Raw genomic sequence first — 101,426 nt, forward strand, 5'->3', positions numbered from 1 at the left:
GGGCCCGCACCCCCCGCCCCCCCCCGCCGCGGCCCCGGCCGCTGACCTCCCCCGGGGGGCCGTCGTCACCCGCGGTCCCCCCCCGGGGCCCCCCCGCTCCGGGGGGCGCCCGCCGGAGGTCCCACCGGACGCGATCCGCGGGACCTCCGGCGGCCGGTGCCACGCCACCGCCGTGGGCCGAGCGGCCGACGTCAACGGCCTTGCCGGTACGTGCTGTTGAACTTCCAACGGCTCGTAACCGGCGTGGCGCGTCCCCGGGTGATCGGGAAGGATGCTGCGGGCGCGGCCGACCACCGCGCACCCCGCTACGGAATGGAGCGCACCCATGACCTCTCCGGCCCCCCAGGACCTCGTCGTCACCCGGGCCACCCTCCGGGACTGGCCGGTGATCAGCGGGTGGGCGGCGGACGAGGGGTGGAACCCCGGGCTGTCCGACGGCCCCGCCTTCTTCGCCCAGGACCCCGAGGGGTTCTTCCTCGGCCGGATCGACGGTGAGCCGGTCTCGGCCATCTCCGTCGTCAACTACGGCACCGACTACGCCTTCCTGGGCTGCTATCTGGTCCGCCCGGACCTGCGGGGGCGCGGCCACGGCATCACCACCTGGAAGACCGCGCTCGCGCACGCCGGAAACCGCACCGTCGGCCTGGACGGCGTCGTGGCCCAGCAGGACAACTACCGCCAGTCCGGCTTCGAACTCGCCTACCGCACCGTCCGGTTCACCGGAACCGCGGCAGAGGCGGAGACTCCCACGGACGTCCGTCCCGCCCGAGCGGCCGACCTTCAGGCCATCACCGCGTACGACAGCGCCTGCTACCCGGCCGAGCGGCCCCGCTTCCTGGCCGAGTGGCTGACCGGCACCGACCACCGCACCTTCGTCCGCCACGACGGCGGACGTCTCACCGGCTACGGCGTCCTCCGGCCCGGCCGCGACAGCCTGCGCATCGGCCCGCTGTTCGCGGACGGCCCCGACGACGCCCGGGCCCTGTTCGCCGCCCTCACCGCCGACGCCGCCGGCCGCGACGTCGCCCTCGACGTCCCCGAGACGAACGCGGCGGGCATCGCCCTGGCCGAGGCGGCCGGATTCACCCCCTCCTTCGAGACCGCCCGCATGTACACGGGCCCCGTGCGCGACTACGCCCAGGACCGCGTGTTCGGCGTCACCACACTCGAACTCGGCTGACCGGCCCGGTCATGCGCAACCCCCGCCGCGCTTCCCGGGCGGGCGGCCCGTCGGCCGATCAGGTCTCCGCCCCGTGGAAGCGGCGATGCAGGGTGCGTACGTCCTCGACGAGTTCCGGCACCGGTCCCTCGACGAGCACCCCGGGCGCGACCTCACGGATGGGCAGCGCCCGGACCGGCGAGGCGGGAACCGCCAACTCAGCGAGCCAGAAGGTGAGTTGTTCCGAGGACGCCACATATACGATCCGCCCCAGCCCCACCCAGGCGTGCGCCGCGGCACACATCGGGCAGTGCTCGCCCGAGGTGTAGACGGTCGCCGAGGCCCGCTCCGCGGGGGTCAGATGCTCCGCCGCCCAGCGGGCCAGCTCGAACTCCGGATGCCGCGTACGGTCCCCGGAGGCCACCCGGTTGCGGTCCTCGGCGAGCACGTCGCCGTCGGCGGACACCAGCACCGACCCGAACGGCTCGTCGCCCGCCGCGAGCGCCTCGGCCGCGAGTTCCACGCAGCGGCGCACAAACGGCAGTTCGCTGTCCATCACCATGAGGCACAACCCCTCTCACCGCATGACTCCGGGGCGCACGGTACGGGCAGCAGGGCCGCTCCGGCCAGGGCTTTCCACGGCCGGACCCGAGGGGCGTACGGCCGGGAAAGCGTACCGCCGGCCCACGATGGCCACGGCGAGCGACACCGCCACCAGCGGGAGCGCCGTCCACGGCAGGGCACCGGGACCCATGCCGTCCAGTGCCAGGCCCCCGGCCAGGGAACCGGCCGCGATGCCCGCGTTGTACACCGTCGTCTGCAGGGAGGTGGCCACGTCCGCGTCGGCGGGGCCCGAGGCGTCGACGAGCGCGGTCTGGATCAGTGTCGGTGCGCCGCCGAAGGCCACCCCCCACACGGCGACGGCCCCGATGAGCACGGCGGGCGCACCGGCCGACAGGCCGAGCACGACCAGCACGGCCGCGAGCGACGACAGAGCGGCCAGCAGGGTGGTGCGCAGATGACGGTCGATCAGCACCCCGGTGATCCAGATGCCGACGACGGTGGCGCTTCCAAACACCGCGAGCAGCAGCCCTGTGTGCGCGAAACCCATGTGTGCCGCGAACGGCGCGACATAGGTGTACATCACCTGGTGCCCCAGCAGCAGGAACAGGGTCACGGAGAGCACCGGGCGGATCCCCCGCCGGGCGGCGACCCGGATCAACGGCAGGCGCGCGTACGGGGGTTCGCCGGGAAAGCCGGGTACCGACCACCGCGCGAAGAGGGCCAGCAGTACGGCGAGTCCGGCCAGCGCTCCGAACGCCGTACGCCAGCCGAGCGCCCCGGCCAGCGCGGTTCCGGCGGGCACGCCCAGCGCCAGCGCGAGGGTGATCCCGGCCAGCACGATCGCGATCGCCCGGCCGCGCCGCCCGGCGGGCACCATGCGGGCCGCGTATCCGACGAGCATCGCCCACAGCGTGCCGCCCATGGCACCGGCCAGCAGGCGGGCCATGAAGGTGAGGGCGTATGAGGACGAGACGGCGACCAGGGCGTCGGCGCACGCGAGGCCCAGCAGCGTGCCGATGAGCACCGGCCGCCGGGGCAGCCCGCGCAGGACCGCCGTGAGCGGGATCGCGGCCAGGAAGGAGGCCGCCGCGTACCCGGTGACCAGGAAGCCGACACGGGCCTCGGAGACACCGAACGCCGGTGCCATCACCGACAGCAGGCCGGCCGGGAGCAGTTCGGTCATGACGGCGGTGAAGGCCGCCGCGGACAGGGCCAGGAGCCCGGGCCAGGGCAGCGGCGTGGGCAGGGGAGTGCCCTTGACCGGGGAAACGGTGGACATGCGACCATGGTCGGACCTTCACATCAGTGTGAAGGCAAGCGCCGCCCGGAGGGAGGCATCCATGAGGATCGGCGAGTTGTCCCGCCGCACCGGCGTCCCCACCCGGCTGCTGCGCTACTACGAGGAACAGGACCTGCTCCACCCCGAACGCGCCGACAACGGCTACCGCTCCTACGGCGAGTCCGCGGTCCAGGACGTCCAGCAGATCCGCGGCCTGCTGGACTCGGGACTCACCACGGAGATGATCCGGGCGATCCTGCCCTACCTCTCCGGTCCGGAGCAGATCCATCCGCCCGCCGAGTGCGTGACCCCGCAGACCGCGGCCCTCCTCACCGGTCACATCGACCGTATCCAGGCCCGCATCGACTGCCTGGCCCGCAACCGCGACCGGCTCAGCGCATATCTGGCCGCGGTGCGTCCGGACGCCGCGGGAACCGCCGACCGGTAATCCCGTTGCCCGGGCCCGCCCCGGATGCTGGAGTGAACCCATGGATCACGCCTCGGTGCTCGCCCTGTACGACCGGGACATGCGCGAGGGCGCACGGCCCGACGGCCCCGGCGCCCGGATCGAGCGCACCGGGAACGTGGTGCGCCAGGTCGCGGACGCCCACGGCTGGAACGGCGTCGTCTGGTCCGGCCTGGACGCCACGAGCGCGGACCGGGCGATCGCCGACCAGATCGCCTACTTCACCGGCCTCGGCCGCGACTTCGAGTGGAAGCTGTACGGCCACGACCGCCCGCTCGACCTCGGGTCACGGCTCGTCGCGGCCGGGTTCACCCCGGAGCCCGAGGAGACCCTGATGGTCGCCGAGGTCGCCGCCCTGACCGCCGACACGCGGCCACCCGACGGGATCCGCCTCCTGCCCGTCACCGACCCGGCCGGCGTCGACCTCGTGGTGGACGTGCACGAGCAGGCCTTCGGCACGGACGGCACACGGCTGCGGCACCGGCTGCTCGACCGGCTGGCCGCCGCCCCGGACACGGTGGTCGCCGTGGTGGCGCTCGCGGGGGACGAGCCGGTCAGCGCGGCCCGCCTGGAGCCGGTGCCCGGCACGCGGTTCGCCGGGCTGTGGGGCGGTGGCACGGTGGAGGCCTGGCGTGGCCGGGGCATCTACCGTGCCCTGGTGGCCCATCGCGCCCATGCCGCGGCGGCCCTCGGCTACCGCTATCTCCAGGTCGACGCGGTGGCGCGGAGCCGCCCCATCCTGGAACGCCTCGGCTTCGCACCACTGAGCACGACGACGCCGTACGTGTACACGACCTGAGCCACGCCGTTCCCACTGAGTGAGGCGACGGCGCACCGGCCGGGCCGAACGGGCCGGTGCGCAGAGCCGATCGGCCCCATGCGTCCGCCGGGCTGAGCCACGACTCTTCTGGTGTGGGGGTCCGCCTCCCTCCGTGCCCGGCGCCGACCATGCCGGGCGCCCGGTCGAGGCGGCAGGCCCGCCGAACGCCGAGGGGAGCCGCGTCGGCGGGCCTGTGCGCGGGCAACTCCGCGCCAGGTCCACCACGGTTATTACCGGGACTTTCTGTTCACCTCACAGTCATGCCATGTACCTTTCAACCGATCGACGCGTGTAGAACCCTCAACCTGGTTCTACGCGCGCAGACTTGGCGCCCGCACCGCCTCTACCCCACCGCTCACGGAGGTTCGCCGGATGCTCGGATCCAGAAGATCCCGCCGCAGACTCACCACAGCCCTGGCCGGCTTCGGGCTGCTCGTCACGGGAGCCGCCCTCCAGGTCGGCACCACCGCCACCCCCGCCCACGCGGCCACCACGCACCGCGTCCTGTTCGACAACGCCCACGCCGAGACGGTGGGCAACGCGGACTGGATCATCTCCACCAGCCAGCCCGATCCGCTCGGCCAGGACTCCTCCCCGTCCGCCGAGACGGACTGGACCGGCGCCCTGTCCTCCTGGGGCGTCGCCCTCCAGAAGACCGGCAGTTACAGCCTGAAGACACTGCCCTCGGGCTCCAGCCTCAGCTACGGCGGCTCCTCGGCCACCGACCTGTCGAACTTCGACACGCTGGTCCTGCCCGAGCCGAACACGCTGTTCACGACCGCCGAGAAGACGGCGATCATGAACTTCGTGAAGAACGGCGGCGGTCTGTTCATGATCTCCGACCACACCGGCGCCGACCGCAACAACGACGGCCAGGACGCGGTCGAGATCCTCAACGATCTGATGACCAACAACAGCGTCGACTCGACCGACCCGTTCGGCTTCTCCATCGACTCGCTGAACATCAGCTCCGGCTACCCGGCGGCCATCAGCGACAGCACCGACCCGGTCCTGCACGGCTCCTTCGGCACCGTCACCAAGAGCCTCATCGCCAACGGCACCACCGCCACGCTCAAGCCCGCCGACAACTCCGCCGTCAAGGGCCTGGTCTACCGCAGCGGTTACTCCGGCAACACCGGCGCCTTCTTCCTGACCAGCACCTTCGGCAGCGGACGCGTCGCCTTCTGGGGTGACAGCTCACCCATCGACGACGGCACCGGCCAGTCCGGCAACACCCTGTACGACGGCTGGAACGACTCCGGCGCCACCAACGCGGCCCTCGCCCTCAACGCCACCGCCTGGCTGGCCGGTTCGGGCACCAGCGGCGGGGGCGGCGGTGGTGGCGGCACCTGCGCCGCCGCCCAGCTGCTCGGCAACAACGGCTTCGAGTCGGGCAACAGCACCTGGAGCGCCAGCAGCGGTGTCATCACCAACTCCAGCGGCGAGTCGGCGCGCACGGGCTCGTACTACGCCTGGCTGGACGGCTACGGCAGCGCCACCACCGACACCCTCTCCCAGTCGGTGACCATCCCGTCCGGCTGCACCGCCGCCGCCCTGAGCTTCTATCTGCACATCGACACGGCGGAGACCTCCACCAGCACGGCGTACGACACGCTCAAGGTCCAGGTCCTCAACAGCTCCGGGACCGTCCTGAGCACCCTTGCGACCTACTCGAACCTGAACGCGGCGAGCGGCTACACCAAGCGCAGCTTCAGTCTGGCGAGCTACGCCGGCCAGACCGTCACGCTCAAGTTCACCGGCACCGAGGGCAACACCCTGCAGACGTCCTTCGTCCTCGACGACACGGCGCTCGACGTCAGCTGACGTGCCGGGGCCCGGCGGGACGCCCCCGCCGGGCCCCACCGGGTCAGCCCGCCGGAACGGTCCGCTCTGCCGTGTTCCAGCCGGAGACCCGCACCCTTGGCTCGGATCCGTGCAGATCCGCCGTCCGGTAGGTGGCGGTCAGCGTCATCGACTCGCCCGGCCACAGGCTGACCTGGTTGTCCGACCACCGCACCGGCAGCACCGGCTTCCCCTTCGCGTCGACCAGATGGATGTCCGTCAGCAGCGACGGGGTCCTGCCCGTCCCCGTGTTGCGCACGGTCACCGTGGTGGTCGAGGTGCCGTCCGCCGACTCCGTCGAGGCCGTCGCCGACACCGGCACCTGCGCCATCGAAGCCAGCCCCTTGAGGTCGGCGTAGCTCGTCGTCGGCGTGTAGTACCAGTCGGTGTTGGCCCAGTCGAGCGTGTCCGCCTCGGTGGAGAGCCAGTACACGTTCCGGCTCACCTCCTTGCCGGAGGAGTCGGTCAGGGTGAGCCGCACCAGATACGTCGTCGACAGTCCGCTCACCGACGCGGGCAGCGTGAGCGCGTCGGCGTGCGCGCCGTCGCCCTTCACCGTCATCCCGGTGGCCGTCTTGTCGTACTTCTGCGTGCCGTCGGGGTTGAACAGCGTGGCCCGCGCGGTGAGTCCGGAGGCGGAGCCGTGCCGGTTGTTGACCACGACGACGGAACGGTTGTCGTAGGAGTACTGGATGTGCAGCGGCTCGTTGGCCTTCTTCGCCCCGAAGTAGGCGCCGCCCTGGTCGAGATAGCGGTCCAGCAACTGCCAGTGCAGGGACGTCCAGCCGCTGTTGAACATCCAGTAGATCACCCCGGTGGACGGCTTCGAGGAGTCCGTCGCATTGCGTCCGTACGCCTCGTACTGGGCGCGCACGGCCTCGTACTGCGCGAGCTGCGCCTTGCGGACGTAGTCGGTGAGGCCCTTGGGGGAGCCGTAGCGGCCGGCGAGGGCGGCGTCGTAGATCTTCAGCGTGCCGAAGACCGGTGACGGGGAGCGGTGGTACTGCTTCGTGCCCGGGTTCTTCCAGAGCGTGTCCAGCTCGGCGGGCGTCATCATCCGGCGCAGGGTGTCGAGGGTGGGGATGTCGGGTCCCGCGCTGGTCTCGGAGTTGAAGCCGGTGGCGCCGCCCTCGCGCTTGGCGTACCAGTAGTTCGGCGGGATCCAGTCGTAGGGGCCGGTCATCTTCATGCCCGAACTGCCCAGCTGGGGCGAGGACTTGGCGGACGCGGCGGAGACCACCGGGGTCGGCCAGTCGGCCGCCTTCAGGGCGTCCAGATAGTTCTTCTCGATCGTCCCGTCGGGCGCGAAGTCGCTGCCGATCAGGAAGGAGACGACACTCGGGTGGTCACGCAGCCGGGCCGCCTCGGCGGCCATCGAGGCCTTGGCGACCGGGTAGTCGGCGGCCGTCCACGGGTCGCCGGACTCGCCGCTCCCGTTGACCTGGCCCTCCCACTTGTCGCAGCACTCCCAGCCGGGCAGCGTGAGCACGCCGTAGCGATCGGCGAGGTCGAAGAACTCGTCGGGCTCGATGTGGCCTTCCAGGCGGATGGTGTTCAGGCCCAGGTCGAGGGCGTACTTCAGCCGGTCCTCGACATAGGTCCGGTCCCAGCGCAGGAACTCGTCCGGCGACCAGCCGCCGCCCTTGATCAGCAGCTTGCGGCCGTTGATCCGGTACTGGCGGGCGCTGTCGGAGTTCAGCGGTGCCTGCACGTCGCGGATGCCGAAGGTCCGGTGCACGGTGTCGGACCGGGTGCCGGAGACCGTGGCGGTGAGGTCGAGGTCGTACAGGGGCTGTCCGCCCATGGCCGCCGGCCACCACACCCTCGGCTCGGTGAGGTGCAGGCCGGGGAAGTCGGCCGGGGTGAAGATGACCGTCTTCGTCTCGTGGGCGGCGAGCGGCACGGTCCTCGTGAACGACGTTCCGGCGACGCTCCCGGAGACCTCGGCCGTGACGGCCGCGTCGGAGTCGTTGCGGGCCCGCGCCTTGACCGTCAGATCGGCCGTGGCGAGCGAGGGCACGTCCAGCCGGGTCGTCACATGCGCGTCCCGCAGGGCCACCGGGCCGCCCCGGCGGACCAGGACGTCCCGGACGATGCCCATGTTCTCGTCGGGCGGCGGCTGGAGCCAGTCGATCCAGCCCATGGTGAGCTTCTTGTTGGGCACGTTCGGCTGGATCCGGAAGGCCACCGTGTTCGTGCCGGGACGGACCAGCGAGGTGACGTCCAGCTCGTGGCGGGTGTAGGCGCCGGAGACGTCCGCGGCCCCGGCGACCCGGTGGCCGTTGACATAGACGTCGGCCGCCGAGATCACCCCGCTGAAGTCGAGGTAGGTGCGCTCGGCGGTGTCGGCGACCCGGAAGTCGCTGCGGTACCACCACGGGACCTGGAAGTCGGCCTTGGGGATCTTCTGCTGGTTGGTGGAGTAGAACGGGTCCGCGTAGACGCCGTCGGCGAGCAGTGCCGCGAGGACCGTGGAGCGGGGGCCCGCCTGATACCAGCCGGCAGCCGGGTAGCCGGGGGAGGAGACGTCCGACGCGGAGTCGCTCACCTCGGCCGTCGACCGGATCGCGTAGCCGGAGAGCGGGGTGCCGGTGCCCGCGGCGGAGGGCACACGGGTGACCGGGGTGTGTCCGTGCGCCGGGGCCGGATGCCGGGGCCCGGCCCAGGCACTGCTGGACAGCGAGCCGATCAGGCCCAGGGCCACGGCGGCTGCGGCGAGGCGGTGTCGGGGGGCGGGGCGAGGGAACACTGCGGTCTCCAGCCTCGTAAAGTTAGGAAACTTTACTAACCTGCCTCAAGCTAGGGCTCCGAGGGGGCCGTGTCAATCACCGTGGCCCCTGCGGGAATTGGTCGTCACCCGGCCGACCTGCGCTCGAACACCATCTCCCGTGCCGTCCCCAGAGCCGTCGCCACCGCGCCGAGGAGCACCGCGTCCTCACCCAGTCGGCTCGGCGCGATCTTCGGGCGCAGTGGGGTGAGCGTGCGCAGATGGTCCCGGACCGGACGCAGCAGCAGGTCCACGCTGTGGCCCACCCCGCCTCCGAGCACCACCAGATCCGGATCGAGCACGGCCGCCGCGGCGGCCACCGTGTGCGCTATCCGCTCGCCCTCCAGGTGAACCGCCCTGACCGCGGCGGTGTTTCCGTGCCGGGCCGCGTCGAACACGGCCTTGGCGGTCAGCTGCCCGCTCATCCCGAACCGGCGCGCCGCCTCGACGACGGCCACCCCCGACACCGCGTCCTCCAGCCGCTCCGGCTTCTGCTGCCCCGGCCAGGGCAGGAACCCGATCTCCCCGGCCAGCCCGTGCGCCCCGGTGAACAGCCGTCCCTCGCTGACGACCCCCATGCCGAGGCCGGTGCCGATCAGGATGTACGCGAACAGCCGGCTGCCCGCGCCGACCCCGTACGTGTACTCGCCCAGCGCCGCCAGGTTGGCGTCGTTGTGCACCTCCAGCGGTACGCCCAGCTCCTCGCGCAGCCGGTCGAGCAGTCCGGCGCGGCCCCAGCCCGGCAGATGCATCGCGTACCGCACCCGCCGCGTCTTCTCGTCGTACACACCGGGCGTGCCCACCACGCCGTGCACCACCTCGGCCGGGTCCACGCCGGAGTTGGCCACGACCTGGCGTGCGGTGGAGACGACCAGGTCGGCCAGGGCGCCCGAGCCGCGGGCGCGGTTGCGCACATCGGACCGGGCCACCACCGTGCCGTCCAGGTCGGCGACCGCGACCCGCAGCCAGCTGCGGCCGATGTCCACGCCGAGCGCATGACCGGCGGCCGGGTCGGGGGCGTACAGGACCGCGATCCGGCCGCGCTCGGGGGCGTGGGTGCCGACCTCGTGGACGAGTCCGGCGGACTCCAGCGAGGCGAGGGCGCTGGACACGGTCGGCTTGGACAGCCCGGTCTCGCGCGCCAGCTGGGCGCGCGAGGCGGAACCGAGGGCGCGCAGCCGGTCGAGGAGCAGCCGCTCGTTGGTGCTGCGCAGCCGCCGGCGGCTCCAGGGCTGTTCGTGCTGCTCTATGACGTCGCTGGCGGGCATCGCACCATTCTCACGCATTCCTCACGCATACTTGACGCATCTAGTAAGGCTCCTTAACTTTATCGGCCATCAGCCCCGCCGGATCGGCTCCAGCCCCGCCGGGCGAGCCTCTCCGTCCGCCGCGTCAGGAGTCCCCATGTCCGGTAGTCCGCCACCCACGGGTGGATTCGTCCGTCGCGTAGGCCTGTTCCAGGCCACCGCCATCAACATGAGCCAGATGTGCGGGATCGGTCCGTTCGTGACGATCCCGCTGATGGTCGCCGCATTCGGCGGCCCCCAGGCGGTGATCGGTTTTGTGGCGGGCGCGGTGCTGGCGCTCTGCGACGGGCTGGTCTGGGCCGAGCTGGGCGCGGCGATGCCCGGCTCCGGCGGCAGTTACGTCTATCTCCGCCAGGCCTTCCAGTACCGCACGGGCCGGCTGATGCCGTTCCTGTTCGTCTGGACGGCGATGCTCTTCATCCCGCTGATCATGTCCACCGGCGTGGTCGGCTTCGTCCAGTACCTCGGCTATCTCGCCCCCGACCTCGGCAGGACCTCGGGCGATCTGATCGGTCTCGGCATCATCGCCCTGGTCGTGCTCCTGCTCTGGCGCGGCATCGAGCACATCGCCCGCATCACCGCGGTGATGTGGACCGTGATGATCGCCTCGGTGCTCCTGGTGATCGTCGCCGCCGCCACCGACTTCAGCCCCCACCTGGCCTTCACCTACCCGGCGCACGCCCTCGACCTCAGCTCGAACCACTTCTGGCTGGGCTTCGCCGCGGGCCTGACCATCGGCATCTACGACTACCTCGGCTACAACACGACCGCCTACATGGGCGCCGAGATCAAGGACCCCGGCCGTACCCTGCCGCGCTCCATCCTCTTCTCGATCCTCGGCATCATGGCGATCTATCTGCTCCTGCAGATCGGCACGCTCGGGGTCATCGACTGGCACCGGATGACCGACCCCGCCGACATCGCCTCCACCTCGGTGGCCTCGGCCGTACTGGAGGAGACCTGGGGCAAGGGGGCCGCCGACACGGTGACCGTCCTGATCCTGATCACGGCGTTCGCCTCGGTCTTCACCGGCCTGCTCGGCGGCTCGCGGGTGCCCTACGACGCCGCCCGCGACCGCGTCTTCTTCCGGCCGTACGCGAAGCTGCACCCCAGGCACCGCTTCCCGATGCTCGGCCTGGCGACGATGGGCGTGATCACCGCGATCGGCTTCCTGATCGGCCGGCACACGGATCTGGCCACCCTGATCCAGCTCCTCACCACGGTGATGGTCCTCGTCCAGGCGCTGGCCCAGATCGTCGCCCTGACGGTGCTGCGCGGGCGCCGGCCGACGATGCCACGCCCCTACCGCATGTGGCTCTACCCCCTGCCGAGCATCGTCGCCTTCGTCGGCTGGTGCGTGATCTACGGCTACGCCGACGAGAACTCCCCGGGGCGCCACCCCATCGAGTGGTCCCTGGCCTGGGTCGCCCTCGGCTGCGTTGCGTTCCTGATCTGGGCGCGGCTGGAGAAGGTGTGGCCGTTCGGGGAGAAGGAGGTCTCCGAGGAGTACGCCGCCACGCAGGCGCCGGACACGGAGCCCGCCGGTACCTGACGGCCGGCCCTCGTGCGGTGCGCTCGAAGCACCGCCCGGCAGCCGGAGGCCGGTCCGCCCCTGCGGACCGGCCTCGATCTCCTTGTTCCTTTCCTCTGCGTTCTCTTCGTGGCTCGGGTGCGCTACGGCATGGGTGCGCTCTTCGCGGCCGTACCGGCGCACATCAGCCCGAGGATGATGGCCAGGGCGCCGATGATGATGTTGCTGATGACGACGCCGGTGTCCGGGCTGCTGCCGACGATCCAGGGCGCGATGATCATCCATATGCCCAGGGCACACATGGCCCAGCTCAGGCCGTACATACGCTCCGGGGCCGAGGTGAATCCGAGGGCCAGCAGGCCTATCGCGATGCCCATGATCAGGTTGTGGGTGGCGAGTGCGGGCTGGCTCGCCGAGTAGTGGAGGATCCACGGGGATGCCGCGCAGTACAGACCGAGCAGGAACACCGGTCCGTCGACCAGCGCCACATCCCGGCCACCGAGCATACGGGCGTAGCGTGCCCGCATTTCGTGGACATCGGGGTGGCTGGTTATGTCACCTCTGTGCGAGACGTTGGCCATGACTCGTCTCCTTTGACTTGCAGGCCTGACCGCGTCTGGTGCGGTGCGGTGAGCGCCGCGTAGGTACATTCTGCGCTTATTCCGTCCTTATATGTAGGGGCTGGGGCGGTCCAGCCGGTGGCTACGGCCCGTCGCTTTTCGGCCGGCGCACCGTCGCACCGAGGGCACCCGTCGCAGGCAGCCGGCGGTGGGTGCTGGGCGCCCCGTGCCGAGCCGGCCGGTCTGCCCGCGGCATGCCGTCGGCTGCGATCGAGGCCCACCTCCGACCTCCTGGTGAGCGGAGCGGGCTCATGTACGTTCGCGGGCTCGCCCGGAGCGGTTCCCGGTCGTGACCGTCGGCGAAATGACATGTCCGCAGCGATCCGGGGCAGGTGAAGGGTAGGGACGGCGCAGGGGGCGTCGCTGGTCGAGGCCGGAGGTGAACCGCCGCCATGGGCGCGAAGGTGTTGAAGCGTTTTCCCGCCGGGGCTCCCCGTGGATCGTGGCCGGCGGAGGAGTACGCGGCCGCGCGCCGCGCCGAGGGCGAGTGCGCGACCGTCGTCATGGACCTGAAGTCCGACGCGTTCCTCGTGGTGGTGCCCACCTGTGAGGAGGAGGCCGCCTAGCGCGGCGGGGCAAACGTCCGCTCAGGCTCGTGTGCCTGGGCGGCCAGTGCGTCGAGATGGGCCCTGCGGACCTTCGCCGTCTGCCCCTGCACCAGCAGGAACATCCCCTCGCGGGCCAGCCGCTGGGCGGGGCTGGACAGGGCCATGGTGCGTCCGCCGCCGGCCACGACCGCCGCGGTGGTGGCCGTGCGCATGAGGTCGTACGCCCGAGTCTTGAGCGCCAGACGTTCCTCGATGTGCTCGTGCGGCACGGGGTGGTCGGCCAGCGCGTACGCCTGTCGCCGCACCTCGTCGAGACGGGCCCGCAGCGCCCCGGCCGTCTCGGCGCCGTCCGCGGCGCTCTCCAGCACGCGCAGCGCGGCGTACGCCACGCCGAAGACCGCGGGGGAGGCGTTGGTACTGCGCGGGATGTCGATCTGGGCGAACTTCTCCCTCGGGGTGCGCAGCACCACGGACTCCTCGGGCAGCCACAGGCCGTCCAGTTCCAGCGACACCGTCTGCGCCGCGGACAGCGCCGCGAGCCGCATTGGCGGCGAGGGACGCAGTCCCGGCTGCTCGCGCGCGTCGGCGAACGCGAACACCACGTCGTCGCGCGCACAGACGCCGGCGAGGAGCATCACGTCGTTCAGACCCCAGCCCGTGTACCAGGGCACGGTGCCGTCGAAGCGCCAGCCGCCCCGCTCGGCCGTGGCGCGCACGGAAACCCGGGGGAAGGAGCGGACGTGGGCGTAGGCGATCCCGGCCAGCCGCTCGCCCGTCGCCAGCGGACGCAGCAGCCGCTCCCGCACGGGGAGTCCGGACCTCGCGAGCAGCTTCACCGGCGTGTGGTGCTGCGTCTGCACGAACCAGGTGGAGCAGCATGCCCCTGCCAGGATCTCCGCGACCTCCCGGGCCACCGCGTCGGGGGCGCCCGCTCCGCCGTACTCGCGCGGCGCGCTCACACCGAGCAGCCCGGAGCGCCTGACCGCCTCGATGTGGCTCGCGGGGACGCCCTCCCGGTCGACGTGCTCGGCCCGCGGGGCGAGCAGATCGTCCGCGAGCAGGCGGGCACCGGCGACGAGTGGATGTGCTGCCGTGGTCATGGAAAAGATTCTCCCGGAGGGGTGGGGCGAGGTGTCGATCCGGGTGACCGTCATTCGTGTAGGAGGTGACGGAAACCCCACGACGCCAAGGAGGACGTCATGAAGCACTACCTGCTCAGCGTGGTCCAGCCGGCCGGCGGCACGCCTCCCGCCCCCGACGAGCTCGCCGCGATCATGCGCGATGTCGAGGCCTTCAACCAGGAGCTGCGCGACGCCGGAGCCTGGGTGTTCGCGGGCGGGCTGCACGGCCCGGAGACGGCCACCGTGCTGCGCCCCAAGGACGGCGACGTGCTGATCACCGACGGACCGTACGCCGAGGGCAAGGAGTATCTGGGCGGCCTGTGCCTGATCAGGGCAGCCGACCTGGACGAGGCCCTGGAATGGGGCAGGAAGGCCGCGCTGGCCACCACCCTCCCCATTGAGGTACGGCCCTTCGTCGACCAGCACTGATGCACGACGCCACCGACGTCGAGGCCGTCTTCCGTGCCGAGTACGGGCGCGCGGTCTCCGTCCTCGTCCGCTTCCTCGGCGACATCGACCTCGCCGAGGAAGCGGTCCAGGACGCCTTCACCACGGCCGTCCGGAAGTGGCCGCACACCGGGGTGCCGCCCAGCCCGGCCGGCTGGATCATCACCACCGCGCGCAACAGCGCGATCGACCGTCTGCGCCGCGAGTCGTCCCGGGACGCCCGGCAGGCCGAGGCCGCCCGGCTGTACACGCCCGACGCACCGGCCGAGGAGGGCCCCGTGCGCGACGACCGGCTCCGGCTGATCTTCACCTGCTGTCATCCCGCGCTCGCCCTCCAGGCCCGCGTCGCGCTCACCCTGCGACTGCTCGGCGGACTCGGCACCGCGCAGATCGCCCGCGCCTTCCTGGTGCCCGAGCCCACCCTGGCCCAGCGCATCGTGCGGGCCAAGGCCAAGATCCGTGACGCGGGCATCCCGTACCGGGTGCCCCGTGACGCCGACCTCCCCGACCGGCTGAACGGTGTGCTGGCCGTCGTGTACCTGATCTTCAATGAGGGCTACACCGGCGATCCCGCCCTGTGCGCCGAAGCCGTACGCCTCGGCCGGCTGCTCGCCGAGCTCATGCCGGACGAGCCCGAGGTCATCGGGCTCCTCGCGCTGATGCTGCTGATCGAGGCACGCCGCCCCGCCCGGCAGGACGAGCGCGGCGAGCTGGTGCCGCTGCCCGAGCAGGACCGCACCCTGTGGGACCGCGACCTGATTACGGAGGGCCAGGACCTCGTCCGCCGCTGCCTGCGCCGCAACCGGCCGGGCCCGTACCAGATCCAGGCCGCGATCAACGCCGTGCACAGCGACGCGCCGACGGCCGAAGCCACCGACTGGGGGCAGGTCCTGAGCCTGTACGACCAGCTGATGGCCATCGCCCCGAGCCCGGTGGTCGCCCTGAACCGGGCGGTCGCGGTGGCCGAGGTCGAGGGCCCGCACACCGCCCTCGACCTGGTGGACGCGCTGGACCTCGACACGTACCACGTGCTCCACGCCGTCCGCGCCGACCTGCTGCGCCGCCTCGGCCGCCACACCGAGGCGGTACGGGAGTACGAGGCCGCCGTCGCGCTCACCGAGAGCCCCGCGGAACGCGCCCACCTCGAACGCCGTCGGCGCGACCTCACGCGCTGAGCGCTTCCCGCGGCACGGGTTCCGCGTCACGCCCACGGCACGGAAAGTATTTCGGTGACTGAAAGGTTGGTATTTACATCTGACTGATCGAGACCGTACTCTCGGGCCGCAAGACCCGAGCACACCAGCGAGGCATCGTGAACCACTCCACCCCCGAGCAGCCCGCCGACATCGTGGCCCGGCTGCGCGCCACCTTCCGTAGCGGCCGTACCAAGCCCGTCGAGTGGCGCACGGGTCAGCTGCACCGCCTGCGCGAGATGCTCACGGAGAAGGGCCCCGAACTGGCCGCCGCGCTCCACGCGGACCTCGGCAAGAGCTCCACCGAGGCCTATCGCACCGAGATCGACTTCACCGTCCGCGAGATCGACCACACCCTGGGGCACCTCACCGAGTGGCTGCGCCCCGAGTCCGCACCCGTCCCGGCGCACCTCGGCGACGACGCGCGGGCCTGGACGCAGTACGACCCCCTCGGCGTGGTCCTCGTCATCGCCCCCTGGAACTACCCGGCCCAGCTCCTGCTCGCCCCGATGGTCGGCGCGCTGGCGGCCGGAAACGCGGTGGTGGCCAAGCCGAGCGAACTGGCCCCGGCCACCTCGGCCGCGCTGGCCGAGCTGATCCCCGAGTACCTCGACACCGAGGCGGTCGCGGTGGTCGAGGGCGGCGTACCCGAGACCACCGCCCTGCTGGCCGAGCGCTTCGACCACATCTTCTACACCGGCAACGGCACGGTCGGCCGTATCGTGATGCGCGCCGCCGCCGAGCACCTCACCCCGGTCACCCTCGAACTCGGCGGCAAGTCACCAGTGTTCGTCGATCGTGACGCCGACATCGAGGTGGTCGCGGACCGGCTGGCGCGCGGCAAGTTCCTCAACGCCGGCCAGACCTGTGTGGCCCCGGACTACGTCCTGACTGACCCTCGGACCGCCGCCGCCCTGGAGCCCGCGCTGGTGCGCGCCGTCGAGGCGGTGTACGGCGCGGACCCCGCGGCCTCGGCCGAGTACGGCCGGATCGTCAACGAGCGCCACTTCGACCGGCTCGGCCAACTGCTCGGCTCGGGCCGCGTGGTGCTCGGCGGCGGCAGCGACCGCGCGACCAAGTACCTCGCGCCGACCGTGCTGGCCGACGTCGACCCGAAGTCGCCGGTCATGCAGGAGGAGATCTTCGGTCCGATCCTGCCGATCGTCACCGTGGCCGGCCTCGACGAGGCCATCGGCTTCATCAACGACCGCGACAAGCCCCTCGCGCTGTACGTCTTCACCGAGTCCGACGACACACGCGCGCGGATCGCCGCGGAGACCTCCTCCGGCGGCCTCGGCTACGGCCTGCCCCTCGCCCATCTCACCGTCTCCGACCTGCCGTTCGGCGGAGTCGGCGAGAGCGGGATGGGCAGCTACCACGGCCGCTACTCGATCGAGACGTTCAGCCACCGCAAGGCGGTGCTGGAGAAGCCGCTGAGCTGACCCCGTCGGCCCTTCGGGGCCCGGCCGTTCGAGCGGCCGGGCCCGACCCCTACTCCTGACGCCCCTTCACAGGGCATGGTGTCATGCACCTGACTGCCTCCTCCGAGGAAAGGCACCCGCATGCGCACCCCCCACGCCCTGCTCGCCACGACCGCCGCGCTGGCCGCCGCGGTCGTGGCACCTCCCTCCCACGCCGCCACCGCGGTCCCGGCCGCCGGCGCCTACTACGTCCAGAGCGCCGTGACCGGTCTCGACGCGGCGGACAACGGCGGAGCGGTGGAACAGCACAGACCCAAGGGCAACGAGGACCACCAGCAGTGGAACCTCCGGACGAGTGGATCCTCGTACGTCCTGGAGAGCACCGACACGGCCGGCAGCTGCCTCGGCCGCTCCGGCGACCAGGCCCGGACCGTGTCCTGCGCGAGCGCCGACGCGGCCTGGGAGATCGGCACGGTCGGCGCCGACCGCTACACGCTCAAGGCGCCGGGCACCGAGCGCTATCTGACCGTGGCGCCCCAGCCCTCCGGCGCCAACTACCCCGCCCAGCTGGCCATCGGCACCTCCGGCACCCTCGCCGCCTGGTACCTCACCCCGGTCGCTCCCGCCACCGGCCCCATGCCGCCGCAGGACCGTCGCACCCTCGACCAGGTCACGTTCCTCACCGCGCACAACGCCTACGCCAACGGGGTCGACGGCGGCTTCGCCCCGCCGTTCGTGAACTTCTTCCCCAACCAGGCCCGCGGCATCGACCGGCAACTGACCGACGGCGTCCGCGGATTCATGCTGGACATCCACCAGACCCCGGACGGCGCGATCCTGTGCCACAACAGCTGCACGCTGGTCAGCAAGCCGGTCGCGCTGTGGGTGGACGTGCAGCGGATGGTGAACTTCCTCAAGGCCAACCCCGACCAGTTCATCACCGTCTTCCTGGAGGACTACGTCGATCCCGGCGTCCTGCGCTCCGAACTCGCCCGCGTCAGCGGCCTGTCGGACGTGCTCTACCGCCCCGACCGGACAGGTGTACGGCAAAGCGGCTGGCCCCGGCTCGCCGACCTGATCGCCGCGAACCAGCGGCTGCTGATCTTCACCGACCACAGCCGCTCCGCCGACGAGTCCGCGGGACTGACCCGGGACAGCTTCGGTGTGATGTACCAGCGGGAGTGGACCGTCGAGAACTACTGGTCCATGGGATCGGGCCTGGGCTCCTCGGACTGGTCCTGCTACAGCCGCTGGTACGACCCGGGCACCAACATCCCGCTCACCCGCACCGAGACGGGCTTCAGACCGCTGTTCGTCATGAACCACTTCCGTGACGCCACCATCGCCTCCACCGCCGGCACGGACAACACCAAACTCGCCGACCGCGCCCGGCGCTTCTGCGAGCCCGCGGCCCGCAAGAAGCCCAACTTCCTTGCCGTGGACCGCTATGACCTCGGCGACCCGGCGTCGGCCGTCGCGGCCCTGAACACCTACACATATCCCTAGAACCGCTCGCGGGGCCTCGGTGACCTGCCCGTCAGCCGCATCGGCTTCGGCGCCCTGCGGCTGACGGGCAGCGCGGTCTTCGCCCCGGGCGCGTTGCGACTCACCGGGGCCGAGCCGGCGCGACTGAGCGGGGGCCGTACGGCAGCGGCGGGCACGCAGTGATGCCACCCCCTACGAGCCGACTACAATCACGTAGACGATCTGTCGAATCGTGGACGAGGACGGAGCGAGGAACGTTCCCATGGCCGACTCGAAGGATGAACGGACCGACGTGAAGGACGAGCGTCGGCCGTCCGGCGAGCTGGAGGCGAGCGTCATGGCCGCGCTCTGGGCCGCCGCCACGCCCCAGACGCCTGGCCAGGTGCAGCTCAGCCTCGGCTCCGGCCTGGCGCGCACCACGGTGACGACGATCCTCTCCCGCCTGCACGACAAGGGTGTCGTCGACCGGCGGCGTCAGGGCCGCGGCTATGCCTACTTCCCGGTCCAGGACGCCCAGGGCCTCACCGCCCGCCGTATGCACACCGAACTCGACCGCGACAGCGACCGCGAAACGGTGCTCGCCCGCTTCGTCGCCCAGCTCAGCGCCGACGACGAGCGCGTCCTGCGCGACCTGCTCGAACCCGGAGAGCGATGACCGTCCTGCTGCTGGTGCCGCTGCTGCTGCCGTGCGCCCTGCCGGTCCTGGCCCGGCGGGCCCTCGACCGGCTCGTGCCCGCCGCCGCGCTGTGGCTGATCACGGTCTCGGCCGTGGTCCTCGCGGGCTGCTCGGTGGCCGCGCTGGGCGCGTTCGTGCTCATCGGGCTGCTCAAGCTGCCGCCGTTCGCCGCGCTCGGTGAGCTCGTGCATCCGCTGAGCACCGCCTCCGACGTCTTCGTCGTCCCGGCGGCGGCGACCTCCGTGGGAGCCCTGGCCGTGTGCGCCTGGACCGTCGTCCGCTCGGTGCTCCACCAGACCCGTGCCTTCCGCGCGGCCCGCTCGGCGGCCGGCCGCGGACCGGCGGCGGGTGATCTGTGCGTGGTCGACTCGCCGCGCCCCGACGCCTACGCCCTGCCCGGGCGCCCGCACCGCATCGTCGTCACGACCGCGATGCTGCGCAGCCTGGACGCCGCCGAGCGGGAGGCGCTGTTCGCGCACGAGCGGGCGCACAACGAGGGCGGCCACCACTACTTCCTCGCGGCGGCAGAGCTGGCCGCCCACTGCCATCCCGCGCTGCGGCCGGTCCGCGACACCATCCGGCTCGCCGTCGAACGCGCCGCCGACGAGGCCGCGGCGACCGCCGTGGGCGACCGGCGACTGACCGCCCGTGCCATCGCCCGTGCGGCCCTGGCCGGCCACGACGCCGCCCTGGAACGTCCGGACTTCGCCCCCGCCGCGACCACCGGCCCCGTCCCGCGGCGCGTCCAGGCCCTGCTGGCCGCCCCGCCCGCCCCGCGTCGCGCCGCCCGTTCGATCGCCGTCCTTCTGGCCGCCTGCACGGCCGTCTCCTGCGTCGCCTCGGCCACCGGCGTGATCGACTTCCATCACCGGGTGGAGGTCGCGCAGGGCGACGCGAGCCGCTGAGCGAGCCTCCGCCGGGCGGCTGTCCGGGGGAGAAGCAGGGGAGGAGCAGGCACCGTTCCACGTACCTCCCGGGGCGACTGGCGTCCGCGACGTTTTACGTATAACCTCTCCCGCTAACCAACCCCGCCGAGAGGTCCCGATGAGACGCGTCGCCCTGGTCACCCTCGTCGTCGACGACTATGACGAGGCGATCCGCTTCTACACCGAGGCCCTCGGATTCCGGCTCGCCGAGGACACGCCGCGCCCGGACGGCTCCCGCTGGGTCGTCGTCGAACCGGGGACTGCGGCGGCCGGCACCGGACTGCTGCTCGCCCGCGCCAAGGGGGAGGACCAGCGGGCCCGCGTCGGCGACCAGACCGGCGGACGCGTCGGGTTCTTCCTGCACACCGACGACTTCGCCCGCGACCACGCCCGGATGACCGCCGCCGGCGTGACCTTCCTGGAGGAGCCGCGCCACGAGCCGTACGGCAGCGTCGCCGTCTTCCAGGACCTGTACGGCAACCGCTGGGACCTGCTCCAGCCCGCCGGCTGAGCTTCCTTGTCGCCGCCGGCTGCTCCCGCCGCACGCACCTTCCCCCGCACTCTCCCACCGCTGCTTCGAACCACCCGCTCAAGGAAAGACCCGCCATGACTGCTACGCGCGTAGACGCCGACGTGATCCGCCGCCTCCCCAAGGCCGTCCTGCACGACCACCTCGACGGCGGCCTGCGCCCCGCCACCGTCGTCGAGCTCGCGGCCGCGGTCGGCCACACCCTGCCCACCACCGACCCGGACGAGCTCGCCGCCTGGTACTTCGAGGCCGCCAACTCCGGCGACCTGGTGCGCTACATAGCCACCTTCGAGCACACCCTCGCCGTCATGCAGAACCGCGAGGGCCTGCTGCGCGTCGCCGAGGAGTACGTCCTGGACCTCGCCGCCGACGGTGTCGTCTACGCCGAGGTGCGCTACGCCCCCGAGCTGAACACCCGGGGCGGGCTGTCGCTGAGCGAGGTCGTGGAGACCGTCCAGGAGGGCCTCGCTGCCGGTATGGCCAAGGCGGCCGCCGCCGGCACTCCCGTCCGGGTCGGCACCCTGCTCTGCGGCATGCGGATGTTCGACCGCGTCCGCGAGGCCGCCGACCTGGCCGTCGCCTACCGTGACGCCGGCGTCGTCGGCTTCGACATCGCCGGCGCCGAGGACGGCTTCCCGCCCGCCGACCACCTGGAGGCCTTCGAGCACCTGCGCCGCGAGAGCGTGCCCTTCACCATCCACGCCGGTGAGGCGCACGGCCTGCCCAGCATCCACCAGGCCCTCCAGGTGTGCGGCGCCCAGCGCATCGGCCACGGCGTGCGGCTGACCGAGGACATCGTCGACGGCAAGCTCGGCCGCCTCGCCGGCTGGGTGCGCGACCGTCGTATCGCCCTGGAGATGTGCCCGACCTCCAACCTCCAGACGGGCTGTGCCACCTCCATCGCCGAGCACCCGATCACCGCCCTGAAGGACCTGGGCTTCCGGGTCACCGTCAACACTGACAACCGTCTGGTGTCCGGCACGACCATGACCCGTGAGTTGTCCCTGCTGGTCGAGGAGGCGGGCTGGACGGTCGAGGACCTGCGCACGGTCACCGTGAACGCCCTCAAGAGCGCGTTCATCCCGTTCGACGAGCGCAACGCCCTCATCGAGGACGTCGTCCTGCCGGGTTACGCCGCCGCGCTCTGAAGCAGCCCCCGCAGATAGGCGGCCTGTCCGATGTGCTGCAGATCGTCGGACAGGACGCTGACCAGCCGTACGCCGAGGCTCACCGGCGGGTCCCAGCGCTCGTCCACGATGCGCTCCAGATCCTTGGCGGGCAGCTCCCGCAGCACCCCCAGGGTCTGCTCGTGCACGGCGTCGTAGTACCCGGTCAGCAGCTCGGCGGACTCGACGCGCACCTTGGCGACCTTCGCCGCGCCGTGGCCGTATCCCGTGTCCCGGCGCGGCAGGTCGAGTCCGAAGCGCTTCTCCCAGCCCTGCGACAGCCACACCTGTTCGAGGTCGAAGGCGTCGGCGACATGGTCGTCCTGGACCCGGGTGAGATGCCAGACGAGCCAGGCGACGGAGTTGGCGCCGGGCGCCGGGCGGGCGTGCAGCGCGTCCGGTCCGAGACCGTCGAGGGTGGCATGGACTTCTTCTTGGATGCGGCCGTAGCCGTCGATGAGGATGTCCCTTGCATGCATAGGTCCACCATCGCGCATCGCACGCCCTCACGCGTCCGGAATCCAGCTCCCGTGGGCGCGGGGTCCCGCGGCACGAACACCGCCTCGCCCGCCGCCGCGCCCTTCGGCAGCCGGTGCACCTGGGCCGTGCCGCGCAACAGGTCGTGCTTGATGAGCGCGTTGGAGAAGGCGCGGTCGGGCGGGTTCCCGTCGGGGACGGGGTAGGCCGGCGTCAGGTCGGCGGCCGCCGCCGAGTAGCCGTAGCGGTGGCGGCGGGACACCAACACCTCGTTCACGCGCGGGAATTCCTGCGGCCGGTCGTCGAGCGTCCGCTGCCGCACGCGTCCGTGGCGCAGATCGATCGTCCAGCGTTCGAGCCTCGCGGTCCCCGCCGCGTACGGCCCGTCCGAGCCGCGCCCGGCGACGTAGAAGGGGGCCGGATACGTCGTCAGGTCGACGACCACGGACGACCCCTCGTCGTAGGCGTTGAGGGTGTGCGAGAAGAAGAGCGGCTCGATACCGAACCTGCGCACGGCGCCGCCCGTCCGCGGCATGACACCCACGCGCGTGGGGTGCTTCCGGTTGCCGCACGTGGTCCCAGGTCGGGTAGTAGGCGAGGGCATGCAACTCGCCCGCGCGCGCGTCGTACGGTCGAAGGCCGTCAACTCCTCGGTGACGGGAGTGAACGCGCCCTCCAGAAAGGGGTAGTGACGGTCCGTCGCCCGTCCTGGACGCTCCGCGGCCCGAGGTCCGGCCGCCCCGACGAGTGCGCCCGCCGCCATTCTTGCCGCGCCGCGCAGCACGCCCCGCCGTGTGGCGGCGGGACGCCGAGGTCAGGAGGGGTGGGACCCGTCATGGGGTGTCGCCGGACCCCCTGTTTCGAGCAGAGCGACCAGCGCGCGGGCCGCCGGGCTGGTGGCCGTCTCGGGCGGCAGCAGGGCGACCGTCTCGTACTCCGCCTCACCCGTGCCCTTGAGGGGGAGCGCCAGCAGAGAGGTCCGCTTGTGCCGGAAGTGCCGGGGTACGACGGCGATCCCGAGGTTCTCGTCGACCAGGTCCAGGAGGCTGTGCACGTCGTTGACCTCCAGCGCCACCGTACGGCGGACGCCGGCCGCGGTGAAGGCGGCGTCGGTGGTGCGGCGCGGGCCCCAGTCCGGGTGGAAGTCGACGAAGACCTCGCCGTCGAGGTCGTCCGCCGTGAGGGCCGCTCCGCCCCTGGCGAGGCGGTGGTGCGGGTGGCAGAGCACGGTCATCGGCTCGCTCGTCAGCGGCACCGAGCGCAGCTGGTCCGTGTCGTCCTGCGTGCGGTAGGCGAAGGCCAGGTCGAGCCGCCCGGCCGCGACCTCCTCGGCCAGCGCGCCCGAGCCCGCCTGCCGCAGCCTGATCTCCACGTCCGGGTGCCGGCGCCGGAACGCGGCCAGCAGCCCCGCCACATGCACTCCGGCGATGCACTGCTCGGTGCCGAGCGCCAGTGTCCCGCGCAGCACGCCCTGCACCGCGGCCACCGCCTCGTGCGCCGCCCGTACCTGTGCCAGGATCCGCTCGGCCTCGGCGAGGAGCGCCCGCCCGGCCTCGGTCAGCGTCACCCGGCGGGTGGTGCGTACGAACAGCGGAGCCCTGAGCTCCCGCTCCAGCGCCCGGATCGAGGCCGACAGACCCGACTGGGACACCATCAGCCGCTCGGCGGCCCGGGTGAAGTGCTGGTCCTCGGCGACCGCGACGAAGTGCTGGAGGTGGCGCAATTCCATGATTGAGAAGCCTAGCCGCACAATTCCATCGGATTCTTCTGTTGGACCGCTGTACCCGGCCCGGGGAAGAGTGGAAGAGGTAGATCCTGTGCCCACCCCTCTGGAGTCGCGTTGTACACCGCACACCCCGACCGCTACGCCGACATGCCCTACCGGCGCACCGGACGCAGTGGTCTGAAGCTTCCCGCGCTGTCGCTCGGCCTGTGGCACAACTTCGGCCCCGACCGCCCGGTGCAGACCCAGCGCGCCATCCTGCGCCGCGCCTTCGACCTCGGCGTCACCCACTTCGACCTGGCCAACAACTACGGCCCGCCGCCCGGCGCCGCCGAGTCCGCCCTCGGGGAGGCGCTGAAGGCGGACTTCGCTTCGTACCGTGACGAGCTGGTCATCTCCACCAAGGCCGGGTACCTGATGTGGCCCGGCCCGTACGGCGAGTGGGGCTCGCGCAAGTACGTGCTGTCCTCGCTCGACCAGAGCCTCACCCGGATGGGTCTGGACTACGTCGACATCTTCTACTCGCACCGCCCCGACCCGGAGACTCCGCTGGAGGAGACGATGGGCGCTCTGCACTCGGCGGTCCAGCAGGGCAAGGCACTCTACGTCGGCGTCTCCAACTACTCGGCGGAGCAGACCCGCGAGGCCGCGCGCATCCTCGGCGAGCTGGGCACCCCGCTCCTCATCCACCAGCCGCGCTACTCGATGCTCGACCGCCGCCCCGAGGACGAGGGCCTGCTGGACGCCCTGGACGAACTCCAGGTCGGCTCCATCGTCTACTCCCCGCTGGAGCAGGGCCTGCTCACCGGGCGCTACCTCGACGGCATCCCGGAGGACTCCCGCGCCGCGAGCGACAGCCCCTTCCTGAACTCGGACGCGGTCACCGAGGACCTGGTCGGCCGGCTGCGCGCGCTCGACGAGATCGCCAAGTCCCGCGGCCAGACCCTGGCCCAGCTGGCCCTCGCCTGGGTGCTGCGCGGCGGGCGGGTGACCTCCGCCCTGGTCGGCGCGAGCAGCCCGCAGCAGATCGAGGACAGCGTCGGCACCATCCGGAACCTGGACTTCGACGCCGAGGAACTGACGCGGATAGAGGCGATCGTCAAGCCGTAGCGCGCACGCCCACCCCGGAGGCGGACCGCCGCCTCCGGGCCGACCGCGCGCGGCGGTACACCGGGCGGCCTCGCGCCGGAGCGCCACTCGTCCTCGTCGCCGACGTTCACCGGCGGGCTGATCTTGAACCGCCCTAGGAGCCGAGCCGCTCCAGCAGGTGCACGGTCACCGTGTCGCCCTCCTCCTTGCCGATGATCCTTCGGATCTCGGCCTTCACCGGCAGCTTGTGGGTGCCGTCGCCCAGGGCCATGAAGGAGCTGCGGAACGGCTCCCCGTCGATCGTGCCGCGCACCTTGACGAGTCCGCGGGTGCCGAAGAACTCCACGGAGTCGGGCCACACGACATACGTCCACCCGCCGTTGTCCGGACTCTTCCGCAGGACCGCGGTGAATCGCTCGTCCAGGTCTCCCGCCTTGGTCATGTCGTCCTCCGCTCGCGGTGCTCTGCTTGGGTCTTTCACCTCAAGAGACCACCGCGAGCGGGAAAACTCATCGCGGACCTCGCGGGTCACACCCCGGCGGGCACCCGGTCCAGGAAGCCCAGCACCTGCCTGATCCGGCCCTCGGGGTCCAGCGTGATCACGTCGAAGCCGGCCACCGGTGCCGAGCCGTCCGCCTCGTTCACCAGCTCCCAAGAGAAGCGCGCCGTGTCGTGGTGCCCGTCCACGGCGCCGAGGGGACGGAAGGAGAAACCGGGGAACTGCTGGTGCGCCGCCGTGATCACGGCCGTGATCTGCTCGTGCCCGCGGACGTCGGCGAGCGGGTCGGTGTAGCCGCCGTCCGCGCTCCAGGCCTCGGTGACCGCCTTCGCCAGGGCCTCGGGCTCGGTGGCGTTCCAGGCCTCGAAGTAGCGGGCCACGGCACTCTCGTAACGGTCGGTGTTCACGGACATGGCGAATCAGCCTCCATCGAGGTCGTTCTTGCTGGTCAGGAACCGGAGCCTCGGTTTGTCGAGCCGGTACGACCACCATGCCCGGGTCCACGGGACGGGTCGATTACCCCTCGGGTAATCACCGCGGGACGGAGCGGGAACCGCATTTCGGCCAAAAGGTGCGGTGAATATGCCAAGAGACTGGCCGGAAAGTCATGGTGACAGTGTTTCGGGAGTGAAGATACTCAAACGCCAGGGGCACTTCACCGCACAGGAGCCGCGCGGAAAGCGAGGACCGGCCGGCACACGAGGAAACGCGACGGGGGAGTGATCGTGCACGACGAATTCCTGTGCCATGTCACGGCGTACGGCACGTGCGAGGGGCGGCGCATCGGCGTACCCCTCGGCACCTATCGCGCGCCCACGCTGGCCCTGGCGCTGTGGTGGCTGCGGGACCGCGCCTCCTGGATCGCCGAGCGGCTGGACCCCTTACCCGAGAACCCGCGCTTCCCCGCCGGCGCCCTCGTCCCGGTCGCAGAGAGCGTGCCCGACGTGCCCGGCGTGCTGCGCGCCTGGTGCGCCGACAGTGCCCAACAGGAGCTGGTCGCCGACGAGTTGGCGGGCGGCCGGCTGGTGCGGATCGCGGCCGGCGACGACACCACCGAGTACGAGCTGCTCGCCGAGTCGGTCGACGCCCTGCGTATGCAGCGCACCATCCCGGCGCTCGTCGTTCCCGTCGCCTGACACGTGACAGCCGCCCGGAGCGGGGTGGTGGCGGCCCGGCGGACGACCACCGGTCGCCGGACGTCCGGGGCCGGCCCGTGGCCAGGCGCACATGTGAGCGAATCGGTAGAATTCAGGCCATGGCGGAGCGGCAGGTCGCCCCGACTGCGCCCGAGCTCGTGCTGGAGACCGACGCGGGCTCCACGGTGATGAGTCCGGAGCGCGACTACCACGTGGGACGGGATCCGTTGTGCGACGTCGTCATCGACGACGCCCGGGTCTCGTGGCACCACGCCGTGCTGCGCCCCGAGGACGGCCACTGGACGCTGGAGGACGAACACAGCACCAACGGCACCTACGCCGACGGCCGCCGCATCCAGGAGTCGGGCGTCGGGCCGGGCAGCGTCATCCGCTTCGGCAGCGCCTCCGACGGGCCCCGCGCGGTCCTGGTCGGCCCCCCCGAGCCCGCCCCCGACCGTCCCTCCGCCGTGTCGATGCCCGCCCTGACCGGCACCTTCCGGCAGCCCACCACCGTACGACCGCTGCCCACGCGCACCGTCCGCATCGGCCGCGCCGCCGACAACGACCTCGTCGTCGACGACCTGGTCGTCTCCCGCCGGCACGCCGAACTGCGCGCCCTCGCCGACGGCACCTACGAGATCGCCGACGTCGGCAGCCACAACGGCACCTACCTCAACGGCCAGCCCGTCACCCGCGCCCGGATCCGTCCCGGCGACATCGTCGGCATCGGCCACTCCACGTTCAGCCTCGTCGGCGACACGCTGCAGGAGTACGTCGACACCGGCGAGGTCTCCCTCGACGTGCAGGACCTCACGGTCGCCGTCGACCGCGGCCGCAAGATCCTCCTCGACCGCGTCTCCTTCCCGGTGGGGGAGAAGTGCCTGCTGGCGGTCGTCGGACCCAGCGGCGCGGGCAAGTCCACACTGCTCAACGCCCTCACCGGACAGCGCCCCGCCGACCACGGCACCGTCCTGTACGACGGCCGCGACCTCTACCACGACTACGCCGAGCTGCGCCAGCGCATCGGCCTGGTCCCGCAGGACGACATCCTGCACGCCCAGCTGACCGTGCACGCCGCCCTGTCCTACTCCGCCGAGCTGCGCTTCCCGCAGGACACGGCCCCCGAGGAGCGCCGGACCCGGGTCGACGAGGTGATCCGGGAACTCGGCCTGGAACAGCGCACCGGCCAGCCCGTGCACAGCCTCTCGGGCGGCCAGCGCAAACGGGTCAGCGTGGCCCTTGAGCTGCTGACCAAGCCGTCGCTGCTCTTCCTCGACGAGCCGACCTCCGGACTCGACCCCGGCATGGACCGGTCGGTGATGCACATGCTGCGCGGGCTCGCCGACGACGGCCGTACCGTCATCGTCGTCACCCACAGCGTCCTCAGCCTCGACGTCTGCGACCGCCTCCTGGTGCTGGCGCCGGGCGGCAAGGTGGCGTACTACGGGCAGCCCGACGACGCCCTCGCCTTCTTCGGCTTCGAGCACTGGCCGGAGGCCTTCGAGGCCTTCGAACGCGACCGCGACCGCGACTGGGCGCGGGAGTACCGCGAATCGCCCTTCCACCGGCACTACATCGCCGAGGCGACCGCACAGCCCCGCCGCCCCGGCGCGGGCCCGGTCGCCCCGGCCCCGCCGCCCCGCCCCCGCAGCTGGGGCGCCCAGCTCTCCACCCTGGTGCGCCGCTACACGGCCGCGCTCGCCGCCGACCGCATCTTCGTGGTCACGATGATCGCGCTGCCCTTCGTGATGGGCGTGATGGCCCGCGCCCTGTCGGGACCGAAACTGACTCTGGACACCGCGATGAACGCGCTGCTCATCCTGTGCGTCGGCGGCGTGTTCATGGGCGCGGCCAACGCCGTGCGCGAACTCGTCAAGGAACGCGTGATCTACCAGCGTGAGCGTGCTGTCGGCCTGTCCAGATCGGCGTACCTGGTCTCCAAGATCGTCGTGCTGGGCACGATCACCGTGCTCCAGGCCGTGGTGCTCACCCTCGTCGCCCTGCTCGGGGTCGATCTCAACGCGCCCGGCGGCAGGGGCGTGGTGACGGCGCCGCTGCTCGAAATCACGGTCACGGTCGCCCTGCTCTCCTTCACCGCGATGATGCTCGGCCTGGTGGTCTCGGCGGCGGTGCGCAAGGAGGACGTGACGATGCCGCTGCTGGTGCTGATCTCCATCGTCCAGCTGGTCTTCTGCGGCGCCCTGCTGAAGCTGTACGGCGTGCCCGTCCTGGAACAGATCGCCTGGCTGGTACCCGCCCGGTGGGCCCTCGGCGCGATGGCCGGCACCATCGAGGTGTCCCGGATCGTCCCCGGCCGACTGACCGCCGACCCGCTGTTCCGGCATGCGACGGATGTGTGGCTGGTCAACATGGCAATGCTGGTGGTGCTGTCGGTGGTCTTCGGCGTCCTGGTCTCCTGGCTGCTGCGCCGGTACGAACCCGTGGTGATGCGGAAGTAGGCGGCACGATGACGGCCCCCGGCTTCCGGCCCACCCACGTCGTCCCCCCGGACGGGATGCCCGCCTGGGAGGCGCCGGACCCTGCCCGGCCCACCCTGCCCCTCGACGCGCTGCTGCCCGTGCAGCTCGTGGAGCGGCGCGGCGACTGGGGACACATCCGGTGTGCCAACGGCTGGTCCGCCTGGGTCGACGGCCGCTATCTGGTCGCCGTGCCCGAGGACCCGCCCGCCGCCGGCACACCCGGCGACAGCGCCGATCCGCGCCCGCTGCTCGCCCGCGCCGAGGAGGCGCTGGCCGACTACCGCGCCGCGGTGAAGGAACTGGCGGACGGCCGCCTCGACGGAGAGTCCTTCCGCGGCCGCACCCGGGGACTGCGGATCGGCGTCGTGGTCGACGGGGAGGCCATGTGGCTGTACGACCCCGACGAGGGGCGGTGGATGTACGGCGACGGGAGGAGGCTGAGCACCTACGCCACGGACACGGGCACACCCGGCACCAGCGTCCCCGGTCACCCCCCGACCCGCGTCGTGACCCATGAGGGCGAGCCGTGACGGCGCGCGAGGCGAGCGTGTTCTCCGGGCGGCCGTCCGAGCTGGTCGGGAAGCAGATCGCGGGCTACCGCATCGAGGACGAGATCGGCCGGGGCGGCATGGCCGTCGTCTTCCGGGCCCATGACGTGCGGCTGGACCGCACGGTCGCGCTCAAACTGCTCGCCCCGGAACTCGCCCGCAACGACACCTTCCGCCGACGCTTCACCCATGAGTCCCGGGTGGCCGCCGCGATCGACCACCCCAACATCGTGCCGGTCTTCGAGGCCGGGGAGACGGCCGGTGTCCTGTACATCGCCATGCGGTTCGTCTCCGGCAGCGATCTGCGCCATCTGCTGGACCGGGAGGGCCCGTTGCCCTTCCCGGCCGCGGTACGGATCGCCGCGCAGGTGGCATCGGCGCTGGACGCCGCTCACGAGAACGGGCTGGTCCACCGGGACGTCAAGCCCGGCAACATCCTCGTCGGCCGGGGTACCGACAGCGATCACCCCGAGCATGTGTACCTCACCGACTTCGGGCTGACGAAGAAGTCGCTCTCCCTGACCGGCTTCACGACCGTCGGCCAGTTCGTCGGCACGCTGGACTACGTGGCACCGGAGCAGATATCCGGCCGCCCCGTGGACGGCCGCTGCGACGTCTACGGCCTCGCCTGCGTCGTCCACGAGACCCTGGCCGGCCATCCGCCCTTCCAGCGCGACGACGACATGGCCCTGCTGTGGGCCCACCAGTACGACGAGCCGCCACCTCTGTCAGAGGCCCGCCCCGACCTGCCCCCGGCCGTCGACCAGGTCTTCGCCAAGGCCATGGCCAAGAGCCCCGACGACCGCTACGACTCCTGCCTCGCCTTCGTCGCGGCCCTGCGCGCGGTCATGACGGGCGGACCGCAGCCGGAGCCCGGCCACCCGGCGACCGAGGTGGACCTCCCGGCGCCGGGAGGTTCGGGGCCGGTGGCTGAGGTCTCCGCGCCGGGAGGTCCGGGGCCGGCGGCTGAGGTCTCCGCGCCGGGAGGCCTGGAGCGGGCGGCTGAGGTCTCCGCGGCCGAAGGCCCCGAGTCGGCGGCAGAGGTCTCCGCGACCGGAGGTGGGGACTCGGCGGCAGAGTTCCCAGCGACCGAAGGTCTGGAGCCGGCGGCAGGGTCCCCGGCGACCGAAGATCCGGAGCCGGCGGTGGAGCTCCCGCCATGGGCCGAGCCGGTCTTCCGGGGCCGGCGGCCCTGACCCGGACCGGTCAGCCGGGGCCCGCCGGCACCTCGCCCCGGCGGTGCACCGGGCGGGCCAGCAGACCGCCCAGGAAGCCGGCCACCAGCCCCCACAAAACCGCGAGGCCCACCGCCGACCACACGTCGGGGTTCAGATACAGCTCGCCGGAGAGCCCACCGCCCAGGTTGCCGATGCCGAGCAGGGAGAGGCCGTAGTGTGCGGAGATCCGGCCGAGCAGGCAGATCATCAGCACCGCGAGGGCGAGCGCGACGGCCAGGCGCAGGGCGTGCTGCCACAGTCGTATCCGGGCCGGTGAGCGCACCGCCATCAGGAACCCGGCGGCTAGGACGAGCACGACGTCCACCACCAGGAGCCACCACATCCTGCCGTCCTGCTCGGTGAGCGTGCGCAGGTTCAGCGTGGAGACGTCCGGGGTGCGCAGCACCTCGTCGAGAACATGCGGCATGGGCAGCCCGAAGGGGCCGTCCACCCGGCCGTGCCAGGTCGCGCCCAGGCCGATGGTGAGGGCCGGCCAGGCCAGGTTCGGCAGGCCCAGCAGGACGACCGCGAACGTGTCCGCGGGGTGTCCGCGCGTGGCCGCCGCGACCAGTGCGACGACGACGGCCAGCGCCACGTACGCCAGCAGCAGCGCGACCACGGCGTACGCCGCCGGACGCACCGACTCCTGGAACCGCAGCAGCCGCGCCGGCAGGGGCGCCCCGCGCGACACCAGGAGCGCCAGTACGAGCGCACCGGCCAGCCACAGCAGCCCGTACACCACCGTCAGCAGGGAGTTCGTGGTGAACCCGACCGTCGGGGTGGCGTCGAGGAGTTCGCCGATGTCACTGAGCATGCCGTTGCCGAGGTCGACTCTGAAGGTCTGACGGGCCGCCAGGGCCAGGCCGATCAGCGCGAACAGCCACAGCACCGCGAGTCGGGCGGCCCACCCGGCCAGTTCCCCGGCCCCGGCGACCGCCCGGTGCCGCAGCGGCCGCAGGAATCCGGCGGCGATCACCAGGGCGCCGGTCAGTGTGACCGACAGCGGGATCACGGTCAGCTCCGCCCGGGTCCTGGCGAGCGATCCGGCGTTCCCGGACAACTCGACCGTGCCTCCGACGGCCGCCACGACGGTCGCCGCGACCACCCGCGGGAAGGCGCCGCCCGGCAGCTCGCCGGCGCCCGCCGCCCACAGTCCCAGGGCGGCGACCACGACCATGGCGGCCAGTCCGGCCAGCACCACGGCCAGGGCCTGCACCCAGCCGTGGCGCGCGACGGGCCGGTCGGGGTCGGTCCGGGGGCTCACGCTGCCACGCTAAGCAGCCCCCGGCAGGGGCGCCCCCCGGGTGGGCCGTCCGCGTCGGCTTGCGGGCCGCGTGGGACGGGAGCACACAATGGGTTAGTTGTGATATGAGCGGCAATTGGGTGAAACCAGACGCTCGGTGCAACCGATCGCGTGCGGGAGGAGACCTCGTGAGCGTCGAACCTCCGTCATCCGGCCGTCCGACGGGACCGCCCTCCGGCCCCCTGTCGGGGGCCCAGCCGCCCTCCGAGCCACCGCCGCGGCGACCCGCGGGCGGCGGTGGCGGGGCGCCGGAACCGCACCAGCCGTGGTGGAGGTCCGCACCGCGCATCGCGTTGCTCACCACGGCCGTCGTGGTCGCCGTGATCGTCGCCGTCGTCCTGTCCAACGCGGGCGGCGGCGGTACGGCCAAGGCGAGCGAGGTCTTTCTGCAGGCCGCGAACTCGACGGGGCAGGACCCCTTCACCCCGTCGACCGCGAAGAGCGGCTCCGTCACGCCGATCACCCCCTCCGCGACCGTGACGTCGGCCACGGGCAACGAACTGCACAGCGTGCGCGGCGGGGACCCCGGCCTGTACGCCGGTACCCGCAACACGCCCAGCTGTGACGTGCCGAAGCAGATCAGGGAGCTGCAGGCCAGCCCGGCCAAGAACAACGCGTTCGCCTCGGTCGTCGGCATCCGGCCGTCGGCCGTTCCCGCGTATCTGCGCTCGCTCACCCCGGTGCAACTCCGCGTGGACACCCGGGTCACCGACCACGGGTACCGCAACGGCGCGGCCACCGACTACCAGGCCGTCCTGCAGGCGGGCACCGCCGTGCTGGTCGACGGGCACGGGGTGCCCCGCGTGCGCTGCGCCAGCGGCAACCCGCTGACCCCGCCGGTCGCACAGCGGACCCCGCCGAAGCCGGTGGGGGACCACTGGGCGTCGTACCGGCCCTCGGCGGTCGTGGTGGTCCGGCCCGCGCCGCAGATCATCAACTTCTTCATCATCTTCGACGGCCACAACGACGAGTGGATCCAGCGTCACCGCGGTGACGACACGGGCGACCAGGACCACAGGACCAGTCCGCCGCAGCATCAGGTGAACCCCTGGGCCACGCCGTACACACCGCCGACCGCCCCGACGTCGCCGACATCGACGGGCCCGTCGTCGCCGTCCTCCCCGTCCTCGGAGTCCCCGACCTCGCAGTCGCCGTCGTCCGAGTCGCCGTCCTCCCCGTCCTCGCAGGCCCCGTCGTCGGAGTCCCCGACCTCGGAGTCGCCGTCCTCGCAGGCCCCGTCCTCGCAATCCCCGCCGTCCGAGTCCCCGTCCTCGCAGGAGCCCTCCTCTCAGGCCCCGTCCTCCGAGTCGACCTCGACCTACGGGTCTCCCGCCTCCGAGGAGGGGACGGTCACCCAGTCCCTGGCCCCCGAGTCCCCGGCCACCCCCGAAACGCAGCAGCAGCCCGGGGCGACCTCGAACGCGCCGCAGCAGGAGACGGGGAACGTTCCGGCACCGCAGGGCACCGGTGGCCAGCCCAGCTAGGACCTGTCGGGCCGGTGTGCGCGCTCGGCGAACACCGTCTGGGACTGTGCCGCCCCGCTCGGGGTACGAGGACTGGTGCAGCAGAGACCGGCCGGACCGGCTTCCGAGAGAGAAACGCATGACCGAGCATCTGGACGGGGCAGTGATACCGACTGGTTTCGACGTGCCCGTGGAACCGCTCCGACGGGCGGCGCACTACACCGGCGAACAGGGATGCATCGCCGCGGCACGCACCTTCGCCGCGCTCTTCCTCGACCAGCTCAGGACCGAGTGGTGCGCCGGCATCGACGACCGGACCGACGGTGAGCTGCTCCTGGTGGTCAGCGAGTTGGTGACCAACGCGGACCGGCACAGCAACGGCCCGTACATCCTGGAGCTGGAGGGCACGGACAACGCGGTCACGGTGTGTGTCTACGACAGCAGTGCCGCGCTGCCCCGGCGATTCCCGCGCGACCCCGAACGCGTCGGGCGGCACGGTCTGGAGATCGTGCACGCCCTGGCCACGGAGGTGACCGCCGAGCGCGTCCCGGTCGGAAAGCGGGTGCGCGCGCTGGTGAACCTCGCCCACTGAGGACCGGGCGGTCAGGCGCAGCCCAGCTCGCCCAGCATGCCCTCGCGCAGCCGGGTGATGATGCGCTTGATCAGCCGGGAGACATGCATCTGCGAGCACCCGAGCCGTTCGCCTATCTCCGCCTGGGTGGCTTCCTCCACGAACCGCAGATGGATGATCTCGCGGTCGCGGTCGCTGAGTTCGGCCATGAGCGGGGCGAGCGACTGGAAGTCCTCGACGAGCCGCAGCCCCTCCTCCTCCATGCCGATGAAGTCGGCCAGCACGGCCTCGCCGTCCTCGGGCCCGTCGCCGGTCAGGGCGGCGTCCAGCGAGGCGGAGTTGTACCCGTTGGAGGCGAGCTGCGCCTCGACCACCTCGTTCTCGGTGATGTTCATCAAGGTGGCCAGCTCGGCGACCGTCGGCTCGCGGTCCAGCAGGCAGGAGAGCTCCTCGCGCGCCTTGGCGAGCTCCACGCGCAGCTCCTGCAGCCGCCGCGGGACATGCACGGCCCAGGTGGTGTCGCGGAAGAACCGCTTGATCTCGCCGACGATGTACGGGAGCGCGAACGACGTGAACTCCACCTCGCGCGAGAGTTCGAACCGGTCGATCGCCTTGATCAGGCCGATCATTCCGGTCTGGACGATGTCCTCCATGTCGTCGCCGCGGTTGCGGAACCGTCCGGCCGCGAACCGCACCAGCGACATGTTCATCTCGATGAGCGTGTTGCGTGCGTACTGGTACTCGTGCGTGCCCTCGTCCAGCTCGGTCAGACGCCGGAAGAACTGACGTGACAGCTCCCGCGCGTCACGCGGGGCGATGCTCCTCGGGTCCGCTATTCCCGGCAGCGACCCCTCGTCCGTCGTGCTCCCGGCGGTCTGCTCGACGACCACTGCTTCCGACCGGATCCCGGCGGTGTTCATTACCTCTCCCACGAAAGTCACGGTTCGACGTCTGCCTCTTCGGCCTCTGCTGTTCCGGGCACCTTGCTCGCGTTGCGCGACGGGCCGTGTACCCGGAACCGGTGCGTCCCATGCGTGCTTCCTGGTGCGGGTACCCGCAGTCACCCGGCGCATGCGTGGTGTGGACGGGCCTGGCGCAAATTGGGTGGCGGCGACGGTCGGCCACGACGGATCCTCGGTCGTATGGCCGACATCACAGAGCCGCAGCAGGCGCAGCCCGGCCGGAGCTTCGGCTGGTGGGACATGTTCGTCAGCCCCGAGGACGATCCGCGCAGCGACGGCGGTTTCGTCGGGGAGCTCGACACGCTCGTCGGATATCTGCGAGATCAGCGGCTGACGCTGGAGATGAAGTGCGCGGGGCTGGACGCCGAGGCCATGGCCCGCCGCTCGGTGCCGCCGTCCGACCTGTCGCTCCTCGGACTCCTGCGCCATCTGGCCGAGGTGGAGCGGCACTGGTTCCGGCAGGTCATGGCCGGGCAGGACGCACCCCGGCTCTACCGCACGGCCGACGATCCGCACGCGGACTTCGACGGCGCGGCGCCCGACCCCGGCCTGGTGGCCGAGGCCTGGCGGACCTGGCGCGCCGAGGTCGCCTTCGCGGAACGCCTCGTCGCCGAGGCACCCAGCCTCGACATCACCGGCTTCGACGCCGACGAACCGGTCGCGCTGCGCGAGGTGCTGGTCCACATGATCGAGGAGTACGCCCGCCACAACGGCCACGCCGACTTCTTGCGGGAGCGGATCGACGGGCGGGTGGGGCAGTGACCCGTGAGCGTGGCGGCCCGTCGTGAGGTCGTCGAAGAACGGTGAGTCGGCCGACTTGCCGGTATCCGCGACCGTCTCGGCCTTCGGAACGAGTGGCGGTCCGGGGCGTGGCCGGATCCCATCGCTCGTGGCAGCGCTGGACGCGGGCGAAGAAGTCCAGGGTGCCGCCCGCCATATGCTCGGTGGTGACGAGCGCGAGCCGGCCACCGGGACGCAGCGCCCGCGCCGCCTTGACGACCCGGACCGCCTGATCGAGCCGGTGGAACGCGGTTGCGCACACGACCGTGTCGAACGGCTCGGCAGACGGCTGCCGGCGCTCGAATCCGGCCACCGCCACGGCCACCTCCGCCGACGGATGTCCCCGCAGGGCCCGGTTGTTCGGACCGATGCCGGCGACCCGGGGCAACTCCTCGATCCGTTCGCCGGATTCCCCCCACAGCGCAATGCCGGTCCCTTCCCCCGGTGCCCGGGGCTCCTAGGCTGAACAGGTGACCAGCCATGTGCCGAACCAAGCCCGCGTGATTCCCCTGCGCTCGGGGACCGCCCGCCCGGAAGTGCCCGCGCCCGAGCCGAAGGAACCCCTGTGGCGCGACCTCGTCGGTGATGTTCTGCGTCGTGAGCGTCAGGCGCAGGAGCGCACGCTCAAGGATGTGGCCGATGCGGCCCGGATCTCCATGCCGTACCTGTCGGAGGTCGAGCGCGGCCGCAAGGAGGCCTCCTCGGAGGTTCTCGCGGCCGCCGCCCACGCCCTTGGACTGGGGCTGGGTGATCTGCTGTCACGGGCGCAGGGCGAGCTGGCCCGCCAGGCCGACGCCGGGCGTCGCGCCGGCCGTCGTGCGTCCGCTTCGCCGTACCAGGGGCTGTGCCTGGCCGCTTGACGGGGCGTCAGCCGGAGGTCTGCTCCCGCAGTTGCCGGAAGAAGGCCCGGACATCGCCGACCAGCAGGTCCGGCTCCTCCATGGCCGCGAAGTGCCCGCCCCTGTCGAACTCCGTCCAGCGGACGAGGTTCTCGGTGCGCTCGGCCCTGTGCCGCAGCGGAAGCTGGATCTCGGCGGGGAACACCGCCAGAGCGGTCGGTGCGGTGGACGGCTCGGCGGGGGCGGCCGCGCGACCCGTGGCGTGGGCACGCTCGTAGTAGATCCGGGCGGACGAACCGCCGGTCCCGGTCAGCCAGTACAGCATCACGTTGGTCAGCAGCAGGTCCCGGTCGATGGCCTCCTCGGGGAGTTCCCCGGAGTCCGTCCACTCCCGGAACTTCTCGATGATCCAGGCGAGTTGACCGACGGGCGAGTCCGTGAGCCCGTAGGCAAGCGTCTGCGGGCGGGTGGAGTGCAGCAGGGCGTACGCCGACCCGTCGGCCGACCAGGCGGACCAGCGCCGCCACGAGGCGAGCGTGCGCTCCCGCTCCTCGGGGCCGAGCGCGTCCAGCTCCTCCTCGGTGGGCTCGCTGGTCGCCTGCGCGCCCGGCAGCAGATTGAGATGGACGCCGATCACCCGGTCGCGATGGGCGCGGCCCAGCTCCCGGGAGATCATCGCGCCCCAGTCGCCGCCCTGCGCGCCGAACCGCTCGTAGCCGAGGCGCCCCATCAGTTCGGCCCATGCGTCGGCGACGCGGCCCGCCTCCCAGCCGGTGTCCGTCGTGGGCCCGGACAGCCCGAACCCGGGGATGCTCGGCACCACGACGTGGAAGGCGTCGGCCGGATCGCCGCCGTGCGCGGCCGGATCGGTGAGCGGTCCGACGACGTCGAGGAACTCGACGATCGAGCCCGGCCAGCCATGGGTGATGATCAGCGGGGTGGCGCCGGGCACCGGGGAGCGGACGTGCGCGAAGTGGACGCTCGCCCCGTCGATCGTGGTCGTGAACTGCGGCCAGGTGTTCAGCCGTGCCTCGGCGGCACGCCAGTCGTAGGTGTGCCGCCAGTACCGTACGAGCTCGCGCAGATACCCGGCCGGCACGCCGTACGCCCACCCCACCCCGGGCAGTTCGTCGGGCCATCGGGTGCGGTCGAGTCGTTCGTTCAGGTCGTCCAGGTCGCTTTCGGGGATCGCGAGGCGATGGGGCCGGATGGTCTCTGCGGACGAAGACGTCATGATCCGGATGCTAGGCCCTGTCCGGGAGGGACCCACGTCCATCCGGAGGAGTCGGCCTTCCGGCCGATGAGTTTCGCGGCGACGATCGGTCGACACAGGTGACCGCGTTCCACGCCCCAGGAGGTAGCTCATGGCCACCGACGGATTCACCACGTGCCTCTGGTTCGACGACCAGGCCGAGGAAGCCGCCCACTACTACGTCTCGATCTTCAAGAACTCCACCGTCGGCAGGGTCACCCGCTACCCCGAGGGAGCCCCCCGTCCCGCCGGCACCGTCCTGACCGTCGAGTTCACGGCCAACGGCCACAAGTTCGTCGCGCTGAACGGGGGACCGGAGTTCAAGTTCAACGAGGCGATCTCGTTCCAGATCTTCTGCGAGAACCAGGAGGAGATCGACCACTACTGGACCAAGCTCACCGAGAACGGCGGCGAGCCCGGCCCCTGCGGCTGGCTCAAGGACAGGTTCGGGATGTCCTGGCAGGTCATCCCGGCCCGGCTCGACGACATGGTCAGCGACCCGGACCCGGCGAAGGCGGCCCGCGCCACCCAGGCCATGCTGTCGATGCACAAGCTCGACATCGCCGCCCTGGAGAAGGCATACGCGGGCGAGTGAGGATCCGTAGGGGGCGCGGGCCTGCAGCGGCCGGGACCCCTAGGCGGATTCGGCGAGGATCTCGCGGATCACATGCCGTGAGTTCTCCGCCAGCGGCGGGTTGGTGTCCCAGTAGTACGGCAGCTGGATGAGCGAGATCGACAGCGCCCAGCCCCGGCCCCGCGCCCACTCGGCGTCGTCGGCGCCGACGGCCCGGCGGAAGGCGTCCCGGGCGGTCGCGGGCAGCAGGTTCCAGGCCACGATCAGATCGACCGCCGGATCGCCCACCCCCACGGTGCCGAAGTCGATCACGGCGCTGAGCCGGCCGTCTGCGACCAGCACGTTCCCCGGCGACAGATCGCCGTGCGCCCAGACGGGCGGGCCGGTGTGCTCCGGCGCGCGCAGGGCCTCCTCCCACCGGGCGGTAACCGCCGCGGTGTCGACCCTGCCCGCCAGCCGGTCGATGGCGTCGCGGGTGGCCGCGTCCCGGGTGGCGAGCGGAACGCCCCGGTGGTTGGGCGGCCCGTCGTGCGCGTCGATCCTGCGCAGGGCGCCGATGAACGAGGCCAGGTCCTCGGCGAGCGGTCCGGGCTCCTCGACGGCCCCGGCGACGGGATTGAGCCCGTCCAGCCAGCGGTACACGGACCAGGGCCAGGCGAAGCCCGCGCCGGGCCCGCCCCGCCCCAGCGGCTCGGGCGTGGCAACGGGCAGCAGCGGCCCGAGTCGGGGCAGCCAGTGCTGCTCGCGGGTCACGTCCGCCACGGCACCGGGGTGCCGGGGCAGTCTTACCACCAGGTCCGTGCCCAGCCGGAACATGGCGTTCTCGGTCCCGGAGGACTTCAGACGCCGCGCGGGCAGGGACGCCCAGTCGGGGAACTGTCCGGCGATCAGCCGGCGGACGACCGAGGCATCGAGATCCACCTCGTCCTCATGCATTCTCACGGCACACACGCGGGCCATTCCAGCCGCCGACGGGCCTGCTGTCGACCGAAATTCGAGGGCGCTGGTCCCGCACGCGCCGGGGCCGGGGCGGTGTCCCGCGACACCGCCCCGGCACAGCGGCGGCCTTGGAGCGACGGCCTCAGATCCGGTCGGCCACGATCAGCAGGTACTGGAAGCTGCCGTTGCGGTAGGCGGACAGGAAGGTGTCCTCGATGCCCGTCACCAGGTGGTCGGCGTCCTTGCGCAGTTCCCAGTAGGGGATCGTGGCCTCGGTCAGGTCCTCCACGTGCACCGGCACCAGCCGGTTGCGGGCCATGGCCCGGAAGTACTCCGACCTCGGGTGGATGTCGCAGATGTAGTGCGCGTTGATGAGGGACACCTCGCGCGAGGCCCGGCCGTAGGTGTCGTTGTAGCAGCCGGTGATCACCACATAGCGTCCGCCGCGCCGCAGCAGCCGGGCGTGCTCGGCGAACAGCAGGTCCAGCTCGACGTACATGGTGGACTCGTTGTTCCACGAGGCCGCGTACGCGCCGGACTCGAAGCCGGTGTCGAGCATGTTGCGGTGGTGGTAGCGCACCTTGTCGTCGATGTCCCGCCGGCGGGCCGTCTCATTGGCGAAGTCGGCCTGCTTGGCGGAGATGGTGACGCCGTCGGCGTGGCAGCCGTACCGCAGATTGGCCACCACACTTCCGCCGCCCCGTCCGCAGCCGGCGTCGAAGACGCGGTCGGCCGGGGTGAGCGGGCCGAGCCGGGAGGCGAGGAACTCGGCCTGGGCGTGCTCCAGGCGGTGCAGTTCGGCGGTGATCCGCTCCCGGCGCAGGTCGGGGTCGGGCTCGTCGAGCACGGTCCAGTCGACGTTACCGATGCCGTAGTGATGGTGGTACAGGTCGTCGATCTTGCCGAGTTCGAGGTTGACCGGATTTTCCTCGGCGTTCCAGTAGTCCGCGACGCGGCTTTGGTACGTGGACTGGGTCGGCACAGCTGCGGTCGTGGTCCGGGCGAGGGGGGCGGTGGTCAACAGTGACTCCTCGTGATGCGTCTGACGCTGTTTCAGATACTGCTCGGTGGTGCGGAATCGGCGCGGTTACCAGTAGTCGGGCAGGTGGTATCGATGGGTGTTGGTGGCATGCCACTCGTGGTTGCCGGACACCCAGGCGGCAAGCCCCTGGGCATAGCGCTCCACGAGGGGCGAGGTGGCGGACAGAAGGGCGGACTCCTCCTCGAAGGCCTCCATGATCCGGTTGTGGATCTCGACGGACTTCAGATAGGCGGCCTTCAGCCCGCACCGTTCGTCGGCCGCGACGACCTGCGGCAGGTTGAGGTGATCCGGGTCGCTCTCCAGCTCCTTGGTGAAGGAGTAGAGGTCGTTCACGACGGTGGTGGCGTTGCACGCGAGGGCGGTGATCCGCTGGATCTCGGGGCTGGCGTAGACCTGCTCGGGCAGTTCGTAGCCGTCCACCGCGTCGACGAGCGACAGACAGGGGCGGAAGTTGTTGAACTGCCGCATCACCAGGTACTCCCACACCCGCGGCTTGTACCGGGTCTCCATCCAGGCGGCCTCGCCCAGATAGCCCAGGTGCAGCCGGGCCATGTCGTGCACGAACCTGCCGGTCTGGCTGGGGGTGGCGAAGGCGGCGTAGTCCGCGAGGGCGAACCGGTACGAGCGCAGCGGTCCGTCGGCCGACAGGCCCTGGCGCCACTCCTCCTCAAGTTCCGGGGTGCCGTGGAAGGGGTCGAGCGCCGACTGGGCGATGATCAGCGGGCCGCCCAGGCCGCGCCGTGAACCGCCCCGGCCCTCGTCCTCCTCGCAGTAGCAGGAGTCCACGATGTTCTCGGCGAGCAGCAGCTTGCCGGCCGTGGTGAGACGGTCCAGGTCGAGGGCGCCCGGATGCTGGAGCGTGACGGCCCGGCCGAACTGGAAACCCGCGAAGTCCCCCTTCCAGGCCTGCGGGAACAGATCGAGGTCACGGGCCCAGGCCTCCAGCCTGCGGTCGATCTCGGCGGCCTTGTCCGGATCGGCGGGAACGGCCGGCCGGTGGTGCAGTCCGGGGATCACCCCGGTGCGCCGGGTGGTGCGCAGGCTCTGGGCGATGTTCGGCGGCCCGGGCAGCGCGTAGGGATGGGTGGGTGTGCTCATGGTGTGCTCCAGGCCGTCAGTCGGCGGTCCGGCCGAGCTGGACGTTCTCCAGGATCCCCGCCGCGTCGGGGACGAGGATGGCCAGCGAGTAGTAGGCGGTGACGAGATAGCTGATGATCGCGGCGGTGTCGATCCCCATGAACCGCACATTGAGGCCGGGCCGGTACTCCTCGGGGATGCCGGTCTGGTGGAGTCCGACGACACCCTGGTCGGCCTCGCCGGTGCGCAGCGCGATGATGCTGCTGGTGTGGTCGTCGGTGATCGGGATCTTGCCGCAGGGGAAGATCGGGACACCGCGCCAGGCGGGGATCTCGTGCCCGTCGACGCTCGCGGTGCCGGGTACCAGGCCGCGCCGGTTGCACTGCCGGAAGAACGCCGCGATCGTCTTCGGATGGGCGAGGAGCACCTTGGTCCTGCGGCGCATCGAGAGCAGCTCGTCCAGGTCGTCCGGGGTCGGCGGGCCCGTGTACGTGCTGATGCGCTGCCCGTGGTCGACGTTGTGCAGCAGCCCGAACTCCCGGTTGTTGACCAGCTCCCACTCCTGGCGCTCGCGGATCTCCTCGACGGTCAGCCGGATCTGCTGCTCGGTCTGGTCCATCGGGTCGTTGTAGAGGTCGGCGACCCTGGTGTGCACCCGCAGCACGGTCTGGGTGAGTGACAACTCGTAGTCGCGCGGGGCGAGTTCGTAGTCGACGAAGCCGCCGGGCAGCGTCGGCTCGCCCACATGGCCGGCCTGCAGCGGAACGTCCGCCTCACCCTTGCGGTTCACGGGCTTGCGCTGCCGCTCGATGTACGCCCGCAGATGCGCGGCGAGGGACGGTGCCCGTTCGGTGAACTCCTCGACGACCGCCCAGGACAGTGCCAGTACCACGCCCGCGGTCTCGGCCCGCACCGAGCTCAGCCACAGCGGGTCCACCTGGCCGACGGCCTCGTCGCCCATCTGGTCGCCGTCGGTGACGACCCCGAGCACCTCTTCCTCGCCGTACTTGCCTGCCGTGTAGCGGGTGAACCGGCCGTGGACCACGAGGTAGGCCTCCGTGACCGGCTGGCCGGCCTCGAACAGCACCTGCCCCGGCCGCACCTCACGGGCCTGGAAACGGGCGGCGATCTCCCGCAGCACGTCCGTGTCGGAGTAGCCGCGCAGGACCGGGAGTTCGGTCAGCGTCTGGGGGACGACCCGGATGTCGTCGGCGCCGTTGTGCTCGAAGTGCACCCGGCCGCGGCCGGTGCGCAGCGTCAGACGCCGGTTGACCCGGTAGGCGCCGCCCTTCACGTCCACCCAGGGCAGCGTCTTCAGCAGCCATCGGGAGGTGATGGCCTGCATCTGCGGTTCGGACTTGGTGGTCGTGGCCAGCTGGCGCGCCGCGCGGGTGCCGAGGCTGGTGGGCTGCCCGTCCACGGAGGGGTCGGGGGCGGGCTCGTCGATGGCGGAACCGGTGGCACTGTCCGGTGTGGACACATTCCCTCCCGGGAGGTGAACGGGGTGACCGGATCGGTCGGTGGTGTGCGAGTTGGTGGTGCGCTCGGACAAGCCAAACAGCCGTGGTGATCTTCCGGTACGGCGCGAAAGGGGCGGTTTCATTCCTTGGTGGTGCAAACCTGTCGTTCGGGGCGTACGGCACAGGGGAGCGTGATCGCGCGCGCAGGTTCCGCCCCCGCACCCCGGGGGCTTGTGGATCATCCGGGGTTTGGGATCAGGAGAGATCGTTCACCAGGACCGCCGCCCCGTCGAAGCGGCCGGCCTTGAGGTCCCTGAGGGCCTGGGGCGCCTGCGACAGCGGATAGGTGTGGGTCGTGGCGTGGATCCCGTGCCGTGCGGCCTTGGCGAGGAACTCGCGGGCGTCCGCGCGGGTGTTGGAGGTGACGCTGCGCAGTTCCTTCTCGTAGAACAGATCGGTCTCGTAGTGCAGCGGCGGTACGTCGCTCAGGTGGATGCCGGCGACGGCCAGGACCCCGCCCCGGTCCAGGGCCCGCAGGGCGACCGGGACCAGGTCGCCGACCGGGGCGAACAGGATCGCGGCGTCCAGGGGCTCCGGGGGCAGTTCGTACGCGTCGCGCGCCGAGGCGGCGCCCAGTTCGAGGGCCAGCCGCCGGGCGTCCGCGCCCCGTGTCAGGACGTGCACGGTGGCCTCCTCGGCGAGTGCCACCTGCGCGCACAGATGGGCGCTGCCCCCGAACCCGTACAGCCCGAGCCGGCCACGGTGCGGCAGCGAGGTGCGGCGCAGCGCGCGGTAGCCGATGATCCCCGCGCACAGCAGCGGGGCCAGGGCCACGTCGTCCAGTTCGCCCGGCAGCCGGTGGGCGAAACCGGCCGGGACGGTCGTGTACTCCGCGTAGCCGCCGTCCGCGTCCCAGCCGGTGTACCGCGACCGGGGACACAGGTTCTCCGAGCCCCGCAGGCAGTATCGGCACTCGCCGTCGGTCCACCGCAGCCAGGCCACGCCCACCCGGTCGCCCACGGCGAAGTCCGCCACGGCCGCCCCCTTCCCGGCCACCACACCGACCACCTCGTGCCCGGGAGTCACCCCCGGCCGGCGCACGGGCAGGTCCCCCTCGGCGACATGCAGGTCGGTGCGGCAGACCCCGCAGGCACGCACCCGCACCAGGAGCTCGTCGTCCCCCGGCACGGGCACCGGCCGCTCGACGAGCCGCAGCGGGTCCTCCTCGACCGGTCCGGGCCGGGTCACCGACCACGCCCGCATCGTGCCTGCGACCACCGAGTCCGTCATGCCGCGCCCCGTCCTGCCGACGCCCGCCGTCTCCGCATTCCAGTGTCCGGCAGAGCGGTCGGTTCGGCGCGCGGGCCGACCGGGTGATGGCTAGCGTGTGGAGCGTGACGATCCAGACAGTCCCAGTCCGTCCATGACGATCCAGGCAGTCCGTCTATCCGGAGAGGTCCCGCACCATGGCCGTACAACCTGAAGGAACCCCCTGCTGGGCCGACGCGATGTTCGGTGACGTCGAGGGAGCCAAGAGCTTCTACGGTGAGGTCCTCGGCTGGACCTTCGGCGAGGCGTCGTCGGAGTACGGCAACTACACCCAGGCCTATGCGGACGGCAAGGCGGTGGCGGCCGTCGTACCGCCCATGCCCGGTCAGGAGGGCCAGTCGCAGTGGTGCCTCTACTTCGCCTCGCCAAACGCCGCGGCCACCGCCGAGAAGATCCGGGAGAACGGCGGCGAGGTACTGATGGAGCCGATGCAGGTCGGCGACTTCGGCACGATGTGCCTGGCCCGTGAGCCCAGCGGCGCCGTGTTCGGCGTCTGGCAGGGGGGCGCTCACGAGGGCTTCGAGGCGACGGCCGTGCCCGGCGCCTACTGCTGGGCCGAGGTCTTCACCCGCGAGCCCGAGCGGGCCGACACGTTCTTCTCCGCGGTGTTCCCGTACACGGCCAAGCAGATCGACGACGCCTCCGTCGACTTCCGGATGTTCAACCTGGGGGAGAACACGGTCCTGGGCCGGATGAGGATGACCGACGACTTCCCGCCCGAGGTGCCGTCGTACATCAATGTCTACTTCACCGTCGGCGACTGCGACGAGGCCGTGGCCAAGGCCACCAAGCTCGGTGCCATCCTCCGGTTCGGGCCCATGAGCAGCCCGTTCGGCCGGTTCGCGGCCCTCAGCGACCCGCAGGGCGCGAACTTCTCGGTGATCGACATCACGACCACCGAGGGCGAGATGCCCAGGACCATGGACGTCTGACCGGCCCGTTCGGGGGGTCTCCGCGGCCGTGGCATGATCGTGCCCATGCGTGAACGTGTTGTGGCCGCGTGCGACGGGGCTTCGAAGGGAAACCCCGGACCGGCGGGCTGGGCGTGGGTGGTGTCCGACGACTCCGGGACGCCGGCCCGCTGGGAGGCGGGGCCGCTCGGCAGGGCGACCAACAACGTCGCCGAACTGACGGCGCTGGAGCGGCTGCTGGCGGCGACCGACCCCGGCCTGCCGCTGGAGGTCCGGATGGACTCGCAGTACGCGATGAACGCCGTCACCACCTGGCTGCCGGGCTGGAAGCGCAACGGCTGGAAGACGTCCGCCGGAAAGCCGGTCGCCAACCAGGACCTGGTGGTGCGCATCGACGAGCTGCTCGACGGCCGTTCCGTCGAGTTCCGCTACGTCGCCGCGCACCAGGTGGACGGCGACGCGCTGAACGACTTCGCCGACCGCGCCGCCAGCCAGGCGGCCTCGGCCCAGGAGTCCGCGGGCAGCGCGCTCGGCTCGCCCGAGCCGCCGCCCTCGTCCGTCACCGGGGCGTCCGCCGCCCCGCGCCGCAAGGCGGCACCCCGCAAGCAGGGCGGCGGTTCGTCCTCCCGCACGATCAAGGCGAAGTTCCCCGGCCGCTGTGTGTGCGGCGGCTCCTACGCGGCCGGCGAGCCCATCGCCAAGAACACGCAGGGCTGGGGTCATCCGAAGTGCCGGACGGCGCAGGCCTGATCCGGGCCTCCGGCTCCCGACCCGAACTCCTTGCCCCTGATCAGACGTCGAACGTGTAGAACTTCGTGTGGTCCAGCAGATCCGCCGGCCGCACGTCGTTCCACGGCTTCATCGTGTCGTTCAGGTCGACCACGTCCGGAGTCCCGCCGGTCGGCGCGTAACCCGCTCCCGGGTGCCGGCGCTGCCAGTCGGCCCACAGCTTGTCGATGAAGGCGTGGTGCAGCCAGAACACCGGGTCGTTGGGGGAGACACCGGTGCCCATCTGCCCGCCGACCCAGACGTGGACCCGGTTGTGCAGGTTGACCCCGCGCCAGCCCTCCAGATGGTTGCGGAAGCCGTCCGAGGCGCTGTTCCAGGGCGCCATGTCGTACGTCGTCAGCGCCAGCACGGAGTCGACCTCGGCGCGGGTCGGCAGCTCGCGGACACCGGCCCCGAGCGACCTGCGCAGATAAGTACGGCCGTCCACCCGCACGTTGAGCGGCCAGTTCCCGGCGCCCGCGGCGAACGGCCCGTCCATCACCCGGCCGTCCGAGCTGCGTCCCGTGCCGCCGAGGAAGTCGGGCGCCCACAGGGAGGCGCGGACCGTGCGGTCGGCGGTCCAGTCCCAGTACGGCAGCGCCACCGACGCGTCCACCGACTGCAGCGCCCGTTCGAAGTCGAGCAGGAATCTGCGGTGCCAGGGCAGGAAGGACGGTGAACGGTGGCCGGTCCGCTCGGAGTTGTCCATGTCGGACATGATGAAGCCGTTGTGCGTCGTGACGAACGCGTCGTAGCGTCCGCTGCGCTTGAGTTCGAGGACGGCGGCGACGAACCGCCGCTTCTCATCGGCGGTCAGGTCGGCCTGGTTCTTGCGTACGGTCATGTGCGGGTGACTCCGGATTTCCTTGCGGGGGCGGTCAGTTGGCGGGGAAGGGGAGGAGCTTGGCGCCCTGGAGCTCGTCGACCGCGGCGCGGGCGGCGGCACGTGGCGTGGGCACCGGGTCGTAGTGGCTGACGACGCTGATCCAGCTGCCGTCCGCGTTCTGCATCACATGCAGCTCCACCCCGTCCACGAACACCCCGTAACCGGCGCCGTGGTCGTGGTGGTGACCGCCCCCGCTCATCGGACGGCCCTGTATCCGGCGGCCCTTGTAGACCTCGTCGAAGGAATCGGGGGAACCGTGCTGATGCCCGGCGGCCGAGGCGGTGGGCGCGACGAGCGTCTGGGCTCCGGCGGCCGCGGCGAGGGCGGCCGCGGCGGTGAGCGCGCGGCGACGGGTGAGTTCCGGCATGCGGGACCTCCTGGTGCGTTCGGGTGATGTCCCCGCATGCCTATCGGCCCCGCCGAGAGCGGGAGAAATCGTCCGGAGTCGGTTGGCTGCGATCAGGACAATTAGCCACATGCCGTACAGGATTGAACGAAGGTGATCTTGCTGTGGAGTGCCCCTCCCGGCCCCCGGAAGGGGCAATTCCTTGCCGTCGCGGGGGTGTTCGCGGAGATCTTTCGCGGTCGACGGCATCCCGAGTGGCGCGGCTCACGCCGGCAGACTGACGCGATTCGAAAGCCCGGCCGCATGCGCCCCTCGTGCCGCCCTGTGGTGCCGATCGGTCGCGTTGCGTGACGCAGGCCGACGTGCGAACCTCGGCGGGCGGCAGGGGCAGATGTTGGTGAATTACTATTCACCTAGTAAGGTGAATTCATATTCACCTCATATTCCTGACGTCAGTTGGAGTGCCGATGGACCAGCCCGCTCCGATATCCTCCCCGCCCGGAGCGAGCGCCGGGGCCACCCGAGTACGGGACCGGCTCACCATTCCCGTACTGGCATCGGGCGGCATCCTCATGGCCGTCATGCAGACCGTGGTCGTCCCGCTGCTGCCGGACCTGCCGCGACTGACCGGCGCCTCGGCGGGCGCGGTCTCCTGGATGGTCACCGCGACCCTGCTCTCCGGAGCGGTCCTCACCCCGGTCCTCGGCCGCGCCGGCGACATGTACGGCAAGCGGCGGGTGCTGACCGCGGCCCTGTCCCTGATGACCGTGGGCTCGGTGATGTGCGCCCTGTCCTCCGACATCGGCGTGCTCATCGCCGCCCGCGCCCTCCAGGGCGCCGCCGCCTCCGTCGTCCCGCTGTCGATCAGCATCCTGCGCGACGAACTGCCGCCCGAGCGACGTGGTTCGGCGGTCGCGCTGATGAGCTCCACCGTCGGCATCGGCGCCGCCCTCGGCCTGCCGCTGGCCGCGGTGGTCGTGCAGTACGCCGACTGGCACACCCTGTTCTGGATGACCAGCCTGCTCGGTGCGCTGGGCGTGACGGCCGTGTGGTGGGCGGTCAAGGAGTCGCCCGTGCGCGAGCCGGGCCGGTTCGACGTGCTCGGCGCCCTCATGCTGGCCGTCGGACTGACCTGCCTGCTGCTCGGGGTGTCCCAGGGCGGGCAGTGGGGCTGGGGCAGCCCCCGTGTGCTGGGCCTCTTCCTCGGCGCGGTCGTCGTCCTCGCCCTGTGGTGGTGGCAGCAGCTGCGCACCGCGCAGCCGCTGGTCGATCTGCGGCTGGTGACCCGGCCCCGGGTGGGCCTGCCTCATGTGGCGGCCCTGCTGACGGGGTTCGCCTTCTACGCCAACTCACTGGTCACCGCCCAGCTGGTACAGGCGCCCGAGGCCACCGGCTACGGGCTCGGACTCTCCATCGTCGCCACCGGCCTGTGCCTGCTGCCCGGCGGTGTCGTGATGCTGCTCCTCTCGCCCGTTTCCGCCCGTATATCGGAGAAACACGGCCCCCGCATCACCCTCGCCCTCGGTGCCGCCGTCATTGCCTGCGGCTACGCGGTCCGCATCGCCGACAGCCGCGACCTGTGGATGATCATCCTGGGCGTCACCGTGGTGGCCATCGGCACCACGCTCGCCTACTCGGCGCTGCCCACCCTGATCCTGCGTGCCGTCCCGGCCGCGCAGACCGCGTCCGCCAACGGCGTCAACGTCCTGATGCGCACCATCGGCCAGGCCACGTCCAGCGCCGCCGTCGCCGCCGTCCTCGTGCACCACACCAGCCTCGTCGGCGGGGCCCCCGTACCCACGCTGCACGGCTATCTGCTGGCCTTCGCCATGGCCGGCGCGATCGCCCTCGCCGCGAGCGCGGCCGCGCTGACCATCCCGGGCGACAGCCGCCCCGACGGCACACGACGGGCCCGAGGCGGCACCCGGGGCGCCCGCGACGAGGCGATGGAGGGAGCATAAGTCCGTGAGCACTCCATCCGGCGCGCCCGCCGTCACCCCCGTCCGCCGGGACGCCGAGACGACCAAGGCGGCCATCCTCAAGGCGGCCCGGTACCTCCTCGCCCGGCACGCCCGCGCCGACATCACCCTCAAGGCCGTCGCCGAACGCGCCGGTGTCAGCCCGCCGCTGATCCTGAAGTACTTCGGCAACAAGGACGCCCTCTTCACCCGCGTCATGTCCTTCGAGGCCGACGCGGACGCCCTGCTGGACGCGCCCCTGGCGGACCTCGGCCGGCACATGACCGAGCACGTCCTGCGCAGCCAGTGCGAACGGGGCGCCGACCCCCTGGTGCGCATCGCCTTCGCGCCCCTGCACGGCGACCACGGCGACATCGTGCGCGCCAACTTCCGCGCCCAGGTGACCGAACGCCTCGCCGACCGGCTCAGCGGCCCCGACGCGGGCCTGCGCGCCGAGCTGGCGGTCGCCACGCTCATCGGGCTGGGCGTGATGTACGGCATCGCGCGCGGGGAGCGGCTGCGCGCGTCCGCGATCGACACCATCGCCGACCGTTACGGGCTCGTCGTCCAGGCACAGTTGACACCCTGACCCACCGCCGGGCGACCGGACCGGCGTCCCGTACGGCCCGGGAAGTGGTAGGTCGAGGGACGATCCGGCCACCGGTGGATGGCAGACTGGCGGCATGGACGAACGCGTAATCGGCAGGTCGGGTCAGCGGGCATCGGTCGTCGGCCTCGGCACATGGCAGCTGGGCGCCGACTGGGGCGAGGTGGACGACAAGCAGGCCCTCGCCGTGCTGGAGACGGCGGCCGAGTCGGGGGTGACCTTCTTCGACACGGCCGACGTGTACGGCGACGGGCGCAGCGAGCAGACCATCGCCGCCTTCCTCGGCGCCAGGCCGGATCTGCAGGTGATGGTGGCCACGAAGATGGGCCGCCGACTCGACCAGATCCCCGAGAACTACGTTCTCGACAACTTCCGCGCCTGGAACGACCGCTCCCGCCGCAATCTCGGCGTCGACCGCATCGACCTGGTGCAGCTGCACTGCCCGCCGACGCCCGTCTACTCCTCGGACGAGGTGTTCGACGCCCTGGACACCCTGGTCGAGGAGGAGCGCGTCGCGGCCTACGGCGTCAGCGTGGAGACCTGCGCCGAGGCGCTGACCGCGATCGCCCGGCCGGGTGTGGCGAGCGTGCAGATCATCCTCAACCCGTTCCGGATGAAGCCCCTGCGCGAGGTGCTCCCGGCCGCCCGCGAGGCCGGCGTCGGCATCATCGCCCGTGTGCCGCTGGCCTCCGGTCTGCTGTCGGGCAAGTACACCAAGGACACGGTCTTCGCCGCCGACGACCACCGCACCTACAACCGGCACGGCGAGGCCTTCGACCAGGGCGAGACGTTCTCCGGCGTCGACTTCGGGACCGGTGTGGAGGCGGCCGCCGAGTTCGCCGCGCTCGCTCCCGAGGGATACACCCCGGCCCAGCTGGCGCTGCGCTGGATCATCGAGCAGCCCGGCGTCACCAGCGTGATCCCGGGCGCCCGCTCCGCGGAGCAGGCCCGTGCCAACGCGGCCGCCGCGAAGCTGCCGGCGCCGCCGGAGCAGACGTTCACGGCGATCCGGGAGCTCTACGACCGCCGGATCAAGGACCAGGTCGAGAACCGCTGGTAGTCCGCGTGCCGCCGGGAACGCACGCCCCGGCGCTCCCGGCGGCCCCCTTCGTTTGGGCGATCGGCGCCACGGTTACTCGCAGGGCATGACGCAGGAAGTGAGACGGAAGGGGCGCGACGAGACCGAGGAGGAGCGGGCCGACCGGATGTGGAGCGACCTCATCCAGGAGGTCCGCGTCGCCCAGACCGGCGTGCAGATCCTGTTCGGCTTCCTGCTCACCGTCGTCTTCACCCCGAAGTACGACGGCCTGGCCCACACCGACCAGGTCATCTACATCGTGACCGTCATCCTCGGCGCGTCCGCCACGGGCGCGCTCATCGGGCCCGTGGCCCTGCACCGCCTGGTGACCGGGCGGCGTGTGAAGCCCCGGGCGGTGCGGCTGGCGTCCCGGCTGACCTTCGTCGGCCTGCTCCTGCTGCTGGCCACCATGACCGCGGCTCTGCTGCTGATCCTTCGGGTGGCGACCCACGACGGCTTCGTCGCCTGGCTGATCGCCCCCGTGGTCGCCTGGTACCTGCTGTGCTGGTTCGGGCTGCCGCTGTGGGTGCGACGCCGTCACACGCACCGCTGAGGCCTGTCCCTCAGCGCCGCCAGCTGCCGGTCGTGCACCCGGCTGAGCACCAGCACGGAGACCGTGGCCCCGATCAGGGCGCAGAACATGTCCCACTGCGTGTCCCACACATCGCCCTGGGTGGCGAGGAAGGCGTCCGCGCCGTGTCCGCCGATCTCGGCCGCCGCCCACTCCAGCAGCTCGAAGCACGCGCTGAAGGCCAGGCAGGCGCACACGGTCAGCGGGGCCAGCCAGCGGCTGCCGCGCAGCGGCGAGGTGCGGCTGAGCAGTTCCCGTACCAGGACGGCCGGGACGAAGCCCTGCATGAGGTGGCCGAAGCGGTCGTACGGATTGCGGTCCAGGCCGAAGGTGTCGCGCACCCAGTCGCCGAGCGGCACCTGCGCGTAGGTGTAGTGGCCGCCCACCGCGAGCACCACCGCGTGCGCGGCGAGCAGGCCGCACAGCAGGCCGGTGAGCGGGAACCGCCGCCAGGTCAGCACCACCAGCGGAAGTCCGGTCAGCACCCACACCGTCTCCAGGAACCAGGTCGTGCGGTCGCGCGCACCCCATGCCGACAGGGCCGTCGCGGCGACGACCGACGCGGCCAGAACGACGGGCAGGGTGAGGCGGGTGGCGCGGCGCGGGGCCTGGTGCACTGCGGTCATGGCGGGCTCCTTGTCGTGGAGGCCCCATCGTGGTGCCGGGGGACCGGCCAGGGCATGAGTACGGCTACTCAGCCCGCGGCCAGGATCTCCGCCAGGACGTCGTCGACCCGGACCTCCTCCTGCCCCGGCGGTACCACTTTCCGGGTCTCCCGCACGAAGGCCGCGACCGCGGGCGCCCAGGCGAACGCCACCGCGCGGTGGCGGCCGCCGTCGGGCCGTACGTCGCCGAGGAACTCCATGCGCAGCTCCTGCCACATACCGGTGGCCACCGGGCGCAGTCTCACGTCCCCGACGCCGACCGCCCCGCGCAGGCCGTCGGCGAGCATCTGCCGGTCCAGCCGCCAACGGGCCAGCACACGGCCGTCGTGGGCGAACACCGCCGTGACGGCGAACGGGTCGTCGGCGTCGTACGTCAGGTGGGCGAGCACGGAGAAACGGTCGGTGGCGCCCGCCTGGATCTGCACCACCAGGGTCTTGCGCACGAAGGGGTTCACGTGGGGCCTCCGAGACCAATCGACGTAGGGCCCTCTAGTACCCGTCCCGCGGCGCATTTGCTCATTCGCCGGGCTGATTTCCTCCCGCGCCCCGCAGCGCGGTGAGGCAGGTGCCGATCGCCTGCTGCAGCTCTTCGAGGCGCTGGACCATGTCGTCCTCGTAGAAGTCCTGCGCGTCGTCGAAGGTGAGTTCCTCGAACGCCCTGGTGGCCTTCTGCAGGCTGTTGTAGAACTTCGTCCGCCGTTCCCGGACGCGCAGTTCGGGGTCGGCCTCGACCGCCTCGGCCACGAGGGACTTCATGGTGTCGTAGGCCTCGGTGGCCCACTCGCCGCTGTCCTCGCCCTCGTCCAGCTCGTCGATGAGCGACAGATGCCGCTCGGCCTCCTGGCGCACGTCGGCGGGCGCGTCCACGGTCTGCCCGGCGGGCGTCCTGATCTGCCCCGACTCGGCGATCTGCCGCACGTATCCGATCCGGTCCGCCGACCGGCTCTCGCTGGCCACCGCCTTCTTCAGATCGTCCGTGCGGACCACGTCACGGGCCAACTCGGCCTGCAGATCGGGGTCTTCCCGCACCCGGTCCAGCAGGGCCGTGCGCGCCGCGCGGGCCGTGGAGGGGTCGGCGAGGATCGCGGCGCGCAACGCGGTGGGGTTCTCCGCGACCTCCAGGGCCTTGGTGGGCCGGATGCCCTCGGCCTCGGCGGCCTCGGCGATGGCGGCGCCGCGCTCGGAGGCGGCGCTGGAGCGGGAGACGTAGTAGCCCAGCCACACGTCTGCGTCCGGCAGTTCGACCTGCTGGCCCGGTGCCAGCGCCTCGAAGTGGGGGACGAGACCGTCGTCCGCGGCCCGGTCCCAGGCCTTGTAGTAGCGCATGACCCGCTCGGCGGAGCAGCCGGCGAGCTCCGCGAACTCCTTGGCCGACACCTTGGGCGTCTCGTCCGCGCCCTGTCCGCCGGGCCGCACGCTGCGCGCCACCATCAGCCCGAAGGCCCACCCTCCGGTCCGCGCGTAGACCCCGAACTCACGCGCGTCGCGCGCCACGAGGTCGGACAGGGGTGCCGGGGTTGCGGGGGACGTCTCGGAGGGGACGGTCGCTACGGTCACGGATGACTCTCCTGGGAGCGCGGCTGGTCGGACTGCACTGTGCAGACCGACCACCCTATATGGACCGTTTTCACCACCGGAACGTGCCCAGGATCGTCTTCAGCGCCAGTCGGTCGGCGGTGGTGTTCCAGGCGGTGGCCGGGGTCGTGAAGCGCAGTGAGTAGCTGTGCCCGCCGCCGATCAGGAAGCCGCGGCCGAAGGTGCGCACCCGGTCGCCGCCGGATCCCGAGAACCATTCCATGTCGGCGCCCTTGTAGCCCTGGTACGTCGTCGCCTCGATGTCCCCGATCCGCTGGAATCCGGCCGTGCGCCGCAGTGCGGGCTGGACCTCGTCCCGCCAGACGGCGACCGGGTCCGGGCCGACCCGCGAGCTGTAGGTGACCGCCAGGGTGCGCGGATCGCCGCCGCCGGGTCCGAACGTGACGCGGTAGGCGAGAGTGCCCTCGCGTGCGGTGGTCCGCCGTTTCCAGTCGGCGGGCAGGGCGACCGAGAAGCCCTCGGGGGCGGTGTAGCGGCGGAAGCCGGCCGGCAGGGCGTCGGCGGTGGCCGAGGGGGACGGCGAGGCCGTCGCGCCGGGGGTGGCGGCGCTGGGCGTGGGTGTCGGGCTGGGGGTGCGGGAGCCGTTGCCGTCGGTGCGCTTGCCGGTCGGGTCGGCCGCGGCGGACGGCCGGGCCGCCGATCCCGCCGTGTCGGAGGTGTCGGTGCCGGGGAGCCCGTGGGTCGCGGCGAGCACGGCGGCGGACACGGTGAGGACGGCCAGCGCGGTGCCGACGGCCATGGTCCTTCTGCTCCATCCCCGACCGGCGCGCAGGGCGCTCAGATAGACGCCGCGCAGCCGGGGGACGGGGGCGGGCTCCCGGTCCGCGTCGGCGTCCTCGGCGAGGATGCGGATGAGGGCCTCGCGTACCACGGTCACGGTGAGCCGCTCCCGGAAGTCCTTGCGCAGCAGTCCCTGGACGACCTGGGCCAGCGGACCGGCGCGCAGCGGGGTGCGCAGGGGCAGCCGGTCCACCGCTCTGAGGGTGGTCTCGGGCCGCCCCCGGTCGCGGAACGGCGGACGTCCCTCGACCATCGTGTAGAGGATCGCGCCCAGGGCCCACAGGTCCGCGGCAGGGCCGAGGCGCTCGTCACGGGCCTGTTCGGGAGCGGCGTACGACGGTGCCGTGACCCGCGGGGCCAGGGTCGCGCCCGCCAGTCCGAAGCCCGTGACCACCACCGGGCCCTGGTCGCGCACGAACACCTGGCCGGGGCTGAGTTCGCCGTGCGTGAAGCCCTCGCCGTGCGCGGTCTCCAGCACATCGAGCAGTTCCAGACCGATCCGGGCCGCCCGCACGTAGTTCAACGCGCCCTGCTGGGAGAGGAGTTCGCCCAGCGGCATGCCGTCGATCCACTCGATGACCGTCCACAGCGTGCCGGAGTCCTCGATCGCGTCGATCACCGTGGCCACCCGGCCGGGCCGGAGCATGCCCATGAGCTCGGTGGTGCGCAGGACACGGGCGGTGGTGCGGCGCGCGGTCTCCTCGGCCGGCTGGTCCGGCAGTTCGGTCTGTGTCACCAGCCGGGGCCGCTGCGCCTCCAGGTCCTCGGCGTACCAGCAGACCCCGTTCGTCTCGCGGTGGACCACCTCAAGAAGCCGATACCTCCCGGCGACCAGTTCCTGTCCGGAGACGTGCGCCTTGACCATGGTCATCCCTCGCTGAAACCCCTGCCTCGTCTTTCCCAGAGGTACGCGGGGCGCGCTGGTGAGTGTTCAAAGGATCTGCAACTCCGGGCTGCTTCCTGCCTTTTATTCAACCGGCCCAGGGCGCGCACGACTTGTGGATAACGGCGAATTTCCCCACCTCGACCTGCGGGTAACCAAGGGTAAACATTCCGGTGCGGTGCCGCCTCAACACAGGCCGAATTGTTCGGACCACTTCTTGACGTCCCCGGGGCTCGTGTTGCCCCCGCACACCACCAGCCCGAGCCGGGCGCCCTCGCCCACCCGGTCCAGCACCTGCCGGGCCGCGGGCAGCAGACAGCCGGCGGCCGGTTCCGCCCACACCTTGGCGTGCTCGGCGAGGTCGAGGCAGCCCCGCACGGCCTCCCGGTCGGGGACCACCAGGACCTCGGTGACCAGGGCGCGGACATGGTCGTACGTCAGCTGCGACACGCTCGGCGCGCTGAGCGTGGTCACGATCGACGACAGCGCGACCGGCACCGGCCCGCCCGCCGCCAGCGCCTCGGACATGGCCTGGGCGCCCTCCGTCTCCACGCCCCAGATCCGGACGCCGGGGCGAAGGGCGCGCAGCGCGGCCGCCACACCGGCGATCAGACCCCCACCGCCGATGCTGACCAGCACGTCCGTCAGCTCACCGGCGTCCGTGGCGAACTCCAGGCCGACGGTGCCCTGTCCGGCGACCACGACCGGGTCGTCGAAGGGGTGGACCAGGGTGAGCCCCTCGTTCCGCAGCCGGTCCATCAGCTCGAACGCGCTGTCCATCCCGTCGGTCAGCCGCACCGACGCCCCCGCGTCCCGCGCGATCGCGACGGACCGCGTGGGCGCCGTGCGCGGCATGACGACCGTCGCCTTCACATCGAGAGCGGCGGCCATCACCGCGAGGGCGATGCCGTGGTTGCCGCCGCTGACCGCCACCACGCCCGCGGCCCGCTCGGCCTCGCTCAGCGACAGCAGCTTCGCGGTCGCGCCGCGTGCCTTGAACGAGCCGGTGCGCTGCAGGAGTTCGAGCTTCGTGGTGACCGGGACGCCGAGCAGCGCGGACAGGCCGGGGCTCGGCACGGTCGGGGTGTGGACGACGTGCTTGGCGATTCGCTCGGCGGCGGTTTCGATGTCCGCGATGTCGATCAAGGAAGTTCACCCTCTCGGCGCGGGGTGAGGGTTCGCGCCATCTGCACCCTGACCCGGCGACACGGTGCAGGTCAACACGGTCTCAGAGGTCCCGGCGCAGCAGGTGGTCCAGCAGGCCGTGCAGCTGAGCGGCGGCGCCGGGCGCGAGCGGCGCGCCGATGAGCGCCGACTCGGCGGCGGCCGTGTGCCGACGGGCTTCGGTGAGCGCCGCCGCCCGGCCGCCCGTCTCCTCGATCAGCGCGGCCGCCGCGACCGTCTCCTGGGTGTCGAGCAGTACGGCCAGGCGCTCGGCGGCGGGGGAGGAGAGCGCGGCCAGCACCGGGAACGTCTTCTTCCGTTCGCGCAGATCGCCGTGCACGGGCTTGCCGGTGACGGCCGGGTCGCCCCAGATCCCCAGGACGTCGTCGATCATCTGGAAGGCGATCCCCAGATGCCGCCCGGCCCGGTCCAGCGCGGCGACCACGGTCTCGGGAGCGCCGCCGAGCGTGGCACCCAGCGCGGCCGCGCAGCCCAGCAGGGCACCGGTCTTGTGCTCCGCCATCTCCCGGTACTCCTGCGGCCGGACCCGCTGCGGACCGGTCCAGGGCCGGGTGCTGAACAGCAGGTCGTCCGCCTGTCCCCGCACCAGGTCGGCCAGGGCCGCGGACAGCAGCCGCAGCGCCGGCGCACCGCCGGGGCCGGCGGCAACGGTCTCGACGGCCAGCGCGAACAGGGCGTCCCCGGCCAGTACCGCGGGGCCGGTGCCGTAGGCCTTCCAGACGGTGGGGCGGCGGCGCCGGGCGGTGTCGCCGTCCATGATGTCGTCGTGCAGCAGCGAGAAGGTGTGCACCAGTTCCACGGCGACCGCCGCGCCGACCCCGGCCCGCCCGGGCGCGCCCGCCGCCTCGGCCCCGAGCACGGCCAGGGCCTGCCGCACGCCCTTGCCGCCCGGCGCCGCGGCGGGTGCGCCGCCGATCTCGCACCAGCCGAAGGAGTAGGCCGCCATCTCACCCACCCATGGGTGCAGGCGCCCCACGGCGTCGGCCAGCGCGGGCCGCACCAGCTCCCGGCAGCGGTCGAGGACCTGGGACGCGGAGGGCGGTGCCTGCACCGCCGTGTCGAGCGCCGTCACCGTACGGCCTCCGCCCCGACGAGACCGAACTCCTCCTGGGCGCGGGCCACCATCTCCCGTGCGTGCCGCAGCCCGCTGCCCTCCAGCGTCCGGGCCAGATCCGCCAGTTCGGCGGCCGTCTCGGCACGGTCGCGGCCGAGGCGGGCGAGCGACTTGGCCAGGCCGAGCCGGGCCAGCGCCTCGCCGCGCGGCTCGCGCATCGCGCGGAACTCCTCGAGCGCCTGCTCGTACAGTTCCCGGGCCTCGCCGTAACGACCGGCGCGGTAGAAGACGTTGCCGCGCATCTTGTGGTTGTAGGCCAGTGCGCTGGTGAGGTTCATCGCGCGGCACATGGCCTCCGCCTCCGACAGCAGCTCCAGCGCCCGGCCGGTGTTCCGGTCGCGCACCGAGAGGATGTCGGCGAGTCCGCGCAGGGCCCAGGCGTGACCGCGCCGGTCCTCGGCCTTCGCGGCTATCTCCGCCGCCTCCTCGAACATCGCGTACGCCGTGTCGTAGGAGCCGGTGTTGCGGTGCATCTGCGCGATGCCCTCCAGCGCCCACACCGTGTGCCGTGCCTCACCGCGCCTGCGGGCCTCGGCCAGGAGCTGCTCGTGCAGCCGGCCCACGGCCTCGTAGTCACCCTGGATACGCCCGGTCTCCGCGAGTCCGGCCAGCGAGTAGCCCCGTACGACGATGTCGCCGCCGCGCTCGCCGAGTTCGGCCGCCAGCCCCAGCAGCCGCCAGGCCAGCGGGAACGCGCCGCGCTGCCGGGCCAGCGTGCCGCCGCTCCACAGCGCCCAGGCCATCGCCGCCGTGTCCCCGGCCTCCCGGGCGGCGCGGTAACTCGCCTTCCATGCCCGGTCCGCGTCACCCACCTGGCCGAGCCGCCGGTGCGCCTCGGCGACGGCGAGTCCACAGCGCGCCGCCTCGTCGCGCCGTCCGGCACGCTCGGCCTCCCGCAGCTGCTCGGTGCCCGCGGCGAGCACGTCGACCAGGGAGGAGTTCACGGACAGGGTGGTCAGGGCGCCCTGGTACTCCGGGGCGGATGCCTTGCCGTACATGGATGCCTTTCTCTACGTGGGGTATGCACGGCGTGTATGCACTGCATGTATACGTGCCGTGTATAGTCCGCCGGAAATGTGCCCTGGCCACCCGGGCCAGGGCATCACCTTGTTGTCGATCAAGACGCCGGCGAGAACGGAGGGGTTGCCTCCGAGACGCAGATCACTTTGCCGTGGGTCAGTGCTGCTGTGCCTTCTGCGGTGTCGCCTCGCTCGGGCGGACCACGACGTATCCCTCGCCCTGCAGCATCAGTTGGACGGCCTCCCCGGAACCGCCGCGCAGCATCGACCCGATGGACTGCGAGCGGTGCAACGACGTCTGCAGGTGCGCCGTCCAGCCCACCACCGCGTCCGTGTCGACGTACACCGGCTGCTGCGCCGAGACCGGTATGACCAGCGGGTTGCCCTCGCAGACCAGGCCGAGCCTGCCCTGGCCGGTGAAGACGCTGTTGAACAGGCCGCCCCCGGCGATGCCCGAGCCCTTGACCGTCTTGATCTCGTACGACAACGAGGCGTCGAAACACAGGACGTTGCGGCCGTTGACGGTGAACTCGTCCCCGGGCTCGACCTCGACGATGAAACAGTTCTGCGCCTCGTGCGCGAACCACGCCTCGCCCTGGCCGCGCACCGCCATCAGCGGCAGCCCCTCACCGGTGACCGCGCGCTTGAGCATGCCGCCCACGCCCTGCCCCTTGCGTTCGAACTTGAGGCCGCCGCGATAGGCGACCATCGCGCCCTGGCGGGCCAACATCTCGCCGTTCACCGCGTACTTGAGGCACTTGGCGTTCTCGACGGTCATGCCCGGCTCGACGGCCGGCTGCACCATGTGCGTACTGGAAAAGAGATCACCCTTCATGCGGGCATGGTGTCCCGGAGGGGACCGTTCCGCCAAGATCGCGGACGGCGCCTGCTCAGGCACCGAAGAGCTGGGTCCAGTACGTGCCCGCCCGGCCGCCGCCCGCGAAGCCGACACCGATATGGGTGAAGCCGGGTTTCAGGATGTTGGCGCGGTGGCCGGGGCTGTTCATCCAGCCCTCCACCACCTCGGCCGGGGAGCGCTGACCGCAGGCGATGTTCTCGCCGATCGTGCGCCGGGCCGAGCCCGCGGCGGCGGCCCGGTCCCACGGCTGGGAACCCTCGGGCGCGGTGTGGGAGTAGAAGTCGCGCGCCACCATGTCCGCGCTGTGCGCCTGGGCGGCGGCCGTGAGCAGCGGATCGACGGCCAGCGGCGGCAAGGCGGCCCGGCGGCGCTGTGCGTTGGTGAGCTCGACGACCTCGGCGCAGGTCCGGTCCAGGTCGCCCGCGGCGAGGGGCCGGGCCCACAGGGCGGTCCAGTACGTGTCGCCCGCCCGGCCGCCGGAGACGTACGCCAGGCCGGCCTGGGTGAAGGCGGGGTCCTGGAGCGTGCCCCGGGCCTCCTCGGTGCGCAGGCAGTACGCGATGAACTCGGCGGGGGTGCGCGGTCCGGAGACCAGGTGCTCGCCGACAGTGATGTACGTGTATCCGGTGGCCGTGATCCGCTGGTGGACCGAGGTGCCGTCCCGGCTCTCGCCGCCCAGGCGTCCGTCGGCGGCCATCGCGGCGGCATGGGCCCGGGCGGCCGAGACGAGACGCGCGTCGAGGGTGACCGGTCGGGAACCGGACTGGGCGCGGGCGGAGTTGACGAGGCCCAGGAGCCCCTCGGGATCGGAGGCGGGGACCGCGGCCGACGCCGGGGGCCGCGGTGAAGGGGACCGCTGTGAAGGAGGCGGTGGTGAAGCGGGTCGTGCGGCAGCGGGCCGTTCGGAAGCCGGCCGTGGTGAGGAGGGTGCCGATCGCTGTTCCGGCACGCTCGGACGGTGCGCGGGTGCCGTCGGCCCGGGCCGGTCCTCGGCCACGTCCACCCCGAAGTCCCGGGCCAGCCCCGCCAGTCCGTCGGCGTACCCCTGCCCGATCGCGCGCAGCTTCCAGCCGGTGCCCCGGCGGTATATCTCGGCGAGCAGCAGCACGGTCTCGCGCTGCGGGCGGGGCGGGGTGAAGCGGGCGAGCATCCGGCCCCGCGGATCGGTGACCCGCAGCTCGGACGCGGGCAGCCGGCCGAGGGGCGTGTCCGGCTCGGCGGCGCTGACGGCCACCGTGACGCGCACGGCGCCCGGGCGCAGCAGCGCCGGTTCGACGGTCAGCGTGTCGCCGCGCAGCCGGACACCGGGGGCGGCCGGCTGGTTGTAGAACACGAAGTCGGCGTCGCCGCCGACCCTGCCCTCGCCCCCGGTGATGAGTGCCGACACGTCGAAGGGACCGGGTACCCGCAGGATCAGCGAGCCGCCCGGAAGGGGCAGATTGCCCCCGGGAACCAGCTCGCTCATCGCGCCGCCCAGGAGTGGTGGGACCTCGGCCCCGGTGGGGAGCCGTCCGTACAACGTCCGGGCGCGGGGAGCCGGTTCCCGTCCTGCCTCAGTTGCGTGCCACCGCCGGCACGGCGTCCCCGTTCCGCCCGGCGGCGGCCGCGTCGCGCGGTGCCTTCTTCGGCTTGCCGCAGAACGCCGACTCCAGCGTGCCCGCCATCGTGTCGAGCACGGTGCCGTTGTTGGAGGTGGTGGCGACCGCGGCCAGGCTGCGCCGGCCGTCCTTGGTGGTGAAGGCGTAGGTGTAGTAGCCCTGGACGACGCCCGTGTGGCCGTACACCGAGATCCCGCACGACAGGGTGCGGCGCCGCAGCCCGAGTCCGTACGCCGTCGTGCTGTTGACCGGTGTCCAGCGTTCCATCTCGGCCAGGCGTGCGGACGAGGTCAGCCGGCCGCGGACCAGCGCCGAGTAGAACGTGTTCAGATCCCGTGTGGTGGAGATGATGGCGCCCGCGCTCTGGGCCCAGGACAGCGTCTGCTCGGTCGCGTCCACCAGGGGGGCGCCGGCCGTGTCGGGGGTGAGGTAGCCGCGGGTGTAGCGGCCCGGGAGCTTCTTGTCGGGGTGGACGTAGAAGGTGTCCTCGAGACGCAGCGGCTTGAAGATGCGGTTCTCGTACTCGGTCCGCACGGGGTGGCCGGTGAGCTTCTCGATCAGCATCCCGGCGACGACGAAGTTGGTGTTGGAGTACGAGTAGGCGGCCCCGGGCGCGTTGGTGCGCGGCTTCGCGAGGGACAGCTTCACCAACTGGCGGTAGGTGAAGACCTTGTTGCGCACCGACTCGAAGCCGGAGACGGAGCGGGCGAACATGTCGTTCGTGTAGCCGTACAGCCCGCTGCGATGGCTCAGCACGTGCCGCACCGTGATCCGGTCGTCGGGCAGCAGGCCCGGCAGATAGCGGTTGACCGGGGCGTCCAGGGCGAGCCGGTGCTCGTCGGCCAGTTGCAGCAGGACGACGGCGGAGAAGGTCTTGGTGACGCTGCCGACACGGAAGCGGTCGTCGCCGTTGATGGCCCGCCGGGTACCGCGGTCGGCGAAGCCGTAGGTCGCCCGGTACATCGACCCGTTGTCGTCGATGCGCGCCATCGCGCCGGGCGCGCCCTGTGCGACCGCCGACCGCAGCACGCTCCGCAGACCCGCGGTGTCGGGTGCCAGCAGCCCGGCCGCCGCACCTGTGCGCGCCTGGCCGGCCGCCGTCCCCGCGTGCGCCTGTCCGGTCGCCGCCTGTGCCGGCACCGCGAGGAGCGCCACCACGACCGCTCCGAGCACCGTGCCCCTGCCCACCGTTGCCGAGACCATCCGTTGCCTCTCCCATCTCCACGGTTTTCAATGCGAGATCGGTCACATTCCGCCGAGGGAACCTACTCGCAGCGCGTCACATCTCCACAGCTGACACACACTTGGTCGGCTGTTGATCACCCTGCGGCAGGCTTTTGCAAAGGATTGCCATAGAACGCCGCGAAATCGATCATTCCGGCTTTACGTGGACATGACTTATCCGTAAGGGTTTCGTCCGGGGCCCGACCAGCTCCCATGGTGCTCAACAACGCCATGCCGCAGGGCGGTTGGTGATCCCGACCGCCTTCGAACGAAGGAACCCTGATCAGTGCGTAGACCGCACATACGCAGCGTGGCGGTTGCCGTCGCCGTGACGACGGCCGCCACGGGCCTCGCCGGTACTGCATTCGCGGGTCCCTCCACGGGGGTGGAGCACGGCGTGACGTCGCAGGCCTCGACGGCCGCGTCGGTGGTGTCGGCGGCGCGTGCCGCCGCCTTCGCCCACGCGTCGGCGACCGGCGTCTCGCAGGGCGACCGACTTCACGCCCAGGACGTGATGATCGACCCCGAGGGCGCCCGCCACGTCCGGTTCGTCCGGACGCACAACGGAATGCCGGTGCTCGGTGGCGACCTCGTCGTCCACCTCTCCCGGCAGCTGGGCTACGCGGGTGTCACCCGCGCGGCCGACCACGCCGTCAAGCCCGCCGCCGCACAGGCCAAGCTGACCGCCGAGCAGGCGGAGCAGAAGGCCGCCGCGGCCGCCAAGGGCGACGCGGGCACCGCCCAGCTCGTGGTGGACGCCCGCGAGGGCGCCTCGGCCCTCGCCTACCAGGTGACGGTGACCGACAGCGGCACCACCGAGGGCAACGGCGCCCGGACGGTCGTCGTCGACGCCGTCACCGGCAAGGTACGCAGCAACGCGCCCGTCAGCGACGAGTTCCTGTCGCCGAAGCTGCTCGACACCCTGCAGAAGCGGGGCGAGACGATCGACCCGGCCACCGGCCTCGGTACGCAGGGCGCCGGCCTCGCCGGGTCCTCGCTGTCGTCGGCGGCCGGCGCCACCGGCTACCCGAAGACGGTGGCGGGCACCGGCAAGTCGCTGTTCGTCGGCACGGTCGGGCTGACCGTCCAGCAGACGGCCCGTACGACCTTCCTGCTGAAGGACCCGAACCGCTACGGCACCGAGACCCGGGACGCCAAGGGGACGCAGACCGAGAGCTTCGGCGCCGGGAAGAAGATCACCAGCTCCAGCAAGACCTTCGGCAACGGCACGACCTCCAGCCGTGCCAGCGCCGCGGTCGACGCCCAGTACGGCATCACCAAGACCCTGGACTTCTACAAGAAGACCTTCAACCGCAAGGGCATTGCGAACAACAGCAAGCCCGCCAAGGGCATGGTGCACTGGGGCAAGAAGGTCGCCAACGCCTTCTGGGACCCGACGTGCGGCTGCATGCTGTACGGCGACGGTGACGGCACCATGTTCAAGAAGCCGCTCGTCGTCCTCGACGTCACCGGTCACGAGCTGACCCACGGCGTGGTGGACGCGACCGCGAAGCTGGAGCCGACCTTCGTCGACGAGCAGGGCAACCAGTACGGCGAGCCCGGCTCGCTGAACGAGTCGCTGGCCGACATCTTCGGCTCGAACGTCGAGTTCTTCACGAAGAACACGAAGGACACGCCGGACTACCTGATCGGCGAGAAGCTGGGCCTCCAGCAGAAGTTCCTGCGCCGCCTCGACAAGCCGTCGCTGGACCGGCTGGAGGGCACGATCGACTACTGGAGCCCCGAGGTGTACTACACCGAGGTGCACGCCGGTTCCGGTGTCTCGTCGCACGCGTACTACCTCCTCGCGGAGGGCAGCGGCCAGAAGACGATCAACGGCGTCAAGTACGACTCGCCGACCTACGACGGCGGGATCGTCAAGGGCATCGGCCGGACCAAGGCCACGGCGATCTTCTACCGTGCCCTGACCCGCTACATGGTCTCCTCGACCGACTTCCACGACGCGCGTGTCGCGACGCTGAAGGCGGCCAAGGACCTGTACGGCGCGACCAGCGTCGAGTACAAGACGGTCGACCGGGCCTGGGCCGCGGTCAACGTCACCGCCGCGAACACGCCGGCCGCCCGTCACTGACGGCAGGCCGGCCGCACGGCAGACCAGGGTGCCCCGCCATGCGCGGGGCACCCGCATGCCGGCTCCCGCCGCAACTGCTGTTCCGGCAACCGCTGTTCACCGTTTCGAGTGTCACCCGGAAGCGGTCGGCTCCGGGGTGATCAGGCCCTCGCGGTAGGCGATCGCCACCGCCTCCGTGCGGCTCGCGGCGCCCAGCTTGGCGAGGATGTTGGAGACATGGACGCTGGCCGTCTTGCCGGTGATGAACAGCTCCTCACCGATCTGACGGTTGCTGCGGCCCCGCGCGAGGAGCCGCAGCACGTCCTGCTCGCGGGCGGTGAGCGGTGAGATGCGCTCCTCGCCCGCCGGGGTGTCCGCGAGGCGGCCGCGGCGGATCAGGGCGTCGATCCGATCGAGCAGCGGCGCCGCGCCCAGCCGGGCGGCCGTCTTCCGTGCCTCCAGCGCCGGGGCGACCGCCTCCGCCCGCCGGGCGGCCGCCAACAGGGCCTCGGCCAGCCGTATCCGACACCGCGCCGTCTCGTACACGTCCACGTCCTCGAACGCCATGACCGCCTTCTGCCAGGCCGCCGCGTCCGGCCCGGACCCGGCCCGCGCCCACTCCGCCTCGGCGCGGGCCAGCCACGCCAGGCTCTCGGGACCCTGCGTACTGCCGTCACCGCCCCGCTCGGCCGTGGTCCGCGCCAGCTCCACGAGCTCGGCCGCGGTGTCCGTCCAGCGCCGGAGCCCGGCCTGGTCACCGGCGCGGCGCAGTTCGGCGGCCCGGTCGGCCACGGCGGCCAGACAGAGCGCGGCCAGCCGGACCGTGACGTCGGGGCGGCGGCCCGCGTCGTCGGTGAGTGCCGCGACCGTCGCCCGCATCCGCTCCACGGCCGCCTCGGCATCACCGTCCAGTGCCGCGGCGTCCGTGAGCGCGATGCCCGCGACCAGCGTCCCCATCCAGTCGAACGGCCCTTCCAGCAGCGCGCGGGCACCCTCGACGGCTGCCCGGTCGCCGCGCGCCAGCGCCACGTACAGCACGGGACCGGCCGCGTAGCCGTCCACCTCCGTGGCGTCCGTGTGCGCCGCGCGCACGCACTCGTCCCAGCGGCCCAGCGTGTACAGCACCAGCAGCCGCAGATAGCGCATCTCACGCGGATACGGCGAGGACAGCAGCCCGGCACGACGGGCCCGCTCCAACCCCTCGTCCAGCCACGGCAGACACTCCTGGAGGTCACCCGACTCGAAGCAGCCCACGGCGAGGTTGAACAGCGCCCGCATCTCCACGGGCGCGTGCCCGGCGCTCCTGGCCAGTTCCCGCGCCTCCCGCAGCCGCTCACGGCCCTGCGGGGTGCGACGGCCGCCCCCTTCGAGACCGGCCAGGGAGATCAGCAGATCGGCCCGGGCATCGGTCACCCCCAGCTCCTCCGCGACGCGCAGCGCCCGGCGGGCGACCCGGCGCGCGGCCTTGTCCTCGCCGACCTGACGTGCCGCCATGACATGTGTCGCGGCCGCCCACACCCAGGTCCGCGACGGCGGCTCGGCCGGGATCATGGCGAGCGCCTCGCTGCTGTACTCGAAGGCGGCCGTCAGACTGTCGACGCTCAGCAGGTTCCCGGCGAGCATGTAACGGACCCGGGCGGCGAGCTCGGAGTCGGCGTCCTGGCCGACGCCCGCGAGCGCGGCCCGGGTGAGGGACACCGCCCGGTGCGAGTCCCCGGCGTGCGCGGCGGCCCCCGAGGCGCGCAGCGTCAGCGTCACCCGGTCGGGACCGGCGCCCGCCGGCCGCGCGGCCGGCTCGACCGAGGGCCACAGTTCCAGCGCGGTCTCCAGGTGCCGCAGTTCCTCGGCGGGCGCGCCCACCCGCTGGGCGTGGTCGGCGGCCTCCAGCGACGCGGCGAGCGCCTCCGGCAGATCGTGGCTCTCGCGGTAGTGATGGGCGCGCTCCGCCGCGCTCTCGGCCGTCCGGCCGCTCGCGGCGAGCAGCCGGGCGAACGCGCCGTGCAGCCGGGACCGTTCGCCGGGCAGCAGATCGGCGTACACCGCCTCGCGCGCGAGGGCGTGACGGAAGGAGTAGGTGTCCGCGTCACCGGGAACGAGCAACTGCCGACCGACGGCCTCGCGCAGCGCCGACTCCAGCTCGTCCTCCGGCAGTCCGACCGCGTCGCGCAGCAGGTCGTGGCCGACGCGCCGCCCGGCGACGGCGGCGGTGCGCAGCACCTGCTGGGCCGTGTCGGACAGTTGCTCGACCCGGATGAGCAGCAGGTCGGCGAGCCCGCTGGGCACCCCGTCGGCGTCCGCGCCGGTCGCCGCGACCAGCTCCTCCACGTAGAAGGCGTTGCCCTCGGCGCGCCGCACGATCCGGTGGACGGTGGCCTCCGGCAGCGGACGGTCCTGCAGCGCCCGGACCAGCCGGGCCACCTCGGGGTCGGCCAGGGGCCGCAGTTCCAGGCGCTCGACCGAGGGCAGCCGGACGAGTTCGGCCAGCAGGGGGCGCAGGGGGTGGCGGCGGTGCAGGTCGTCCGCGCGGTACGACGCGAACACCGTGAGCCGGTGCGCGGGCGCGCCGCCCGCCGACCGCTGCAGGATGCCGCGGCTGAGCAGGAATCTGAGCAGGTCCCGCGAGGACTGGTCGGCCCAGTGGAGGTCCTCCAGGACGACGAGCAGGGGAGCGAGGTCCGCGAGGTCGGCCAGCAGTCCCGCCACGCCCTCGAAGAGCCGCAGCCGGGCGTCCGCGTCCCGTGCCGTGTCCGTCCCGCCGCCCAGCAGCCGGTCCACCACCGGATGCGCGGCGACAGCGGCGGCGAACCGCTCGTCGGCGGCGAGCGCACCGAGGATCTCGGTGAACGGCAGATACGGCAGTCCGACGTCACCGAGGTCGACACAGTGTCCGGTGACCACCGTCGTCCCGGCCCGTGCCGCCCGCTCGGCGGCCTCGTCCAGCACCCGCGTCTTGCCGACCCCCGCGTCCCCGGCGATCAGCACGGCGCGCGCCTCGCCGCGCCGGGCACGCTCCAGCACCCCCGTGAGACGGTCGAGTTCCTCGTCCCGGCCGATCAGCGGTGGTGTGGTGAAGGCGGTCTGCGGCACGGACCCATCCTGGCACGCGGCACCGACAACGCGGCCCGCGGCCCGTCACCGCGGGCGCTCAGCGCAGGGTCTGCGCCCAGTTCTCGGGCACCCGTCCTGCCGGGCCGGGCGCGGGCTGGTCGGCGGGGTGGGCGATGGGGGCAGCGAGCTCGGGACCGGATGCGTACAACTCGTCGGTGTCGTAGTTCCAGAACCAGTCCTCGCCGGGCTCGAAGCTGCGGATGACGGGGTGCCCGGTGGTCCGGTAGTGGGCCGTGGCGTGCTTGGCGGGGGAGTCGTCGCAACAGCCGATGTGCCCGCACTGCGTACAGCGGCGCAGATGGAACCACCAGCCGCCGGCCTCGTCGCACTCGACGCAGCCGGTGCCGCTGGGCGGGACGCTCGGGTCGATCGCGGGATCGGTGCTCATGCTGTCTCCTCGGGCGTCTCGGCGGTCAGCGGCAGCAGGACCTGGAAGCGGGTGTCGCCGGGCGCGGACTCGACCTGGAGGCTGCCGTGGTGCTTGTTGACGACGATCCGCCAGGAGATGTCCAGGCCCAGGCCGGTGCCCTGGCCGACCGGCTTGGTGGTGAAGAACGGGTCGAAGATCCGGCTTCTGATCTCCGGGGCGATCCCCGGCCCGGTGTCCCGGAACTCCACCAGCACCCGCTCGTGGTCGAGTGCCGTCCGCACGGTCAACGTGCCTTCTCCACCGGCGTCGTTCATGGCGCAGACCGCGTTGTCGATGAGGTTGGTCCAAACCTGGTTGAGTTCGGCCGGGTAGCCCGGGACCGGCGGGAGCGTGCGGTCGTACTCCTTGACGACCTCGATGCGCTGCCCGATCTTGCCGGACAGCATCAGCAGGGTGCTGTCGAGGAGTTCGTGCACGTCCACCATCCGGTAGGGCGCCCGGTCCAGTTGGGAGTACTGCTTGGCCGCGTCGACCAGATGCGAGATACGGGTGGTGGAGTCCTCGATCTCGTTCATCAGCAGCTCGGTCTCGATGGTGTAGTTGAGCCAGCCGACCGCCCCGGGCAGGATCTCCTCGTCGACGGCCGCCGCGACCTGCTCCAGCCAGTCGACGTCGAGTCCGGCCTGGACGAAGGTGGGTGCCAGCTGCCAGCCCTGGTCGATGCCGTGGTCCTCCAGCCAGTCGGTGAGCGCGTCCTCCCGGTCCGAGGCCTCCAGCGGGCTGAGCGCCGGTGCCTTGGAGACCCGCTCCGCGGTGCGTTCCTGGATCTCGATCAGGCTCGCCAACGCGTCGCGGGAGAAGGGCCCTTCGGCGATCACGGCGAGCTTGTGCCGCATCTTCGCGACCCGCTCCCGCAGCGTCGAGGTGGCCCGGACGGCCGCCGCTGCGGGGTTGTTGAGCTCGTGCGTGAGTCCGGCCGACAGCGAGCCGAGCGCCAGCAGCCGCTCCCGCTGGCCGATGGCGGCCTGCATGCTCTTCGAACCGAAGAACAGGCCCTCCAGCAGGTGCACGGCCATCGGGAACCACTCGCTCATGATGTCCGCGAAGGTGTCCCCGGGCAGCACGAAGAACCTGGTCGGCTCCGTCACCCGCATCGAGTTGTTGTACACCTGGCGCACCCGGTCGCCGAGATAGGCCTGCATGGCGCCCGCGTACACCCCGGGCTGCGAGGTCCGGGTGACCTCCACGTCGTCCCCGCCGACCCGGCGGGACAGCACGACCGTGCCCTCGATCATCACGTAGAAGCACGTGGCCGGATCACCTTCGGTGTAGACCGGGCCCGGCTGGAACAGTTCCACGCGCCCCGCGCTGCACAACCGCCCGAGCTGCTCCGGAGCCAGCTTCTCGAACAGGAACAGCGAGCCGATCTCCTGCGGGCTGCACGGCATCGACTGCCCGCTCATGACTGCTCCAGATACCGGTGGACGAGCATCACGGCCATGGCTCCTTCTCCGACGGCGGACGCGACCCGCTTGGCGGACTCGGCGCGGGCGTCGCCCGCCACGAACACGCCCGGAACGCTGGTCTCCAGGTGGTACGGAGGCCGGTCCAGCTCCCAGCCCGCAGGCGGCCGGCCGTCGGGGGTCAGATCGGGTCCGGCGAGGATGAAACCGCGCTCGTCGCGCAGCACGCTCTCGCCCAGCCAGTCGGTCAGCGGGGCCGCGCCGATGAACACGAACATCCACTGGGCGTCGACCAGTTCGCTCTCACCGCTCGCCACATGACGCAGCGTCAGCCGCTCCAGACGGTCGGTGCCGTGTGCGGCGTCGACCACCGTGTGACTGCGCACCGAGATGTTCGGTGCCTCGTCGATCTGCTGGATCAGGTAGTACGACATCGACGCCGACAGATCGGCGCCGCGCACCAGCAGGGTCACCGACTTGGCGAACCTGGACAGGTACATCGCCGCCTGGCCCGCCGAGTTGGCGCCGCCGACGATGTACACGTCGTGCCCCTGGCAGGAGGCCGCCTCGGTCAGTGCGGAGCCGTAGAACACCCCGCAGCCGGTGAGGTCGATACAGCCCTGGGCCTCCAGCTGCCGGTACTGCACGCCCGTCGCCAGGATCACGCTGTGCGCCGCGATCGCGGAACCGTCCGCGAACCGTACGACGCGGGCCGCCCCGTTGGCCTCCAGTCCCGTCACCTCGCGCGCGGTGAGGATCTCGGCACCGAACCTGGCGGCCTGCCGCCGGGCACGCTCGGTGAGCTGGCCGCCCGAGACGCCGTCGGGGAAGCCGAGGTAGTTCTCGATCCGCGAACTCTGCCCGGCCTGCCCGCCGGTGGCCGACCGCTCCACCAGCACGGTCCGCAGCCCCTCCGACGCCCCGTACACCGCCGCGCCGAGCCCGGCCGGGCCGCCGCCGATGACGACGAGGTCGTAGAAGTCGGCCGTCGGCGTGGTCGCCAGCCCCACCCGGGCGGCCAGTTCCGGAGCCTCGGGCTCCACCAGGGGCGTGCCGTCCGGTGTGATCACCAGGGGCAGCCGCTGCCCGTCCTGTCCGGCCGCGGCGAGCAGCCGCTGTCCCTCCGGCTCCTCGACGGAGTACCAGCGGTACGGCACCTGGTTGCGGGCCAGGAACTCGCGCACGTCCGACGAACGCGCCGACCAGCGGTGCCCGACGACCTTGGTGCTGGGCACGCAGTGGAAGTCGCTGCGCCGCCAGGCCTCCAGCAGGTCGTCCAGCACCGGATAGAGCTTCTCCTCCGGCGGGTCCCACGGCTTGAGCAGATAGTGGTCCAGGTCCACGACGTTGATCGCGTCGATCGCCGCGTTCGTGTCCGCGTAGGCGGTCAGCAGCACCCGCCGGGCGCCCGGGTACACGTCCAGGGCCTGTTCCAGGAACTCGATGCCGTTCATCTGCGGCATCCGGTAGTCGGCCAGGATGACCGCCACCAGGTCGCCGCGCAGCTTCAGTTCGCGCAGCGCCTCCAGCGCGGACTCGCCGGACTCCGCGCGCACGATCCGGTGCGACTCGCCGTAGCGCCGCCGCAGGTCCCGGGCGACGGCTCGGGACACCCCCGGGTCGTCGTCCACGGTCATGATGACGGTCCGCGCTGTGTCGGCGGCCTGTGCCATACGTCTCCCACCCCGAGAGGTCGTTTCACGGGACGGTGTCGCCGTTGTCACCGCACCGGTTCCCGCCCATCGTATGTTCGATCGCCCGTATTCGCTCCGGTACGCGGAACCGGGCGGCCACGCGCCCCGGCGCCACCGGGGCGGCCGCGTCGGCGTTCACCTGCGCCCACTGCGTCGCCGTGGTCGCGGCGTAGTGAAGACTGGCCCCTCAGACGGCGGATCACGAGGAGGCCGGAGCATGACACGCCCGATCACGGCAGGGGTCGACGGTACGGAGGAGAGTCTCGCCGCGCTGGCCTGGGCGGCGCGGGAGGCCGTACGCCGGGAGCTGCCGCTGCGCGTGGTGCATGCGTGGCGGTTCCACCCGCATGAGGCGGAGGGCGCCGGGGACCGGGACACACAGCACCGATGGGTGTCGGACGGCGTCACGGAGGCCGTGCGTGCCGTCACCGAGCGCCACCCGGAGCTGACGGTGACCATGGACGTGGTCGAGGGGCACGCCGCCGAGGTACTGGTCGGGGCCGCGGCCGAGGCGGAGATGCTGGTGCTCGGCTCGCGCGGGCACGGGGCCGTCGTGGGGTTCCTGCTCGGCTCGGTCGGACAGCAGGTGATCGCCGAGGCCGCGCGGCCCGTGGTGCTGGTGCGCGCCGGGGACCGGCCGGCCGCGGAGGCGGCCGGGCGGGAGGTGGTCGTGGGCCAGCAGGGCGGCCCGCAGGACAGCGCGGCCGTCCTGCGGTTCGCGTTCGAGACGGCGGCCGCCCGCGGGGCCACGGTCCGGGCGGTACGCGCCTGGACGCTGCCGCCGGTCTTCGCCTACAGCCCGGGTTCGCTGAAGCTTCTCGACGAGGCCGGCGGCCTGGAGCCGTACGAGAAGAAGGCCCTGGCCGACGCGCTGAAGCCGTGGCGGGAGCGCTTTCCCGCAGTCCGTGTGGCCGAGCAGGTGGAGATGGGCAGCGCGGGCCAGGTGCTGCTGTCCGTGGCCGGACAGGCCCAGCTGATGGTCGTCGGGCGCCGCGCGCACCTCACGGCGGTGGGCGCCCGGATCGGCTCGGTGGCGCATGGGGTGCTGCACCACGCCGACTGCCCGGTGGCCGTGGTCCCGCACGACTGACCTACTCGGGCGTGGTGGGCTCCAGCGTCTCGCGTGCCTTGGGGAGGACGTTCTCGATGTAGTCCTGGACCGCGGTGTCCAGGCCCATGTCCTGCTGCGCCCGCTCGGACAGGTACCAGCGGTGTTCGAGCAGCTCGTGGTAGATCTCGGCCGGGTCCATGGAGCCGCGCAGATCGAGCGGCACGGCGCGCACGGTGGGGCGGAACACGTCCCGTACCCACCGGTGGGCCAGCACTTCCGGGCGCGCGGAGAGGGGATTGCCGGGCCCGTAGTCGTCCTGGGTGGCCATCCAGCTCTCCAGGTCGTTCAGCAGTCTGCGGGCCTGGTTCTCCTCGGTGTCCAGACCGGTCAGGCGCAGCAGCTGGCGCTGGTGGTGGCCGGCGTCGACGACCTTCGGCACGAAGGTCACCGTGTCGCCGTCGGCGGAGCGCTCGATCTGCATCTCGGCCACGTCGAAGCCGAGGTCGTTGAGCCGCCGTATCCGCCGCTCTATGTAGTGGTACTTGCCCACCGGGTACACGGACGTGCGGGTCAGCTCCTGCCACAGGCCCTGGTAGCGGGCGCAGATCTCCGTGCCGAACTCGATCGGGTCGACGGACGGGTGCAGCGCCCCGGACGCCTCCAGGTCCAGCAGTTCGCCGCTGATGTTCACACGTGCCAGATCGAGGTCGTAGTCCCGCTGCCCAGCGCTGAGCCGTGGGTGCAGGTCGCCGGTCTCCGCGTCCACCAGATAGGCCGCGTACGCGCCCGCGTCCCGCCGGAACAGCGTGTTGGACAGCGAGCAGTCGCCCCAGGCGAACCCGGCCAGATGCAGCCGGACCAGCAGCACGGCGAGGGCGTCCATCAGCCGGTGCATGGTCGCCGGACGCATGGTCGTCTCGAACATCGAGCGGTACGGCATCGAGCCGCCCAGGTGCCGGGTGACCAGCACCGACTCCAGCGGGGCGCCCGCGCCGTCGGTGCGTCCGGTGATGACCGCCAGCGGGTCCACCGCGGGGATGCCCAGCCGGTCCAGGTCGCGCAGCAGTTCGTACTCGCGCAGCGCGGGCCGCTCGGCGAGCTCCTTGACGGCGATCACCTCGTCGCCGGCCCGCGCGTAGCGCACGACGTGCCGGGAGATGCCCCGGGGCAGTGGCACGAGTAGTTCCTCGGGCCACTCCTCCAAGGGCACGTCCCAGGGGAGTTCGAGCAGGAGCGCGGGGTGCTCCGGGTTGGTCGCGCTGATCTGCAGTGCCATGGCACGAACCCTAAGGCCGCGTACCGGGCTTCAGCGCCCGGGTCGGTGCGCCCGGTCCCGAGCCTCCTGGGCGGCCTTGCTCACCGAACCGTGGTGGACCGGGCCGTGGCCGGGCAGCAGGGTGTCGCCGTCCAGTGCCTCGATCAGGTCCAGTGAGGCCAGCGCGCGGGCGCGCTCGTGGTGGAACATGCCGGGCAGCAGCTGCGGGCCCTTTGCCCGTGCGGTGGCATGGCCGGTGGCCAGGGCGTCGCCGGACAGCACGATCCCGGCCTGCGGCAGATGGTAGACGCAGTGACCGTCCGTGTGGCCGGGGGTGTGCACCGGGACCGGCCGGCCCGGCAGGTCGAGGGCTCCCTCGCGGGGAAAGGCCTCGGGAGCGGTGACGGGGTGCTGCTCGGCCCCGCCGACGCGCAGCACGTGCACCAGCCACGGCACGACGCCCGGACGCCAGGCGTTGCGCACCACCTGGCCGGGGGTCACCTGCTGGAGGAAGTCCCGGCGGGCGTGCGGGACTTCGGCCTCGTGCAGGTAGACCGGCGTGCCGTAGGTGCCGCGCAGGTACTCGGCCGAGCCGAGGTGGTCGTTGTGGGCGTGGGTGATCAGGACGGCCGCCAGCGCCTGTGGTGAACTGCCCACGGCGGCGAGCGAGTCGAGGAGCTGCCGCCGGTCCCCGGGGTAGCCGGTGTCCACCAGGGTGGCGGCGTCCCCGTCGGTCAGGATCACCCAGTTGGTGTTGCTGCCGTGCACCAGGTAGGTGCCGTCCGCCACTTGGTGTACGTCTGCTCGCATGGTCTTCCCGAGGTGTGAGCGCGCCGTTCGACGGGGCACAGCCAACCAGACGGCGGGGGGTCCGCGGCGGGCGGGGTCGCGGACTCTCACTGCACGCCGCGCGGGCGGTACTGGACGCTGATGCGCGGGCCGGTGGCGCGTGCCGTCTTGGGTACCGAGTGCTCCCAGGTGCGCTGGCAGGAGCCGCCCATCACGATGAGATCGCCGTGGCCGAGCGGGCGCCGGAGCGTGTCGCCGCCGCCCACCGGGCGCAGCAGCAGGTCCCTGGGCGCGCCCACGGAGAGGATGGCGACCATCGTGTCCTCGCGTGCGCCGCGTCCGATCCGGTCGCCGTGCCAGGCGACGCTGTCCCGGCCGTCTCGGTAGTAGCACAGCCCGGCGGTGGTGAAGGGCTCGCCGAGCTCGTCGGCGTAGTGCCGGCACAGCGCCTCGCGGGCCTCTGCCAGGACCGGGTGCGGCAGCGGGTCGTCCGCGCCGTAGAAGGCGAGCAGTCGCGGTACGTCCACGACGTTGTCGTACATCGTGCGGCGCTCCGCGCGCCAGGGCACGTCCGCGGCCAGCTGTTCGAACAGGGCGTCGCCGCCGCTCAGCCAGCCGGGCAGTACGTCGATCCAGGCGCCGTAGCCGAGCCGGGTCCGGCGTGTTCCGTCGAGGGTGCCGAGCCGCAGCTCGTCGGTCTGGTCGAACAGGGAGCCCTGGAGGTGCGTGGCCATGGGAGCAGCGTACTCCTTAATCGAAAATATGTTCCCTTCAGATCTTGGTGGAGGGATCCCGGCGGAGACCTTTCGATACATTGATGTATCCGATACATTCACGTATCGAACGGAGGTCGGACATGGCGGCGGAGGGCACGGCCAAGCGCGTGACCAGGCGCCGGGTCCACACCCGGGCCAGGCTGCTGGAGGCCGCATTCGGCGTGTTCGCCGCGAAGGGCTTCGGGCGGGTCTCCATCGAGGAGGTCTGCGAGGCCGCCGGATTCAGCCGGGGAGCCTTCTACTCGAACTTCGCCACCCTCGACGAGCTGTTCTTCGCCCTGTACCAGGAGCGCGCGGACCTCATCGCGCGGCAGGTGACCCAGGCACTGGCCGGCGGCGGGCCCGACCTGGACGTGCCCGCTTCCGTGGACCGGGTCACCGAGGTGCTGCTGCTCGACGTGGACTGGCTGCTCGTCAAGACCGACTTCCTGGTGCACGCCGCGCGTGACCCCGAGGTCGCCCGGACCCTCCTCGACCACCGGGCCCGACTCAGGGGCGCCATCGCCGATCGGCTCTCCCGGGCCAAGGGCCACACCGAACTGCCCGCCGTGCTCGGCGATGTCGACGGAGCGGCGCAGGCCGTGGTCGCCGCGTACGACGGGGTCACCACCCAACTGCTGCTGGACCGGGACGTGGAGACCGCCCGCGCCTGGCTCAGGCAACTGCTCACCGCGCTGCTGACCGATGCCGGCGGCGCCCCCGAACGAGTCGTATAGGCGTACAGGGAAGGGAAACGGTCGCCATGGACGCGGACGTCATCGTCGTCGGAGCGGGCCTCGCGGGCCTGGTAGCGGCGCACGAACTCACCAGCCGGGGCAGGCGCGTCGCCCTGGTCGACCAGGAGAACGCCGCCAACCTCGGCGGTCAGGCGTTCTGGTCCTTCGGCGGGCTCTTCCTCGTCGACTCCCCGGAGCAGCGCCGCCTCGGCATCAAGGACTCCTTCGACCTCGCCTGGAACGACTGGCAGGGCAGTGCCCAGTTCGACCGCGTCGAGGACGAGGACTCCTGGGCGGTGCGCTGGGCCCGCGCCTATGTCGAGTTCGCGGCGGGGGAGAAGCGGTCCTGGCTGGCGGGCCACGGCATCTCGCTGCTGCCCACGGTCGGCTGGGCCGAGCGCGGCGACCTGCGCGCGCACGGCCACGGCAACTCCGTACCGCGCTTCCACATCTCCTGGGGCACCGGTACGGGCGTGGTCGAGCCGTTCGTGCGGTACGCCCGGCAGGCCGCGCGCGACGGGCTGCTCACCTTCCACCACCGCCACCAGGTGGACGAGCTGATCATCGAGGAGGGGGCGGCGCGCGGGGTGCGCGGCACGGTCCTCGCCGCCGACGACTCGCCGCGGGGAGTGGCCTCCAACCGCGACCGGACCGGCGAGTTCGAACTCACCGCCCAGGCCGTGGTCGTCACCACCGGCGGCATCGGCGCCAACCACGACATCGTCCGGCGCCACTGGCCCGAGCGGCTCGGCACGCCGCCCACCGAGATGGTCACCGGCGTCCCCGCCTATGTCGACGGCCGGATGCTCGACATCAGCGCGGACGCGGGCGTACGACTGGTCAACCGGGACCGCATGTGGCACTACACCGAGGGCCTGCAGAACTGGAACCCCATCTGGCCCGGCCACGGCATCCGCATCCTGCCCGGCCCGTCCTCCATCTGGCTCGACGCCCTCGGCCGCCGACTGCCCGACCCCTGCCTGCCCGGCTACGACACCCTCGGCACGCTCAGGCATCTGCGCACCACCGAGGACATCGCGGGCCACGACCACTCCTGGTTCATCCTCACCCGGAAGATCATCGAGAAGGAGTTCGCGCTGTCGGGCTCCGAGCAGAACCCCGACATCACCGCCAAGGACCGCAAGGCGGTGCTGCGTGACCGGCTGCTCGGCAAGGGAGCGCCCGGACCGGTGCAGGCCTTCCTGCGCAACGGCGCGGACTTCGTGACCGCGGACACCCTCGAAAAGCTCGTCGAGAAGATGAACGGCCTCGCGGACAAGGCGCTGCTCGACGCGGCCGAGGTGCGCCGCCAGATCGAGGCGCGCGACCTGCAGATCGCCAATCCGTACAGCAAGGACTCCCAGGTCCAGGGCATCCGCAACGCCCGCCGCTACATCGGTGACCGCCTCGGGCGGGTCGCGACCCCGCACCGCATCCTCGACCCGGCGGCCGGCCCGCTGATCGGCGTCAAGCTGCACGTGCTCACCCGCAAGACCCTCGGCGGCATCCAGACCGACCTCGACTCCCGCGCCCTGGGCGCCGACGGGCAGCCCATCGGCGGGCTGTACGCGGCGGGCGAGGTCGCCGGCTTCGGCGGCGGCGGCGTCCACGGCTACAACGCCCTGGAGGGCACCTTCCTCGGCGGCTGCCTGTTCTCCGGGCGCGCGGCCGGGCGGGCCGCGGCGAAGCAGACGGCCTGAGTCAGTCCGTCAGGAGCCGTGCCAGCACCGAGGCATGACTCTCGTCCGGGGTCTTGGAGGAGGTCAGCAGCGTCACCGGTCCCTTACGGGCCGCCTCCCGGAGGCCGTCGAGCAGTTCGGCGGCCTCCGGCGCGGCGAGCTCCGCCTCGTACCGCCTGCGGAACTCCTCGAAGGAGCCCTCACCCGCGTGATACCAGTGGCGCAGTTCGGTCGACGGGGTGAGGGCCTTGGGCCACTCGTCCACCTCGGCCGCGTCCTTGGACACACCGCGCGGCCAGAGGCGGTCGGCCAGGACGCGCAAGCCGTCCTCGGGCTCGGGCGGTTCATAGATCCGGCGCACGCGGACGCTCATGCACGGGCCTCCGTCGAAGGGTGGGTGGGGAGCCTGCAGTGTGCTGTTTCCACTCGCGTCGGCGACCGATTCTGATCGGCGACGCGGCGTAACTTGACCTGAACGAGGGGGATTTTGGTCAGCTTGGCCGCCTAGTCTGTGGTGCGTTTGATCATTCGCCACCCCCCAGGGAGCGCACGTGACGCCACTTCGCAGGCAGGCCGACAGACGACGCACCACAGTCCTCCGCCGCGAGGCGGTCCTCGCCACCGTACCCGTCGCCGTGGCGGCACTGCTCGCCGCCGCCGGACCGGCCGCGGCCGGGACCACCGGCTCCTCCGGCGTCGGCGACCCGTACTTCCCGCTTCAGGGCAACGGTGGTTACCACGTCCGCCACTACGGCCTGACCCTGCGCTACGACACCGCCTCCCGCCATCTCGACGGCACCGCGGTCCTCAGCGCCCGCGCCACCCAGAAGCTGACCCGTTTCGACCTCGACCTCAAGGGCCTCAAGGTCACGCGCCTGACCGTCGACGGCACCACGGCGGACTTCCGCCGCGACGGACAGGAACTCGTGGTCACCCCGCGCCGGGCACTGCACGAAGGCCAGGACTTCTGCGTCGAGGTCACGTACCACGGCACCCCCAAGCCGGTCACCGACCCGGACGGCTCCCCCGACGGATGGATCCCCACCGACGACGGAGCCTTCGTCGCCGGTGAGCCCCAGGGCGCGATGACCTGGTTCCCGGCGAACAGCCACCCCAAGGAGAAGTCCTCGTACGACTTCAGGATCACCGTCCCACAGGGACGCACCGCGGTCGCCAACGGCGTCCTCCTGGGACAGCGCACCGCGCACGGGCAGACCACCTACCGCTGGCGCCAGACGGCACCCATGGCCGCCTATCTCGCCACGGCGACCATCGGCAAGTTCAAGGTCGAGCGGTACACCACCCGCGACGGCATCCAGGTGTACAACGCCGTCGACCCGCGTGAGGCGAACGCGGCCGCGCCCGTCCTGAAGAAGCTGCCGTCCGTCCTGGAGTGGGAGAGCAGGCTCTTCGGCCCCTACCCGTACCGGGCCGCCGGCTCGATCGTCGACCGGGCGCCGGACGTCGGGTTCGCCCTGGAGACCCAGACCCGGCCCGTGTACGACTCGGCGCCCGATCTGAGCACCCTCGTCCACGAGAACGCCCACCAGTGGTTCGGCGACTCCGTCTCCCTCACCACGTGGAAGGACATCTGGCTCAACGAGGGCTTCGCCACCTACGCCGAGTGGCTCTACCAGGAGCAGCACGGCGGCGACAGCGCCCAGAAGACCTTCGACAAGCTGTACGCCACCCGCGCGAGCGACGACTTGTGGGCGTATCCGCCCGGCAACCCCGGCAGCGGCGCGAACATCTTCGGCACGCCGGTCTACGCCCGCGGCGCCATGGCCCTGCACGAACTGCGCAAGGCCGTCGGCGATCAGGCGTTCTTCCGCATCCTGCGCGCGTGGGCCGCCGAGCACCGGGGCGGGCACGGGACGACTGCGCAGTTCGTGCAGCTGTCCGAGCGGGAGTCCGGCAAGCAGTTGGACGGACTGTTCCGGACCTGGCTGTACACCCAGGGCAAGCCGGGCACGGCGTAGGGCGAGCCCAGGTTCCTGCGGTGCGCCCACCGCGGCGCACCGCAGGAACGGGCCGTGGAACCTGACGAGTTCCTCACAAGTCTCGGCCAGGGTCGGAGCATGATCGATCGCAGAACCGCCGTCGCGCTCCTCGCGGCCCCCCTCCCGCTCACGGGATGCGGCGGCGGCGCCGAAGCGACTGAACTCCCGGAGACGCCCCCGAGCCCCAGCCGGAGGCCGGCGGCGCGGCGGGCACCGGCACCGGAGCCGTCCGTCGAGGCGGCCCCGCGGCGGATCCCCGGTCTCGGCCCCAAGATCCGCAACGCGATACCCGGCCGTGCGCGCCAGGTGGTCGTGGCGACCGGCCACGCCAAGGACTCGCCCCGATCGACCGTCGTCCCGCACGAGCACACCGAAGCGGGCCGGCAGGCGGGAGCCCGCCGGCCCGCACACAACGCGCTGCGCGGCTGGAGCGACCACCACACGGCCGGGGACCTGCGCTCGCCGCTCGGCGTCTACACCCTCACCGACGCCGGGGCCTGCTCCGCGACCCCGGCGCCCGGCTGCCGTACCACCGCTCGACCGGATTCGTCTCGCCCGGCACCGGTTTCACGGGCGAGCCGCTGGCTGGCTCGTTCGACCATGTGCTCGCCATCGACTACAACCGCAGGCCCGGCACCTCACCCCTCGACCGGACCCGCCCTCTCGGCGCGGGCCGGGGCGGCGGCATCTGGTTCCACGTCGACCACGGCGGACCCACCCACGGCTGCATCGGTATCGCTCAGGCGCACATGAAGGAACTGCTCCGCGCCCTCGACCCCGGCCGGCATCCCGTCGTCGTGATGGGATACGCCCACTGGCTCGCCCTCTGAACCCCCTAGGATCCGCCCCGTGTGCGCACATGTGCTGGTCGCCGAGGACGACGAGATGCAGGCCGAACTCATACGCCGCTCGCTGCTGGCGGAGGGCCACACCGCCACCGTGGTCCACGACGGCTCGGCCGCTCTGGACGCGGCCCACAGGCTGAGGCCCGACCTCGTGGTCCTCGACCTGATGCTCCCGGTGATCGACGGCTTCGGCGTGTGCCGGGTGCTGCGCGGCGCGCGGGAGAACGCCGAGATCCCCGTACTGATGCTCACCGCCCGCTCGGCGGAGGACGACGTCCTGCTCGGCCTGGAACTGGGTGCCGACGACTACATGACCAAGCCGTACAGCCCGCGCGAACTGATGGCCCGCATCCGCACGGTCCTGCGGCGCAGCGGGCGCGGCGTCGCGGTGCGGGAGGAGCCCGGCGTCCGCGCGGGCGGCATCCGCATCGACCCGGTACGGCACGAAGTGCGCTGCGACGGCGAGCGGGTGGAGTGCACCCCGGCCGAGTTCCAGATCCTGCTGGCCATGGCGGCCGAACCGGACCGGGTGTTCTCACGACGGCAACTGCTCCAGTGCACCCGCGGCTTCGACCGGTCCTCCACCGAACGGGCCGTCGACGTCCACATCATGAACCTGCGCCGGAAGATAGAGGCCGATCCGCGCCGGCCGGTACGGCTGGTGACCGTGTTCGGGGTCGGCTACAAGCTGAGCGGCGGCCGCCCGTGAGGCCCCGGATACCGTGGCGCAAACGGCTGCTCGTCCGGCTGCTGTTCGCCTCGGTGCTGATCGCCGTCTGCTCCGTGGCCGCCACCGCCTGGCTCGCGGTCACGACCACCACCAGCGCCCTGGAGGAGGAACAGGGCCAGGACCTCGCCGCCGACAACAGCATCCTCGCCCGGCTCAGCGGATACGCCGCGACCCACCCCGACTGGACCGGCGTACGGCACACGGTCAGGGCGCTGGCCGCGAAGACCGGCCGCCGGATCGCGCTCACCACCGCCGACCGCACCCTCATCGCCGACTCCGCGCCGCACGGCACCCCGCTGCCGCCCCGGCCCGCCGCCTCCGTCGACCCCCTGCACACCGACACCTACAGCGAGTCCGGCGCCCAGCTCAGCGGCATCGACCCGCGCGCGGTCGGCCCGTACCGGCTGCCGGCCGAGGAACGCTCGAAGCTGGACGCCGTGGCGCGGGAGCAGCGGATCTGCTACGATCGCTACGGCATCCGCGTCATCGTCGCGCACACCCCCAGCGGCCGGCCCTACCTGACCGACGAGAACGGCACGGCCGCGGGCGACTACGGCGGGAGCGTCACCTGCGGCTACGGATTGAACGAGCCGACCCGCACCGAGGACAAGGCCCGCGTGTCCCTGGAACAGGGCGCCCGGACCTGCCTGGCGGACAAGGGCATCGACCTCGGCTCCCCGCTGTTCGTCGCCTTCGACCCCGGGGGCAGCACCTCCACGACGCGGCTCTTCCCGACCAAGTTCGCCAGGATGGACGACGCGAGGACGACCCGCAGCGTCCAGGGGTGCGTCGACAGCGCCCGCCGCGCCCAACTCGACCCCTACGTCGCTCCGGTGGCCGAGCTGTTCCTCGGCATCGGGGACCAGAGCGTGCCCCGCTTCGACATGTCCCCGGCCAACAAGGCCAAGATCGTCGGCGCGGCCGGCCTGGTCCTCGCCGTCACGGTCGCCGTCACCGCGGTGGTCGCCACCCGTCTCGTACGACCGCTGCGCGCGCTGACGGTGGCCGCGCAGCAGCCACCCGAACTGCACGTGCGGGCGCGGGTGCGCACACGGGACGAGACCGGGCTGCTGGCCGCCGCGTTCAACGACCTCACCGAGCGCCGGGAACGCCTTGAGGCCCAGCGCAGGGCGATGGTCAGCGACATCGCCCATGAACTGCGCAGCCCGCTCACCAACATCCGCGGCTGGCTGGAGGTCACCCGGGACGGACTCGTGGACCCCGATCCCGCGCTGCTCGGCGCCCTGCACGAGGAGGCCCTCGTCCTCCAGCGCATCATCGACGACCTCCAGGACCTGGCGGCCGCCGACGCGGGCACCCTGCGGCTGCACCGCGAGCCGGTCCGCGCCGCAGAACTGCTCGACCAGGTGGCCGCCGCCCACCGCGTCGCCGCCGACGCCGCCGGGGTCACCCTGCGCACCGGGACCGACGGCGACCCCTGGCTGGACGCCGACCCGGTACGGATGCGGCAGGCCCTCGGCAACCTGGTCTCCAACGCCCTGCGCCACACGCCCGCCGATGGCACGGTCACCCTCGCCGCCCGCCGCGACGGCGACCGGGTCGTGTTCACCGTCACCGACACCGGCACCGGCATCGCGCCGGAGGATCTGCCGCATGTCTTCGACCGGTTCTGGCGCGCCGAGAAGTCCCGCTCCCGCCGCACCGGCGGCAGCGGCCTGGGCCTGCCCATCGTCCGCCACTTGGTCGCCGCCCACGGCGGTACGGCCGAGGCGGCGGGCGCGCCCGGGAAGGGCGCCGAGTTCACCCTGCGGCTACCGGGCACGGCGGCGCCGCAGGACGGGTGAGGAGCGGCCCGCGCCCCTCAGGAGCGCCGCCGTACGCCGACGCGCCGGTTCAGCGCGCGCCGTTCCATCTCCGTCGTGCCGCCCCAGATGCCGACGCACTGACCCGTCTCCAGCGCCCACTCCAGGCACCGCTCCCGGACCCGGCACCGCCTGCAGACCGCCTTGGCCCGCTGCGTCTGCAGCATCGCCGGTCCTGTGGTGCCGATCGGGAAGAAGAGGTCGGGGTCGTGGTGGCGGCATGAGGCCTGTTCTCGCCAGTCGCCCATGGGAAGTCACCTGCGATCGATGTCGTCCGCGCCCTTGCACATGTTTAACGCGAGTTCGGGTCACCGTCGACCCGGTTGTGAAACACAGGAGTTCCCGGAAGGGCGACCGGGACGGGATCACTGCTCCCGCATGCCCCAGGGCGAGCCGTAGTCGGTCAGCAGGTCCAGGAACGGGCGGGCCGGGAACGCCTCCGGGCCGAGGACGCCCGAGCCCGACCAGGCACCGGTGGCGAGGAGTTCGAGGGCGACGACCGGGTTGACCGCCGTCTGCCACACCACGGCCTGGCAGCCGTACTCCGCCATGGACCACTGGTTGTCGACCACGTGGTACAGATACACCTCGCGCGACGCGCCGTCCTTGGTGCCGCGCACCCAGGTACCCGCACAGGTCTTGCCGTGCATGCGCTCGCCCAGCGTCGCCGGGTCGGGCAGACAGGCGGCGACCACGTCCCGGGGCGACACCACGACCGGTCCGTCGGCGCCCGGCACGGTCACCGGGCCGGTGCGGTCCAGGCCCAGCAGGTGCAGCGTCTTGAGGGTCTCGATGAACTCCCGGCCCAGCCCGTACTTGAAGGTGACCCGCCGGGCGTCGACCCAGCGCGGCACCAGCAGCACCTCCTCGTGCTCGACGTTCACGCACTCCACCGGACCGATCCCCTCGGGGAAGTCGAACACCTCCGGCTCGCTGAACGGCGCGGTGGTGAACCAGCCGCGCTCCGCCTCGTACACCACCGGCGGGTTCAGACACTCCTCGATGGTGGTCCAGATGCTGAACGACGGAGCGAAGTCATGGCCGTCGACGGTGAGGTTCGCGCCGTCGCGGATGCCGATCTCGTCGATCTCGTCGAAGAGTTCGTCGGCGGCGTACCGGGCGAACACATCGGACAGGCCGGGCTCCACGCCCATGCCGACGAGGGCCAGCGTGCCCGCCTTCTCCCAGTCGGCGGCCAGCTCGAACTGCTCGTCGCCCAGCTTGATCCCGCACTCTTCGTACGGGCGCTCGGCGTGCGGGTGCGACAGGGACATCGCCATGTCGAGGTAGGAGGCGCCGGCCGACCGCGCCGCCCGGAACAGGGGCATGACGAAGCGCGGGTCGGTGGCGTTGAGGAGCACGTCGCAGCCGTGGCGCGCCAGCAGTTCCGTCACGGCGGACTCGTCGCCCGCGTCCACGCGCTCGGCGCGGAACCGGGCGGCGTCGGCGCCGAGCGCCGCGACCGCTGTCTCGGCGCGCGCGTGGTCGTAGTCGGCGACGACCATCAGGTCGAAGAACGGACGCCGGGCGGCGATCCGGGTGATGGCGGTGCCGACACCGCCTGCTCCCACGAGCAGCACACGCATGGCGAAATCCCTCACGATCGAAAGCCGTAGTCGAAGTCGAAGCCGAAGCTGAAGCCGAAGCCGAAGACAGGCGCGCCCTGGCCCGAGATACAACGCCCCGGGCTCACGTAAGGTCAATGGCGTTGGCATAAGAGCGCGCACGGGAGGGTGGAGCATGCCGAAACCGGTGGTGCCCGAGGAGAAGCGGCGGCGGCGTCGGCCGACCAGGAGCGGCACCGTGCTCTCCGAGCGGCTGATCGTCGAGACGGCGCTGCGCATGCTGCGTGAGCACGGCAGCGCCGGCCTCACCGCGCGCCGTCTGGGCCTGGCCCTCGACTGCGACCCCAGCACGCTGTACCGCTACTTCCGCGGCATGGACGACCTGACGCTGGCCATCGGCGACGCGCTCATCGGGCAGGCGCTGCGCGGCTGGGAGCCCACGGGGCAGTGGCGGGCGGACCTGCGGGCGATCGGGCTGCGCATCCACGCGGCGTACGTCGCGCACCCGCAGGCGGCCCTGCTCACCGCGAACCGGGTCACCGGCCGCGCGCACGAACTCGCCGCCGACGAGGCCGTCCTGGACGTGCTGCGCACGGCCGGCTTCCCGCTGCGGGAGACGGTGCGCGTCTACCACGCCTTCATCGACCAGACGCTGGCCTTCGCCGCCCTGGACGCCGCGTCCCTGGCCCTGCCGAGCGCCTCGCAGCGCGCCGACGACGACAAGTGGAACTCGACCTACGCCCGCCTGCCGCGCGCCACCCACCCGCGCATCGCCGAGGCGGCCCCGCTCCTCGCCGCCCGGATGCCCACCAGCGCGTATCCGACCGCACTGGAGATGCTCCTGGACAGCGCGGCCGACACCCTGGCGGCCGGTACGGGGCCGGAGCCGGCCGGGACGGGGAGCCGCTAGCCGACTACGCCCGCCTGCCGCGCGCCACCCACCCGCGCATCGCCGAGGCGGCCCCGCTTCTCGCCGCCCGGATGCCCACCAGCGCGTATCCGACCGCCTTGGAGATGCTCCTGGACAGCGCGGCAGACATCCTGGCGGCCGGAGCCGGCCGGGACGGGGAGCCGCTAGCCGACTACGCCCGCCTGCCGCGCGCCATCCACCCCCGTATCGCCGAGGCGGCCCCGCTTCTCGCCGCGCGCATGCCCACCAGCGCGTATCCGACCGCCCTGGACATGCTCCTGGACAGCGCGGCCGGCACCCTGGCGGCCGGTACGGGGCCGGAGCCGGCCGGGACGGGGAGCCGCTAGGCCCTGTCCGACGAAGCCCGGCTCGTCGTGCGGTGGCTACCCGTGCAGTGTCCGCGCCGCCGTGGCCACCACCGCCTCCGCCAGCGCCGCCAGCGCGGGGGAGTCGAGCTTCCACTGCTGCCAGAACAGCGGGACGTCGACCGACCGCCGCGGCGCGAGCCGGACGAGGCGGCCCGTGCGCAGCAGCGGATCGGCCTGGGCCTCGGGCACCATGCCCCAGCCGAGGCCCGCGGCCACGGCCTCGGCGAAGCCCTCCGACGTCGGGACGTAGTGCCGTAGCGCGCTCGCCGCTGCCCGGCCCTGCGACAGCGTGCGCACGAAGCCGTCCTGGAAGTCGTCACGCCGGTCGAAGGCCACCACCGGCGCCCCGGCGAGCGCGTCCCGCAGCGGCCCGCCCAGATGTGCCGCGGCGAAGGCCGGGCTCGCCACCGGGAGGTAGCGCATCCGGCCCAGGGCACGCACCGAGCAGCCCGGAACGGGGTCGGGCGACGAGGTCACCGCCGCCATCACCAGCCCCTCGCGCAGCAGCGCCGCCGTGTGGTCCTCGTCCTCGCGGCGCAGCTCGAAACAGAGCCGCGGCTCCTGCGGCAGGAGGGTCAGCGCCCCGAGGAACCAGGTCGCCAGCGAGTCCGCGTTCACCGCGACCGACACCCGCGTCGGCTCCCCGGCGCCGCTCATGCCGAGTTCGCCGCGCGCGTCCCGCTCCAGCCGGGCCAGCTGCCGGGCGAACCGCACCAGCACCTCTCCGGACTCCGTCGGCCGCACCGGTTTCGTGCGCCGCAGCAGCACCCGGCCGGTGCGCTGCTCCAGCGCCTTCACCCGCTGACTGACCGCCGACGGCGTCACATGCAGCGCCGCGGCCGCCGCGTCGAACGTGCCCTCGTCCACCACCGCCAGCAGCGTCCGCACCTGGTCGAGGGGGAGCTCCGCCATCATGTGCGCCCTCACTTCGTCATGATGGCTGCTAATGGTACGTAAAAATCTTTAGCTGTACGCGCAGTGATCCCTTGCCTAGCGTCAAGGGCATGTCCAACGCCTTGACCGCCGCGGCCGCCGGATTCGGCACCGGCCTCTCCCTCATCGTCGCCATCGGTGCCCAGAACGCCTTCGTCCTGCGCCAGGGAGTACGCCGTGACGCGGTCCTCGCCGTCGTCGGGATCTGCGCCCTGTCCGACGCCCTGCTCATCGCACTGGGCGTCGGCGGCGTCGGCGCCGTCGTCGTGGCGTGGCCGGGGGCGCTGACCGCGGTCGGGCTGATCGGCGGCGCCTTCCTGCTCTGCTACGGCGCCCTCGCCGCCCGCCGCGTCCTCAAGCCCGGGACCGGACTGAGGGCGCAGGGCGAGGCGGCGGGCTCCCGCAGGCGGGCGGTGCTCACCTGTCTGGCGATGACCTGGCTCAATCCGCACGTCTACCTGGACACCGTGTTCCTGCTCGGCTCCCTCGCCGCCGACCGGGGCGCTCTGCGCTGGACCTTCGGCCTCGGCGCCGCGCTGGCCAGCCTGTGCTGGTTCGCCGCCCTGGGCTTCGGCGCCCGGCTGCTCGGCCGCTTCCTCGCCAGCCCGTCGGCCTGGCGCGTCCTGGACGGTCTGGTCGCCGCGACGATGCTCGGTCTCGGCGCGGTGCTCGTCGCCGGATCGTGAGACAGGGGTCGTGCGCCGCCGGATCGTGAGACGGAGCGGTTCGGCAGGCGCGGGAGTTGCTGCGATAGTGAGGCTCGCAATCGAAAGATGTAGTGAGCAACCACAGCGAGCAACGGGAAGCCCGTGGACACGAGCGAGAGCACAGGCAGCGGCGCCGAAGCGCAGTCCGACACACCCGCGGCGCCGGCCGCGCCCCGGCACGGCTGGCGCCGCTGGGCGATGGACACCCGCCCCCTGCGCCGCCCCGCCTACCGCCGGCTGTGGTCCTCGACCATCGTCACCGCCGTCGGCAGCCAGCTCACCGCCGTCGCCGTACCCAAGCAGATCTACGACATCACGCACTCCTCGGCCTGGGTCGGCTACGCGTCCCTCGCCGGTCTCGTGCCGATGGTGGTGTTCGCGCTGTGGGGCGGGGCGGTCGCCGACACCGTGGACCGCCGCAAGCTGCTGCTGGTCACCAACAGCGGGATAGCCGTGACCTCGCTGCTGTTCTGGGCGCAGGCGGTGACCGGGCTGGAGTCGGTGGTCGCGCTGATGGTCCTGCTCGCGTTGCAGCAGGCGTTCTTCGGCCTCAACTCACCGGCCCGCAACGCCTCCATCGCCCGGCTGGTGCCCGCGCACGAACTGCCCGCCGCCAACGCCCTCGGCTCGACGGTCATGCAGACCGGGCTGGTGGCGGGGCCCCTGCTGGCCGGTGCCCTGATCCCGGTCATCGGCCTGCCCGAGCTGTATCTGATCGACGCCCTGGCCCTGTGCGTCACGGTCTGGGCCGTCGTACGGCTCCCCGCGCTGCCGCCGCTGGGGCAGACGGTGGCCCGGCGCGCCGGATGGCGGGAGATCGCGGCGGGCTTCCGCTACATCTCGCTGCACAAGGTGCTGCTGCTGTCCTTCCTGGCCGACATCGTCGCCATGGTCCTCGGCATGCCTCGCGCCCTGTTCCCGCAGCTGGCCGCCGAGACGTACGCGTCGTACGGCGAGGGGCTCGCGCTCGGTGTGCTGTTCGCCGGGATCCCGGTCGGGGCGGTGATCGGCGGACTGTTCTCCGGCACGTTCTCCCGGGCGAGGCGGCACGGCTGGATGGTGATCGGCTCGGTGGTCGGCTGGGGCGTGGCCGTCGCCGGGTTCGGGCTGAGCCGGAACCTGTGGGTCGCCCTGGCGTTCCTGGCCGCCGCCGGGGTCGCCGACATGGTCTCCATGGTCTTCCGCGGGGCGATCCTGCTGTCCGCGGCCACCGACGAGATGCGCGGCCGTATGCAGGGCGTGTTCACGGTCGTCGTGGCGGGCGGCCCGCGTCTGGCCGACGTGCTGCACGGCACGGCGGGCTCGGCCTTCGGCCCACGGGCCGCCGTCGCGGGCGGCGGCCTGCTGGTCGTCGTCGTGATGCTGGGCCTGACCGCCGCAGTGCCGGCACTGCGCCGCTACCGCGTCTGAGGCCCTAAAGCGCCCCGCGCCGGCGCAGCGTGTACTGGTCCATCAGCTTGCCGCGGGTCATCTCCAGCCGGTGGGCGAGGATCTCGGCGACGGTCCGCACCAGCGACAGTCCGAGCAGCGGGTCCTCCACGGACAGGCCCAGTACCGCTGCCGCGTCGAACTCGTAGGCGCGCACCGGGCTGAAGGCCACCGCGCCGAAGTCCCACTGGTACGGCGGGAACAGCCACGACCAGCCGAGGAGGTCGCCGGCGCCGAGGGTGGCCACGGTCACGCGTTGGTGGGAGGTCACCTCCTGATCGAGGTTGACCGCGCCCGAGCGGATCACCCAGAAGCGGTCGGCGGTGCCACCCGCCTCGAAGATATGGGTGTCCTCCGGGAAGGAGACCTCCTGTGCCAGCTCCATCAGACGCTCGCGCTGCACTTGCGGAAGGGCGGTCAGCAGTTTTATCGCTTTGGTCATCGCGCAGGGCTCCTCGCCGGCGGGGGTTTCCGGTGTTTTCCCTGCACCCATTTCAGCCGCTGCCGCCGCGCTGAGCACCTCGGCGGAGTGGAGAACCTCTGGATTCGGCCCTCGGGGCATTAAAAAGCCCTGGCTGGACGGGGGAGGCCAGCCAGGGCCGTAAGCGGTGACACAGGGAGGACGGTCGCGGTCGACTCCGAGGCCACGTATGTATGAAAGGTAAACCATCTGCGGTGGCTCCGCGTAACTGAGAGCGGGTCACGTGACCGGTTTCACTCGCTCCCGTCGCCGTGCCGCCCCGGCACGGCGATCTCGTCCAGCACACGGAACACGGCCTCGTACGCCCAGGCCCGCGCGGACGCCTCCCGGGCTCCTTCCGGGTCCGTCGCGCTCAGCTTCTCCGCGCGGGCCCGCCAGACCCGCTCCTCGTCCGCCGCGCAGTCCCGTCCGCGCTGGATGCGCCGCAACAGCTCGCTCGAATCCACGACGTCGGTCATACCGTCCCCATACCCGGAAACGACGCCCCGACCGGACCGTTCACGGGTTTGGCGGCGCCCGGAGAGGTCAGTCGGAGTCGCCGGCACCGATGCGCCGCCGCGAACGAGTTCCCCTCGCCCGTCATAGCTTGCGAGGTTCGAGTGGGGCTCGCAGGGGGCGAGCCAGACCCATCACCGCCTCGTCCAGGCGTTGCAGATGGCGCAGTACCCGGTCGGTCACGCGGTCGTAGTGCGGGGTCGCGAGGGTGCCGGGCTTGAGCAGGGAGGCGATGCTGGGGCCGGTCTCGACCCTGGATCCGGCGTGCGGGTCGGTGATGTGCCCGGCGATCGCCTCGATGTTGTGCACGATCCGCTGCCCCACCCCGCGCAGCCGGGGATCCGCGGCGATCGAGGGGTACGCGGGCAGCAGTTCGGCGGTGGCCGCCAGGGAACGCGCGTGATACGCACAGGTCTCCAGGAGGGCCACGACATAGCGGGCCGTGTTCCGGCGCGACCGCTGCGGTGCGATGGGGTGGGTCAGCGGCTGGGTGGAGGCGCGCAACTCGGCCAGCGCCTGGTCCAGCTCGCGCGCCCGGTCGAGCAGATCGGCCGGTGGCCCGCCGCTCAACTGGTCCACCGCGGCCCGGGTGACGTCGGCCAGCCGGTTCAGCACGCCCGCCAGGAGCTCGTTCGTACGGCGGTCGGTGTGCACCGGCAGGACCACCGCCGCCGCGAAGACCCCGCACGCCGCGCCCAGCGCCGTCTCCTCCACGCGCAGCACCAGCACCGACGTGCTGTAGGTGTTGAGCAGCGTGTACAGCAGCCCCAGCATCGCCGTCACGAAGAACGACATCAGCGTGTAGGAGAGCGGTGCCGTGTAGAACATCGCGAAGATGAGCAGCAGCACCAGCCCGAACGCCGTCCATGTGTGGTGCCCGACCAGTCCCGCCAGTCCGATGCCGGCGACGACGCCGAACACGGTGCCGAGCACCCGGCGATAGCCCTTGACCAGGATCTCCCCGGTGGACGCGGTGTTGATGAACACGATCCAGCAGGTCAGCACCGCCCAGTACCAGCGATTGCCGGACAGCAGCTCGCCGCCCACCATGGCGAGCGCCGATCCGACCGCCACCTGCACGGCCGCCCGCGTGGTCGGCCGCAGCCGGCCGATGGGCTGTTCCTCCTCCCGCTCGCCCTCCTCCTCGCCGCCGATCGCCGCGTCCTCCGCGTCCAGTTCCTCGCGCGAGCGGGCCGTCGCGGGGGTGTCGGCGGACTCGTCCTGCGGTCCGTCGAGGGCGATCCGCAGTCCCAGCACCGCCCGTGCGGCCTCGCCGATGCCCCGGAAGACGTCCTGCACGGCGGACGGGGCATCGGGCAGGTTCTCCTCCTCCCGGTAGCCGAGCAGCCGGTTCCGCAGCCGCGCGAGCCCGGTCCCCGTGTCCTTGCCGACGGGCCGCAGCACCAGCAGCCGCAGCGCCTCCAGCGCGCGGCGCAGCTCGGCGGCCCACTCGTCGCGCACCGGCAGCTCACCTCCGAAGGGGAGGGGCGCGCCCGGCAGATGCAGCGTGAGCGTGTCCGCCCGCTCGGCGCTGCGCGCGGTCAGCAGCATCAGCCCGAGCCGCTCGGCGGCGATCTCGGCGTCCGCGATCCGGCGCTGGAGCAGCCGCGCCACCGCCTCGTCGGAGGTCCCGTCCTCCAGCCGGCCCTGGATCAACAGGGCCGTCTCGTGCAGCCGGGCCGTCCTGACCCGGACCACCTCCAGGGCCTTGTCCACCTCCTCCGGGCCGGCGTCGAGCAACTCGATCTGAGCCCCGACGAGTTGGGCGAGCCGGGCGCGGAAGGCCCGCCGCAGCCGGTCCAGGGTGCCCGCGGGCGTCTGCGGTACGAGGACGAACCGGGCGAGGGCGCTGCACACGAACGCCACGACGATCGCGCCGTACAGACCCGGCAGCGTCGGCACGGTCGCGTGCACGAACAGCGAGAGGAAGTAGATCTGGAAGCCGATCAGCCCGAGCGCCGTACCGCGGTCCCCGTACCGGCGGCCGTAGACGGCGCAGAAGATGAGCGCGACGAAGAACAGGTCGCCGGCCACGATGTGCGCGCCGAGCAGCGCGCCCAGCGACACCGAGACCAGGGCCACCGGCAGCCCCAGGGCGAGCGTGCCGGCCTGCCGGCCGCGCTGCTTCTCACGGATGGCGAAGGTGGCGACCATCGCGGCCATGGCGGCGGCCACCAGAAGGGTCACATCGGCCCCCGCCAGGGCTGAAGCGGCCAGCGACAGGGTGATGGCGAGGACGGTCCGCAGACCCGCCGCGAGCCGCAGCAGACCGGGATCGGACGCCGCGAGCCGGTCCCGCAGCTCCGCCCGCACCGACCGTCCCGCAGTCCTCACGCCGCCGCGCTCTCTCCCGTGTCACGTCGTGATCCCGCACCCAGCATGGCACGGTCCGGCCCCTGGCCACCGGGGACGGCCACCGGTCGGGCGGGCAACCGGCCGGCGGCCGACGGGGTGCCCGGGTCAGCTCGACGTGCCCTCGCCGCCTTGGCCCTCCACATACGCCCGTACCTGCGCGGGCGTCATATAGGCGTTGGTGTGCTCGAAGTCCTTGAGCCTCATGGCCTTGCGGGCCTGGAACCCGGTGCGCACGAAATCGTCGCCCGCGACCGCGTTGAGCAGCCAGTTGGTCATGACGCGGGTCTTGGCGACATTGGTGCGCAGCGCCGACCAGTGGTAGCCGCGGGCGACGACCTGGGCGGGCAGGCCGCGCAGTTCGATGCCCAGCGGCTTGGACACCGCGTCCGTTCCGCCGAGGTCGACGACGAGCCCGAGGTCCCGGTGCTCGTACGGGCGCAGCGGCTGGTTGCGCAGCGTCGCGATGACGTTGTCGGCGACCCTCTTGCCCTGCCGCATGGCGTGTTGCGCGGTGGGCGGGCAGATCGCGCCCTCCTCCTTGGCCCGGTCCGGCACGGCGGCGGCGTCGCCGAGCGCGAACACGCCGTCGTGGCCCGGGAGCGACATATGGGCGTCGACCGCGAGCCGCCCCCGCACGGTCTCCGCGCCGAGCGTGGCGATCAGCGGGCTGGCGACCACACCGGCCGTCCAGATCAGGGTGTGGGTGGGCACCACCCGGCCGTCGGTGAAGGTGACCTCCTCGGGGCCCGCCTTCGCGATGGAGACGCCCAGCGAGATGTCGATCCCGCGGCGGCGCAGGATCTCCTGGGCGCTGCGGCCGAGCTTGTCGCCCAACTCGGGCATCAGCTTCGGCGCGATGTCGATCAGATGCCACTTGAACAGGCCGGGGTCCAGCCGCGGGTAGCGCTTGACGGCCGCGTGCGTCAGCCGCTGCAGACAGGCGGCGGTCTCGGTGCCGGCGTAACCGCCGCCGACCACCACGAACTGCAGCCGCGAGGCGCGCTCGGCCGGGTCGTGACTGGCGTCGGCGAGGTCCAGCTGGGAGATGACGTGGTCGCGGATGTAGGCGGCCTCCGCGAGGGTCTTCATGCCGAAGGCGTGCTCGGTCAGGCCGGGGATGTCGAAGGTGCGGGTGACACTGCCCGGCGCCAGCACGATGTAGTCGTACGACACGTTCACGGTCTCGTCCGTTATCGTGCGGACGACGCAGACCTTGGACTTCAGGTCCACGCCGATGGCACCGCCCGGGATGATCCGGGTGCGGTACTTCTTGCTCCGGCGCAGCGACACGGCGATCGACTGGGGCGTGAGCACGCCGGAGGCGACCTGGGGCAGCAGGGGCAGATAGAGCTGGAAGGCGGACGGTGTCACCAGGGTGACGTCGGCCTCGTCCGGGGCGAGTTTCCGTTCCAGGCGGCGAACACACTCCACACCGGCGAAGCCTGCGCCAACCACCAGGATCCTGGGTCGTGTCACGTCGTTCATCCCTTTCTGCGGCTCCAGGCGGTCCGACTCGACGCCGTTCGCCTGCCCCGGATCGCTGGTTCGCACCACATCGATCCCACCGCGCCCCGAGCCGTTGCGCCACTCGGGTGCGGCAGGCAGACGAAAGCGTGGGCACCAGCATGCGCCTCCCGCGGCCGCGAGCAACCCGTGTGACGCACGGAGATGCGCCGTACTGCTGAGCCTGTGGCAGTCCGAGGGTTCCCGGGCCGGGGCGCGCGCCGGTCGCGGCGGGCTCGAACCCGGCGTCCGGAAAAGGCTCCTGGACCGCGACGTGCGCGCCGTAGAGTGCGCGGCATGGCGCAGACACGGCCCGGTTCGGGCTTCCAGACGCGGAACATCGACGCACGGAACCCCGACGCGGCGGCCCACTTGATCGGCGCCCTGGACGTCCAGGACGCCAACCCCGGAGTACGACGACTGCGCGCCTGGGCCCACGAGGCGCTCGCGCCCCAGGGCGGCGAGCGGGCGCTGGACGTCGGGTGCGGGACTGGCTCATGGACACGGGAGCTGGCGGCCGCCGTCGGCCCGCAGGGCTCGGCCCTCGGCGTCGAACCGAACCCCGCGCTGCGCGCGGTCGCCGAGGAGCGCGCGGCCGGCAGCGGGGCGCGCTTCACGGACGGCGACGCCCTCGCGCTGCCCCTGCCCGACGCCTCGGTGGACATCGTGTGGTGCGAACGCGTGCTGCAGCATCTCGCCGAACCGGACCGGGCCGTCGCCGAGATGGCCCGGGTGCTGCGCCCGGGCGGCCGTGTGGCGCTGCTCGACACCGACTGGGCGACCACCGTCCTGCACCCCGGCGACCCGGAGATCCTGCGGGCACTGACCTCGGGCGCCCTGACCAGCGCGGCCAACCCCTACTCGGGGCGCCGCCTCGTCGGTCAGCTGACCGCGGCCGGACTCGTGGTCGACGATCGCGGCTCCCAGGCCCTCCTCCAGGACCACCGGTCCGTCGCCTGGCCGCTCATCCGCATGCTGGGCAAGTCGGCGGTGCACCGCGGACTGCTGACCGAGGCCCAGTGCGAGACCGCGTACACCGGTCTTGCCGAGGCCGCCGAGCGGGGCGCGCTGCACATGTCCGTGACGATGTTCGGCGTGGTCGGCCATCGCCCGGGCTGACCGACGACCGTGCGGGAACGTTCCGTCACCACCGAAGAAGGTTTCCGTCACCAGGGAAGAAAGGCGTGCACGTCCTTGCCGGTCTCCGTGACGACCACGCTGACCTGCTCGCACAGCGTGTGAATGAGGTGCCAGCCGATGCCGCCCCCGCCCCTGCTGGGCCGGAACGGACGCGGCTCGGGCCGGGTGGTGCTGGTGTCGTGCATCGTGATGTGCACACCGTCGAACGTGCGGCGCATCCGCAGCTCGAAGGGGCCCGGGGCGTACTGGACGACGTTGGCGGCCAGTTCCGTGACCACCAGCAGGATGTCGTCCCAGTACTCCGGAGTCGCCGGCGGCGAGCTGCGTGCCAGGACACCGAGGAACTCCTCCGCGGCGAGTCGTGTACCCGTCACGTTCCCCAGATCGCCCGGGAAGGAGAACGTACGCTCGAACGTCTCCTCGGAGGGCGGTGTGTCGTCCCGGCGCGGCCCGATCGGCATCTCGTCTTCCTCAGTCCCGGGAGAGCAGGACTGCTGTCGGTGCTCATCCGTCCCACGATGCGAGTTCCCAGGGACGGCGGCTCCTCACCGGAACACGTCGTCCGAGTCGTCCCAGTCGGCCGGCTCCTCCAGCGCGGGCCGGTGCGCGGTGCGGGTCCGGACCTGGTACATCGCGTCGATCTCGGCAGCGTAGTGCCGCACGATGGCGTCCCGGCGCAGTTTCAGCGAGGGCGTCAGCAGTCCGTTGGCCGGGTCGAACGGCGTGGGGAGCACCCGGTACACCCGGATGGACTCGGAGCGTGACACCGCGCTGTTGGCCGCGGCGATGGCCCGCGCGATCTCCTCCCGCAGCGCGTTGTCCTCCCGTGTCTGCCGGCCGGGCGTGTCGGGCTGCAGCGCCAGGGCCGTGCGCCAGTGCGCCAGATACTCCGGGTCCAGGGTGATCAGGGCCCCCACACAGGGCCGGTCGTCGCCGACCACCACCGCCTGGTGGACGAGCGGATGCATCCGCAGCCGCTGCTCCAGCGGCGCCGGGGCCACGCTCTTGCCGCCGCTGGTGACGATGACGTCCTTCTTGCGGCCCGTGATCGTCAGATAGCCCTCGGAGTCGAGCCGCCCGATGTCCCCGGTCGCCAGCCAGCCGCCGCGCAGCACGGCCCGCGTGGCCGGCTCGTCGTTGACATAGCCCTGGAACACCGACGGGCCGCGCACCAGGAGCTCCCCGTCGTCGGCGATCCGGATCTCCGTGCCCGGCAGCGCCTGCCCCACGGTCCCTGACTTCTCTCTGCCCAGCGGCTGCATGGTGATGCCGCCGCTGGCCTCGGTGAGCCCGTAGCCGTCGTTCACATAGATGCCGATGCCCTCGTAGAACAGGGACAGTTCACGGTTGAGCGAGCAGCCGCCGGAGGTGGCCCGGACCACCCGGCCGCCCAGCACGCCACGCAGTCTTCGGTACACCGTCCGCTCGAACAGGGCGTGTTGCAGCCGCAGGTCGAACCCGGGGCCCGGCCCCTGGCCCAGGCGCCGGCGCTCCTCGGCCTCGGCGAAGTCCCGCGCCGTCTCCGCGGCCCGCTCGAACAGGGCACCGCGGCCCGACTGCTGGGCGGTGCGCAGGAACGTCTTGTAGAGCTTCTCGAACAGCGACGGTACGGCGTAGAAGTACGTCGGCCGGAAGGTGCGCAGGGCCGAGGCCAGTGCCGCCTCGGTCAGCTCCGGCTCGTGTCCCATCAGCACCCCGTTGCGCACGCACATCACCTGGATCATCAGCCCGTACACGTGCGAGAAGGGCAGGAAGGCCAGGACGGACGGCTGCTGTCCCGGGGGCGCCCCCGTGTGCCCCCAGCCCGCGAACAGGACGTCGCACGGATGCGCCAGGCTGCGATGGGTCAGCGCGCAGCCCATCGGACGGCCCGAGGTGCCCGAGGTGTAGGCGATGGCCGCCGTCGAGTCCGGCAGCACGATCCGGCGCAGCGACTCCACCGTGGTCAGCGGGATGAACTGGCCCCGCTCCGTAAGATGGGCCAGCGCTCCCGAGTCCAACTGCCAGACGTGCCGCAGCTGCGGCAGGCCCGCGCACACGGTGCCGATCGTCATGACGCCCTGCTCGTCCTCCACCACGACGGCCACGCACTCGGCGTCCCGCAGGATCCACTCGACCTGCTCCCGGGACGACGCCGGATTGATCGGCACGACCTCCGCGCCGACCGCCCACAGGGCGTGCGCGAGCACCGTCCACTCGTACCGCGTCCGGGACATGACGGCCACCCGGTGGCCCGGCGATATCCCGCAGGCCACCAACCCCTTGGCCAGATCGACCACTTCGTCCCGCAGCTCGACCGCCGTCACCTCCTCCCAGGTGGCGGAGGCACCGTCCGGGCGGCGCGCGAGCACCGGCAAAGTGGGGTTGCGGACCGCCTGTTCGAAGACGCTGTCGGCGAGCCCGCCGGTCAGGGCCGGAACCGCCGCCGGAGCGAGGGCGAAGTCGCGCATGCGCTGCTCCCGGGATGTACGGAGGGTGACACTGCCGATCAGTACCGTGGTCGGCGGTGCTCGAATGTATCCGAGGCAGCGCTGTTTGGCGCCTGGAACGGTCAAGTCGTCGCCGACTGATGATCCAGACGTGTCCGAAGGCGTCCCGTGTGCCGGGTGTGCGACTCCTCCTCGAACGCCCTTCCCTCCGTCAGTCCCGAACCGGATGCGGGACCAGCCACACCGTGGCCAGGGGCGGCAGGGTCACCCGGAGTGCGCCCTCGGCCGGCACGAGCGGTCCGCGGTGGGTGATGCCGCCGCCGCCGTAGCGCGCGCTGTCGGTGTTGAGGATCTCTTGCCAGGCGGGGACGTCCTCGGGCACGCCGAGGCGGTAGTCGTGGCGGACGACCGGGGAGAAGTTGGACACGGCCAGCAACGGCGTTCCCCGCCCGTCGAACCTGAGGAAGGCGAAGACGTTGTCGTCCGCGGCATCGCCGACGACCCAGCGGAAGCCCGCCGGGTCGGTGTCCCGCTGCCACAGGGCGGGGTGGGCACGGTAGACGGTGTTGAGGTCGCGGACGAGGTCCCGCACCCCGCGGTGGTCCGCCTGCGCCTCGTACGCCGGGTCCAGCAGCCACCACTCGGGGCCCTGGGCCTCCGACCATTCGGCGCCCTGGGCGAACTCCTGTCCCATGAAGAGGAGTTGCTTGCCGGGGTGGGCCCACATGAAGCCCAGGTACGCACGGTGGTTGGCGCGCCGCTGCCACCAGTCGCCCGGCATCTTGGAGACCAGGGCCTGCTTGCCGTGGACGACCTCGTCGTGGGAGATGGGCAGGACGTAGTTCTCGCTGTAGGCGTACACCATCGAGAAGGTCATCTCGTTGTGGTGGTACTTGCGGTGCACCGGCTCGTGCTGGATGTACTCCAGCGAGTCGTGCATCCAGCCCATGTTCCACTTCAGCCCGAAGCCCAGACCCCCGCTGTCCGTCGGCCGCGTCACCCCGTCCCACGCGGTCGACTCCTCGGCGATGGTCAGCACGCCCGGCGCCCGGCGGTACACGGTCGCGTTCATCTCCTGCAGGAACGCCACCGCGTCCAGGTCCTCCCGCCCGCCGAACACATTGGGCGTCCACTGGCCGGAGTCGCGCGAGTAGTCGAGGTAGAGCATGGAGGCGACCGCGTCGACGCGCAGCCCGTCGATGTGGAACTCCTCGCACCAGTACACGGCGTTGGCGACCAGGAAGTTGCGCACCTCGATGCGCCCGAAGTCGAACTCGTACGTCCCCCAGTCCGGATGCTCGGCCCGCCGCGCGTCCCCGGGTTCGTACAGCGGATCCCCGTCGAAGCGCGCCAGCGCCCAGTCGTCCTTGGGGAAGTGCGCGGGCACCCAGTCCATGATCACGCCGATGCCGGCCCGGTGGAGGGCGTCGACCAGGTACTTGAAGTCGTCCGGGGTGCCCAGCCGGGACGTGGGCGCGTAGTAGGACGTGACCTGGTAGCCCCAGGAGGGGCCGAAGGGGTGCTCGGCGACCGGCATCAGCTCGACGTGGGTGAAGCCGAGGTCCTTGACGTACGCCGGAAGCTGGTGGGCGAGCTGGCGGTACGTCAGGCCGGGGCGCCAGGAAGGGAGGTGGATCTCATACACCGAGAACGGTGCCTCGTGCACCGGAGTGTCCGCACGGTGCGCCATCCACCCCGCGTCGCCCCACTCGTAGTGCGAGGCCGTGACGACGGAAGCGGTGTCGGGCGGCACCTCCGTGCGCCGCGCCATCGGGTCGGCCTTGAGGAACCGGTCGCCGTAGCGCGACGTGATCTCGAACTTGTACCGGGTGCCCTCGCCGATGCCCGGCAGGAACAGCTCCCAGACGCCGGACGAGCCGAGCGAACGCATCGGGTACTGGGTGCCGTCCCACCAGGTGAAGTCCCCGGCGACCCGCACCCCTTGAGCGTTCGGCGCCCACACGGTGAAGCGGGTGCCGGTCACGCCCTGGTGCGTCATCGGCTCGGCGCCCAGCGCCCGCCACAGCTGCTCGTGCCGGCCCTCGCCGATCAGATGCAGATCGAGCTCGCCGAGAGCGGGGAGGAAACGATAGGGGTCGTCCACCTCCTGCTCGCCGTCCTCGTACTCCACCAGCAGGGTGTACGACGGAACCGTGCCGTACGGCAGTACGGCGGCGAAGAGCCCGTCCCCCTCGGAGACGAGGCCGTTGCGCGTCCCGTCGATCACGACGCTCACCGCACGGGCGAACGGGCGCAGCGCCCGGAACACGGTCCCGCCGGGGACCGGGTGGGCGCCCAGCAGGGCGTGCGGATCGTGGTGGGAGCCCGACAGCAGCCGCGCACGGTCCGCGGGGTCCAGCGGTACGGCCGTGGGCGGGAGCGGGCCCGAGTGCTCGGGGAGCGAAGTGTCGCGCAGTGCCATGAGGTCAGCCTCCCCGTACGGCGAGCCGCTCGATCGCGGCCATGGGAACCGGAAGCCAGTCCGGGCGGTGCCGGGCCTCGTACAGCACCTCGTACACCGCCCTGTCCGTCTCGTGGGCACGCAGCAGGGCGTGCTTCTTGCGTGGGTCCCACCCGGCGCGGGCGGCATAGCCCGCGCAGAACGCCTCCCGGCAGCGGCGGGCCCACTCCGGGCGCCAGGGGCGGCGCTGCCGGGCCGCGTAGTCGAAGGAGCGCAGCATGCCGGCTATGTCCCGCAGCGGGGACTGGGCGCTGCGCCGCTCGGTGAGCGGGCGGGACGGTTCGCCCTCGAAGTCGATGACGAACCACTCGGGGCCGGCCCGCAGCACCTGCCCGAGGTGCAGGTCGCCGTGTATTCGCTGCGCGGGCGGCCCGGTGTCGCAGGTGGCGAGCGCGCCGAACGCGGTGCGCAGCCCCGGGACGAACGGCCGCAGCGCGGGCACGCAGTGCACGGCGGCCTCCAGCCGGGCCGTCATCGCCTCCGCCGTACGCTCGTTCTCGCCCGGGACGTCCGACGGGAAGGCCGTGGCCAGCGCCAGGTGCACCTCGGCCGTGGCCCGCCCCAGCTCGTGCGCCGCCGTGGTGAAGTCGTCGCCCGTGGCGAGTGCGCGCAGGGCGAGAGTCCAGCCGTCGTCGGCGCCGGGCAGGAAGGGCTGGAGCACGCCGAGTGTCGCGGGCCACGGCTGTGTGGTCCGGAACCAGGCCACCGGCGCGGGCACGCGCGTGCAGCCCTGCGCGGCCAGCGCCCCCGACACCTCCAGGTCGGGGTTGACGCCCGGCTGGATGCGCCGGAAGACCTTCAGGATGTACGCGTCGCCGTACACCAGCGAGGAGTTGGACTGCTCGGCGTCCAGCAGCCGCGGCGCGAGTGCGCCGGGCACCCGTACGGCCGGGTCCGCCTCGAAGCGCAGCGGGCCCGCCGTGCCGGGCTGCCGCAGCCGCTCCAGGAGCAGTTCGGCCGAGTGCGGGTCGTGCAGGGCGTCGTACACCGCCAGACCCGCCAGCGGACCCTCGTCGGGCCGGCCGATGTAGGCCCGGCCCAGGCGCGGTGCCGGATGCTTCTGCACGCCGAGCAGCAACTGGTAGCAGTCGCCGGCCCAGGGCGTGCCCACGGGGGCGGGGACCCCGCCCTGTCCGGTCTGCACCAGCAGATGCAGACAGCCCGGGAACAGCTCGGTCATGGACAACAGGGAGAGCTCCGTGACGGGCCGGTCCTTGCCCGCGAACCAGCGCTGCCCGGGCAGCCATTCGCGCAGCAGTCCGGTCAGCGAGGCCCTGGGCCGGTCGGAACCGGTCCGGTGCCTCGGCCGGACGGAAACGGTCTTCGTCATGGTGAAGCCTCCTTTCCTCGGTGCCGCGCGCTCAGCGTCGTCGGCCGATGCGGGATGCGACTCGGGAGAGCCGGAACCAGTAGAAGCCGTGGCCCGCGAGGGTGAGCAGATAGGGCAGTTCACCGATGGCGGGGAAGCGGACCCCGCCGATGAGCTCGACGGGATGCCGTCCGTCGTAGACCCGCAGGTCGAGTTCGGTCGGCTGGGCGAAGCGGGAGAAGTTGTGCACGCACAGGACGAGGTCGTCCTCGTGCTCGCGCAGGAAGGCGAGGACCG

Annotated in this window: 91 protein-coding genes and 4 pseudogenes; 43 read left to right on the top strand and 52 right to left on the bottom strand. The window is 72.0% G+C overall.

The genetic code is table 11. The features are described from left to right. Nucleotides 1–325: 325 nt before the first annotated feature. Nucleotides 326–1,180, top strand: coding sequence for a GNAT family N-acetyltransferase (locus tag AB0I54_RS37690; RefSeq protein WP_363300793.1), 855 nt, complete (start codon nucleotides 326–328; stop codon nucleotides 1,178–1,180). Between the two features lie 58 nt (nucleotides 1,181–1,238). Here the strand turns inward: AB0I54_RS37690 and AB0I54_RS37695 are convergent, their stop codons facing one another. Beyond that, the gene (locus AB0I54_RS37695) at nucleotides 1,239–1,721 is read right to left on the bottom strand and encodes a nucleoside deaminase (RefSeq protein ID WP_363300794.1); all 483 of its coding nucleotides are present in this window, start codon (nucleotides 1,719–1,721) and stop codon (nucleotides 1,239–1,241) included. A gap of 15 nt (nucleotides 1,722–1,736) precedes the next feature. Then, nucleotides 1,737–3,002, bottom strand: coding sequence for an MFS transporter (locus AB0I54_RS37700; RefSeq protein WP_363300796.1), 1,266 nt, complete (start codon nucleotides 3,000–3,002; stop codon nucleotides 1,737–1,739). 61 nt (nucleotides 3,003–3,063) lie between these two features. On the opposite strand from AB0I54_RS37700, the gene AB0I54_RS37705 reads away from it, so the two are divergent. The 3 genes from AB0I54_RS37705 to AB0I54_RS37715 all read left to right on the top strand — a co-directional run bounded on the left by AB0I54_RS37705 (nucleotide 3,064) and on the right by AB0I54_RS37715 (nucleotide 6,112). Continuing rightward, entirely contained in the window at nucleotides 3,064–3,450 is a 387-nt protein-coding gene (locus tag AB0I54_RS37705) for a MerR family transcriptional regulator (RefSeq protein WP_363300797.1), read from the top strand. A gap of 40 nt (nucleotides 3,451–3,490) precedes the next feature. Continuing rightward, complete coding sequence (locus tag AB0I54_RS37710; RefSeq protein ID WP_363300798.1) at nucleotides 3,491–4,267, top strand: GNAT family N-acetyltransferase; 777 nt, start codon at nucleotides 3,491–3,493, stop codon at nucleotides 4,265–4,267. A gap of 393 nt (nucleotides 4,268–4,660) precedes the next feature. Beyond that, complete coding sequence (locus AB0I54_RS37715) at nucleotides 4,661–6,112, top strand: hydrolase (protein WP_363300799.1); 1,452 nt, start codon at nucleotides 4,661–4,663, stop codon at nucleotides 6,110–6,112. A gap of 43 nt (nucleotides 6,113–6,155) precedes the next feature. On the opposite strand, the gene AB0I54_RS37720 is transcribed toward AB0I54_RS37715, so the two are convergent. Both AB0I54_RS37720 and AB0I54_RS37725 read right to left on the bottom strand, forming a co-directional pair. Then, on the bottom strand, nucleotides 6,156–8,879 hold the full coding sequence (locus tag AB0I54_RS37720; protein ID WP_363300800.1) for an exo-beta-D-glucosaminidase: 2,724 nt from the start codon (nucleotides 8,877–8,879) through the stop codon (nucleotides 6,156–6,158). Between the two features lie 104 nt (nucleotides 8,880–8,983). Beyond that, nucleotides 8,984–10,165: an ROK family transcriptional regulator gene (locus tag AB0I54_RS37725; RefSeq protein ID WP_363300801.1), complete on the bottom strand. Its 1,182-nt coding sequence runs from the start codon at nucleotides 10,163–10,165 to the stop codon at nucleotides 8,984–8,986. Nucleotides 10,166–10,301: 136 nt separating this feature from the next. Here AB0I54_RS37725 and AB0I54_RS37730 point away from each other — a divergent pair, with 136 nt between their 5' ends. Further along, the gene (locus tag AB0I54_RS37730; protein ID WP_363300802.1) at nucleotides 10,302–11,756 is read left to right on the top strand and encodes an APC family permease; all 1,455 of its coding nucleotides are present in this window, start codon (nucleotides 10,302–10,304) and stop codon (nucleotides 11,754–11,756) included. Between the two features lie 122 nt (nucleotides 11,757–11,878). Here the strand turns inward: AB0I54_RS37730 and AB0I54_RS37735 are convergent, their stop codons facing one another. Beyond that, nucleotides 11,879–12,316: an SPW repeat protein gene (locus AB0I54_RS37735; protein ID WP_363300803.1), complete on the bottom strand. Its 438-nt coding sequence runs from the start codon at nucleotides 12,314–12,316 to the stop codon at nucleotides 11,879–11,881. Between the two features lie 431 nt (nucleotides 12,317–12,747). Here AB0I54_RS37735 and AB0I54_RS37740 point away from each other — a divergent pair, with 431 nt between their 5' ends. Then, nucleotides 12,748–12,921 carry a hypothetical protein gene (locus tag AB0I54_RS37740; protein WP_363300804.1) on the top strand — a complete coding sequence of 58 codons (174 nt, stop codon included), beginning with the start codon at nucleotides 12,748–12,750 and terminating at the stop codon, nucleotides 12,919–12,921. On the opposite strand, the gene AB0I54_RS37745 is transcribed toward AB0I54_RS37740, so the two are convergent. After that, nucleotides 12,918–14,003: an acyl-CoA dehydrogenase family protein gene (locus tag AB0I54_RS37745; RefSeq protein ID WP_363300805.1), complete on the bottom strand. Its 1,086-nt coding sequence runs from the start codon at nucleotides 14,001–14,003 to the stop codon at nucleotides 12,918–12,920. The genes AB0I54_RS37740 and AB0I54_RS37745 overlap by 4 nt on opposite strands. 99 nt (nucleotides 14,004–14,102) lie before the next feature. Here AB0I54_RS37745 and AB0I54_RS37750 point away from each other — a divergent pair, with 99 nt between their 5' ends. The 8 genes from AB0I54_RS37750 (at nucleotide 14,103) to AB0I54_RS37785 (ending at nucleotide 21,849) form a co-directional block, all read left to right on the top strand. Continuing rightward, a complete protein-coding gene (locus tag AB0I54_RS37750; protein ID WP_263205554.1) occupies nucleotides 14,103–14,453 on the top strand; it encodes a YciI family protein in 351 nt (116 codons plus the stop codon). Then, a complete protein-coding gene (locus tag AB0I54_RS37755) occupies nucleotides 14,453–15,646 on the top strand; it encodes an RNA polymerase sigma factor (RefSeq protein ID WP_363300806.1) in 1,194 nt (397 codons plus the stop codon). Before AB0I54_RS37750 ends, AB0I54_RS37755 begins: the two co-directional genes overlap by 1 nt. 137 nt (nucleotides 15,647–15,783) lie before the next feature. Next, nucleotides 15,784–17,106: an aldehyde dehydrogenase family protein gene (locus tag AB0I54_RS37760; protein ID WP_363300807.1), complete on the top strand. Its 1,323-nt coding sequence runs from the start codon at nucleotides 15,784–15,786 to the stop codon at nucleotides 17,104–17,106. Between the two features lie 120 nt (nucleotides 17,107–17,226). Continuing rightward, a complete protein-coding gene (locus tag AB0I54_RS37765; RefSeq protein WP_363300808.1) occupies nucleotides 17,227–18,591 on the top strand; it encodes a PI-PLC domain-containing protein in 1,365 nt (454 codons plus the stop codon). A 241-nt stretch (nucleotides 18,592–18,832) separates the two neighbouring features. Continuing rightward, the gene (locus AB0I54_RS37770; RefSeq protein WP_363300809.1) at nucleotides 18,833–19,225 is read left to right on the top strand and encodes a BlaI/MecI/CopY family transcriptional regulator; all 393 of its coding nucleotides are present in this window, start codon (nucleotides 18,833–18,835) and stop codon (nucleotides 19,223–19,225) included. Next, entirely contained in the window at nucleotides 19,222–20,151 is a 930-nt protein-coding gene (locus AB0I54_RS37775; RefSeq protein WP_363300810.1) for a M48 family metalloprotease, read from the top strand. The genes AB0I54_RS37770 and AB0I54_RS37775 overlap by 4 nt, the downstream gene beginning before the upstream one ends. Nucleotides 20,152–20,290: 139 nt before the next feature. Further along, nucleotides 20,291–20,683, top strand: coding sequence for a VOC family protein (locus AB0I54_RS37780; RefSeq protein WP_363300811.1), 393 nt, complete (start codon nucleotides 20,291–20,293; stop codon nucleotides 20,681–20,683). A gap of 95 nt (nucleotides 20,684–20,778) precedes the next feature. Continuing rightward, nucleotides 20,779–21,849, top strand: coding sequence for an adenosine deaminase (locus tag AB0I54_RS37785; RefSeq protein WP_363300812.1), 1,071 nt, complete (start codon nucleotides 20,779–20,781; stop codon nucleotides 21,847–21,849). On the opposite strand, the gene AB0I54_RS37790 is transcribed toward AB0I54_RS37785, so the two are convergent. The 3 genes and pseudogenes from AB0I54_RS37790 to AB0I54_RS37800 form a co-directional block, all read right to left on the bottom strand. Beyond that, a complete protein-coding gene (locus AB0I54_RS37790) occupies nucleotides 21,831–22,346 on the bottom strand; it encodes a DUF664 domain-containing protein (protein WP_363300813.1) in 516 nt (171 codons plus the stop codon). The two genes, AB0I54_RS37785 and AB0I54_RS37790, sit on opposite strands and share 19 nt — an antisense overlap. 119 nt (nucleotides 22,347–22,465) lie before the next feature. Next, a pseudogene (locus AB0I54_RS37795) lies at nucleotides 22,466–23,107 on the bottom strand (carotenoid oxygenase family protein); the annotation flags it as partial. Nucleotides 23,108–23,158: 51 nt separating this feature from the next. Beyond that, a complete protein-coding gene (locus AB0I54_RS37800) occupies nucleotides 23,159–24,073 on the bottom strand; it encodes a LysR substrate-binding domain-containing protein (protein WP_363300814.1) in 915 nt (304 codons plus the stop codon). A 111-nt stretch (nucleotides 24,074–24,184) separates the two neighbouring features. Between AB0I54_RS37800 and mgrA the strand changes: the two genes are divergently transcribed. After that, entirely contained in the window at nucleotides 24,185–25,177 is a 993-nt protein-coding gene (mgrA, locus tag AB0I54_RS37805) for an L-glyceraldehyde 3-phosphate reductase (RefSeq protein WP_363300815.1), read from the top strand. Nucleotides 25,178–25,310: 133 nt separating this feature from the next. On the opposite strand, the gene AB0I54_RS37810 is transcribed toward mgrA, so the two are convergent. Continuing rightward, nucleotides 25,311–25,598 carry a DUF1905 domain-containing protein gene (locus tag AB0I54_RS37810; RefSeq protein ID WP_363300816.1) on the bottom strand — a complete coding sequence of 96 codons (288 nt, stop codon included), beginning with the start codon at nucleotides 25,596–25,598 and terminating at the stop codon, nucleotides 25,311–25,313. An 86-nt stretch (nucleotides 25,599–25,684) separates the two neighbouring features. Next, nucleotides 25,685–26,068: a nuclear transport factor 2 family protein gene (locus AB0I54_RS37815; RefSeq protein ID WP_363300817.1), complete on the bottom strand. Its 384-nt coding sequence runs from the start codon at nucleotides 26,066–26,068 to the stop codon at nucleotides 25,685–25,687. Between the two features lie 312 nt (nucleotides 26,069–26,380). On the opposite strand from AB0I54_RS37815, the gene AB0I54_RS37820 reads away from it, so the two are divergent. From AB0I54_RS37820 to AB0I54_RS37835, 4 genes and pseudogenes are all read left to right on the top strand, one after another. After that, the gene (locus tag AB0I54_RS37820; protein WP_363300818.1) at nucleotides 26,381–26,791 is read left to right on the top strand and encodes a hypothetical protein; all 411 of its coding nucleotides are present in this window, start codon (nucleotides 26,381–26,383) and stop codon (nucleotides 26,789–26,791) included. 119 nt (nucleotides 26,792–26,910) lie between these two features. Next, entirely contained in the window at nucleotides 26,911–29,250 is a 2,340-nt protein-coding gene (locus AB0I54_RS37825; RefSeq protein WP_363300820.1) for an FHA domain-containing protein, read from the top strand. A gap of 8 nt (nucleotides 29,251–29,258) precedes the next feature. Beyond that, nucleotides 29,259–29,801, top strand: a complete 543-nt coding sequence (locus tag AB0I54_RS37830) for a hypothetical protein (protein ID WP_363300821.1) — start codon at nucleotides 29,259–29,261, stop codon at nucleotides 29,799–29,801. Further along, nucleotides 29,798–30,664 (top strand): annotated as a pseudogene (locus AB0I54_RS37835) (serine/threonine-protein kinase); the annotation flags it as partial. The gene AB0I54_RS37830 and the pseudogene AB0I54_RS37835, both read left to right, overlap by 4 nt. 361 nt (nucleotides 30,665–31,025) lie before the next feature. Here the strand turns inward: AB0I54_RS37835 and AB0I54_RS37840 are convergent. Continuing rightward, nucleotides 31,026–32,300, bottom strand: coding sequence for a streptophobe family protein (locus tag AB0I54_RS37840; RefSeq protein WP_363300822.1), 1,275 nt, complete (start codon nucleotides 32,298–32,300; stop codon nucleotides 31,026–31,028). A 167-nt stretch (nucleotides 32,301–32,467) separates the two neighbouring features. On the opposite strand from AB0I54_RS37840, the gene AB0I54_RS37845 reads away from it, so the two are divergent. Both AB0I54_RS37845 and AB0I54_RS37850 read left to right on the top strand, forming a co-directional pair. Continuing rightward, complete coding sequence (locus AB0I54_RS37845; RefSeq protein WP_363300823.1) at nucleotides 32,468–33,823, top strand: DUF6777 domain-containing protein; 1,356 nt, start codon at nucleotides 32,468–32,470, stop codon at nucleotides 33,821–33,823. A gap of 118 nt (nucleotides 33,824–33,941) precedes the next feature. Beyond that, nucleotides 33,942–34,394, top strand: a complete 453-nt coding sequence (locus AB0I54_RS37850; RefSeq protein WP_363300824.1) for an ATP-binding protein — start codon at nucleotides 33,942–33,944, stop codon at nucleotides 34,392–34,394. Nucleotides 34,395–34,405: 11 nt separating this feature from the next. Here the strand turns inward: AB0I54_RS37850 and AB0I54_RS37855 are convergent, their stop codons facing one another. Beyond that, on the bottom strand, nucleotides 34,406–35,293 hold the full coding sequence (locus AB0I54_RS37855) for an RNA polymerase sigma factor SigF (protein WP_363300879.1): 888 nt from the start codon (nucleotides 35,291–35,293) through the stop codon (nucleotides 34,406–34,408). 222 nt (nucleotides 35,294–35,515) lie between these two features. Between AB0I54_RS37855 and AB0I54_RS37860 the strand changes: the two genes are divergently transcribed. After that, a complete protein-coding gene (locus tag AB0I54_RS37860) occupies nucleotides 35,516–36,097 on the top strand; it encodes a DinB family protein (RefSeq protein ID WP_363300825.1) in 582 nt (193 codons plus the stop codon). Between the two features lie 103 nt (nucleotides 36,098–36,200). Here AB0I54_RS37860 and AB0I54_RS37865 read toward each other — a convergent pair. Beyond that, nucleotides 36,201–36,398 (bottom strand): annotated as a pseudogene (locus tag AB0I54_RS37865) (SAM-dependent methyltransferase); the annotation flags it as partial. A gap of 187 nt (nucleotides 36,399–36,585) precedes the next feature. Between AB0I54_RS37865 and AB0I54_RS37870 the strand changes: the two are divergent. Beyond that, nucleotides 36,586–36,975, top strand: a complete 390-nt coding sequence (locus tag AB0I54_RS37870; RefSeq protein WP_363300826.1) for a helix-turn-helix transcriptional regulator — start codon at nucleotides 36,586–36,588, stop codon at nucleotides 36,973–36,975. A gap of 7 nt (nucleotides 36,976–36,982) precedes the next feature. Here AB0I54_RS37870 and AB0I54_RS37875 read toward each other — a convergent pair whose 3' ends face one another. Further along, nucleotides 36,983–38,188 carry an epoxide hydrolase family protein gene (locus tag AB0I54_RS37875; protein ID WP_363300827.1) on the bottom strand — a complete coding sequence of 402 codons (1,206 nt, stop codon included), beginning with the start codon at nucleotides 38,186–38,188 and terminating at the stop codon, nucleotides 36,983–36,985. A gap of 130 nt (nucleotides 38,189–38,318) precedes the next feature. Between AB0I54_RS37875 and AB0I54_RS37880 the strand changes: the two genes are divergently transcribed. Next, entirely contained in the window at nucleotides 38,319–38,801 is a 483-nt protein-coding gene (locus AB0I54_RS37880; protein ID WP_363300828.1) for a VOC family protein, read from the top strand. Nucleotides 38,802–38,840: 39 nt separating this feature from the next. Here the strand turns inward: AB0I54_RS37880 and AB0I54_RS37885 are convergent, their stop codons facing one another. The 5 genes from AB0I54_RS37885 to AB0I54_RS37905 all read right to left on the bottom strand — a co-directional run bounded on the left by AB0I54_RS37885 (nucleotide 38,841) and on the right by AB0I54_RS37905 (nucleotide 44,561). Further along, nucleotides 38,841–39,716 (bottom strand): aminoglycoside phosphotransferase family protein, encoded by an 876-nt coding sequence (locus AB0I54_RS37885; protein WP_363300880.1) that lies wholly within the window; start codon nucleotides 39,714–39,716, stop codon nucleotides 38,841–38,843. A gap of 145 nt (nucleotides 39,717–39,861) precedes the next feature. After that, the gene (locus AB0I54_RS37890) at nucleotides 39,862–40,740 is read right to left on the bottom strand and encodes a geranyl diphosphate 2-C-methyltransferase (protein WP_363300829.1); all 879 of its coding nucleotides are present in this window, start codon (nucleotides 40,738–40,740) and stop codon (nucleotides 39,862–39,864) included. A gap of 66 nt (nucleotides 40,741–40,806) precedes the next feature. Continuing rightward, nucleotides 40,807–41,859: a family 2 encapsulin nanocompartment cargo protein terpene cyclase gene (locus tag AB0I54_RS37895; protein ID WP_363300830.1), complete on the bottom strand. Its 1,053-nt coding sequence runs from the start codon at nucleotides 41,857–41,859 to the stop codon at nucleotides 40,807–40,809. 16 nt (nucleotides 41,860–41,875) lie between these two features. Further along, the gene (locus tag AB0I54_RS37900) at nucleotides 41,876–43,318 is read right to left on the bottom strand and encodes a family 2B encapsulin nanocompartment shell protein (protein WP_363300831.1); all 1,443 of its coding nucleotides are present in this window, start codon (nucleotides 43,316–43,318) and stop codon (nucleotides 41,876–41,878) included. Nucleotides 43,319–43,553: 235 nt separating this feature from the next. Beyond that, nucleotides 43,554–44,561 (bottom strand): zinc-binding alcohol dehydrogenase family protein, encoded by a 1,008-nt coding sequence (locus AB0I54_RS37905; protein WP_363300881.1) that lies wholly within the window; start codon nucleotides 44,559–44,561, stop codon nucleotides 43,554–43,556. 203 nt (nucleotides 44,562–44,764) lie between these two features. Between AB0I54_RS37905 and AB0I54_RS37910 the strand changes: the two genes are divergently transcribed. Both AB0I54_RS37910 and AB0I54_RS37915 read left to right on the top strand, forming a co-directional pair. After that, nucleotides 44,765–45,559 carry a VOC family protein gene (locus tag AB0I54_RS37910; RefSeq protein WP_363300832.1) on the top strand — a complete coding sequence of 265 codons (795 nt, stop codon included), beginning with the start codon at nucleotides 44,765–44,767 and terminating at the stop codon, nucleotides 45,557–45,559. Between the two features lie 33 nt (nucleotides 45,560–45,592). Continuing rightward, nucleotides 45,593–46,288 carry a ribonuclease H gene (locus AB0I54_RS37915; RefSeq protein ID WP_363300833.1) on the top strand — a complete coding sequence of 232 codons (696 nt, stop codon included), beginning with the start codon at nucleotides 45,593–45,595 and terminating at the stop codon, nucleotides 46,286–46,288. Between the two features lie 40 nt (nucleotides 46,289–46,328). Here the strand turns inward: AB0I54_RS37915 and AB0I54_RS37920 are convergent, their stop codons facing one another. Both AB0I54_RS37920 and AB0I54_RS37925 read right to left on the bottom strand, forming a co-directional pair. After that, nucleotides 46,329–47,150: a tyrosinase family protein gene (locus AB0I54_RS37920; protein ID WP_363300834.1), complete on the bottom strand. Its 822-nt coding sequence runs from the start codon at nucleotides 47,148–47,150 to the stop codon at nucleotides 46,329–46,331. A gap of 34 nt (nucleotides 47,151–47,184) precedes the next feature. After that, nucleotides 47,185–47,559: a tyrosinase cofactor gene (locus AB0I54_RS37925; RefSeq protein ID WP_363300835.1), complete on the bottom strand. Its 375-nt coding sequence runs from the start codon at nucleotides 47,557–47,559 to the stop codon at nucleotides 47,185–47,187. Between the two features lie 446 nt (nucleotides 47,560–48,005). Here AB0I54_RS37925 and AB0I54_RS37930 point away from each other — a divergent pair, with 446 nt between their 5' ends. From AB0I54_RS37930 to AB0I54_RS37945, 4 genes are all read left to right on the top strand, one after another. After that, the gene (locus AB0I54_RS37930; RefSeq protein WP_363300836.1) at nucleotides 48,006–49,499 is read left to right on the top strand and encodes an MFS transporter; all 1,494 of its coding nucleotides are present in this window, start codon (nucleotides 48,006–48,008) and stop codon (nucleotides 49,497–49,499) included. A 4-nt stretch (nucleotides 49,500–49,503) separates the two neighbouring features. Beyond that, entirely contained in the window at nucleotides 49,504–50,085 is a 582-nt protein-coding gene (locus AB0I54_RS37935; RefSeq protein ID WP_363300837.1) for a TetR family transcriptional regulator, read from the top strand. Nucleotides 50,086–50,179: 94 nt separating this feature from the next. After that, nucleotides 50,180–51,163, top strand: coding sequence for an aldo/keto reductase (locus tag AB0I54_RS37940; RefSeq protein WP_363300838.1), 984 nt, complete (start codon nucleotides 50,180–50,182; stop codon nucleotides 51,161–51,163). A gap of 85 nt (nucleotides 51,164–51,248) precedes the next feature. Then, nucleotides 51,249–51,734, top strand: coding sequence for a DUF6328 family protein (locus tag AB0I54_RS37945; protein WP_363300839.1), 486 nt, complete (start codon nucleotides 51,249–51,251; stop codon nucleotides 51,732–51,734). On the opposite strand, the gene AB0I54_RS37950 is transcribed toward AB0I54_RS37945, so the two are convergent. The 10 genes from AB0I54_RS37950 to AB0I54_RS37995 all read right to left on the bottom strand — a co-directional run bounded on the left by AB0I54_RS37950 (nucleotide 51,719) and on the right by AB0I54_RS37995 (nucleotide 62,654). Then, nucleotides 51,719–52,378, bottom strand: coding sequence for a DUF2238 domain-containing protein (locus tag AB0I54_RS37950; RefSeq protein ID WP_363300840.1), 660 nt, complete (start codon nucleotides 52,376–52,378; stop codon nucleotides 51,719–51,721). The genes AB0I54_RS37945 and AB0I54_RS37950 overlap by 16 nt on opposite strands. Nucleotides 52,379–52,446: 68 nt before the next feature. Further along, nucleotides 52,447–52,872, bottom strand: a complete 426-nt coding sequence (locus AB0I54_RS37955) for an SsgA family sporulation/cell division regulator (RefSeq protein ID WP_363300841.1) — start codon at nucleotides 52,870–52,872, stop codon at nucleotides 52,447–52,449. 61 nt (nucleotides 52,873–52,933) lie between these two features. Further along, the gene (locus AB0I54_RS37960; RefSeq protein WP_363300842.1) at nucleotides 52,934–53,974 is read right to left on the bottom strand and encodes a hypothetical protein; all 1,041 of its coding nucleotides are present in this window, start codon (nucleotides 53,972–53,974) and stop codon (nucleotides 52,934–52,936) included. A gap of 70 nt (nucleotides 53,975–54,044) precedes the next feature. Further along, a complete protein-coding gene (locus AB0I54_RS37965) occupies nucleotides 54,045–55,664 on the bottom strand; it encodes a protein kinase (RefSeq protein ID WP_363300843.1) in 1,620 nt (539 codons plus the stop codon). Nucleotides 55,665–55,862: 198 nt separating this feature from the next. Continuing rightward, entirely contained in the window at nucleotides 55,863–56,822 is a 960-nt protein-coding gene (locus AB0I54_RS37970; protein ID WP_363300844.1) for a threonine/serine dehydratase, read from the bottom strand. An 82-nt stretch (nucleotides 56,823–56,904) separates the two neighbouring features. Then, nucleotides 56,905–57,933, bottom strand: coding sequence for a polyprenyl synthetase family protein (locus AB0I54_RS37975; protein WP_363300845.1), 1,029 nt, complete (start codon nucleotides 57,931–57,933; stop codon nucleotides 56,905–56,907). Continuing rightward, nucleotides 57,930–58,973 (bottom strand): tetratricopeptide repeat protein, encoded by a 1,044-nt coding sequence (locus AB0I54_RS37980; RefSeq protein ID WP_363300846.1) that lies wholly within the window; start codon nucleotides 58,971–58,973, stop codon nucleotides 57,930–57,932. Before AB0I54_RS37980 ends, AB0I54_RS37975 begins: the two co-directional genes overlap by 4 nt. A gap of 178 nt (nucleotides 58,974–59,151) precedes the next feature. Next, nucleotides 59,152–59,829, bottom strand: a complete 678-nt coding sequence (locus AB0I54_RS37985; protein WP_363300847.1) for an AIM24 family protein — start codon at nucleotides 59,827–59,829, stop codon at nucleotides 59,152–59,154. A 55-nt stretch (nucleotides 59,830–59,884) separates the two neighbouring features. Further along, the gene (locus AB0I54_RS37990; protein ID WP_363300848.1) at nucleotides 59,885–61,318 is read right to left on the bottom strand and encodes a CAP domain-containing protein; all 1,434 of its coding nucleotides are present in this window, start codon (nucleotides 61,316–61,318) and stop codon (nucleotides 59,885–59,887) included. An 88-nt stretch (nucleotides 61,319–61,406) separates the two neighbouring features. Further along, nucleotides 61,407–62,654 carry a serine hydrolase domain-containing protein gene (locus tag AB0I54_RS37995; protein WP_363300849.1) on the bottom strand — a complete coding sequence of 416 codons (1,248 nt, stop codon included), beginning with the start codon at nucleotides 62,652–62,654 and terminating at the stop codon, nucleotides 61,407–61,409. Nucleotides 62,655–62,961: 307 nt separating this feature from the next. Between AB0I54_RS37995 and AB0I54_RS38000 the strand changes: the two genes are divergently transcribed. Next, a complete protein-coding gene (locus AB0I54_RS38000; protein ID WP_363300850.1) occupies nucleotides 62,962–64,767 on the top strand; it encodes a M4 family metallopeptidase in 1,806 nt (601 codons plus the stop codon). A 111-nt stretch (nucleotides 64,768–64,878) separates the two neighbouring features. On the opposite strand, the gene AB0I54_RS38005 is transcribed toward AB0I54_RS38000, so the two are convergent. Genes AB0I54_RS38005 through AB0I54_RS38020 form a run of 4 tightly spaced genes read right to left on the bottom strand, consistent with a single transcriptional unit; the run spans nucleotide 64,879 to nucleotide 71,360 of the window. After that, complete coding sequence (locus AB0I54_RS38005) at nucleotides 64,879–67,833, bottom strand: AAA family ATPase (protein ID WP_363300851.1); 2,955 nt, start codon at nucleotides 67,831–67,833, stop codon at nucleotides 64,879–64,881. A gap of 58 nt (nucleotides 67,834–67,891) precedes the next feature. After that, complete coding sequence (locus tag AB0I54_RS38010) at nucleotides 67,892–68,242, bottom strand: UBP-type zinc finger domain-containing protein (protein WP_363300852.1); 351 nt, start codon at nucleotides 68,240–68,242, stop codon at nucleotides 67,892–67,894. Further along, nucleotides 68,239–69,687 carry an ATP-binding protein gene (locus AB0I54_RS38015; protein ID WP_363300853.1) on the bottom strand — a complete coding sequence of 483 codons (1,449 nt, stop codon included), beginning with the start codon at nucleotides 69,685–69,687 and terminating at the stop codon, nucleotides 68,239–68,241. Before AB0I54_RS38015 ends, AB0I54_RS38010 begins: the two co-directional genes overlap by 4 nt. Next, the gene (locus AB0I54_RS38020) at nucleotides 69,684–71,360 is read right to left on the bottom strand and encodes an FAD-dependent oxidoreductase (RefSeq protein WP_363300854.1); all 1,677 of its coding nucleotides are present in this window, start codon (nucleotides 71,358–71,360) and stop codon (nucleotides 69,684–69,686) included. The genes AB0I54_RS38015 and AB0I54_RS38020 overlap by 4 nt, the downstream gene beginning before the upstream one ends. A 238-nt stretch (nucleotides 71,361–71,598) precedes the next feature. Between AB0I54_RS38020 and AB0I54_RS38025 the strand changes: the two genes are divergently transcribed. Continuing rightward, nucleotides 71,599–72,471 carry a universal stress protein gene (locus AB0I54_RS38025; RefSeq protein WP_363300855.1) on the top strand — a complete coding sequence of 291 codons (873 nt, stop codon included), beginning with the start codon at nucleotides 71,599–71,601 and terminating at the stop codon, nucleotides 72,469–72,471. Nucleotide 72,472: 1 nt separating this feature from the next. On the opposite strand, the gene AB0I54_RS38030 is transcribed toward AB0I54_RS38025, so the two are convergent. From AB0I54_RS38030 to AB0I54_RS38040, 3 genes are all read right to left on the bottom strand, one after another. Further along, nucleotides 72,473–73,708, bottom strand: a complete 1,236-nt coding sequence (locus AB0I54_RS38030; protein WP_363300856.1) for a DUF4032 domain-containing protein — start codon at nucleotides 73,706–73,708, stop codon at nucleotides 72,473–72,475. A 30-nt stretch (nucleotides 73,709–73,738) separates the two neighbouring features. Further along, nucleotides 73,739–74,497, bottom strand: coding sequence for an MBL fold metallo-hydrolase (locus tag AB0I54_RS38035; RefSeq protein WP_363300857.1), 759 nt, complete (start codon nucleotides 74,495–74,497; stop codon nucleotides 73,739–73,741). Between the two features lie 86 nt (nucleotides 74,498–74,583). Then, entirely contained in the window at nucleotides 74,584–75,210 is a 627-nt protein-coding gene (locus AB0I54_RS38040) for an alpha-ketoglutarate-dependent dioxygenase AlkB (RefSeq protein WP_363300858.1), read from the bottom strand. Between the two features lie 122 nt (nucleotides 75,211–75,332). Here AB0I54_RS38040 and AB0I54_RS38045 point away from each other — a divergent pair, with 122 nt between their 5' ends. After that, nucleotides 75,333–75,968: a TetR/AcrR family transcriptional regulator gene (locus AB0I54_RS38045; protein ID WP_363300859.1), complete on the top strand. Its 636-nt coding sequence runs from the start codon at nucleotides 75,333–75,335 to the stop codon at nucleotides 75,966–75,968. A gap of 26 nt (nucleotides 75,969–75,994) precedes the next feature. Beyond that, the gene (locus AB0I54_RS38050; protein WP_363300860.1) at nucleotides 75,995–77,668 is read left to right on the top strand and encodes an FAD-binding dehydrogenase; all 1,674 of its coding nucleotides are present in this window, start codon (nucleotides 75,995–75,997) and stop codon (nucleotides 77,666–77,668) included. Nucleotide 77,669: 1 nt separating this feature from the next. Here AB0I54_RS38050 and AB0I54_RS38055 read toward each other — a convergent pair whose 3' ends face one another. Next, on the bottom strand, nucleotides 77,670–78,020 hold the full coding sequence (locus AB0I54_RS38055; RefSeq protein ID WP_363300861.1) for a DUF488 family protein: 351 nt from the start codon (nucleotides 78,018–78,020) through the stop codon (nucleotides 77,670–77,672). Between the two features lie 178 nt (nucleotides 78,021–78,198). Between AB0I54_RS38055 and AB0I54_RS38060 the strand changes: the two genes are divergently transcribed. The 4 genes from AB0I54_RS38060 to AB0I54_RS38075 all read left to right on the top strand — a co-directional run bounded on the left by AB0I54_RS38060 (nucleotide 78,199) and on the right by AB0I54_RS38075 (nucleotide 83,027). After that, nucleotides 78,199–79,626: a M1 family metallopeptidase gene (locus AB0I54_RS38060; RefSeq protein ID WP_363300862.1), complete on the top strand. Its 1,428-nt coding sequence runs from the start codon at nucleotides 78,199–78,201 to the stop codon at nucleotides 79,624–79,626. Between the two features lie 446 nt (nucleotides 79,627–80,072). Then, nucleotides 80,073–80,477, top strand: coding sequence for a L,D-transpeptidase family protein (locus AB0I54_RS38065; RefSeq protein ID WP_363300882.1), 405 nt, complete (start codon nucleotides 80,073–80,075; stop codon nucleotides 80,475–80,477). A 19-nt stretch (nucleotides 80,478–80,496) separates the two neighbouring features. Then, on the top strand, nucleotides 80,497–81,201 hold the full coding sequence (locus AB0I54_RS38070; protein WP_363300863.1) for a response regulator transcription factor: 705 nt from the start codon (nucleotides 80,497–80,499) through the stop codon (nucleotides 81,199–81,201). After that, the gene (locus tag AB0I54_RS38075) at nucleotides 81,198–83,027 is read left to right on the top strand and encodes a HAMP domain-containing sensor histidine kinase (protein ID WP_363300864.1); all 1,830 of its coding nucleotides are present in this window, start codon (nucleotides 81,198–81,200) and stop codon (nucleotides 83,025–83,027) included. Before AB0I54_RS38070 ends, AB0I54_RS38075 begins: the two co-directional genes overlap by 4 nt. A 17-nt stretch (nucleotides 83,028–83,044) precedes the next feature. On the opposite strand, the gene AB0I54_RS38080 is transcribed toward AB0I54_RS38075, so the two are convergent. Together AB0I54_RS38080 and AB0I54_RS38085 are read right to left on the bottom strand one after the other, a co-directional pair. After that, nucleotides 83,045–83,293 carry a WhiB family transcriptional regulator gene (locus AB0I54_RS38080; RefSeq protein ID WP_363300865.1) on the bottom strand — a complete coding sequence of 83 codons (249 nt, stop codon included), beginning with the start codon at nucleotides 83,291–83,293 and terminating at the stop codon, nucleotides 83,045–83,047. A gap of 117 nt (nucleotides 83,294–83,410) precedes the next feature. Then, complete coding sequence (locus tag AB0I54_RS38085) at nucleotides 83,411–84,631, bottom strand: saccharopine dehydrogenase C-terminal domain-containing protein (RefSeq protein ID WP_363300866.1); 1,221 nt, start codon at nucleotides 84,629–84,631, stop codon at nucleotides 83,411–83,413. A gap of 154 nt (nucleotides 84,632–84,785) precedes the next feature. On the opposite strand from AB0I54_RS38085, the gene AB0I54_RS38090 reads away from it, so the two are divergent. Together AB0I54_RS38090 and AB0I54_RS38095 are read left to right on the top strand one after the other, a co-directional pair. Further along, on the top strand, nucleotides 84,786–85,520 hold the full coding sequence (locus AB0I54_RS38090; protein ID WP_363300867.1) for a TetR/AcrR family transcriptional regulator: 735 nt from the start codon (nucleotides 84,786–84,788) through the stop codon (nucleotides 85,518–85,520). Nucleotides 85,521–85,687: 167 nt separating this feature from the next. Continuing rightward, nucleotides 85,688–85,813 (top strand): annotated as a pseudogene (locus tag AB0I54_RS38095) (TetR/AcrR family transcriptional regulator); the annotation flags it as partial. A gap of 90 nt (nucleotides 85,814–85,903) precedes the next feature. Here AB0I54_RS38095 and AB0I54_RS38100 read toward each other — a convergent pair. Then, nucleotides 85,904–86,803 (bottom strand): LysR family transcriptional regulator ArgP, encoded by a 900-nt coding sequence (locus tag AB0I54_RS38100; RefSeq protein WP_363300883.1) that lies wholly within the window; start codon nucleotides 86,801–86,803, stop codon nucleotides 85,904–85,906. Nucleotides 86,804–86,892: 89 nt separating this feature from the next. Between AB0I54_RS38100 and AB0I54_RS38105 the strand changes: the two genes are divergently transcribed. Further along, nucleotides 86,893–87,507 (top strand): LysE family transporter, encoded by a 615-nt coding sequence (locus AB0I54_RS38105; RefSeq protein WP_363300868.1) that lies wholly within the window; start codon nucleotides 86,893–86,895, stop codon nucleotides 87,505–87,507. A 123-nt stretch (nucleotides 87,508–87,630) separates the two neighbouring features. Then, entirely contained in the window at nucleotides 87,631–88,938 is a 1,308-nt protein-coding gene (locus AB0I54_RS38110) for an MFS transporter (protein WP_363300869.1), read from the top strand. A gap of 4 nt (nucleotides 88,939–88,942) precedes the next feature. On the opposite strand, the gene AB0I54_RS38115 is transcribed toward AB0I54_RS38110, so the two are convergent. The 4 genes from AB0I54_RS38115 to AB0I54_RS38130 form a co-directional block, all read right to left on the bottom strand. Then, nucleotides 88,943–89,398, bottom strand: coding sequence for a cyclic nucleotide-binding domain-containing protein (locus AB0I54_RS38115; RefSeq protein ID WP_363300870.1), 456 nt, complete (start codon nucleotides 89,396–89,398; stop codon nucleotides 88,943–88,945). Nucleotides 89,399–89,670: 272 nt separating this feature from the next. Further along, on the bottom strand, nucleotides 89,671–89,895 hold the full coding sequence (locus AB0I54_RS38120; protein ID WP_363300871.1) for a hypothetical protein: 225 nt from the start codon (nucleotides 89,893–89,895) through the stop codon (nucleotides 89,671–89,673). 121 nt (nucleotides 89,896–90,016) lie between these two features. Continuing rightward, entirely contained in the window at nucleotides 90,017–92,266 is a 2,250-nt protein-coding gene (locus tag AB0I54_RS38125; protein WP_363300872.1) for an FUSC family protein, read from the bottom strand. 126 nt (nucleotides 92,267–92,392) lie between these two features. Further along, complete coding sequence (locus tag AB0I54_RS38130) at nucleotides 92,393–93,772, bottom strand: NAD(P)/FAD-dependent oxidoreductase (protein ID WP_363300884.1); 1,380 nt, start codon at nucleotides 93,770–93,772, stop codon at nucleotides 92,393–92,395. 315 nt (nucleotides 93,773–94,087) lie between these two features. On the opposite strand from AB0I54_RS38130, the gene AB0I54_RS38135 reads away from it, so the two are divergent. After that, on the top strand, nucleotides 94,088–94,909 hold the full coding sequence (locus tag AB0I54_RS38135) for a methyltransferase domain-containing protein (RefSeq protein WP_363300873.1): 822 nt from the start codon (nucleotides 94,088–94,090) through the stop codon (nucleotides 94,907–94,909). A 47-nt stretch (nucleotides 94,910–94,956) separates the two neighbouring features. Here AB0I54_RS38135 and AB0I54_RS38140 read toward each other — a convergent pair whose 3' ends face one another. From AB0I54_RS38140 to AB0I54_RS38160, 5 genes are all read right to left on the bottom strand, one after another. Next, a complete protein-coding gene (locus tag AB0I54_RS38140) occupies nucleotides 94,957–95,391 on the bottom strand; it encodes an ATP-binding protein (RefSeq protein ID WP_363300874.1) in 435 nt (144 codons plus the stop codon). An 84-nt stretch (nucleotides 95,392–95,475) separates the two neighbouring features. Next, the gene (locus AB0I54_RS38145) at nucleotides 95,476–97,380 is read right to left on the bottom strand and encodes an AMP-dependent synthetase/ligase (protein ID WP_363300875.1); all 1,905 of its coding nucleotides are present in this window, start codon (nucleotides 97,378–97,380) and stop codon (nucleotides 95,476–95,478) included. Between the two features lie 190 nt (nucleotides 97,381–97,570). Beyond that, on the bottom strand, nucleotides 97,571–99,781 hold the full coding sequence (gene glgB, locus AB0I54_RS38150) for a 1,4-alpha-glucan branching enzyme (RefSeq protein ID WP_363300876.1): 2,211 nt from the start codon (nucleotides 99,779–99,781) through the stop codon (nucleotides 97,571–97,573). Nucleotides 99,782–99,785: 4 nt separating this feature from the next. Further along, nucleotides 99,786–101,150 (bottom strand): maltokinase, encoded by a 1,365-nt coding sequence (locus AB0I54_RS38155; protein ID WP_363300877.1) that lies wholly within the window; start codon nucleotides 101,148–101,150, stop codon nucleotides 99,786–99,788. 31 nt (nucleotides 101,151–101,181) lie between these two features. Next, nucleotides 101,182–101,426, bottom strand: a 245-nt coding sequence (locus AB0I54_RS38160; RefSeq protein WP_363300878.1) for an alpha-glucosidase C-terminal domain-containing protein, incomplete at its 5' end; no start/stop codon positions are given.

The organism is Streptomyces sp. NPDC050625 (assembly GCF_040654755.1).
Classification (GTDB): Bacteria; Actinomycetota; Actinomycetes; order Streptomycetales; family Streptomycetaceae; genus Streptomyces.

Bases quoted from the DNA above. Each gene is read 5' to 3' on its own strand.
- AB0I54_RS37920 (WP_363300834.1), bottom strand. From the start codon at position 47,150: ATGACCGTACGCAAGAACCAGGCCGACCTGACCGCCGATGAGAAGCGG.
- AB0I54_RS37800 (WP_363300814.1), bottom strand. From the start codon at position 24,073: ATGGAATTGCGCCACCTCCAGCACTTCGTCGCGGTCGCCGAGGACCAG.
- AB0I54_RS38130 (WP_363300884.1), bottom strand. From the start codon at position 93,772: ATGAACGACGTGACACGACCCAGGATCCTGGTGGTTGGCGCAGGCTTC.
- AB0I54_RS37860 (WP_363300825.1), top strand. From the start codon at position 35,516: ATGGCCGACATCACAGAGCCGCAGCAGGCGCAGCCCGGCCGGAGCTTC.
- AB0I54_RS37830 (WP_363300821.1), top strand. From the start codon at position 29,259: ATGACGGCCCCCGGCTTCCGGCCCACCCACGTCGTCCCCCCGGACGGG.
- AB0I54_RS37700 (WP_363300796.1), bottom strand. From the start codon at position 3,002: ATGTCCACCGTTTCCCCGGTCAAGGGCACTCCCCTGCCCACGCCGCTG.
- AB0I54_RS37780 (WP_363300811.1), top strand. From the start codon at position 20,291: ATGAGACGCGTCGCCCTGGTCACCCTCGTCGTCGACGACTATGACGAG.
- AB0I54_RS37980 (WP_363300846.1), bottom strand. From the start codon at position 58,973: ATGTACGGCAAGGCATCCGCCCCGGAGTACCAGGGCGCCCTGACCACC.
- AB0I54_RS37985 (WP_363300847.1), bottom strand. From the start codon at position 59,829: ATGAAGGGTGATCTCTTTTCCAGTACGCACATGGTGCAGCCGGCCGTC.
- AB0I54_RS38100 (WP_363300883.1), bottom strand. From the start codon at position 86,803: ATGATGGCGGAGCTCCCCCTCGACCAGGTGCGGACGCTGCTGGCGGTG.
- AB0I54_RS37950 (WP_363300840.1), bottom strand. From the start codon at position 52,378: ATGACCGCAGTGCACCAGGCCCCGCGCCGCGCCACCCGCCTCACCCTG.
- AB0I54_RS38010 (WP_363300852.1), bottom strand. From the start codon at position 68,242: ATGAGCACCGATCCCGCGATCGACCCGAGCGTCCCGCCCAGCGGCACC.
- AB0I54_RS37925 (WP_363300835.1), bottom strand. From the start codon at position 47,559: ATGCCGGAACTCACCCGTCGCCGCGCGCTCACCGCCGCGGCCGCCCTC.
- AB0I54_RS38135 (WP_363300873.1), top strand. From the start codon at position 94,088: ATGGCGCAGACACGGCCCGGTTCGGGCTTCCAGACGCGGAACATCGAC.
- AB0I54_RS37995 (WP_363300849.1), bottom strand. From the start codon at position 62,654: ATGGTCTCGGCAACGGTGGGCAGGGGCACGGTGCTCGGAGCGGTCGTG.
- AB0I54_RS37875 (WP_363300827.1), bottom strand. From the start codon at position 38,188: ATGACGTCTTCGTCCGCAGAGACCATCCGGCCCCATCGCCTCGCGATC.
- AB0I54_RS38090 (WP_363300867.1), top strand. From the start codon at position 84,786: ATGCCGAAACCGGTGGTGCCCGAGGAGAAGCGGCGGCGGCGTCGGCCG.
- AB0I54_RS37880 (WP_363300828.1), top strand. From the start codon at position 38,319: ATGGCCACCGACGGATTCACCACGTGCCTCTGGTTCGACGACCAGGCC.
- AB0I54_RS37765 (WP_363300808.1), top strand. From the start codon at position 17,227: ATGCGCACCCCCCACGCCCTGCTCGCCACGACCGCCGCGCTGGCCGCC.
- AB0I54_RS37730 (WP_363300802.1), top strand. From the start codon at position 10,302: ATGTCCGGTAGTCCGCCACCCACGGGTGGATTCGTCCGTCGCGTAGGC.
- glgB (WP_363300876.1), bottom strand. From the start codon at position 99,781: ATGGCACTGCGCGACACTTCGCTCCCCGAGCACTCGGGCCCGCTCCCG.
- AB0I54_RS38045 (WP_363300859.1), top strand. From the start codon at position 75,333: ATGGCGGCGGAGGGCACGGCCAAGCGCGTGACCAGGCGCCGGGTCCAC.
- AB0I54_RS37825 (WP_363300820.1), top strand. From the start codon at position 26,911: ATGGCGGAGCGGCAGGTCGCCCCGACTGCGCCCGAGCTCGTGCTGGAG.
- AB0I54_RS37750 (WP_263205554.1), top strand. From the start codon at position 14,103: ATGAAGCACTACCTGCTCAGCGTGGTCCAGCCGGCCGGCGGCACGCCT.
- AB0I54_RS37945 (WP_363300839.1), top strand. From the start codon at position 51,249: ATGACGCAGGAAGTGAGACGGAAGGGGCGCGACGAGACCGAGGAGGAG.
- AB0I54_RS37855 (WP_363300879.1), bottom strand. From the start codon at position 35,293: ATGAACACCGCCGGGATCCGGTCGGAAGCAGTGGTCGTCGAGCAGACC.
- AB0I54_RS37695 (WP_363300794.1), bottom strand. From the start codon at position 1,721: ATGGTGATGGACAGCGAACTGCCGTTTGTGCGCCGCTGCGTGGAACTC.
- AB0I54_RS38055 (WP_363300861.1), bottom strand. From the start codon at position 78,020: ATGAGCGTCCGCGTGCGCCGGATCTATGAACCGCCCGAGCCCGAGGAC.
- AB0I54_RS37715 (WP_363300799.1), top strand. From the start codon at position 4,661: ATGCTCGGATCCAGAAGATCCCGCCGCAGACTCACCACAGCCCTGGCC.
- AB0I54_RS37810 (WP_363300816.1), bottom strand. From the start codon at position 25,598: ATGACCAAGGCGGGAGACCTGGACGAGCGATTCACCGCGGTCCTGCGG.
- AB0I54_RS37910 (WP_363300832.1), top strand. From the start codon at position 44,765: ATGGCCGTACAACCTGAAGGAACCCCCTGCTGGGCCGACGCGATGTTC.
- AB0I54_RS37785 (WP_363300812.1), top strand. From the start codon at position 20,779: ATGACTGCTACGCGCGTAGACGCCGACGTGATCCGCCGCCTCCCCAAG.
- AB0I54_RS37915 (WP_363300833.1), top strand. From the start codon at position 45,593: ATGATCGTGCCCATGCGTGAACGTGTTGTGGCCGCGTGCGACGGGGCT.
- AB0I54_RS38155 (WP_363300877.1), bottom strand. From the start codon at position 101,150: ATGACGAAGACCGTTTCCGTCCGGCCGAGGCACCGGACCGGTTCCGAC.
- AB0I54_RS37725 (WP_363300801.1), bottom strand. From the start codon at position 10,165: ATGCCCGCCAGCGACGTCATAGAGCAGCACGAACAGCCCTGGAGCCGC.
- AB0I54_RS38050 (WP_363300860.1), top strand. From the start codon at position 75,995: ATGGACGCGGACGTCATCGTCGTCGGAGCGGGCCTCGCGGGCCTGGTA.
- AB0I54_RS37965 (WP_363300843.1), bottom strand. From the start codon at position 55,664: ATGACCATGGTCAAGGCGCACGTCTCCGGACAGGAACTGGTCGCCGGG.
- AB0I54_RS38120 (WP_363300871.1), bottom strand. From the start codon at position 89,895: ATGACCGACGTCGTGGATTCGAGCGAGCTGTTGCGGCGCATCCAGCGC.
- AB0I54_RS38085 (WP_363300866.1), bottom strand. From the start codon at position 84,631: ATGCGTGTGCTGCTCGTGGGAGCAGGCGGTGTCGGCACCGCCATCACC.
- AB0I54_RS37690 (WP_363300793.1), top strand. From the start codon at position 326: ATGACCTCTCCGGCCCCCCAGGACCTCGTCGTCACCCGGGCCACCCTC.
- AB0I54_RS37905 (WP_363300881.1), bottom strand. From the start codon at position 44,561: ATGCGGGCGTGGTCGGTGACCCGGCCCGGACCGGTCGAGGAGGACCCG.
- AB0I54_RS37705 (WP_363300797.1), top strand. From the start codon at position 3,064: ATGAGGATCGGCGAGTTGTCCCGCCGCACCGGCGTCCCCACCCGGCTG.
- AB0I54_RS37930 (WP_363300836.1), top strand. From the start codon at position 48,006: ATGGACCAGCCCGCTCCGATATCCTCCCCGCCCGGAGCGAGCGCCGGG.
- AB0I54_RS37740 (WP_363300804.1), top strand. From the start codon at position 12,748: ATGGGCGCGAAGGTGTTGAAGCGTTTTCCCGCCGGGGCTCCCCGTGGA.
- AB0I54_RS38145 (WP_363300875.1), bottom strand. From the start codon at position 97,380: ATGCGCGACTTCGCCCTCGCTCCGGCGGCGGTTCCGGCCCTGACCGGC.
- AB0I54_RS37770 (WP_363300809.1), top strand. From the start codon at position 18,833: ATGGCCGACTCGAAGGATGAACGGACCGACGTGAAGGACGAGCGTCGG.
- AB0I54_RS37790 (WP_363300813.1), bottom strand. From the start codon at position 22,346: ATGCATGCAAGGGACATCCTCATCGACGGCTACGGCCGCATCCAAGAA.
- AB0I54_RS37940 (WP_363300838.1), top strand. From the start codon at position 50,180: ATGGACGAACGCGTAATCGGCAGGTCGGGTCAGCGGGCATCGGTCGTC.
- AB0I54_RS38025 (WP_363300855.1), top strand. From the start codon at position 71,599: ATGACACGCCCGATCACGGCAGGGGTCGACGGTACGGAGGAGAGTCTC.
- AB0I54_RS38080 (WP_363300865.1), bottom strand. From the start codon at position 83,293: ATGGGCGACTGGCGAGAACAGGCCTCATGCCGCCACCACGACCCCGAC.
- AB0I54_RS38030 (WP_363300856.1), bottom strand. From the start codon at position 73,708: ATGGCACTGCAGATCAGCGCGACCAACCCGGAGCACCCCGCGCTCCTG.
- AB0I54_RS37815 (WP_363300817.1), bottom strand. From the start codon at position 26,068: ATGTCCGTGAACACCGACCGTTACGAGAGTGCCGTGGCCCGCTACTTC.
- AB0I54_RS37735 (WP_363300803.1), bottom strand. From the start codon at position 12,316: ATGGCCAACGTCTCGCACAGAGGTGACATAACCAGCCACCCCGATGTC.
- AB0I54_RS37775 (WP_363300810.1), top strand. From the start codon at position 19,222: ATGACCGTCCTGCTGCTGGTGCCGCTGCTGCTGCCGTGCGCCCTGCCG.
- AB0I54_RS38040 (WP_363300858.1), bottom strand. From the start codon at position 75,210: ATGGCCACGCACCTCCAGGGCTCCCTGTTCGACCAGACCGACGAGCTG.
- AB0I54_RS38115 (WP_363300870.1), bottom strand. From the start codon at position 89,398: ATGACCAAAGCGATAAAACTGCTGACCGCCCTTCCGCAAGTGCAGCGC.
- AB0I54_RS37710 (WP_363300798.1), top strand. From the start codon at position 3,491: ATGGATCACGCCTCGGTGCTCGCCCTGTACGACCGGGACATGCGCGAG.
- AB0I54_RS38015 (WP_363300853.1), bottom strand. From the start codon at position 69,687: ATGAGCGGGCAGTCGATGCCGTGCAGCCCGCAGGAGATCGGCTCGCTG.
- AB0I54_RS37990 (WP_363300848.1), bottom strand. From the start codon at position 61,318: ATGAGCGAGCTGGTTCCCGGGGGCAATCTGCCCCTTCCGGGCGGCTCG.
- AB0I54_RS38020 (WP_363300854.1), bottom strand. From the start codon at position 71,360: ATGGCACAGGCCGCCGACACAGCGCGGACCGTCATCATGACCGTGGAC.
- AB0I54_RS37885 (WP_363300880.1), bottom strand. From the start codon at position 39,716: ATGCATGAGGACGAGGTGGATCTCGATGCCTCGGTCGTCCGCCGGCTG.
- AB0I54_RS37895 (WP_363300830.1), bottom strand. From the start codon at position 41,859: ATGAGCACACCCACCCATCCCTACGCGCTGCCCGGGCCGCCGAACATC.
- AB0I54_RS38140 (WP_363300874.1), bottom strand. From the start codon at position 95,391: ATGCCGATCGGGCCGCGCCGGGACGACACACCGCCCTCCGAGGAGACG.
- AB0I54_RS38035 (WP_363300857.1), bottom strand. From the start codon at position 74,497: ATGCGAGCAGACGTACACCAAGTGGCGGACGGCACCTACCTGGTGCAC.
- AB0I54_RS37850 (WP_363300824.1), top strand. From the start codon at position 33,942: ATGACCGAGCATCTGGACGGGGCAGTGATACCGACTGGTTTCGACGTG.
- AB0I54_RS37745 (WP_363300805.1), bottom strand. From the start codon at position 14,003: ATGACCACGGCAGCACATCCACTCGTCGCCGGTGCCCGCCTGCTCGCG.
- AB0I54_RS38105 (WP_363300868.1), top strand. From the start codon at position 86,893: ATGTCCAACGCCTTGACCGCCGCGGCCGCCGGATTCGGCACCGGCCTC.
- AB0I54_RS37755 (WP_363300806.1), top strand. From the start codon at position 14,453: ATGCACGACGCCACCGACGTCGAGGCCGTCTTCCGTGCCGAGTACGGG.